70 protein-coding genes and 1 pseudogene (1 of these 71 cut by a window edge) are annotated in these 85,318 nt (G+C 62.9%); 31 read left to right on the forward strand and 40 right to left on the reverse strand.

The window, feature by feature from the left end; genetic code table 11:
* On the reverse strand, positions 1–153 hold the beginning of the coding sequence (locus LU671_RS16020) for a (2,3-dihydroxybenzoyl)adenylate synthase (RefSeq protein ID WP_232856208.1). Its footprint begins 1,449 nt before the window's first position; the window shows 153 of its 1,602 coding nt (coding positions 1–153); the start codon lies at positions 151–153; its stop codon lies off the left edge, out of view.
* A gap of 26 nt (positions 154–179) precedes the next feature.
* Complete coding sequence (locus LU671_RS16025) at positions 180–1,349, reverse strand: isochorismate synthase (protein ID WP_232856209.1); 1,170 nt, start codon at positions 1,347–1,349, stop codon at positions 180–182.
* A gap of 128 nt (positions 1,350–1,477) precedes the next feature.
* Here LU671_RS16025 and LU671_RS16030 point away from each other — a divergent pair, with 128 nt between their 5' ends.
* Together LU671_RS16030 and basC are read left to right on the forward strand one after the other, a co-directional pair.
* Positions 1,478–5,764, forward strand: coding sequence for an amino acid adenylation domain-containing protein (locus LU671_RS16030; protein ID WP_232856210.1), 4,287 nt, complete (start codon positions 1,478–1,480; stop codon positions 5,762–5,764).
* A 61-nt stretch (positions 5,765–5,825) separates the two neighbouring features.
* Positions 5,826–7,145 carry a putative histamine N-monooxygenase gene (gene basC / locus LU671_RS16035; RefSeq protein ID WP_232856211.1) on the forward strand — a complete coding sequence of 440 codons (1,320 nt, stop codon included), beginning with the start codon at positions 5,826–5,828 and terminating at the stop codon, positions 7,143–7,145.
* Positions 7,146–7,265: 120 nt separating this feature from the next.
* Here basC and LU671_RS16040 read toward each other — a convergent pair whose 3' ends face one another.
* On the reverse strand, positions 7,266–9,371 hold the full coding sequence (locus LU671_RS16040; RefSeq protein ID WP_232856212.1) for a condensation domain-containing protein: 2,106 nt from the start codon (positions 9,369–9,371) through the stop codon (positions 7,266–7,268).
* A 217-nt stretch (positions 9,372–9,588) separates the two neighbouring features.
* On the opposite strand from LU671_RS16040, the gene LU671_RS16045 reads away from it, so the two are divergent.
* The 9 genes and pseudogenes from LU671_RS16045 to LU671_RS16085 all read left to right on the forward strand — a co-directional run.
* Entirely contained in the window at positions 9,589–10,104 is a 516-nt protein-coding gene (locus LU671_RS16045) for a sigma-70 family RNA polymerase sigma factor (RefSeq protein ID WP_232856213.1), read from the forward strand.
* 120 nt (positions 10,105–10,224) lie between these two features.
* Entirely contained in the window at positions 10,225–12,012 is a 1,788-nt protein-coding gene (locus LU671_RS16050; RefSeq protein ID WP_232856214.1) for an ABC transporter ATP-binding protein, read from the forward strand.
* 2 nt (positions 12,013–12,014) lie between these two features.
* Positions 12,015–13,784: an ABC transporter ATP-binding protein gene (locus LU671_RS16055; RefSeq protein ID WP_232856215.1), complete on the forward strand. Its 1,770-nt coding sequence runs from the start codon at positions 12,015–12,017 to the stop codon at positions 13,782–13,784.
* The gene (locus LU671_RS16060; protein WP_203646454.1) at positions 13,781–14,725 is read left to right on the forward strand and encodes an ABC transporter permease; all 945 of its coding nucleotides are present in this window, start codon (positions 13,781–13,783) and stop codon (positions 14,723–14,725) included. Before LU671_RS16055 ends, LU671_RS16060 begins: the two co-directional genes overlap by 4 nt.
* Entirely contained in the window at positions 14,725–15,660 is a 936-nt protein-coding gene (locus LU671_RS16065) for an iron chelate uptake ABC transporter family permease subunit (protein ID WP_232856262.1), read from the forward strand. Before LU671_RS16060 ends, LU671_RS16065 begins: the two co-directional genes overlap by 1 nt.
* On the forward strand, positions 15,657–16,439 hold the full coding sequence (locus LU671_RS16070; RefSeq protein WP_186713321.1) for an iron ABC transporter ATP-binding protein: 783 nt from the start codon (positions 15,657–15,659) through the stop codon (positions 16,437–16,439). The genes LU671_RS16065 and LU671_RS16070 overlap by 4 nt, the downstream gene beginning before the upstream one ends.
* Complete coding sequence (locus LU671_RS16075) at positions 16,436–17,398, forward strand: siderophore ABC transporter substrate-binding protein (protein WP_232856216.1); 963 nt, start codon at positions 16,436–16,438, stop codon at positions 17,396–17,398. The genes LU671_RS16070 and LU671_RS16075 overlap by 4 nt, the downstream gene beginning before the upstream one ends.
* 240 nt (positions 17,399–17,638) lie before the next feature.
* On the forward strand, positions 17,639–19,876 hold the full coding sequence (locus tag LU671_RS16080) for a TonB-dependent receptor (RefSeq protein WP_232856217.1): 2,238 nt from the start codon (positions 17,639–17,641) through the stop codon (positions 19,874–19,876).
* Between the two features lie 248 nt (positions 19,877–20,124).
* Positions 20,125–20,265, forward strand: a pseudogene (locus tag LU671_RS16085) (CopG family transcriptional regulator); the annotation flags it as partial.
* 424 nt (positions 20,266–20,689) lie between these two features.
* On the opposite strand, the gene LU671_RS16090 reads toward LU671_RS16085, so the two are convergent.
* From LU671_RS16090 to LU671_RS16115, 6 genes are all read right to left on the reverse strand, one after another.
* Positions 20,690–22,297 (reverse strand): methyl-accepting chemotaxis protein, encoded by a 1,608-nt coding sequence (locus LU671_RS16090; RefSeq protein WP_232856218.1) that lies wholly within the window; start codon positions 22,295–22,297, stop codon positions 20,690–20,692.
* Between the two features lie 129 nt (positions 22,298–22,426).
* Positions 22,427–23,263: a hypothetical protein gene (locus LU671_RS16095; protein WP_232856219.1), complete on the reverse strand. Its 837-nt coding sequence runs from the start codon at positions 23,261–23,263 to the stop codon at positions 22,427–22,429.
* Between the two features lie 14 nt (positions 23,264–23,277).
* Positions 23,278–23,547, reverse strand: coding sequence for a hypothetical protein (locus tag LU671_RS16100; RefSeq protein WP_232856220.1), 270 nt, complete (start codon positions 23,545–23,547; stop codon positions 23,278–23,280).
* 17 nt (positions 23,548–23,564) lie between these two features.
* Positions 23,565–26,324, reverse strand: a complete 2,760-nt coding sequence (locus LU671_RS16105; protein WP_232856221.1) for a hypothetical protein — start codon at positions 26,322–26,324, stop codon at positions 23,565–23,567.
* A gap of 71 nt (positions 26,325–26,395) precedes the next feature.
* Complete coding sequence (locus LU671_RS16110; protein ID WP_232856222.1) at positions 26,396–27,400, reverse strand: hypothetical protein; 1,005 nt, start codon at positions 27,398–27,400, stop codon at positions 26,396–26,398.
* Positions 27,401–27,463: 63 nt separating this feature from the next.
* Positions 27,464–29,161: a hypothetical protein gene (locus tag LU671_RS16115; RefSeq protein WP_232856223.1), complete on the reverse strand. Its 1,698-nt coding sequence runs from the start codon at positions 29,159–29,161 to the stop codon at positions 27,464–27,466.
* A gap of 756 nt (positions 29,162–29,917) precedes the next feature.
* Here LU671_RS16115 and LU671_RS16120 point away from each other — a divergent pair.
* Positions 29,918–30,655, forward strand: coding sequence for a hypothetical protein (locus LU671_RS16120; protein ID WP_232856224.1), 738 nt, complete (start codon positions 29,918–29,920; stop codon positions 30,653–30,655).
* Positions 30,656–30,949: 294 nt separating this feature from the next.
* On the opposite strand, the gene LU671_RS16125 is transcribed toward LU671_RS16120, so the two are convergent.
* Entirely contained in the window at positions 30,950–32,308 is a 1,359-nt protein-coding gene (locus tag LU671_RS16125; RefSeq protein WP_232856225.1) for a DUF4041 domain-containing protein, read from the reverse strand.
* Between the two features lie 718 nt (positions 32,309–33,026).
* Between LU671_RS16125 and LU671_RS16130 the strand changes: the two genes are divergently transcribed.
* The 3 genes from LU671_RS16130 to LU671_RS16140 all read left to right on the forward strand — a co-directional run bounded on the left by LU671_RS16130 (position 33,027) and on the right by LU671_RS16140 (position 36,174).
* Complete coding sequence (locus LU671_RS16130; protein WP_232856226.1) at positions 33,027–34,376, forward strand: ImmA/IrrE family metallo-endopeptidase; 1,350 nt, start codon at positions 33,027–33,029, stop codon at positions 34,374–34,376.
* 143 nt (positions 34,377–34,519) lie between these two features.
* A complete protein-coding gene (locus LU671_RS16135; protein ID WP_232856227.1) occupies positions 34,520–35,149 on the forward strand; it encodes a hypothetical protein in 630 nt (209 codons plus the stop codon).
* Between the two features lie 275 nt (positions 35,150–35,424).
* Entirely contained in the window at positions 35,425–36,174 is a 750-nt protein-coding gene (locus tag LU671_RS16140) for an FRG domain-containing protein (RefSeq protein WP_232856228.1), read from the forward strand.
* A 279-nt stretch (positions 36,175–36,453) separates the two neighbouring features.
* Here the strand turns inward: LU671_RS16140 and LU671_RS16145 are convergent, their stop codons facing one another.
* Positions 36,454–36,762 carry a DUF3077 domain-containing protein gene (locus LU671_RS16145; RefSeq protein WP_232856229.1) on the reverse strand — a complete coding sequence of 103 codons (309 nt, stop codon included), beginning with the start codon at positions 36,760–36,762 and terminating at the stop codon, positions 36,454–36,456.
* A gap of 76 nt (positions 36,763–36,838) precedes the next feature.
* Entirely contained in the window at positions 36,839–37,075 is a 237-nt protein-coding gene (locus LU671_RS16150; protein WP_028688843.1) for a hypothetical protein, read from the reverse strand.
* A 507-nt stretch (positions 37,076–37,582) separates the two neighbouring features.
* On the opposite strand from LU671_RS16150, the gene LU671_RS16155 reads away from it, so the two are divergent.
* Positions 37,583–39,217 carry an AAA family ATPase gene (locus LU671_RS16155; RefSeq protein ID WP_232856230.1) on the forward strand — a complete coding sequence of 545 codons (1,635 nt, stop codon included), beginning with the start codon at positions 37,583–37,585 and terminating at the stop codon, positions 39,215–39,217.
* Positions 39,214–40,284 (forward strand): hypothetical protein, encoded by a 1,071-nt coding sequence (locus LU671_RS16160; RefSeq protein WP_232856231.1) that lies wholly within the window; start codon positions 39,214–39,216, stop codon positions 40,282–40,284. Before LU671_RS16155 ends, LU671_RS16160 begins: the two co-directional genes overlap by 4 nt.
* Positions 40,285–40,736: 452 nt before the next feature.
* Here the strand turns inward: LU671_RS16160 and LU671_RS16165 are convergent, their stop codons facing one another.
* From LU671_RS16165 to LU671_RS16180, 4 genes are all read right to left on the reverse strand, one after another.
* On the reverse strand, positions 40,737–41,288 hold the full coding sequence (locus LU671_RS16165) for a YdeI/OmpD-associated family protein (RefSeq protein ID WP_232856232.1): 552 nt from the start codon (positions 41,286–41,288) through the stop codon (positions 40,737–40,739).
* Between the two features lie 22 nt (positions 41,289–41,310).
* The gene (locus tag LU671_RS16170) at positions 41,311–42,444 is read right to left on the reverse strand and encodes an aminotransferase class V-fold PLP-dependent enzyme (protein ID WP_110737107.1); all 1,134 of its coding nucleotides are present in this window, start codon (positions 42,442–42,444) and stop codon (positions 41,311–41,313) included.
* Between the two features lie 125 nt (positions 42,445–42,569).
* Positions 42,570–43,796 (reverse strand): EAL domain-containing response regulator, encoded by a 1,227-nt coding sequence (locus tag LU671_RS16175; RefSeq protein WP_110737109.1) that lies wholly within the window; start codon positions 43,794–43,796, stop codon positions 42,570–42,572.
* A 35-nt stretch (positions 43,797–43,831) separates the two neighbouring features.
* The gene (locus LU671_RS16180; protein ID WP_110737111.1) at positions 43,832–44,887 is read right to left on the reverse strand and encodes a fimbrial protein; all 1,056 of its coding nucleotides are present in this window, start codon (positions 44,885–44,887) and stop codon (positions 43,832–43,834) included.
* 196 nt (positions 44,888–45,083) lie between these two features.
* Here LU671_RS16180 and LU671_RS16185 point away from each other — a divergent pair, with 196 nt between their 5' ends.
* Positions 45,084–45,707, forward strand: coding sequence for a response regulator transcription factor (locus tag LU671_RS16185; RefSeq protein ID WP_110737113.1), 624 nt, complete (start codon positions 45,084–45,086; stop codon positions 45,705–45,707).
* A 10-nt stretch (positions 45,708–45,717) separates the two neighbouring features.
* Positions 45,718–49,299 carry a transporter substrate-binding domain-containing protein gene (locus LU671_RS16190; RefSeq protein WP_232856233.1) on the forward strand — a complete coding sequence of 1,194 codons (3,582 nt, stop codon included), beginning with the start codon at positions 45,718–45,720 and terminating at the stop codon, positions 49,297–49,299.
* A 4-nt stretch (positions 49,300–49,303) separates the two neighbouring features.
* Here LU671_RS16190 and LU671_RS16195 read toward each other — a convergent pair whose 3' ends face one another.
* The 3 genes from LU671_RS16195 to LU671_RS16205 form a co-directional block, all read right to left on the reverse strand.
* Positions 49,304–51,694, reverse strand: coding sequence for a fimbria/pilus outer membrane usher protein (locus LU671_RS16195; RefSeq protein ID WP_232856234.1), 2,391 nt, complete (start codon positions 51,692–51,694; stop codon positions 49,304–49,306).
* A 52-nt stretch (positions 51,695–51,746) separates the two neighbouring features.
* Complete coding sequence (locus LU671_RS16200; RefSeq protein ID WP_232856235.1) at positions 51,747–52,493, reverse strand: fimbrial biogenesis chaperone; 747 nt, start codon at positions 52,491–52,493, stop codon at positions 51,747–51,749.
* Positions 52,494–52,555: 62 nt separating this feature from the next.
* Positions 52,556–53,107 carry a fimbrial protein gene (locus tag LU671_RS16205; RefSeq protein ID WP_232856236.1) on the reverse strand — a complete coding sequence of 184 codons (552 nt, stop codon included), beginning with the start codon at positions 53,105–53,107 and terminating at the stop codon, positions 52,556–52,558.
* Between the two features lie 316 nt (positions 53,108–53,423).
* On the opposite strand from LU671_RS16205, the gene LU671_RS16210 reads away from it, so the two are divergent.
* Positions 53,424–54,359 carry a cyclase family protein gene (locus tag LU671_RS16210; protein ID WP_232856237.1) on the forward strand — a complete coding sequence of 312 codons (936 nt, stop codon included), beginning with the start codon at positions 53,424–53,426 and terminating at the stop codon, positions 54,357–54,359.
* Positions 54,360–54,514: 155 nt separating this feature from the next.
* Here LU671_RS16210 and LU671_RS16215 read toward each other — a convergent pair whose 3' ends face one another.
* From LU671_RS16215 to LU671_RS16225, 3 genes are all read right to left on the reverse strand, one after another.
* Entirely contained in the window at positions 54,515–55,264 is a 750-nt protein-coding gene (locus LU671_RS16215; RefSeq protein WP_232856238.1) for a hypothetical protein, read from the reverse strand.
* A 115-nt stretch (positions 55,265–55,379) separates the two neighbouring features.
* Positions 55,380–56,525, reverse strand: coding sequence for an AAA family ATPase (locus tag LU671_RS16220; protein WP_232856239.1), 1,146 nt, complete (start codon positions 56,523–56,525; stop codon positions 55,380–55,382).
* Between the two features lie 82 nt (positions 56,526–56,607).
* Entirely contained in the window at positions 56,608–57,468 is an 861-nt protein-coding gene (locus LU671_RS16225) for an RNA ligase family protein (RefSeq protein WP_232856240.1), read from the reverse strand.
* A 297-nt stretch (positions 57,469–57,765) separates the two neighbouring features.
* On the opposite strand from LU671_RS16225, the gene LU671_RS16230 reads away from it, so the two are divergent.
* Positions 57,766–57,984 (forward strand): hypothetical protein, encoded by a 219-nt coding sequence (locus tag LU671_RS16230; protein ID WP_050705559.1) that lies wholly within the window; start codon positions 57,766–57,768, stop codon positions 57,982–57,984.
* A gap of 21 nt (positions 57,985–58,005) precedes the next feature.
* On the opposite strand, the gene LU671_RS16235 is transcribed toward LU671_RS16230, so the two are convergent.
* From LU671_RS16235 to LU671_RS16250, 4 genes are all read right to left on the reverse strand, one after another.
* Positions 58,006–58,542, reverse strand: a complete 537-nt coding sequence (locus tag LU671_RS16235; protein ID WP_232856241.1) for a DUF3833 domain-containing protein — start codon at positions 58,540–58,542, stop codon at positions 58,006–58,008.
* A gap of 2 nt (positions 58,543–58,544) precedes the next feature.
* Positions 58,545–59,087, reverse strand: a complete 543-nt coding sequence (locus LU671_RS16240) for a chalcone isomerase family protein (protein WP_232856242.1) — start codon at positions 59,085–59,087, stop codon at positions 58,545–58,547.
* A 115-nt stretch (positions 59,088–59,202) separates the two neighbouring features.
* Entirely contained in the window at positions 59,203–59,529 is a 327-nt protein-coding gene (locus tag LU671_RS16245; protein WP_232856243.1) for a putative quinol monooxygenase, read from the reverse strand.
* 409 nt (positions 59,530–59,938) lie between these two features.
* Positions 59,939–60,946, reverse strand: coding sequence for a zinc-binding alcohol dehydrogenase family protein (locus tag LU671_RS16250; RefSeq protein ID WP_232856244.1), 1,008 nt, complete (start codon positions 60,944–60,946; stop codon positions 59,939–59,941).
* 106 nt (positions 60,947–61,052) lie between these two features.
* On the opposite strand from LU671_RS16250, the gene LU671_RS16255 reads away from it, so the two are divergent.
* Positions 61,053–61,943, forward strand: a complete 891-nt coding sequence (locus LU671_RS16255) for a LysR family transcriptional regulator (RefSeq protein ID WP_203646485.1) — start codon at positions 61,053–61,055, stop codon at positions 61,941–61,943.
* Here the strand turns inward: LU671_RS16255 and LU671_RS16260 are convergent, their stop codons facing one another.
* From LU671_RS16260 to LU671_RS16270, 3 genes are all read right to left on the reverse strand, one after another.
* Positions 61,944–62,561, reverse strand: coding sequence for a dTMP kinase (locus tag LU671_RS16260; protein WP_203646487.1), 618 nt, complete (start codon positions 62,559–62,561; stop codon positions 61,944–61,946).
* Between the two features lie 42 nt (positions 62,562–62,603).
* The gene (locus tag LU671_RS16265; protein WP_232856245.1) at positions 62,604–63,026 is read right to left on the reverse strand and encodes a PA0061/PA0062 family lipoprotein; all 423 of its coding nucleotides are present in this window, start codon (positions 63,024–63,026) and stop codon (positions 62,604–62,606) included.
* A 64-nt stretch (positions 63,027–63,090) separates the two neighbouring features.
* Positions 63,091–63,999, reverse strand: a complete 909-nt coding sequence (locus tag LU671_RS16270) for a hypothetical protein (RefSeq protein ID WP_232856246.1) — start codon at positions 63,997–63,999, stop codon at positions 63,091–63,093.
* 256 nt (positions 64,000–64,255) lie between these two features.
* Between LU671_RS16270 and LU671_RS16275 the strand changes: the two genes are divergently transcribed.
* Positions 64,256–65,092 (forward strand): bifunctional allantoicase/(S)-ureidoglycine aminohydrolase, encoded by an 837-nt coding sequence (locus LU671_RS16275; RefSeq protein WP_232856247.1) that lies wholly within the window; start codon positions 64,256–64,258, stop codon positions 65,090–65,092.
* A gap of 192 nt (positions 65,093–65,284) precedes the next feature.
* A complete protein-coding gene (locus LU671_RS16280) occupies positions 65,285–65,884 on the forward strand; it encodes an START domain-containing protein (RefSeq protein ID WP_442964135.1) in 600 nt (199 codons plus the stop codon).
* A 3-nt stretch (positions 65,885–65,887) separates the two neighbouring features.
* Here LU671_RS16280 and LU671_RS16285 read toward each other — a convergent pair whose 3' ends face one another.
* The 4 genes from LU671_RS16285 to LU671_RS16300 form a co-directional block, all read right to left on the reverse strand.
* Positions 65,888–67,396: an MDR family MFS transporter gene (locus LU671_RS16285; RefSeq protein ID WP_232856249.1), complete on the reverse strand. Its 1,509-nt coding sequence runs from the start codon at positions 67,394–67,396 to the stop codon at positions 65,888–65,890.
* Positions 67,386–68,522, reverse strand: a complete 1,137-nt coding sequence (locus LU671_RS16290) for an HlyD family secretion protein (protein WP_203646497.1) — start codon at positions 68,520–68,522, stop codon at positions 67,386–67,388. The genes LU671_RS16285 and LU671_RS16290 overlap by 11 nt, the downstream gene beginning before the upstream one ends.
* A 240-nt stretch (positions 68,523–68,762) precedes the next feature.
* Positions 68,763–69,635: an alpha/beta fold hydrolase gene (locus tag LU671_RS16295; RefSeq protein ID WP_232856250.1), complete on the reverse strand. Its 873-nt coding sequence runs from the start codon at positions 69,633–69,635 to the stop codon at positions 68,763–68,765.
* An 18-nt stretch (positions 69,636–69,653) separates the two neighbouring features.
* Positions 69,654–70,274, reverse strand: a complete 621-nt coding sequence (locus LU671_RS16300; RefSeq protein WP_203646499.1) for a LysE family translocator — start codon at positions 70,272–70,274, stop codon at positions 69,654–69,656.
* 245 nt (positions 70,275–70,519) lie between these two features.
* Here LU671_RS16300 and LU671_RS16305 point away from each other — a divergent pair, with 245 nt between their 5' ends.
* Positions 70,520–70,999 (forward strand): GNAT family N-acetyltransferase, encoded by a 480-nt coding sequence (locus tag LU671_RS16305; protein WP_203646500.1) that lies wholly within the window; start codon positions 70,520–70,522, stop codon positions 70,997–70,999.
* Here the strand turns inward: LU671_RS16305 and LU671_RS16310 are convergent.
* Positions 70,981–71,418 carry a general secretion pathway protein GspC gene (locus tag LU671_RS16310; RefSeq protein WP_232856251.1) on the reverse strand — a complete coding sequence of 146 codons (438 nt, stop codon included), beginning with the start codon at positions 71,416–71,418 and terminating at the stop codon, positions 70,981–70,983. The two genes, LU671_RS16305 and LU671_RS16310, sit on opposite strands and share 19 nt — an antisense overlap.
* 115 nt (positions 71,419–71,533) lie before the next feature.
* Between LU671_RS16310 and gspH the strand changes: the two genes are divergently transcribed.
* Together gspH and LU671_RS16320 are read left to right on the forward strand one after the other, a co-directional pair.
* Positions 71,534–71,968 carry a type II secretion system minor pseudopilin GspH gene (gene gspH / locus LU671_RS16315; protein ID WP_232856252.1) on the forward strand — a complete coding sequence of 145 codons (435 nt, stop codon included), beginning with the start codon at positions 71,534–71,536 and terminating at the stop codon, positions 71,966–71,968.
* A complete protein-coding gene (locus tag LU671_RS16320) occupies positions 71,965–72,558 on the forward strand; it encodes a PulJ/GspJ family protein (protein WP_232856253.1) in 594 nt (197 codons plus the stop codon). Before gspH ends, LU671_RS16320 begins: the two co-directional genes overlap by 4 nt.
* On the opposite strand, the gene LU671_RS16325 is transcribed toward LU671_RS16320, so the two are convergent.
* The 3 genes from LU671_RS16325 to LU671_RS16335 are packed head-to-tail and all read right to left on the reverse strand — an operon-like array spanning position 72,551 to position 74,666.
* Positions 72,551–73,453 (reverse strand): FecR family protein, encoded by a 903-nt coding sequence (locus tag LU671_RS16325; RefSeq protein WP_232856254.1) that lies wholly within the window; start codon positions 73,451–73,453, stop codon positions 72,551–72,553. The genes LU671_RS16320 and LU671_RS16325 overlap by 8 nt on opposite strands.
* Positions 73,454–73,482: 29 nt before the next feature.
* Positions 73,483–74,025 (reverse strand): RNA polymerase sigma factor, encoded by a 543-nt coding sequence (locus LU671_RS16330; RefSeq protein WP_028692228.1) that lies wholly within the window; start codon positions 74,023–74,025, stop codon positions 73,483–73,485.
* On the reverse strand, positions 74,022–74,666 hold the full coding sequence (locus LU671_RS16335) for an STN domain-containing protein (RefSeq protein ID WP_232856255.1): 645 nt from the start codon (positions 74,664–74,666) through the stop codon (positions 74,022–74,024). The genes LU671_RS16330 and LU671_RS16335 overlap by 4 nt, the downstream gene beginning before the upstream one ends.
* Before the next feature lie 160 nt (positions 74,667–74,826).
* On the opposite strand from LU671_RS16335, the gene LU671_RS16340 reads away from it, so the two are divergent.
* Entirely contained in the window at positions 74,827–75,141 is a 315-nt protein-coding gene (locus tag LU671_RS16340; RefSeq protein ID WP_232856256.1) for a hypothetical protein, read from the forward strand.
* Between the two features lie 73 nt (positions 75,142–75,214).
* On the opposite strand, the gene cobF is transcribed toward LU671_RS16340, so the two are convergent.
* Both cobF and LU671_RS16350 read right to left on the reverse strand, forming a co-directional pair.
* The gene (gene cobF, locus LU671_RS16345) at positions 75,215–75,967 is read right to left on the reverse strand and encodes a precorrin-6A synthase (deacetylating) (protein WP_232856257.1); all 753 of its coding nucleotides are present in this window, start codon (positions 75,965–75,967) and stop codon (positions 75,215–75,217) included.
* A 64-nt stretch (positions 75,968–76,031) separates the two neighbouring features.
* Complete coding sequence (locus LU671_RS16350) at positions 76,032–77,321, reverse strand: OprD family porin (protein ID WP_084942878.1); 1,290 nt, start codon at positions 77,319–77,321, stop codon at positions 76,032–76,034.
* 346 nt (positions 77,322–77,667) lie between these two features.
* Between LU671_RS16350 and LU671_RS16355 the strand changes: the two genes are divergently transcribed.
* From LU671_RS16355 to LU671_RS16365, 3 genes are all read left to right on the forward strand, one after another.
* Complete coding sequence (locus LU671_RS16355) at positions 77,668–78,024, forward strand: histone-like nucleoid-structuring protein, MvaT/MvaU family (RefSeq protein ID WP_186713382.1); 357 nt, start codon at positions 77,668–77,670, stop codon at positions 78,022–78,024.
* Positions 78,025–78,230: 206 nt separating this feature from the next.
* On the forward strand, positions 78,231–78,758 hold the full coding sequence (gloA, locus tag LU671_RS16360) for a lactoylglutathione lyase (protein ID WP_232856258.1): 528 nt from the start codon (positions 78,231–78,233) through the stop codon (positions 78,756–78,758).
* Positions 78,759–78,854: 96 nt separating this feature from the next.
* A complete protein-coding gene (locus LU671_RS16365) occupies positions 78,855–79,100 on the forward strand; it encodes a hypothetical protein (protein WP_203646509.1) in 246 nt (81 codons plus the stop codon).
* A 115-nt stretch (positions 79,101–79,215) separates the two neighbouring features.
* On the opposite strand, the gene mnxG is transcribed toward LU671_RS16365, so the two are convergent.
* Complete coding sequence (mnxG, locus tag LU671_RS16370; protein ID WP_232856259.1) at positions 79,216–85,065, reverse strand: manganese-oxidizing multicopper oxidase MnxG; 5,850 nt, start codon at positions 85,063–85,065, stop codon at positions 79,216–79,218.
* Between the last annotated feature and the right edge of the window lie 253 nt (positions 85,066–85,318).

Raw genomic sequence — 85,318 nt, forward strand, 5'->3', positions numbered from 1 at the left:
GATGCGGCGCTCACCGCAGAGGATCGCCGGTGCTTGTGGCTGCGCGGCGGCGCGCTCGATCAGCAACTGGCTGAGCGGCTGGTCGTTCCAGTAGCCGGCGGCGCGATAGCGCTGCGCCCGGTCCGCCGGCCAGGGGGTGAATTCGATAGTCATGAAGGTCTCGGAAAACGGATTTGAGGTCAATGGTCCAGGCCGCAGGCACGCAGCATGGTGCCGAGCTTGGTCTGTACTTCGTTCCATTCGGTGTCGGGGCTGGAGGCCTCGACGATGCCGGCGCCGGCGAACAGGCGCACGCGCTGGCCGTTGAAGGTGCCGCAGCGGATGGTCACCACCCACTCGCCGTTGCCCTGGGCGTCGCACCAACCGACCATGCCGGTGAACAGGCCGCGCTCGAAAGGCTCGACGAAACGGATCAACTGGCGTGCCCGCTCGGTGGGGTAGCCGCACACGGCGGGGGTCGGGTGCAGGCGGCAGGCCAGTTGCAGGGCGTCGATATCGGCCGCCAGTTCGCCCTCGATACGGGTGGACAGGTGCCACAGCGCGGCAGTGCTGATCAGCGACGGTCGCTCGGGGACCTGCAGGCGGCTGCACAGTTCGCCGACGCGCTGGGCGATGTCCTCGGTGACCAGACGGTGCTCGTAGTGGTCCTTCTCCGACGCCGCCAGCCATTGCGCATTGGCGCGGTCGGCCTCAGGGTCGGCCATGCGCCGCACCGAGCCGGCCAGCGGGTTGCTGACGAACGCCGTGCCTTGCTTGTGCACCAGCAGCTCCGGGCTCACACCCAGCAGGGTGGCGCCATCGGCCAGGGGCACGCGGAAGTGGTAGCCCTCGCGGTTCAGTGCTTTCAGGTTGGCCTGCACCTGTGCCGGGTCCACGGGTGCGGCAAAGTGCAGTTCACGCTGCACCGAGAGCACGGCCTTGCGCACATCGCTGTGCTGGAAGTTGACGATGGCGTGGCGCACGGCGCGCTTGAAGCCGTGTTCGTCGGGGATGTTGGCCTGGCTGAGCAACGCCGGCAGTGCGCCGGCCTGGGCGGGAGCCGCGGTGCGCGCCTGCCAGGCATAGGCCTGGGGGACGTACAGGCTGCAAGCCTGGGTGGTGTCGAAAGGGATGGCGCCGACCACGATCGGGTTGTCCTGCCCCGCCTGGCGGGCGCGTTCGAAGGCCTGGTCGATGCTGCGCCGCAGTGCGCCGCCGGCCAGATGGCTTCCTTGCGCCGGGGTGTCGATACGCTCGCGCAGACCGCTGACGCTCAGTTCGCGGTCGCCGGATGTGAATGAAAAGCTCGAGTCCTCTTGGCTGAGCGGCACGGTGTCCCTGTCTTGCAAACGCAGGGTGCCTGTCTTCATGGGTAGCCTCCTTGGCGATGGGTGAGAAAGAAAACCTTGAAATATAATCATTCTCGTTAGTAAATATGAGGACGCGAAACACATGGATTTGTCAACCACGCGGGTAAGCGATGAGAGAGTTAACTTCGATGCAGGCCGCCTGTTGGATCGGGCGGGATGCACATGCGGCACTGGGTGGCGTCAGCGCTCACCTGTATGCCGAGTTCGATGGCCAGGCCATCGATGTGGCGCGCCTGACGGGCGCACTTGAGGGGCTGTACCGGGCGCATTCGATGCTCAGGCTGCGCATCGACGGGCAGGGGCGGCAGACCATCGACGAGGCGCTGTGCGCCCAGCTGGAGCTGGAGGATTTCAGCCACCTGGACGGGCCGGCCGTGGAGCGGCGCCTGCTGGAGAAACGTCGCCAGTGGAGCCACCAGCGCCTGGACCTGAATGTCGGCCAGGGCGCACGCTTCGGCCTCAGCCTGCTGCCGGGCAATGCCAGCCGGCTGCATGTGGACACCGACATGATCGCGGTGGACCCGTCGAGCTTCCGGGTACTGATGGAAGACCTGGCCCGGCTGTACGACACCCCTGGAACCGTGCTGCCGACCACGCCGAGCTACTTCGACTGGCTGGACCAGGTGCGTGCCGATGCCGACCTGCGCGCCGCCCGCAGCCGTGACCGCGGCTGGTGGCGAGCACGCCTGGCGCATATCGCCCCGGCGCCCTCATTACCCTTGCTCCCGCCAGGGCCGGCGCGCAGCGAGCGCCTTGCCGCCCGGCTTGAGCCGGCCCAGTACCGCGCCCTGCAGCAGGCGGCGCGGGCGCAGCGGATCACCTCGTCGGCGTTGCTGCTCGGGCTGTTCGCCAGCGCCCTGGGCGAACACACCGGGGACCGCCGCCTGCGCCTGAACGTGCCGGTGTTCTGGCGCGAGCCGGTGCTGGAGCCGGTGCAACGGATCGTCGGCGAGTTCGCAAACCTGGTGCTGGTCGATGTCGACTTCACCGGCGTCGCCAGCCTTGCCGCGCTGTGCCAGGACCTGCACCGGCAATTGGTCGAGCGCCTGGCGCACAGTGCCTATCCAGGCGTGGACCTGATGCGCGACCTGTCGCGCCATCACGGCACGCCGCAACTGGCGCCGGTGGTCTTTACCGCAGGGCTGGACCTGCCCGGTGGCGAGCTGTTCTCCGAGCGCGTGGGCCGGGTGTTCGGGCCGATGGACTGGGTGATCTCCCAAGGTCCGCAGGTGGCACTGGACGCGCAGGTGGCCCAGGTCGACGGCGGCCTGCTGGTCAACTGGGATGTACGCCTGGATGCATTGCCGGCGGACTGGGTCCGGTCACTGTTCGAGCGCTTCATTGCCTTGGCCGTCGCGGTGGCCGCCGACTCCGGCGCACTGCACCAGCCATTGGCGATCGAGGCCAGCCGGGACCGACCCTTGAACGCCCTGCAGCAGGCCTACCTGCTGGGGCGTGGCGAGCACCTGCCACTGGGCGGCGTGGCCATGCAGGAGTTTCGCGAGTACCGCGGGCGCATGGACCTGGCGCTGCTGCGCAGCCGCCTCACGGACATGGTGCACCGTCACGACAGCCTGCGCACCCGCATCGACGCCCAGGCGCTGACCCAGTCGGTAAGCGACCAGGTGCAGGTCAACCTGGAGGTGATCGACCTGCACGCCTTGACGGCCGAGCAGGCCCAGGCACAGCTCGACGTTCGTCGTGAGGTCTACGCCCATGCGCTGTTCGACTTGGCCGGGCCGCCCTGGAATGTCACCGCCTTCCCGTTGCCGCAGGGCGAGCTGGTGGTGTTCGTGCGCTTCGATGCGTTGATCCTCGATGGACGCTCCATCGCTACCCTGATGGTCGAACTGTTCAACGGGCACTGCCAGCCGCTGACCGCCAGCGAGCCGACGGCGGCTGTTAACGACCAGAGCGAGGTGCGCAAGGCCGATGCCGAGTATTGGAAGTCAAAGCTGGCAGAGGTTGATGGCGCGCCACGGCTACCGTGGCGCTGCGCTCTGGACAAGGTCGGCGTGGCCCGGTACGCACGCCAGCGTCAGGTGATCCTGGCCCCGGCGTTCAAGGCGCTGAGCCGCGCCGGTGCGCGCGAGGGGCTGTTCAAGAACTCGACGATCATGGCCGTGGTACTGGAAGTGCTCGGCCACTGGCTCGACGAGGGCAGCCTGTGCGTGGCGGTGCCGGTGGCGCCGCCCCAGGACGGCGCGTTCGCCAACCGTTCCAGCTTCATCGCCCTCGACTGGCAACACCGCCTGCCCACGCTCGCCGAGCGCGCCAAGCGCCTGCAGGCCGATGTGCTGGAGGGGCTGCAGCACCTGGCGTTCTCCGGCGTGGACCTGGCCCGCCTGCTATACGACAGCAACGGCCCGGGCCCGGCACTGCCGGTGGTGTTGACCAATGGCTTGTCCTGGCCGGTGGGCGCGGTCGATGGTCCGATGACCTTGAGCGCGGGCCTGACCCAGACGCCCCAGGTGGCGATGGACATCCGCTTCTGCAACACCGCCGAGGGAGGCCTGGCGTTCGAGATCGACTATGCCCGCGAAGCGGTCGATGGCCGCTGGGTCGGGCAGTTGCTCGCGGCTCTTGGCCAGGCGGTGGAGCAGTTGGCCGGGCAGGCCGCGTTCGAAATTCACGCACGGCAGTTCATCGACCTTGGTCACTACCGCCTGAACAGCACCGAGGCGCAGGCCGAACCTGTCGACATCCTCGGGCGCATCGCCCACAACCTGTTCGGCCCGGACAATGGGCGCATTGCCTTGCTGCACGGCGAACGGCGTATCAGCTATGCCGAACTGGGGCAGGGCGTGAGTCGCATCGCCGGGGCATTCCAGGCTCGCGGGCTGCGCCCCGGCCAGGTGGTCGCCATCTGTCTGCCACGTGGCCCCGAGCACACCATGACGACCCTGGCCTGCGCCCTGAGCGGGCTGGTCTGGGTGCCGATCGACGCGGCGGCGCCCGAGGAGCGCCTGCGCTACCTGCTGGACAACTGCCAGCCGGCGCTGGTGGTCGACGCAGTCGGTCCACTGCTGGCGAGTCCGCCGGCAACCCTGGACCTGGGTGGCCTGGCGGCCTTGTCGGCCAGCAGCGCGCCGGCCTACTACCTCTATACCTCTGGCACCACCGGCAAGCCCAAGTGCGTGGTGCTGAACAACCGCGCCACCGCCAACGTCATCGGCAGCACCCTGGCACAGTGGCAGGTCAGCCGCAATGACGTGTTCATCTCGGTGACCCCGCTGCACCACGACATGTCGGTGTTCGACGTGCTCGGCAGCCTCTGCGCCGGGGCGGCGCTGGTGTTGCCCGAGCCCGGCGAGGAGAAGGACGCGCTGCGCTGGAACCAGCTGGTCAGGCAGCACGGAGTGAGCCTGTGGTGTTCGGTGCCGGCCATCCTCGAAATGCTCCTGGCCTGCCGCCAGGGCGATGGCTTGCGCAGCCTGCGCCTGCTGGCCCAGGGCGGCGACTACATCAAGCCGGCGGTGATCGCCGAGCTGCGCGAGCAGTTGCCGGCGGCACGGCTGGTGTCCCTTGGCGGGCCGACCGAGACCACCATCTGGAGCATCTGGCACGAGATCGGCGACCAGGACCGCGCCAGGGTGCCCTATGGCCGACCACTGCCGGGCAACCGCTACTGGCTGCTGGACGAGCACGGCGAGCATTGCCCGCAGGGCGTCGCCGGGCGTATCCACACCAGTGGGGTGGGCCTGGCCCTGGGCTACCTGGAGGACGGCGAACTGGTGCAGAACGACTTCGTCAGCGTGCGCGACGAGCACGGTGCGCCGGTGCGGGCTTTCCGTACCGGCGACCGTGGCCGCTATCGCGAGGACGGCGTGCTGCTGTTCGACAGCCGGGTCAATGGCTATGTGAAGGTGCGCGGCGTGCGCGTGTCGCTGCCGGACATCGAGATCGAGCTGATCCGCCATCCGGCGGTGCAGCAGGTGCTGGTGGTGGACTATGGCGACACGCAACAGGGCGAGGCCTGCATCGGCGCGCTCTATGTGCGGCGCAACGGCGCGCCGCCCGGCGCCGTGGCGCTACGCGAGCATGCCCGGGCGCTGCTGGCGCAGTCCCACGTGCCCACGCGCTTCGTCGAGGTGGCCGAGTTGCCGTTGACGGCCAACGGCAAGCCGGACCGCCGCCGCGCCCGCGCGTTGCTGGAAGGCGTAATCGAGCAGGCGCCGGCAGCGACGCCCAGTGACCCGCAGCGTTGCGCCCAGGTGCTGGCGATCTACCAGCAGGTGCTCGGTGCCACGCAGCCGGCCTTGGACTTCCTCGCCATGGGCCTGCGCCCGCAGCACCTCAAGCCCCTGGCGGCACGCCTGGGCGAGGCCTTTGCGGTGCGCTTGTCGCCCGCACAGTTGCTGGCGTGCCGCACGGTCGAAGACGTCGAACGCCTGCTCGCCGCCACGCCTGCCTGAATCAACCGCCCTGGGTCGCACCCAGGGCGCCATCCGTAGTTTTTGGGAAATCATCGAGCATATGGACATAGCAACCGTAGACATCGCCGGCATCGGCGTCGGACCGTTCAACCTGGGCCTGGCCGCGCTGCTGTCGCGCCACCCGGACCTGCGCTGCGCGTTCCTCGAGCGCAAGGCGGAATTTCGCTGGCACGAGGGGCTGCTGCTGCCGGGCACCACCTTGCAGGTGCCGTTCCTCGCCGACCTGGTGACCCTGGCCGACCCTTGCCACCCGTTGAGCTACCTCAACTACCTGCACCAGCACGACCGGTTGTTCCAGTTCTACTACTACGACCACTTCCAGGTGCCCCGGCGCGAATACGATCACTATTGCCGCTGGGCCGCGCGCCAGCTGCCAGCCTGCCACTTCGGCGAAGAGGTCACCGGGGTGCGCTACGATGGCGGCAGCGAGCGCTTCGTCATCGACAGCGTGTCGGTATCGGGCCTGGAGCGGCGCTACAGCAGCCGCGACCTGGCCATCGGCCTCGGTACCCGGCCGTGGCTGCCGGCCTGGGCGCGCGCGCGCAGCCAGGCACCGGTGCTGCACTCGGCGGAGTTCGGCAAGCGCCAGGCCGAACTGGAGCAGTGCCAGCGCGTGGTGGTGGTCGGCTCCGGGCAGAGCGCGGCGGAGTGCGTGCTGGCCCTGTTCAATGCGTTGACGCCGCAGCAGGTGGAGGCGGGGGCGTCGATCCACTGGATTACTCGGTCGGGGGGCTTCCATCCTATGGAGTACTCCAAGCTTGGCCAGGAGTGCTTCACCCCGTCCTACATGAACTACTTCCACACCCTGGACCGCGACAAGCGCCGCGAGATCGTCGCGGAGCAGGGCCTGCTGTACAAGGGCATCAGTTTCTCCACCATCGGCGCAATCTACGACCTGATCTACGAGCGTTCCATCGGCGGGCGCGAGCCGGGGCTGACGTTGTTGTCCAACTGCGACGTGGAGACTGTGGAGGACCTGGCCTCGGCGGGCCTGCGCATGACCTTCCGCCACCGCCAACTGGACCAGCGGGCGACGCTGGAAACCGATGCGATCGTCGCGGCGACCGGCTATGCCCATGCCTGGCCGCAGTGGTTCGAGCAGCTCAAGGGCACGGTGCTGGCCACCGACGCGCACGGTGACTGCATCGTCGGTGAGGATTTCACCGCACAGCGTTGCGATGGCGGCAGTGGCCGGGTGTTCGTGCAGAACGCGGAGATCTTCCAGCATGGCGTCGGCTCGCCGGACCTGGGTCTGGGGCCGGTGCGCAATGCGGTGATCCTCAACCAGTTGCTGGGCCGGGCGCAGTACCGGGTGCCGCAGCGGTCGTCGTTCCAGCTCTACGGGTTGCCGCAGGACTGAGCCATGGGGCTGCTTCGCAGCCCTTTCGCGGCACAAGGCCGCTCCTACAGGGGAACGCGTACCTCTCTGTAGGAGCGGCCTTGCGCCGCGAAAGGGGCGCAAAGCGCCCCCCCCGGGGTGCTACAACACTACGTCGCCCAGCGCCCGCCGGCCGGCATCCACCTCGGCAAATACCCCGAACGCCGCCGAAATCATCGCGCACAGGCGCTCGACCTGGACAGCGCTGTAGCGATCACTGCGGTAGGTGACCACCAGTCGCAGCGAGCGCTGGCCGTCGAACACATCCTCCATGATCTCGAACTGCAGGCCGAACATCGACTCGCTCTTGTCCGGGTCGATCTGCTTGTAGCGGATCGCCTGGCCCTCGGGCGTGCGCAGGGCGCCATTGAGGGCGTTGTTGGCGTGGATCTGCACGTACACATCGAACATCAGGCCCTCGGCGGGCGTCATGCCCAGTGCCTGCTGGATGGTCTCCATGGGCACGTCGGCATAGGCCATCGAGTCGTTGATCATCCGCGTCACATCGCCCAGCAGCTCACCCAGCGACTGCTCGGGGGCGAACTGCACACGGTGGGCGACCATGGTGGTGAAGTAGCCGACGGTGTCGAAGAACGCCGGATCCGTACGCCCCGAGGCCGAGGTGCCGATCACCAGGTCCGAGAGGTTGCCGAGCTTGTGCAGCGACAGGGCGATGGCGGTGTAGATCACGCTGAACAGCGATGATTGGTGCTGCCGGGCACTGGCGCCGAGTTGCTCCAGCACGCCGGGTTCGGGGCGCAGTTCCAGCCAGCGTGCGCGTGTGGTGGTTTGTTCGGCGGGAACGCTCGGGGCGTCGGCGCAGGCGGGCAGGGCAAGGCCACGGGTGGCGTCGCGCAGCAGCTCGGTCCAGTACGCCAGGTGGCGCGGGTTCGGGCCCTGGACACTCTGGGCGAGGGCGAATTCGTGGAAGGTACGCGCCGCCGCCGACCATTGCGGCGCCCGGTCCTGGGCGCGGGCCAGGTAGGCCTCGGCCAGTTCAGCCATGATCACGTTCAGCGACCACTCGTCGATGGCCATGTGGTGGACCAGGAACGACAGCACCTGGTGGCCGCTGTGCGGGTCACGCAGCAGACGCAGCCTCAGCGGCAACTCGCGGGCCAGGTCGAAGCGGTGCTTGGCCTCGCTGGCCAGGCTTGCCCCGGTGCTCTCGGCGCTGTTCCAGAACCACTTGTAGCGGCCCAGTTCGGCCAGCGGCGCGATGCGCTGGCAGGCGCTGTCGCCTTCGCCATGGTAGGTGGTGCGCAGGCTGGCGTGGCGTTCCAGCAGGTCAGTGAAGGCCTGTTGCAGCAGCACTTCGTCCACCGGGTCGTGGAAGTCCAGGGCAAAGGGCAAGTTGAAAATGGTGCCGTAGTCGAAGGCCGCGCAGGCGCGCCACAACGATGCCTGGGCCAGGGCCATTGGTGCCTGCTGGATATCCCCGGCCTGATCGCTGGCTTGGTTGGCTTGCCCTTGGCTCAGCTTGGCGCGGGTGGCCAGCGCCGACGCGCTGGGCGAGGCGAAAAAGTCGCTGAAGCGCAGTTCGATACCGTGCTCGCCCTGCAGGCGCCCGATGATCCGCGTGGCCAATAGCGAGTGGCCGCCCATATCGAAGAAATCGTCGTCCAGGGTCATGCCAGGCTCCGCCAGTGCCTGGCGGAACGCGTCGAGGATGCGTTGCGCGATGTCCGTCGAGGGCGCCTGCGACAGCGGTTCGAGCAGCAGTGGCTGGTCGCCGGCCTGGGCGTCGTATTCGGCGCGGATGCGTTCGAGCAGGGCTTGCGGCGACTGGCGCAGCACCGCATGGCAGAGCAGGCCGAGCGCGGCCTGCTGTTCGCCGGCCAGCAGCAGGGCCTCGAACGGCGGCTGCCTGGTGGAATCCCAGGGCGCCGCCTGGCGCGCCCGCAGCAGGGCGTCCATGCCCTCGGCCGCGCTCCGTTCGATACGCAGGCACGGGTACCAGCCGGGTTCCTGGGTCTTGTACAGGTCGCCGTCGTCGCTGAAGTGGTAGCGGCTGTTCAGGCCCGGCGTGGCTTCGACCACCGCCTGCACGGCCAGGGCCAGCAGCGACAGGTCGGCCCGGGGGCCAAGGCGCCAGGCGCCCAGTTGCCGGTGCAACCGCTCGGGTTGCTGCTGCTGGGCGAACCAGGCGAGTTCCTCGTGTTCGTCAAGGACCTGGGGCGAGGGTGGGGTGGTGTTGCGTTCCAACATAGCTAGCTTCCTGCTGTTCGATCGTTCAAGGCCCGCGTCGGCCTCACTGCCATCCATGGATCGCGGTGAGTGGCCGCGCAGAGGGGTTGCACCACCGGGGTGCATTGCGTGAATCCCGGGGATTCGTTATGGTGTGAAAGATGCAAATAATTATCATCTAGATTGGCGCACGTCAAAGCAAGCCGTCTGGAATGCACCACGCTCAGGGAGAGGTACCGTGGACAACGGAACGTTCGCGCTTCGTCAGCAGCTGCACCAGCTGTATCAGGATCATCACGGCTGGCTGTGCGACCTGCTGCGGCGCAAGCTCGGCAACTCGGTGGACGCGGCGGACCTGGCCCACGACATCTACCTGCACCTGATGAACAAGGGCCAGGTGCCCAGCGCCGAGCAGTCGCGCTGCCACCTCACGCAGATCGCCAACGGCAAGGTCATTGACCTGTACCGCCGTCGTCAGCGCGAAACCCGCTACCTCGAAGACCATGGCCTGCTGCCCGAGCCACGGGTGCCGTCGGAGGAGGCGCGGGCGTTGGTGGTCGAGGCTCTGGGGGCAATCGACAGCGCCCTGCAGCGGCACTCGCCCAAGGCGCGCCAGGCCCTGTTGCTGTGCCGCCTCGACGGCATGGCCCATCGCGCCATCGCCGCCGAGCTGCGGGTTTCGGTGTCCTCGGTGGAAAAATACATCGCCGCCGGCCTGCGCACCTGCAGGCGCTACCGGCTGGGCGGCGCCTGAGCGTGCGCAGATTTTCTTGCGGGTTTGACCGCCTCGTGCGGAATACAGGTTGAGAAGGACACGCGGGAAGGGCGCCCCTGGGACGGCCCGGCCCGCCCCTCGTGCTGAAAAGGAGCATTCATGAGTGTTGAACAAGGGGTGGCGGAATCGTCCGCCCGTGGGCCGGTCGCCGCGGTGCTTGCGCCGATACGCGGCCGATTGATCGTCGCCGGGCTGCTCGCCGCCCTGGGCGCCATGCTGACCCTGGCGCCCCTGGCGGCGATCGCTGAAGTTGCCCGGCTGGCCTTCGCCGGCGGGCAGGGCGTCGACCAGGCCTGGCCGGTCATCGCCGTGGGGCTGGGTTGCCTGTTTGCCGGCATGGCGCTGATCTCGCTGGGCGACCTGGTGGCGCACCTGGCCGACAACCACATCACCGGCACACTGCGCCTGGCGATCATCCGCCGCCTGGCGCGGGTACCGCTGGGCTGGTTCACCAGCCGCGCCTCGGGCGAGGTCAAGCAGGCCATGCAGGACGACATCGGCATCCTGCACAGCCTCACCGCGCACTTCTATACCACCCTCGGACGCAGCGCCGGAGCGGTGCTGGCCTCGATCGTCTACCTGTTCGCCATGGACTGGCGCATGGCGATCGTGTCGATGCTGCCGTTCCCGCTGTTCTTCCTGTTCTTCGCCCGCGCCCACCAGGCCAGCGCCCGCAACATGCAGGCCTTCGGCGCCGGCATGGGGCGGATCAACCAGGCGGTGGTCGAGTTCGTCAACGGCATCCCGGTGGTCAAGGCCTTCGGTGGCCAGCGCAAGGCCCATGGCAGCTACCGCGAGGCGGTGGACGCCTTCGCCGCGGCCTTCACCGACTTCACCCGGCCGCTGGTCAGCGCCATGGCCAATGCCAACGCGATGATCGCGCCGGTGTCGGTGCTCGGTGTGGTGCTGGCGTTCGGCACACTGTTCGTCAGCCTGGGCTGGATCACCCCGGTGCAGGTACTGCCGTTCGCCCTGGTGGCGCCGGGCATCTGCGCGCCGCTGCTGTTGCTGGCCTATATCACCCATGACCTGAACAACGCCACCGGTGCCGCCCAGCGCGTGCAGGCGCTGCTGCGCACGCCGGTGCTGGAGACCGACGACCAGGGCGCCGCCGGCAAGCTGCCGGCCAATGCTCGGATCGAAGTGCAGGGCCTGGGCTATCACTATGACCCGCGCAATCCGGTGCTGAGCGAGGTGTCGTTCACCCTCGAGCCCGGCACGGTGACCGCGGTGGTCGGTGCCTCGGGGGCCGGCAAGTCGACCCTGGCGCGCCTGCTGCTGCGCTTCTTCGACCCCAGCGCCGGGCGCATCACCCTGGGCGGCGTCGACCTGCGCCAGATCGACAGCGCCCAGCTGTACCGGCGTATCGGCTTCGTCCTGCAGGACGTGCGCCTGATCCATGCCAGCGTGCGCGAGAACATCGCCCTGGGCCGGCCTTCGGCGAGCCAGGAGCAGATCGAGGCGGCGGCACGGATCGCCAATATCCACGAGCGCATCCTCGCCCAGCCGCGCGGCTACGACGCGGTGATCGGCGAGGACGTGCAGTTCTCCGGCGGCGAGCTGCAACGACTGAGCATCGCCCGCGCCGTGCTGCTCGACCCGCCGGTGCTGGTGCTCGACGAAGCCACCGCGGCGGCCGACGCCGAAAACGAAGTCAAGCTGCAGCAGGCGCTGTCGCGCTTCGCCCAGGGACGCACGCTGCTGGTGATCGCCCACCGCCTGGACACGGTGATGCACGCCGACCAGATCCTGGTGCTGGACCAGGGCACGGTCGCAGAGCGAGGCAATCACGATGAACTGCTGGCCCGTCGCGGTCTGTACGCCCGCTTGTGGGCCGCCGGGGGTTATGCGAAGGCGCGGGTGACCGCGCAGGTGGAGGAGCACTGATCATGCTGGGGATTTTCGTTCGACTGCTCGGCGCCGACGCCGTGTTCCTGCGCCGCTACATTCGCCTTGCACTGGTGTATGGCGTGCTGTGCGGGCTGACCATCGTCACCCTGGTGCCGATCCTGCGTCACCTGCTGGGCAACCAGCTGGGAGCCGCCGGCCAATGGCTGGCGCTGCTGGCCGTGGGCGTGGTGGTGTGCTGGTACCTGCGCCGGCGGGTGGAGAAGGCCGGCATCGCCGTGGGCATCGCGGTGCTGCGCGGCGGCCGCCAGCGCCTGGGCGAGCATGTCGGCACGCTGCCGGTGGGTTGGTTCAGCGCCGCCAATACCGCGCGCCTTAGCCATGTCACCACCCAGGGCATGATGGAGATTGCCCAGCTGCCAGCCCACGTGTTCACGCCGCTGTTCACCGGGGTGGTGACGCCGCTGGTAATTCTCGTCGCGCTGTTGCTGGTCGACCTGCGCCTGGGCCTGGTGGCCCTGGTCAGCCTGCCGCTGCTGGCCCTGGTGATGCTGGCGACCATGCGCCTGGGCCAGCGCGCCGACCAGCGCTACCAGCGCGACACCGCGCAGACCAGCCAGCGCATGGTCGAGTTCGCCCAGGCGCAGTCGGTGCTGCGCGCCTTCAATGGCGAGCAGGGCGGCACGCGCTTCCTGGAGCAGGCCGTGGCCCAGCAACAGCAGGCCGCGCGCAAGCTGATCCAGCTCTCGGCGCTGTCGTCGGTGCTCAATGTCTGGGCGGTGCAGGCCAGCTTCGCCGCCTTGCTGGTGGTCGCCACGCTGTGGCTCGGCGAGCAGGCCGGCGCTGCCTTCGACAGCGCGACGGTGATCGCCACCCTGGTCGCGCTGGTGCTGGCGACCCGTTTCATCGATCCGCTGCTGGACGTGGCCGGCTACAGCGAGGTACTGCGTGGCACCCGTGGCCAGTTGCAGGCGGTGGCCGAGCTGCTGGCCGTCGAGCCGCTGCCTGAGCCCGCCGCACCGCAGGCGCCGGCCGACGGTTCGGTGCAACTGGAACAGGTCGGTTTCCGCTACGGCGATGACCAACCCGAGGTGCTGCGCGAAGTCAGCCTGGATATCGCGCCCGGCAGCATGACCGCACTGGTCGGCGCGTCGGGGTCGGGCAAGACCACCCTGGTGCGCCTGATCGCCCGGTTCTTCGATGTCACCCAGGGCCGGGTCAAGGTCGGCGGGGTGGATGTGCGGCAGATGTCCGCCGAACAGCTGGCCGGGCAGATCAGCCAGATCTTCCAGGACGCCTACCTGTTCCAGGGCAGCATCGCCGACAACATCCGCCTCGGCAAACCCGATGCCAGCGAGGCCGAGGTACTGGAAGCAGCGCGGCTGGCCGGGGTGCAGGAGATCCTCGAGCGCCTTCCCGAAGGCTTGCACACGCCGGTGGGCGAGGGCGGGGCGCGGCTGTCCGGCGGGGAGCGCCAGCGCATTTCGATTGCCCGTGCCTTGATCAAGGACGCGCCGATCCTGCTGATCGACGAGGCCACCGCGGCGCTGGATGCCGAGAACCAGGCGGCCATCGCCGAGGCGCTGGCACGGCTGCGCGGCAAGCGCACGCTGATCGTCATCGCCCACCAGCTGTCGACGGTGGCCATGGCCGACCAGATCGTGGTGCTGGACCAAGGGCGCATCCGCGAGCAGGGTGCCCATGCCCAGCTGGCTGCCGAAGGCGGGTTGTATGCGCATTTCCTCGAGCAACGCCGGGCCGCCAAAGGCTGGCGTATCGGCGAGGCGGCGGGTGATGGAGTGACCGCTTGAGTCGGGTGCTGCTGCCAACGCTGTTGTTACTGCTGTGTGGCGTTTCATTGATGGTCGGGGCCAGCCAGATGTCCTGGTCGGCCTTGTGGTCGGCCAGCGACGATGCCTGGCTGACCCTCACCGCCAGCCGCTTGCCACGCCTGGCGGCGCTGGTGCTGACCGGTGTCGGCCTGTCGATCTGCGGGGTGATCCTGCAGCAGATCGTGCGCAACCGCTTCGTCGAGCCGGCCACCTGCGGCGGACTCGACGCGGCCAAACTGGGCATCCTGGTGGCCCTGACCGTGCTGCCCGGGGCCGGGGCCAGCGGGCGCATGCTGTTCGCCCTGGTGTTCTGCCTGCTGGCGAGCCTGGTGTATGTGGCGATCATCCGCCGCATCCGCTTCACCAACCTGGTGCTGGTGCCGGTGATCGGCCTGATGTACGGCAGCCTGCTAAGCGCCATCGCCGAGTTCTACGCCTATCGCCACAACATCCTGCAGAGCATGCAGGGCTGGCTGCTGGGCGACTTCTCGCGGGTGATCGAGGGCAACTACGAGATCATCTACCTGATCCTGCCGATTGTCGTGCTCACCTACCTGTACGCCCAGCGCTTCACCGTGCTCGGCATGGGCGAGGGCATGGCCACCAGCCTCGGGCTCAACTACGCGGCCACCGCCATCCTCGGCCTGGTGCTGGTGGCGGTGACCGTGTCGGCCACGGTGATCACCGTGGGCGCGATTCCCTTCGTCGGCCTGGTGGTGCCTAACCTGGTGGCGCTGCGCTACGGCGAGAACCTCAAGCGCACCCTGCCCATCGTCGCCATGTGCGGCGCGGCGCTGCTGCTGGCCTGCGACATCCTCGGCCGGCTGCTGATCCACCCCTACGAAGTACCCATTGGCCTGACCGCCGGCAGTGTCGGTGGCGTGCTGTTCCTGTTGCTGATCCTGTGGAAGTGCAAATGATGCGCCGCGCCGCCTGGTTGTTGTTGCCGGCCCTGACGCTGGCGTTCCTGTTGCTGGGCTCGGGCATGGACTTCAGCTACGTGATCCCCAAGCGCCTGGTGCGCCTGGGCGCGATCGTCGTGGCCGGGGTGTGCATCGCCTTGTCCTCGGTGATCTTCCAGACCCTGGCCGGCAACCGCGTGCTGACCCCGGCGATCATGGGCTACGAAGGCATCTACCTGCTGTTCCAGGCCCTGCTGGTGCTGTGGCTGGGGACCGCCAGCGTGGCGCTGCTGGGCGCCCAGGGCAACGCGCTGCTGTCGATTGCGCTGATGCTCGGTTACTCGTGGCTGCTGCAACGCTGGCTGCTGCGCGAGGGGCGGGGTGATGTCTATCGCCTGTTGCTGCTGGGCCTGGTGCTGACCATGGTGCTGGGCACCTTCACCCAGTTCATCCAGCTCAAGACCAGTCCGGGGGAATTCTCCATCCTGCAGAGCCTGGGCTACACCAGCTTCAACCGCGCCCAGCCGGCCCAGGTGCTGTACTCGGGCCTGCTGGTGGCGGCGGTGGCGCTGCTGGTGGCGCGCGGCACGCGGGTGCTCGACGTGCTGGCGCTGGGGCGCGACCAGGCCATCGCCCTGGGCCTGGACCATACCCGCTGCCTACGCCTGCAGATGGCGCTGATCGCGGTGCTGGTGGCGGTGTCCACCAGCCTGGTGGGGCCAACCGCGTTCATGGGCGTGTTCGTCGCCAACATCGCCTATGCCCTGGCGCGCAGCGCCCGGCACCAGGTCACCCTGCCACTGGCCTGCGCCGTGGCCATCGGCATGTTCCTGCTCGCCCAACTGCTGGTCGAGCACCTGTTCAACTACCGGACCAGCGTGAGCATCCTCGTCAACCTGGTGTGCGGCGCGTACTTCCTCGCGCTGATGGTCCGCACCCGAGGCACCCCATGATCACCCTTGAACACCTGCACAAGGCCTACGGCGACAAGACCGTGCTCGACGATGTGAGCCTGGCGTTTCCCGCAGGCCAGGTCACTTCGCTGATCGGTCCCAACGGCGCCGGCAAGAGCACCCTGCTGATGTGCATCGCCCGGCTGCTGCCGGCCAATCGCGGGCGGATCCTGCTCGACGGCCAGGACATTGGCCGCATCGCCATCGCCGACTACGCCCGCCGCGTGGCCACCCTGCGCCAGGTGCTGGACTTCAACCTGCGCCTGACCGTCGAGGAGTTGGTCGCCTTCGGCCGCTTCCCGTACAGCCGCGGCCTGCTGACCGCCGACGACCAGCAGGTGATCGACGAGTCGCTGGATTTCCTGGGGCTGCAACCCCTGCGCGGGGCTTACCTCGACGAGCTCAGCGGCGGCCAGCGGCAGATGGCCTTCCTGGCCATGACCATCGCCCAGCGCACCGACCTGCTGCTGCTCGACGAGCCGCTGAACAACCTCGACATGAAGCACGCGGTGCAGATCATGCAGGCGATCCGCAGGCTCTGCGACGAGCAGGGGCGCACGGTGATCCTGGTGGTGCACGACATCAACTTCGCCGCCAACTATTCCGACCACATCGTCGCCATGAAGGGCGGCGCCGTGCACAGCCACGGGCCGGTCGCCGAGGTGGTCACCCAGGCCAACCTGCGCGCGCTGTTCGGCCTGGCCTTCGAGATCCTGCCCAGCGCGCACGGTTTTGTCTGCAACTACTTCAACCCATCACTATCGAGAGAGCTGGTATGAACGGAATCTGCAAGATACTGCTGGCCGCCACCGTGGCGGCTGCGTTGCCCGGCTGCGACCAGGCCCCGCCGGCACAGGCGCGCGCCGCCAGCGCCGACTACGCCCCGGTGAAGGTCGAGCACGCCCTGGGCACCACGCTGGTCGAACACCAGCCGCAGCGCGTGGTGGCCTTCGACATGAGCGAGCTGGACACCCTCGACCAACTCGGCGCGCCGGTGGTCGGCATCGCCAAGGACTATGTGGCGGGCTTCCTGGTCAAGTACCGCGACGACCCGCAGGTGGCCGATGTCGGCACCACCATCCAGCCCAACCTCGAGCGCCTGCATGCGCTCAAGCCCGACCTGATCCTGATTTCGCCGTTGCAGGCGCAGAGCTACCAGGAACTGAGCCAGATCGCCCCGACGGTGCACTATGACATCGACATGGACAACCGCCAGGGCAACGTCATCGACACCGCCAAGCAGCACTTGCTGACCGTCGGGCGGATCCTCGGCAAGGAAGAACGGGCCCGGGAAACCGCCGCGCGCATCGACGCCAAGGTGGCCCAGGTACGCCAGGTGACCGACGGGCGCCCGGAAAAGGCGCTGGTGGTGCTGCACAACAACGGCGCGTTCACCGCCTACGGTGTGCGCTCACGCTATGGCTTCATCTTCGACACCCTCGGGGTCAAACCGGCCAGCGACGACATGCAGGCCGGCCTGCACGGGCAGCCGATCTCCAACGAGTTCATTCACCAGGCCGACCCGGACATCCTCTACGTGATCGACCGCACCGCAGTAATGGAGCGCCGGGCCGCGCTGGACCGCGAGACCCTGGACAACCCGCTGCTGCGCCAGACCAAGGCGTGGAAAAACGGCCATGTGGTGTTCGTCGACCCGCAGACCTGGTACCTGTGCACGGCCAGCGTGACCTGCCTGGAGCGGGTAGCGGACGAAGTGGTGAAGGGGTATCAGGGCTGATCCTGCCATTTGACACACTCCCTGTAGGAGCGGCCTTGTGCCGCGAAAGGGCCGCAAAGCGGCCCCGGCGATCTTTGCGTCAACGCTGAAATCCTGGGGCCGCTGCGCAGCCCTTTCGCGGCACAAGGCCGCTCCTACACGGATAGTGGCCAAATGACTGTAATTTCTGTTGAGGGATTCACCGCCTCGTACGGAATGACTAATGAGAAACATTACCATTCCGTCCCGAAGGAACCCCTCATGTCGCCACTGCAATACCCCAAGGCCCCAAACCTGCCCCGCAGGGCCTTGCACATGGCCCTGCTGCTGGGCATGGCCACCCTTGCCGGCAATGCCTTCGCGCAACCGCCACGCCCCACCTCCTCGGCGCAGCAACAGACCCCCGATGTGAAGGAAGAGGGCCTGACCCTGCCGGAAACACTGGTACAGGACACCCGCGACGCCCTCGGCGCTCCGCCGCCGGAATATGCCGGTGGCCAGGTCGGCTCAGGCAGCCGGCTCGGGCTGATGGGCAACAAGGACTTCAGCGAAACGCCGTTCAATGCCATCAGCTACACCAAGGAATACATCGAGAACCGCCAAGCCCAGGACATCGGCTCGGTGATCGGCGCCACCGATCCGTCGGTCTACGTGCCGAGCAAGCGCGGCATCTTCGAAACCTTCTTCATTCGTGGCCTCTACAGCACCGGCAACGACATCACCTTCAACGGCCTGCCGAGCATGGCGCCGAACATGCGTGGCTCCACCGAGCTTGCCGAGCGCATCGAAGTGCTCAAGGGCCCGTCGGCGCTGCTCAACGGCATGCCGCCTGACGGCAGCGTCGGCGGCAGCATCAATATCGTGCCCAAGCGAGCCGGCGACGAGCCCCTGGCCCGGCTGACCACCTCCTACGAGTCCGACGGCCTGGCCGGCATGCATGCCGATATCGGCCGTCGCTTCGGCGACCAGAAGCAGTTCGGCGTGCGCTTCAACGGCGTCTACCGCGACGGCGACACCCCGGTGGACGACCAGCAGCATCGCATGCAGCTGTCGTCGCTGGCCCTGGACTGGCGCGGCGAGCGGGCGAGGGCGTCGCTGGACTACTACCACCAGCGCGAGCGCATGGACGGGGTCAACTATTTCGGCATCTCTTCGATCAGCCCCGGGGTGACCCACCTGCCCAAGGCCAAGAAGGGCGATCACTCGCTGGCTCCGGAGTGGGGCTACACCGTCAACGACACCGACACCGTGGTGCTGCGCGGCGAGTACGACCTCAACGACTCGCTCACCGCCTTTGCCGGCTGGGGCCATAGGGAAGGGGGCTACAACGCGCTGATGACCAGCGGCATGCTGCTCAATGATGCCGGCGACATCTCCGCCACGCCGATCCGCTCGGCCCGTGATGGCGAGCAGAAGTCTGGCGAAGTCGGCCTGCGCGGGCGTTTCGCCACCGGCCCCGTGGACCACGCCTGGTCGCTGGCGGCCACCCGCTACGACTCCGAGAACAGCTTCAAGGACAAGCGCCTGCCGACGCGCATCCTCACCAACTACTACAACCTGGACTACGGCCCGCGCCCGGAGATCGGCGAGTACGGCAATGTCACCTCGCGCATGCGCGCCCGGCTGAGCAGCGAAGCCTTGCTCGACACGATGTCGTTCCTCGATGACAAGGTGCAGTGGACCGTGGGCGCACGTCACCAGAACGTGCGAGCGTCGAACTACGACGGCAACCACCAGCGCACCTCCAAGGCCTACGATGAAAGCCGTGTATCGCCGGCCACGGCCCTGCTGGTCAAGGTCACCGACGAGCTGTCGCTGTACGGCAACTACATCGAAGGCCTGAGCCAGGGCGGTATTGCGCCGGACAACGCGCGAAACGCGGGTGCGATCATGGCGCCGTACCAGACCAAGCAGTACGAGCTGGGCGCCAAGCTCGACCTGGGCACCTTCGCCCACACGGTCAGTGTCTACCAGGTGAAGAAACCAAGCGCCTATACCGACCCGGCCACGCAGATCTACGGCGTGTACGGCGAGCAGCGCAACCGTGGCCTGGAATGGTCGTTCTTCGGCGAGCTCGAGCCGGGCCTGCGCCTGCTGGGCGGTGCGTCCTACACCAAGGCCGAGCTGACCAAGTCGATACGCAAGGAAAACGAAGGCAACCAGGCCACCGGCGTGCCCAAGGTGCTGGCCAAGCTCGGCGTCGAGTACGACCTGCGCGCGCTCCCCGGCCTGACCCTGACCGGTAACGCCAACTATGCCGGCCGGCGCTACGCCACCGATGCCAACAACCTGTCGCTGCCGTCCTACACCATCTTCGACCTGGGCGCCCGCTACAGCCTGAAGATTTCGGACAAACCGGTGACTTTCCGCGCCACCGTGCAGAACGTGGCCAACAAGGCCTACTGGATCGGTTCGTGGAACGGCGGTGATGGCAGTGGCCTGTCCGGTGGGCTGGGGACGCCGCGGTCGTTGTTGTTCTCTACCTCGGTGGATTTCTAGCCAGACCAGCACTGGCTACGTGGGAGGGGCGGTGCGACTTGCACCGCGATCACCACGCAGCCGGTGCCAGGCTCTGCAGCCCATGGACGCTGGATGACCATTTGCTACTTTTGCATCAAACTGCTGAACGGCCTTGCAAAATGGAGCACTGGTGAAGGTGTTCATGAGCGGGCGGTCAGTTTCAGCCCGACTACTGAGGAGATCCGATCATGGTGACTCGTATCAAAGCCTGCTCAATCTTGGCCAATGAAAAAGAACACATGCGGTTAACATTGGAAGCACTGGCGGATGTTGATACTGACTGTGTGATTGATCATCAGGCCGTTCAGGCCTGGGTTGATAGCCTCGGCACGGACACACCATTACCAGCGCCGCACGGTGACGCATAACCGCTCGTACAGGGTTCGAAGTTGACAAGCATCATCAGCGTGGGAGCGGGCTTGGCCCGCGATCACCGGCATAGCCGGTGCCAGGCGTGTGGTCACCAAGTGCTTGGCGATAGTCTTGCAGCGCCTACAAGATCGAGCGCCGCCCGCGCGGCGCATCGCGGGACAAGCCCGCTCCTACATTTTTTGCAACGTGCCGAACCTGTCAGGCTATGGTTGCCCGCCTTGGCGCTTGCCTTGAGACAGGTGAGGCGCCAGTGGTGCCCACGCTGAAACCGCGTCATACCAACAAGACGGACCCGGTAATGGCACAGGATTGACTGGCCCGAAACAGATGTAGGAGCGGCCTTGTGTCGCGATGCGCCGCGCGGGTGGCGCTCGATCTCAAGAGCGCTGCAACTCTCTTGTCGGACACCCCGCAGCCCCCTCACACCCGAAACCGCGACACACTCGCTTGCATACCCTGGGCAATCTCCCCTAACCGCTGCGCCGCCGAGGCCAGCTGCCGCGTGGTGTCGGTACTGTCCCGCGACATGCGGGCAATCAGCTCGACCTGCTGCGCCACCTCCTGGCTGGCCTTGGTCTGCTCGCCGATGGTCTGCGAGATCTCCTCGACCACCGAGGCGGCGCGGCGCGCCCCTTCACGAATCTGCTGGATCGACGCGCCGGCCTGGGTGGCCAGCTCCACCCCGGCGCGTACCCGGGTGACGCCAGTCTGCATGCTGTCCACGGCATTGCCGGTGCTGTGACGGATGCGCTCGATCATGTCGGCGATTTCCCGGGTCGACTGCGCCGTGCGCCCGGCCAGGCCGCGCACCTCGTCGGCCACCACGGCGAAGCCGCGTCCGGCGTCGCCGGCGCGAGCCGCCTCGATGGCCGCGTTGAGGGCCAGCAGGTTGGTCTGCTCAGCGATGGTATTGATCACCTGGATGATCGAGTAGATTTCCTCGGAGCTTTGCCCCAGCACAGTGATGGTTTCGGAGGAGCGATTGACCGCCTCGTCGATCCCCTGCATGCCGCCGACTACGCTGAGGATGACTTCGCCACCGTCGCTGGCCAGGCGCTCGGACTGACCGGAAATGGACTGCGCATCCCGGGCATGTTCGGCGATCTGCGCCAGGTTGGCGATCATCTGCTCGGTAGCCGAGGCCATGCTCACGGCGCTGTCGGACTGCTGGCTGGTGCGTTCCACCAGGCTGCTGGAGGCCTGGCCCAGTTCATCGGCTACCTCGCGCAGCAGCAGGTTTTCTTCGTGGATCGCCTTGATCATGTTGCCCAGGCTGTCGCGCATGTCGGCCAGCGAGCGCAGCAGGTGCCCGGTCTCGTCGCGGTCATGGACCTGGATCTGAGTAGTCAGGTCGCCCTGGGCGATGCGCTCGGCCACCGCCATGGTCTGGCTCAGGGGGCGCAGGATCGAGCGCAGCAGCAGGACGGTGCACAGCGCCAGGACCAGGGTGGCCAGGATCATCCCGCCGACCAGCACGGCGATGCCCTGGTGCAGGGTGGCGGTGCTCTGCTCGCGGCTCTTGTCGGCGTTGCCGGCGATCAGGTCGCTGAGGGTGCTGTTGCGCTGCTCCAGCTCCTTGAACGCCGCGACGAAGGCCGGCAACTGCGCCTGTGCCTGCTCGGGCGACTTCAACGCCAGCTGGATGATCGAGGTGGCGCTGGCGATGTACTGCTCCAGCAACGGGCCCAGGTCGCTGATCGCCTGGTGCAGATCGGTGTCCAGGGGCAGCTCGAGATTGCTCTGCACGACACTGCGGAACCACTTGGCGTGCTCGTCGAGGTCGGCCAGCACCTGGTTGGCGGTATCAACGTCGTCCGGCTTGACCAGCAGGGCGGCGAGCACGTCGGCACGCAGTGCGTCGTGCATCATGTCGCCTTCCATGTGATTGCGCAGGGCGGCCATGCTGTCCTCGCTGCGCTTGAGTGCCTGGTTCTGGTCATGCTCGGCGAGCAGGCCGCTACCGCCGAGCAACAGCGCGGCGAGGATGCTGACCAGACCGAACCCGATGGTTTTCTGGCGAATGTCCATTTCGAACGGCTCCATGAGGTAGGTCTGGTGAGCATAGATTGCTGGGTGTTTTTCGCCGTCGCTGCAGATTTTTCTATGATGCGAGGCAACGGTGTAGCGGATCGAACTTCTGGCGCTACGGTCGCGCGGCTATCGACCGGAGCTGTCTTCCTTGATAGCCGTCAATGGGCAGTGACCGTTGGCCCCAGCGGCGTCCGCCTGCGTTGGCGTGTAGAGTCCACGCTCCAGCATCGCTTGGCTGCTTGGCCAGACGTCAGGGCGTGGTAGCGGTGTATAGAAGGTCAGCGTCGGCTCGGCGACGGACTGGCAACTGAAGCCGATATGGCGAATGAGTACTTCCTGGTGGCGTTGCCAACCGTCAGGTAGTCGTGCCAGCAATCGGGTGTCAAACGGCTGCCAGAGTTGACCTGACGATGGATGCCAAGGGTAGGTCAAGTAGATTTCGATAGCTTGCCCCTGACGGTGCTGTACCCAATAGCCGCCCTGGTCGAGCAACCGCGTATCGCGCAGCAGCGCTGCTAGAAGGTCGCGATGAACGGCATGCACCTGATGTAGCAAACGGTGATGCTCGCCCGACTGGCTCAGGCGCGCACTGCAGTATTCGCTGCGCTGCAAGTTGTCGCCATCCCAGGCAAGGCCAAGGCGACGCTCGCCGGTTTCATCGCGGTAGTGCATGAATAGCGTGCCGCGATTGTGCCGAGCGTCAAGGTCGACCGCGACACCTTGATAGCGTGAAGTGACCGAGTACTGTCGGTGCAGTTCGAGCCAAGCCGACGGGCACTCCAGGGCTGACAGTAGACCGTGCAGCCGGTCGAAGTCGACGCGGCTGTGACGGTGGGCCGCCCCGAGCCAGAACATGGGCTTGGGGCGGGTTTGCAGGCGACCGTCCAGCAGCCGCCACGAACATTCCAGGCGCAGACCTGGCAGGGCAGCGAGGTGCTGCCCCAGCAACTGTAGTCGAGGCATGTGCGGCGACGCCATTACAGACCTTTGGCGAGCTGCGTGAGGCTGACCTGGCTCCAGTTGCGCAAGTGCTCCGAGCCTGCCAACGGCTCTAGGATTTGTGGGTTGTCCAAGCACAATGCATGGAGTTCCGCCAACGTGAAACTGTAGCCCAGTGCTTCGCTCCAGCGCAGCAGCCCGTGCCAGTCGCCGGGGGCGAGCAAGGCGAAACTGGGGCCGACCTTGGCGAAGAACGCCGGGTCCTGGAGTTTCCGGACAAACGAATTCAAGGCATCGCTATTGCTCATCAACATAACCTGTTCCCCTACCAGTTCGATGGGTCGGCGTAATGTGTCACGGTATCCCACGTGCTTTGCGCAAAGCTGGCGAACGCTCCTCCTATTGTGTTGAAGGCACTCTCCACTTCGCTCGCCGCATAGCCCGCGCCCTGCAGAACGGTATTGACCGCATCGGGCGCAAGGTTGAAGACGTCGCTCAAGGCACGGGCGGTCGCCTCGGCCCCGTAGCCGACCCCGCGCAGCGCGGAGGCCACGGCCTGGGAAGAAGCGCCATAGGCCGTGGACAGCGCGCTGGCGACCTGGTCGGCGCCATAACCCAGGCCATTGAGCACGGTTGCAGCCGCGTTACCCGTGAGGTCGAAGACCGATTTGAGCGCACTGGCGATCTGATCGGCAGCATAGCCGGCCGCCTGCAGGGCCTTGGCCACCTCCTGGTCGGTCGCCTGGTACGCTGTAGTCAGTGCGCCCGCGACATCGCTGGCTGCGGCACCGAAGGTGCTCCTCAGAGCATTCGCAACTTCATCCAGCGCGTACGTCGACCCTCTTAGCAAGTAACCGATTTCATCAAGCGTCTTGCCGAAAGCATTCTTCAGCACATTGACTACGTACTCGGCGCCTTGAACGGCAGGCAGGATCGCATTGCTGTAGACCGCCTGCGCCCATCTGCCGGCATCGCCAAGCAGGCCGGCGAACAGCTGCTGTACATTGTTCAGTACCCAGTGCTCGATTGCCGCGAGTACGTCACTGAGCCCGCTGATGTCGATGTCAAGGTCGAATGGGCCGATGGTGCAGGTGAGCCCCTCGAAGTCGAAACCACCCGCAGCGCTGAACACCAGGTTGCTGGTGGAGGTGGACAGCCCCAGTGTAGTGTCGATCTGCGCGGTCAGGTTGATATGGCCCAGGCTCAGGCCGGCAATCGTCGGCAGTGGAATGTCGAAGTTGGGGCCGTAGGCGAACTGGCCGCTGAAGTTGTGGAAGTCCTTTAACACGCAGGCCATCGTGCCGGAAATGATGGCGCCGTAGTCGAGTGAGAAACGGATGCCGTTCTTGTCGATGGTGGCGTCGATACTGTCATGGAAACCGAGAAACGCGAGGCGGGCATCGAGCTTGAAGTAGGGCGAGTTCGACGTGCTGATCTGCAACTGTGCGCCACCGGGCGCTACCAATTGCTTACTGGTCGCCTGGTCGATAGCCTGTTTGGCTGCTGCTGACCTTGGAATGGTATTGTTGGCAATCGGGTTACCGCTGGCATCGACCTTGATGCTAACGCCGCTGCCATCGCCGCTGAGGGAAAACACCGGGCCAAAGGAGAAGGGTGCAAGTTCGGCCTTGCCTTGCACGCCGTTATTCAGGTCTATCGACAGGTCGGCGTAGAAGCCGAGCCCAAACAGATCCATCGCGGCGCTGAACCCGTACCCCATCGGCGCGAGGCTGCCATCCGGCAGGGTGACAGGCTCCATCGGGTTTTCCGCCCAATGCAATGACAGGTCGCTGAACTGGACCGGTACATCGATGTTGCAGGCCTGGTCGGTGAACAGGGTGATGACCTGCATGAGGCTCAACTGTGGCACGTAGAAGGCAAGATACAACGGATTGGGCACCTCACCCTGCAATGCGCACACCACCGCGAAGGTGTCGTCATCAAGCTGCACCACCTGGTTGCCTTCACCGATATGGAACTTGCCCTGGACACCCAGCGCAAAGCCAGGCGGCTCGAAGAACAGCCCCATGCCGACGCCGAACTGATCGAAATGCAGCCCCTTTATACCTGGCGGTGTGAGTAGGGTATGGTCGTTGCCATCTAGAGTCACGCCGATTTCCGCCTCGACGTTGTCGATAGTCATCGCGGCGATTGCGTTGAAGGTCGGGCTGTTGAACAGCGAGAACGGCATAATGGCCTTGATCTCGAATACCACGAACTTGAACAGGGGGAGGAGCGACAGCATTACCGTGGGTTTGTCCAGTTCGATCGTGCTGCTGCCCCCAATCGGAATGGACAGGTTATCGAACAGGCACTGCAGTTGCGTGCTGCCCACGGCAAGACCGGGCTCCAGGTCGACAACCACGGTGAAACGGAGGGTTGGCGAAGGCAGGATGGCCAACACATGGTCTAGCACGCCGCTGTCAAACGTAATGTCACTGAGCGTGAGCTGGCCACCGAGCTGAATGCGCTGGTTGGCCTGCGAGCAAAAGAACTTCGAGAGGATGATATCCGGCAGGCCAGAAGGCCAATCGATGCCCATGTATTGAAGCAGCGTCGACAAGCTGTAGCGCTGTTGGTCGGGAGGCAGGTTGCGTGTGGCCGGGGTGCGCGCCAGGGCAACCATCACCAGCATGTAGGAGATGTAGGAGCAGGTGCTATAGTCGGCGCTGTTCCTGAAGAAGGCATCGACGTCCTGGGCGCTGCTCTTGCCACCTTTGATCAACACGTTGAATTGCTGCACGAGCGGGTGGGTTGGGCTGTCCTGCATCAGTTTTACGAAGTTCTGCGTGGTGGCGATGACATCGAGGTCCGCCTGGTTCACCTCGAAGGTCTGCGGGGCCGTGCCCAGGGTGAACACACGCTTGACCGGCGTGTTCTGGCTGTCATAGAGGATGTAGGTGGAAATGGGACCGTGGATCGGCGTAAAGGCAGTAACGTTTGCCGCGCCCACACTGCCTAGGCTGGTCAGGGTGCCAAAATAGTTGGCGAGGCTCGTGTCATTGGTGTTGTCGACAAACGCATCGTAGACCGAGACCGGTCCGGCGAGCTTGTTGTCGATGGTGATCTGCGGGTAACTGGCCATGGACGATCTCCGCGAAACAGGGGCTGGTGTGCCCACCGCCGTTCAGGCGGCGGGCCTGATCGAAGCAGTGCTCAAACGGCGGCTTCGACCTCTATACCGATTTCCTGCTCGTACGCTTCGATACTTTCGGCTTCGGCAAGCGGTTCGTACTCGGCATTGATCTCTTGCCATTCGCTGGCACTTGTCTGGGCTTCGGCCAACGCTTGCGAGGCGTTTTTCAACTCTTGCACGGCAGCGGCATGTTGTTCGGCGTCGAGGGTGCCGATCAGCGTCTCCACCCGCTGCTGGGCTGTACTGATCTCAGTCAGTGCCTGTTGCAGATTGGCCTGGCCGGTGGCGCTCTGCGCATCGATGACCGCTTGTTGCAGTTGCTCGAAGGCGTTCTCGAACTCCGTTGTGGGAGTCAGCAGGCCGTCATTCATCTGCGAGGCGATCCACTCGTTGACCTGCGCACTCTTGGCCAAAGCCTCGTTCAAGGTCTGCGCTTGTTGCTTGCCTGCGGATTGACCGATCTGAGCGATCTGTGAAGTCAGTTTCCCCAGGATCAGGTCATCGGTGACCTGCTCGAAATTATCGACCTTGAGAATGCCGCAGACCTTGTTCTGGATGGCCTCGATCAGCGCTTCCTGCGTGGCTGTGCCGAGCGTCAGATCGATTTGGGCTTTTTGTACCATCGCCTCGTTGGCAAGCAGCGCCAAGTGTTTGGGCAAAATACCTTCCGGCAGTTCCGGCGTGTCGGTGACCGGGTTGCCCCGATGGACGAATTCATTGGTATTGCTGCTGTCGTAAACCTTATCGCCGACTTGGGGAGGGACGCCACGCAGTACGGTCTTGTCGTAGCAGAGCTTACCGTCCTCGTTGACGCTCCAGTGATCAGCGGGGTTCTGGGTGGAGTAGCGCTGGTCGGAGAAACCGAACGTGCGTTGCGATTTGTAGGTGGCGAAAGTGCCGTTGTTGCCGCTCATGCTGGTGCGACCAAGTTCCAGGCGAATGCGGGAGAACTGCTGAGTGACGCTGTCGTACTGGTAGTAGGAGGCATTGGCGTCAGTGGGCTGGGTGAACCAGGAAATGATCATACGCGTATCCTTTTGCGTTTGGGGGAACAGGCCGCAACCGCTCAGGCGGTTGCGGTATACGGGTCAGAGAGCGTCGGGGATTTCTTCGGTTTCCGGCGTGGTGTCTTCTTCGTTGAAACCCGAGTCGTTTTCCTCGTTGTTCATGTTTTCTTCGTACTGGTCCTGGGCCTCGTTGAGAGCGTCGGCCTGGCGGGTGGCTTCTTCAATGGCATCGGATGATTGCTGCAGCGCATCGACCTCCGACTTCTGCATTTGCTGAGCGCTCTGCTCGATGGTGGCCTGCATCGAGGTGGACGCTTTTGCCATGGTTGCGCTGGCATCCGTGAGGTTGCCCTGTTCGATCTGCTGCTGTGCCGTCTCGAATGACTGCTGCGCACTCGAGTAGGCGTTTTCGAAGTCCTGCGTCGGCGTCATGCCGTCTTCCAGCTGTTGATTAATCTCTTCGTTGAACGTCTGAGTTTCGTTCTCGATGGTCTGGGTGAGCACATCCTTCTGCTGGACCTGCGAAGTTTGTGCATAGCCATCAGCCACTCCCGCGCTGTCCTGGCTGATGATCTCGGCGCTATCATTGAAGGTCTCGGCATTGTCGCTGGCCGTGGTCTTCTCGATTTCTTGCACCTTATCCTGGTAGTCCGACTCGCTCTTGGCATCGGATTTGGCTTGCTCTTCCTGGCTCTGCTGGCCTTTCAGGCGTTTCTCGGCGATCTCGTACAGCATGACCAGACCCACGATCAGGCCCACCACCTGGCAGATGGTGCCGAAGGTCTGGCTGGAGGAGCCTGCCGCCGGTTTTTGTCCTGCGCTCTTGCTTGGCAGAGGGATCAGGGTCTGCGTCGAAACCACCTTTCTGCCGGCTACAGTACCGGTAAGCGTAGGGCCAGCGATGTAGCTCGTGGTTGGGGTGTTGTCGACCATGGTGGTCTGGATCACATTCATCCACACTGGCGTCAGCGACAGGCTCACATCCTGGCCGGGGTTCTGGTCGGTCAGCGTACCGTCACCGGCCATTACCGCACTGGAGGTCTGTTTCGGGCTAAGTGGCTGCAGGTTGCCGCTACTGTCCTGGGTGCACAGGGTCAGCGTTGCCGCGTTGCTGCTGGTACTTGAGGCGATGTTGAGCGTTCCCACAAGCGCCGGTACATAGCCCTGCGGCAATGGGTTTGGCGCGGCTTCGTACAGGTAGTAGGGGCCTTGCCAGCCTGAGGTGAACATGGAAAGCCAGGTCATGACGGCGTTCCATGAACTCAAGGTGCAGTTCTTGAAGTTCAGGGTGCCGGCGAAAAAGGTATTAATCGCGTTAGCATCGCCACTTTTCAACGCGATGTTGAGGTTCTTGGTCAGTGCTGAATCAGGGTTGGCCATTGCGTACTTGTGGAACAGAAACGACTGGATCATCGACTGCCGGTCGCTCTCGCCCACGGTGTAGCTCAGTGGCGGGGGATTGCCGAAAGTGAACTGAGTGCCGGACATGAATTTGAGCGGGAACTGGTAGTAGTACCAGCTTTGCAGTTCATCGATCGGACCGGTGTACATCGCCTCCAGTTGCGCGACCTGTCGAATGGTCGTCACGGTCCCGGTCGCGCCCGCGGCGATGGTGCCGAGCTTGGTGTAGACATAAGGCGCGCTCAGGCCGCTGGCGGCGGGGTTGAACACATCGTAGATGTCGATGGGAACCTTGAGCTGGTTGGTGATCTGTACCGGGATGCCGGAGAAATCACTGGACTGGCTGCTATTGGCGGTTGTTGCGACTTGGATGTTCATGATGGCTTCCTTGATTCCATGGGAAGTGAAACCCTGTCTGGGTAATTTGCAGCCAGGGACGAGCGGGTACGAATACAGCGCGATGTCTCCGGGGCAACACGTCACCTGCCGACGGTCAGTCAGCATCGTTGCTTGCGTTGTGATGAACGAGTAATGGACTTAGAAGCGCACTTCGCCGAACGGCGGCGCGTTGATCAGTTGCGAGCCGATAATGTCGGATGAAACGTGGAGGCAAGCGGCTGCGATGGGTGAGGGTGGCACGCTGGCGGCAGACATTGCCAAGCCCGTTGCGTGACGTGATCGACTCGAGAGCTTGGTCATTTTTCCTTCCCTGGGTGAAGAGCAACCAAACTGAAATGAACACTTCAATGTGTTCACGGTGTTTCACAGATATTTTTACCGAGGTTCTACATGACGGGTGGCAATAAGCCAGCAATCAGACGTTAGCCGGACCTGCCCTGGCTTTCCATGACAAGCGACGAACGGAGAATGTCCTTTGCCTGGAAGTTCTCGTTCCCCGTGTCTTGACACATTGCTGGTCATGACCTCGACGGAATCTGCAAGAGCCGATAGGTGAGGGGATGAGCATGACGTTGTCTGGCGTCTTCATATATAACTCAACTAAATGAATATTTAGTTGAGTTATAATTAATGATCATCAAAAAAACGGGCAGGGCACCTTTACCCATCAATCATGTGAAGTTTTCGCCCAGCTCGCATACCCTGGCAAAACCTTCAAAGGAATGAGACACCTTCATGCGTGGATTCACCGTCTTACCGCTGTTGTTTGCCCCCATGATCGCCTGGGGCGACTGCACGCAGCACCTGCAAACCTGGGCCCACCACCTGCATCCAACCTTGAAGCTCGCCAGCGAGTTTGCGGTCTGCAAGGTCAATCCTGCAGACGCCAGCCAGGTCCTGGCAGCCTTGCCCGTGATGATGAACGTCGATGAGTACGGGCAAGGCGATTATGGCCTGGATGTCCTGGTGGCCGAAGCTGTCAGCGGCAAGATCATTGCTCGCAGTTACCAGGAGGCAGCGATCGTCTCCGACGCGGTGCAGTTTTCAGGCCTGACGCTGGACACGGCGCGTTATCAGGTTGCGCCTGGGCAGCGGGCATTTGGCGTGCGCATTCGTCATACAGGCTCGTCGCGGGTCAATCCGTTCAGCAGCGAGACACTGAGTCTCTACGTGAACGACGGCTCGCAGTTGCGCCGGGTCATGGGAGGCCTGGTTGTAAGCAAGGGCAACGGTGAATGGGATGGTTCCTGCGCCGGTGAGTTCGGCGAGACAAAACGCACGCTAGCGATTGGCAAACCTGGCAAGGATGGCTTCAACAGGCTGCGGGTGACCGAGATATCGACTGGGAGTCGGAGCGTGCTCAAAGGCGAGGATGACTGTCAGGAAATCGAGAGCAGTACGTCGACGAAGACGTTCGATCTGGATTATGACGGTGGTCGGTATAGGGTACCGGAAGAACTGACGTTCCAGTGAGCTGGATTGGCATCAGGGCTTTGATGGAGGCTGAGATCTGGCCTCCCACTGGGCGTGGTGCTCAATGCGAATATACGCATAATGTATATTATGTTAAATCGCGTATTGTGGAAGGTGACCTTCTGGGTCGATCACCTGTGGTTTGCGTCTGCCAGATCACGCTCGAGCTGCCGGCGCCATCTCGACAACTGCACAGCGTCCTTTCGTGCGTACCTTCTGCACCAGTCGTGCTCTGTTGATGAACATATCGATCTGACAACTGCCTGAGTGCTACAACTCTTCCCAGGTCACGAATTAGCTTCGCGCAGTTATGCGCTCTGATTGCTGGATTGCCGGCTTGGGTAAGGCCATGCGAAGGCTTTCACGATACTGCTCCGCCGGCGCTTCATGGGTTACCTCGACAACAGCATCGTAATTTTCCCGGATGATCCTCTCGATCTCTGCAATCTCAGCTCGGAAGAACTCTTTCCGCCCGTTGACCTTGTTAAGCCGGCCAGATGCGAAATGCTCGTGGAGTTTCGCTTCCAATGCTGGAGCGTTGTTCGAGAAAACCATTGCATGCACGTCGAACCAAAACGGTACTGACGCGTCACCCAGCTCATCAACTCGATCCATAGGCTCTAGCCGGCGAGTCATGCCGATCTTGTAAATCCCTTCCCCGAATGCCCCCAGGTTAGAGATCACATACACATACCCAGCTTTGGCATTCTGCTCACGGTAATCAATGAGCTTTTCTTCGCTTTCGAGCTCGGCTCGCCCTGCCTCAACCTCGGCCAACTTCACCAGCAGCGCTGAGCGCTCCTCATCAGATTGCACTTGCTCAAGGCGAGCCTGAAGGTCACGCATTGCGGTCGTGAAGTGTTTCCGCTCCTTGGCAATTTTCTCCCGGGCCGCGCGAATTTCCTGCTCGAGCTTCTGCTGCTCTCGAAGTTCTTCACGAGCGCGTTTGGCCTCTTCCTTTTCCTCTTGCTTCTTGATTTGGAATTCATGAGCAAGGTGCAGTTCATCGAGCTTGAGATCGAGATAGATTCCAGATATCTCTACGCTCATGATCTTGCCTAGTCGATTGCAAGCTTCAAAGGATTTGAGGATTCGCTTTTCACCTAGCTCGACATTGTCAAACTTCACGTTAGACACGCAGGCATCGGTTTCGTTGTTGAATGAACGAACCACCAATTTGATCATGTCGTTTACGAGCTTACGACCTTGGGTTTGGCTGTTGTTCACCGTCCAGTTCGTGTTGCCGGTGGCTGCCTGCCCATTCTTGATCAGGACTTTTTGACGATCACGAATATGATCCAACCGAGCCTTGTACTCCTGGCTGGTTGTCAGCTTGAACTTAGGCTCATAGAGGGCAAAGCTTTCGAGGAGCAACGTCTCTTCCCATACGAGTATCTGCCCCTGCAGATCAGTGGAGCGCTGTGCAAGTGCAGCCAACTCCCTCTCTGAACGCTGGGTTTCCTCGCGTACAACTGCCAGCCTCGCTTGCTCTTGTTCAATCTGTTTCTGGACATCCACTACATCCATGGCGCCAATTTTCGTAACGAGCTCTTGCAGTTGCGAATGCTGTAACAGAAGCTCCGCAAGTTGTGCTTCTAGAGCTTCAGCACGCTGTCGGTGAGCCGGGCCTTTCAGATAGTCACTAAACGACATGGGTTCCTTCCTCGTTTTGAGTCGAATGCATAGACTGAAGAAGCACGAGGTAGGTATCGCAACGCCCTACAACGATTTGTCGTGCAAAGCCCTAATGGCACTGGCTCACTGCACCTCTTCTCTGCCGAGAATGAGCGTAACCGGAGTGAAATCATAAAGCCATCACGAAGTCTGCGGTGTCCGATGCTTCACTCTGTCTGGGGAAAAAGCTATTTGCATTCACACCGTGAACGGACCGGGCGCCGTGAGCGGCGCATGTCTGCTTGAGAGCGGCGCGGTCGGTGGGAGCCGGCTTGCCTCAGCACAGTTGCCTGTTCAACTGCATGGTCTATCGAATGGCCCGCCACAACACGGAACAGCGGGTCTTGACCGCCCTCCTCTCCTGCTTCGCCGAAATGCCCGACGCCGGTGGTTGTGAGCTTGCCTATCGAGCATGTCGAGCTCATCTTATGGACGATGTCGAGTGGTTGCGAAAATCCTAGGCTGGCTAAGGTGCGGCTGGAAATACCTTTTCCCTCTCTTACGATGCGTTCGATAGCCAAACATCACATCGCCCACAGATTCCGGGTGCGGGGCATCGCATCGTCCCGTGGATCCGGGCCACCTGACCTGTGCCAGAGCCCTTCCCTCTCATCCCTCTCCAAGCAGCGCTTGGATGAGTCATGGCTTTTCGCTATTGTACCTGAGCTAATGCGCTGGAGTAGGCCTGCAGAGCCAAATGACGTCCCTAGAAACCCCGAAACTCAGCACGTACCACAAAGGCGATCTCTTTGAGCAGAAGGTGTTCGAGTACCTCAGCCGTGAGCTTGAGGCCGGTAACCTCTTCTTCGCTCCTCAGTTCACCACTATCCAACGAAAACCGAAGTACTTCTCTCGAGAGCGAGAGGACTACATTGTGTTCGATATCTCCATCGAGGTGACGCGTCCAGGATTTGATACCCCTTCGATGATCATGCTGGTCGAGTGCAAGAACTACGGCAGCACCATACCGATCAATGACGTCGAGGAGTTCAGCTCCAAGATTGGTCAGGTCACCGGCCATAATGCCAAAGGCATGTTTGTCACCGCGAGCGCATTCCAGGCTAGTGCCCTGAATTTCGCCAGGAACAAAGGCATGGCGGTAGTTCGTCACCTCGATGAGGGAAATTTCACCTGGGAACTCTCGCGCTCCCTTCTCATGGGCGCTGTGAGCGCATCTGAACGCAGGAGCACTGAAATCCTGAATGCACTCATTGCTCCCTCGTTCCAGCCTGCAATCTACACTACCTACGCCGCCACTCCTCAGGGTTATACGAATTCATTGGCAGGTGTTTTCCAAAATCTTTTTTCTGAGCTTGGAAAGGATACCGCGGGCTATCAGCAGCTAATTCAGCGTCAACCTGCGACTAGGCAAAGGGTCGCGTTCCTCTCCTTACAGCAGATTGAGCAAAGGGCAACAGAGGTGCTACAGCGCACTGGCTACACCAGCGGTCATGTCGATCTGGAAAAAATAATTGACCATGAGCGCACGAGTAGTGGGCTAGAGGTGATCTTCAGCGGGCCATCGAGATCGGCCTTGGGCGGTATCTCATTCGCCCCTCCGGAGATCCAGATCTTCACAGACAACAAGGATGCGCCTCTCGCCCGGTTCACCTTGGCTCACGAGTTAGGCCATTACTATCTGGGTCACGGTGCATATCTGAAGCGTGAGCAGCTGCATGCGAGCGATATGGAGAAGCACGATAGCGTCCGAATACCTAGAACCGACGTGGAGCGACTGGAGTGGCAGGCCAATGCATTTGCTTCGTTCCTGTTGATGCCAACCATGAGGCTGCTCGAACGACTCGCGTTACTCGCAGTGATCTACAACATCCAAAACCGAGGACACGGTCTCCTCTACCTCGACCACCAACCTGGGAATTACCGAAGCTTCCGACTGGTTTCAGACAATCTGAGCCATCACTTCCACGTATCAAAAACAGCCATTCGTCTTCGCTTGAGCCGTTTGGGGCTATTGGTTGACGCCCGAACATCAAACAGGCCACCTCTCGGCCTCCCGCAAATTGCTAGCCAAAGCCAAGAGTGGTAGTCTCCGCACCACGGTACTCGGTAGGTGCCGGCAGTCCACGCCAGCGAAGCTTTAGCACTATCGTGACAGTTGAAACACCGAACCTGACCATCATCAGGTTGCCTCGTAGTGGACACCAGGCCAGCCCTTTGCAGAGCTGAAAAATGCAAATTGCCTACAGCCACATCAAGCAAGTCAAACGCCTCGCCAAAGAGCTCAAGCAAGCTCACCCCACGCTCAAGTTAAGTCAGCGCCAAGACATCGCAGCAGTCCAGGTACTGGGCGTCAGGAACTACCACGAAGCCGCTCGCAGGTATGACCAATGGCTCATGCTCCATGTGCACATCTCACCTGACCGTAATGGTGCGAGCAAATGTACATTCTGTGACTTTACCTTTGCAGCTGATCTCAAAGAAGATCGCGATGCTCACCGTGAAGTACACGAGAAGCTGCATGAAGCAGGTGAAGCTCTAGGCTATTTCCCGGCCAACTTCTTGCAGCGTGAAAAAATGAAGTCTGAGGGTAGGAAGCAAGCGCTCTCAAACGAAAGCCTGGAGACCCGCATCGAAGGTGTCTTGTTGGCGCTGCGTGGGTGGTTCGATCGCTCCCTAAACAATGCGATCTCTGGCGAGTACTGGCGCAGGCATCCATCGTTCGAGCTCTACGTGTCCATGATTCTGGACACCCTGAGCCATCTGTACGCAGACCTCCTACCGGAGTTAAAGGCCAGGTATGGATACCGCCCGGGCGAAATCAGCCCAGGTAAAAGCGACTGGTATCCGAAGTCCCGTTAAGCCCCTGAACTGGCCTCACCGTGATGGTGGGGCCTGCTTCCATCAGCGTAACTCAATGCATTTTGCGCCGCGCCTAACGTTCAGAAACGTCAGTAACCCCGCTCATCCATGTCGTTTTGAACCTGTTTGCGATCGCGATTGAAAGCTGCATACGGAATCGCGTGCGACGACAACCGAGGTGGATAGGCATAAGCCTCGCACTTTCACTCAGGATGGACAGAGAGATGTCACTTCGCTACCTTCAGCTCTCCGATAGGCACACTTCAAGGATCGAAATGAACGTCACAACCGTGGAATGCGAAAGCTGGGCTGACTTCAAGATCAGGATTATTAGTGATCTTTTTCCAGCAAGCAGCTTCCAAAAGGGCCGATTTCTTTTTCGAGGTCAAGGCGGTGAGTCCTGGAAACTGGCTTCCACATTTGACCGCTGGTATGCAGATAACGAAGGTCTACCCGCCAATAAGGTTGCTGTGGCTAACAGCATCCTGGAGGGATTCATACGTGAGTGTGAGCAGGAAGACCTGCCTCCAAACGTCCGAAATGACCGGATGATGATGCTGAGCTTAGGACAGCATCACGGGTTGCCCACTCGATTACTGGACTGGAGCGAAAGCCCCTACGTAGCTGCGTTCTTTGCGTTTAGCGGGCACATCCGACACGGTAATCGAATAGAGTCCAATGTGGCTATTTGGGTACTGGACTCAACACACTATATCTGGAATGACGATTCAGGTTGTTCGATCGTTAATGTCCCAAGTTTCGGTAACGAACGCATCCGAAACCAGCACGGGAAATTTACATACCTGCAGAACCACGCTCGTTCAATCGAAGACTACGTCGCGCAGCGTGAGGGTAATGAATCTGCCCTAAGAAAATACCTTGTACCAGTTGATGAAACTGGCTCTGCAATGGCTGATCTTGATGCTATGGGCCTCAGTCATTCAAGGATCTACCCTGGATTAGCTGGCAATGCCAAATCCTCGGAGGTCAGGGCAATTCTGGCTATGCGTGCAGAAAATCGCTAGAGCGGGCTTCAACCACACGGGGGGGAGCTCAAATGCACCCCGCCCGGCTAGATTTAGTGCTTGCAGAAACTAAACTCGACAGCAACTTTCGCCGCTGAAAGCTACGCGTCCTTGCGGCTTATCTAGTTTTTTGTGGGCGCGGGGCCTGTGGCCCCCTACTATGCTCTTTTGAAGGGCGTTGGCCCTGGCACTATCTCCGACTTGAATGGAAGTCGGCTCCTCGGAATCGGATTCGAAGGCGACACGGGTACCGAGCGCCCCGAAGCGGCCACCGCATTCCTACTCAGCTCTCCGTCCCACCATCAACCCATGATTCACATCTTGGGCCAGCGCCTTGGCCATGCCACTGAGGTAATGCACCGCCGTCAGCAGCGTAGGCAGATGATCCGTCTCCGCCATGGCCAGATCACTGATCTTGTGCACTGCACACATCAGCACGGTTGCCTGCTCAACCGCATGGTCCATCGAATGGCCCGCCACAACACGGAACAGCGGGTCTTGACCGCCCTCCTCTCCAGCCTCGCCAAAATGCCCGACGCCAGTGGTTGCGAGTTTCCTGATGCGCGGGGTCTGCAATTCCTTATCCATACCACTCCTCCTGCGGCCCCGCGAACGGCGCGGGGCCTGATCGGTGAACATCAATTGTGAGCCCGGGCTCGGCAGGTCAATGACGGGATTGCACGCGACTCAGCGCCACTTCCACCAGGGTGCGGGCGCTGTCGATTTCGTGCATGGCGGCGAGGGTCAAAACCTGGCCTGGGGGTTTGGCGTGCAGCAAGACGGTCTGCTGGCTGACGGTCAGGGCGCAGACGAGGTATTCGGAGATCTGGACCAGGAGGTCTTCGAGGGTGTGGGTGGTGTACTTGTCGTGTAGCGGTGGGTCAGGAACGATCTTTAGCATGGTTACACTCCTTCATCGGGATTGAACCGCCAAGATCCTGCTGTCAAACAGAATGGTGGCAGCGGTACGTGGGTTGACAGACCGAGGATGAAGGAACCCGGCGCACACGAGGTGCCCCACGTACAGCCGCCATAAGCGACAACGTGCAATCCTTCTATCAGCAACGGCCTGTCAAAGCCGTGTCGCGGGTTTGGTAGCGACTTGGCGAGACTAGATGGCTGATAGGGCTGCTGCAATGGGCTGTATGGTGGTGGGAGTATGTTTCGGAAATGGACTACAGAGAAGAGGGAAAATCCGATCCTGTGTAGATTATGGTCTCCCTCACCTGCTCCACGACGACACCGAGCTTTTCGAACAAGCTGACGATGGACCGGATATACGTTGCAGCGCTTTCACCGGTCAGGTATATGTCAGGTAAAATCCCCTTCAAACGTGGCATTGCGCCATGAATTTTTAAAGCGCGCAACCTAAGTCATACATGTAATACCAGATCAAAAGGACGACCTAATGCAGATTTGTTTTATATGGGTAAAAAAATTTAAGAATTTAGAAAATTTTGGTATCTGCCTTTCTAATGATTTCGACTTCAAATTTGATAGCTCAAGAAATTTCCTCCAGCGCGTAGAGAAAAGCCCAATACCCAATTTATTTGGCGACACCATAACAAGCATCACTGGAGTGCTAGGTATAAACGGTGCAGGAAAAACGAATTCGCTAGAATTGATATGCCGCGTTCTGACCAGTAGAGAAAAACTCGGGCATGAATACTTGATGGTCTTCAGCGTTAATGGGGCTTTCTTTTGTTCTAGCAATTTAAAGCAACCCATTACTGCCAACTTCGAAATCAGCAGATCGACAGATATAGATAGCAACAAGGAGATGTACGCAGTATTCTTTTCTAATGTTTTCGATAAAAACTATATTGATTTTGGCGATGGGGTTGCCGATGTTTCTGTGAACAATAAAAATAACCCTAGAACTCTTGCCAGGTTACGAGACTCAATAGAGTCAGACTTCATCAATGATGTTGAATTTTTTCATTCAAGAGAATTTAAAAAGCTTGAGCTACAAGCGCCGCCGAGGGTTGAAATAAAAATTGAAAAATTTATCACCCGACACAACCAAACCTCCAGGCAAGGACCCGTAGTGCCAATTCTAAATTATTTAGCGGAAACCCGAAAGAAAAATAGGGGCAGGGGAAAACTTTACTTAGTGAGACAAACCATCCAGATGGGTTTTCTAAAGGTCTTGCTTGAAAGGGATGTACCAGATGAGCGTCTCATCGCTCACATGCTAAGTATTTTAGATGGCAATCCGCACCAAGAGCTCGAAGAACTTATTGGAGAGCTACGAGAGTGCTATTCTTCCGACAACGATGTGATCCCGTGGAATTCTAACTTTCTATTATACGAAACCCTGACAATTCTATTTAAACTAGAAAGCTTTCTTGATGAGATGAAATTCGAAATCGACGACACCATCAAAGGGCAAAAGTTTATATTTTCAATTGACTTTGAGCCGAGCGAGTCGTTCTGGTACAGACATTTGGCATGCATAATTCAATCTCTTAGATTTGGCTCAATTAGCTGGTCGGGAGTTAGTTCGGGTCAGAAAGCATATCTAAATCTATTTAGCTCGATATGGAATGGTGTGGATCGCTATAGATACACAACCAATAGAAAGCAATCAACCTTGATATGCATTGATGAGGGCGATCTCTACCTACATCCAGAATGGCAGCTGGAGTTTGTAGAAAGACTCATAAAGTGCCTACCTGAACTTTCCGAAGGAACTGTGCAAATAGTTTTCACAACGCACTCCCCGATTCTAATAAGTGATCTGCCTAACCAATGCGTGGTCATTTTAAATCATGAATACGATAGTTGTATTGGGGGTGGCGACCAGATTGCAAGTAGACACAAAACATTTGCGGCCAACCTTTACGATATTTACCAATATTCATTCGGGCTGAACCAGAAAAGAAGCGGGAATCTGTCCTCTGGTTATTTGAGAGAAATATTTAAACTTCTCGACAAAAAAAATTTAAGCCAACAGGATGCCGAAAGCCTCAGACTTGCACTGTCTGTGGTTGATGATGACGTCATTAAATTTCACATTCGCAAGCGGGTCGAAGCGCAATGATAAGCATTAATAGTCATTTGTCGACCAAGTACGCCGATGTACCCCAGCTTCTTGATGATATTGTCGAGGAAATGTGGAACGACTTGAATCCTGCCAATAGATTCAAGCAACCGATCAAACACGCCCTCACATCAAAAGCCCGAAGATTGAGGGCGTTAGTTTCAAGTCAGAAGCACGTGAATCTGGTTGGCGGCGATGCCGCTGCCAGACAATTGAAGTATGTTGAACTACTAGAGGACCCAGCTTATCTCAAGCATATCATTACCGCAAAACCTAGCCAGCTAAAATCAATAATAGCGACAGCCCAAAGTATCTTACGCGAGGAAGATCTATTTGTAATACTCAAAGGCAATACCAAGTCACAACCGTTTGGAGACCTCCTACTAAAAAGAGTATTTAATTATACGTCTTATCGGGGCAGCGATCATTGCTACAGACGCTATCAAAAGTTACTTTTTGAGCAGGCAACCTGTCCGTATTGTAACGATGAATCGGCAAAGATCATAAAAGTCGCAAAGGCTGCGCCAAAAAGCAGAATCATGATGCTTTATGATATTGATCACTTTTATCCGAAGCACGCTTTCCCTTACCTGGCGCTATCATTCTATAATCACATCCCTTCTTGCAAAACATGCAATCAGATATTTAAGGAGGGTAAAATCTTTGACATTGACACTCACATACACCCCTATCAGCGGTGTTTTGATTCTATCTATAGATTCGAACTGAACCACTCAGTGCTTAACAATGAGCCTATTGATAAGGTCAAGCTCATTAATGTGAGTACATTCCCTGACCAACTGGCTGGAATTTTAGGCCTAGAAGAGCGCTACACTGGTGGCACTAAGCTTGCGCGCACAGCAGATCTCATTGATATTCTCAGCAAGAGGACCCACTTACTTGCTAATCCTGCATGCGCTCCCGATGAGTTTAAAGCATTATTAGATTTAATTAACGCTTTTGGCGTAATAAAGAAAAAAGAAGAAATTTTATCTTTGCCGTACGGGAAATACAATAGAGACATTGTAAAAATGTTTGATATAAACAATGTATTAAACATTCACTAGTATCGGTGGTTTTTGTTCGAAAGGATTCCAGAGACGCCGCTGCAGCCCGCCAATGGTGGGCGCAGTGGCAAGCTCCATCCGCGCTAGTATCGTCGTCGCATAGACGTACCTGCGCTGTGTGGCTAAATGGGTAGCAGCGGTACGTGGGTTGACAGACCGAGGATATCGGAACTCGGCGCACTGAAGTGCCCCACGCACAGCCGCCATAGAGCGTTGCACATGATCCGTATATCAGGGGACGGTCTGTCAAAACCGTGTCGTCGATTTTGCGGCGACTTGGCGAGACTAGATGGCTGATGGGGCTGCTGCAATGGCTGAAAGGCGGCGGGAGTATGTTTCGGAAATGGACTACAGAGAAGAGGGAAGTCCGATTCAGAGCACATAAAAAGTGTTCTCTTGTCGACAACATAGGGCTGGTTGCGCCCCTGGATGTTCCCGGGCGGTACCACGGGTCAATTTTCCGCCTCGGGCGCCCGAAATGCTTTGCTGTAATAGCCGGACGAGTCGAAACAGCAAACCTGCTTCTTGCCGGTCGCAAGCATCTCGCAGGCATCACCTATTCGCTTTTCACGCGTCTTGAGTTGCTTCGCTGAGGTAATCCAGTGGATCCAGTCCACCCGCGCGAGGGTCGTCGTACTGTTCCAAACCTTTCTAGCCTCAGGCATGGTTGCCAGGGCTTCCTCGAAATCCGCTGGGATGTCAGGCTCGGGCTCCTTCTTCACAGGGACTAATTCGAGAGTAACGATATCGCCGACGGCCACACCTGCCGCGTCGAGTAACTCGCTACCGACCTTCAGCCAATGGCTCAGCTGACCATCGGGCTCCAGGGTTGCCCGGAAAGGATGCCCATTGATCGTGCCGTCAACGGACGTCCTTCCCCGCCTCGGAAGCCGTTCGCTCGCGTCCCTTGGAAGAACAGCAAACGCCCACGACCTGTCATCACCGGGCTTTAACGGACGAAGAAGCTTTACTTCGAATCGGGACCTCGCATCGTCTGTTGTCATTGCAAGTTCTCCCACCGAGCGTCTAGTTAACCATCACCTCGTCCAGCGCCTGCTCCAGAGTGCTGACCGTACGCTCGATATTGTGCAGCTTTTCCAGCCCGAACAGGCCGATGCGGAAGGTCTGGAAGTCAGCCGGCTCGTCGCATTGCAACGGCACGCCGGCGGCAATCTGCAGGCCGTGGCTGGCAAACTTCTTACCACTCTTGATATCGGCATCATCGGTGTAGCTCACCACCACGCCAGGGGCCTGAAAGCCCGCTGCGGCCACGCTCTTGATCCCTTTGCGGGTCATCATTGCGCGCACCCGGTCACCCAGGGCCTGTTGTTCGTCACAGACCTTGTCGAAACCGTAGGCTTGCGTCTCTTTCATCACTTCGTTGAACCGCGCGAGGGCATCGCTGGGCATGGTCGCATGGTAGGCGTGGCCGCCCTGCTCATAGGCCTGCATGATCTGAAGCCACTTCTTCAAGTCGCAGGCGAAGCTGGTGCTTTGCGTCGATTCGATGCGCTCGAGGGCCAAGGCACTGAGCATCACCAGGGCGCAGCAAGGTGAGGCGCTCCAGCCTTTCTGCGGTGCGCTGATCAGCAGGTCGACCGCGCATTTGTGCATATCAACCCAGATCGCGCCTGAGGCGATGCAGTCCAGCACGAATAGGCCACCCACCGCATGCACAGCGTCGCCCACGGCCCTCAGGTATTCATCGGGCAGGATGATCCCTGATGACGTTTCAACGTGGGGGGCGAAGACAATCTGCGGCCTCTGCGCCTCGATGGCGGCCAGCACTTCGTCCAGAGGGGCCGGGGCGTAGGCAGCCTGGCGCCCCGCTTCAACCGGCCGGGCTTTCAGCACCGTTGTGGCCGCCGGAATGTTGCCCATCTCAAGGATCTGGCTCCAGCGATAACTGAACCAGCCGTTGCGTATCACCAGGCATTGCTGGCCGGTGGCAAACTGCCGTGCCACTGCTTCCATACCGAAGGTGCCACTGCCCGGAACCACCGCAACCGCTTGGGCGTTGTAGACCTGTTTCAGGGTGGTTGAAATGTTCTTCATCACACCTTGAAACGACTGGGACATGTGGTTGAGCGAGCGGTCCGTGTAGACCACCGAGTACTCGACCAGCCCTTCGGGATCGATACCGGGATAGATCTTCGACATGGTGCGGTTCCTTTGGCAGAGAGGTCCATGGCATCGACCCTGCCCTAAGCTATTGCAAATGACAAGATGCATCAGGCACTTCGCAATCGACAGTCTTGCCCCACCATCAAATTGGCATTGACCTATCAGCCCAAGCGCAAGATCGCGAGACTGGTAACCAGGACCTCGAGCAGATCGTTGCAACTCATCGGCTTGTACATCAGGAACCCTTGGCCCACATCCACACCCAGCCGTTGCAGATGCAGCCGCTGCTTCTCTGTTTCGATGCCTTCGGCTATCAGTTCGAAGCCCATCGTTTGCGCCAGACCTACCAGCGCTTCAACAACCCGTGTCTCCCGCAGGCTGTTCACGTGGGCAACGAATCCTGCGTCGAGCTTGACCTGGGCAAACGGAATGCGCGCCAACCGCGCAAGTGTCGAGTGGCCCGTACCAAAGTCATCCAGCGCCAGCCCTACTCCGCTCTTCACCAGTTGGCTGATGTTCTCGATGCTGTTGAGGTTCAGCGCCAATGGGTCACGCTCGGTCACTTCGAGCATGACCTGGCTGCAAGGTACGCCGGCCTGCTCGATATGCCGGAGGATTCGGCTGGCGAAACCTTCTTCGTCCAACTGGCTGGGCTCGATGTTGTAGGAAAACACCAGCCACTCCCCCGAAGCGCTCAATTGCAGGTGCTTTTGCAGTTTCAACCCCTGCTGCAACAGGCAGTCCAGCAGTCGGGCATGGCGTTGCGGCGTATCAATCAGGTCGAGAAAAGCCTGCGGCCCCAACACCCCCTTTTGTGGATGCCGCCAGCGGGCAAGCACTTCGATACCGCAGATGCGCCCACTCCTCAAACAGACCTGTGGCTGATAGAAAGCCACGATTTGCTGCTGATCCAGAGCCTGGTCAATATCCAACGCCTCTCTCCAATCGTTCATCACTTCCCGCGATGAACGTGGCAGGCTACCGAGATTATGGCGCCTCACCGTTCGCTTGACCGTCAACGCCTTGAACAGCAATCCATCGATTTGCGCTGCCGCCAACGCATCGTAGCTGCCCACGAAATATTTGCCCGCCTGCACACGAAAATGGTTGAGCCCCCAGCGGATGGGGGCTGCCAACGCCTCACATTCGATCACCGAGAAAAAGCCGCTGTGCTCGCACAACCGACGCAAATAACCAATGCCTCCTCGCGCAGGCAAGCTGTCGCACACCACCAGGTCCGGTCCCTCCTGTCCACAGAGAGGCTCAGACCAGTCGCTTTCGTGGGTGACCACCTGCAGCCGAACGAAATCCAGCCGTGCGAACAGCGCGGTGAACCGCTCGACCCTGTAGGCATTCGCGCACAGCAAAAGCACGCTCAATGTCGGCATGGCCTGCAACTCCTGATAAAAAGCCGCGCATCGGCTTACTTGTAGGTGACAGTGAACGCCGCGCGCGCATTGGCCGAACCCGGTTCCGGGCCCAGCGACGAATCGGACGTCTGGATATAACGAGCCTTGAGCTCGATGTTCATGTTGCCGCTGCTCAGCCGCGAAATGGCCACTGCCTGCCCCAGCGGCAATGGAGTGACCCCGTCCTTGCGCAGTACCTGTACCGCGACCCCTTTTGCAGTCGACTCCGGCGTTAGGCCCAACAGACCACGCCCGGCATCAACGATGGTCGAGCCTTTGGCGCCATCGAGACGGAGCCAGGCATTGGCATTCTGATAGTAGTTCCAGCCTTGGTTGGCGGGGTAACTGCCCGGCGTGCAGTTGGTGAGCGGAATCAGTACATCGTTGCTTTGCGTATAACTATCCTTGCCCTTGAATACGTTGCGCCCGATCGTGCCCATGGGTACTTCGATATAGGCTTGGGCATTCCCCTCGATGGAGCACTCGGAGCGCACGACCGTACCCACCAGGAAGATGCTGTGCTTTCTACGATACGACCAGTAGCTAATCGTAGAGTAAGGGTTTTCTATCTTCGAGCTTCCAGCGGGAATCGCTTGACTTATTTTCACCAGGGTGAATTTTGCCGTGGCGCTAGTATGTTGCGTTACCCAGCCCGTCAGACGTGTCTTGTAAGGAACATAGGGCGGCGACCCACTGCTCACATTATATTTCTTCAACGGCTCCGAACTGACCACCAGACCCACTCCGGGCACATTGGTCTTGACGATGGTCGCAGTGGAAATTCCACTCTCCATCGATGGTAATTGAATACCGTTTACCACTGGGAAGTTATCGCTGAAGCGCACATCCCATTCATCACTGGCGCCGCAGTTCCAGGGATTGTCGGGGCGGTACACATAACTCATGTTGGCCGTGCCTATGACCGACCCCACGGGGGCATCACGTGGCACATACTGTGTACCCATGTTGAAGGTTAAATAAACCTCTTCACCACCACCCGTGCAATACGAAAAAGCGGTCCCGCTGTGCAACAGCGCCATCGAGGCGAAGCCCAATGCCAGCCTATTCATCTGTCACCTCGCGTTGCATATCGACATCGCCGACAGAATAAGGCAGCCGAGTTTTGAATTATCCAGGACGCATCTTGTTAGCCACCAAGAACGTTCCCGGACTGCAACACGCCTTATCCAGATCACTGGCTAAGCGACTGTCAGGCTATAATCGCTTCCAACGCATACAAGCCGATTAACCAGAGACTAACCTGACATGAGCATTACCGTGCTGATCGTGGACGATCACCCGATCTTCTCCAGTGCCATCAGCGCCTTTCTGGAACAGACCGGATACAACGTTGTGGGCGAGTGCACCGACGGCATCGAGGCCCTGGCGAGTTTGCGCCGGCTAAGCCCGGATTACCTCATCCTGGATATTGGCCTCGACGGTCTGGATGGCCTCTCGGTGTTGCAACGCATCCACGCCGAAAACCTGCCGGTAAAGACACTGGTGTTCACCTCGCAGATGGCTGCCACCTACGCCTCACGCTGCATGCAAGCGGGTGCCAGTGGTTTCATCAACAAGAGCGCAACGCTGGACGACCTGTTGCGCGGCCTGAAGACGATCCAGGACGGCTACCTGTACTTCCCCAAGGACGTGCTCTCGCACTACATGGACTTCAACCCACAGAGCGACAACGGCACGCAGAGCCTGACCAACAAGGAAATGCTGATCCTGCAGTTGCTGGCCCAGGGCTTGAGCAACATGGAGATCGCCGAGCGGCTGCACCTCAGCCACAAGACCATCAGCGGCCACAAGGTCAACATCCTGCGCAAGCTGGGGGTACGCACCACCATCGAACTGGCCGATATCGCCAGAGACATGAACCTGATCTGAACACTGCCCCGTGAATACCCTGCGCGCCCTCCTCGCTTCGCTCCTGCTGCTGGCTGCCTTGCCATCGCTCGCCCAGGAACTGGCCCTTTCCTCCCGTGGCCAGGCCTTGAGCTTCTCTGCCCCGGTCAGCGAACCCGATCGTGCGTGGCTGGCGCAGAAACAGGTGGTCACCGTGGCCATCTCCAGCCCCGACTACCCGCCACTCACCATCATCACTGAGCACCAGCAGCTCGAAGGCATCCTCGCGGAAAACCTGCTCGCGCTGCAGGATGCACTGGGCATCCGCTTTCGGGTCGTGGTCTACGACAGCCGGGACAGTGCCTTCGCCGCTCTGGTGGCTCGCCAGGTCGACCTGGTGGACGCGGCCACGGCGCCCGAGGCCCAGCGCTACAAGGTGGCGTTCACCGCCCCCTATGCCTATACCCGCATCGCCCTGTATTCACCCACTGGGAGCTTGCTGGATATCGACCTGCGCAATGCGTCAGCTGAGATCTCTTCGACCGCCGATGGGTTCATCGATGCGCAAACGTTCCAGCTGTTCCGCACGGCCACGGTGAAGAACTACCCTACCCCGTACGAGGCCATCGCTGCGGTGCTCAAGGGCAAGGCCCAGGCGTACCTGGGTGACACCGTCAGTACCCTGTACCTGCTGAACCAGAGCTTCAACAACCTCCTGGTCACCAACACCAGCGTCAACGCCATCGAAACCGGTATCGGCTTCGCCTACACCGCCGACAACCGCAGGCTCGCAGCCATTCTCGACCAGCAGTTGCACTCCCACAGCCGTTGCCAGGTCATCAATCAGGTCAACTGGTGGGTGGCAGCGCTCAAGTGCCGTGAAGATGAACAGGTCAGCACGCTCGACGCCCAGGAAGAAGCATTGCTTAACCGCCGCGAGCCGATCAGGATAGCCGCCAGCGAAGACCTCGCGCCCTATGCTCTGTTCGACAGCCAGGGGCAGTTCGGCGGCACCATGTCCGACATCCTGGAGTTGGTGCGGATCAACTCCGGGCTGCGTTTCGAGGTGGTGCGCACCCGCTCGATCCACCAGACGCTGCAATTGCTGGACAGCGGCCAAGCAGACCTGGGGATCATCTCCCAGACAGCGTCGCGAGAGCGCAAGTACCTGTTCACCCGGCCGATCATCAACACACCGTATGCGTTGATCACCCGCACCGAGGCACCGGAGCAGCCGTATCTGGCTCCCGGTTCGACCCTCAGCATTGCCCTGCCCGAATCCGATGCGCTGATCGACTACCTGCGCGAACAGTTCCCGTCGATTGCCTTGAAGCTGACCGACAACGTTCCCGACGCGTTGAAAAGTGTCAGCAACGCAGACAGCGATTTCACGCTGCTCTCGGCCAACCAGGCTCGCTACTACCTGTCATACAAATATGAAGGGCAATTGAAAGTTGCCGATATGCTGACTCGTGTCTATGCACGGGTCGGCCTTGCGAGCACGGCGGACAATCCGGCGCTGATCTCGCTGCTGCAAAAGTCTCTGCAACGCATCTCACCCAACGAAGTCGCCACCATTTCCGGCCGCTGGCGCGCCAACGCGGCCACCGACAATCTTTACTGGACGGGCCTCAGCCTGCGGGTCTACCAGGTGCTCAGCGGGCTGTTCGTGCTGCTGCTGATCACCTGTGTGTGGATCGTCTACCTGCGCAAGCTGATCTTCAGGAAAGCCACGGTACGCAAGGCGCTGCAAGCCAGGCTTGGCCTTATCCAGAACATTGTCGACAGCATTCCGCACCCCATCTATGTACGCGACCTTCAAGGTGCGCTGCTGCTGTTCAACACCGCCTACGCCGACAGTTTCCGTCCTTTGGCCAGCCTGGAAAGCAGCGGCGCGCAGCTCGACGCCATGCTCAATCCGACGCAACTGGCGCAGTGGCGCCTGGATTATGCCCGCGTGGCCAATACCGGCCAGCCCTGCGCGAGTGACCAGCAGCTGGCCCTACCCGGCAAGATGCTCGACATCTACCACTGGATACAACCCTTGCGCGAAGACGGGCAACAGATCTTCGGGCTGGTCTGCGGTTGGCTGGATATCGGTGATCGACTGCGCATACTGGGTGAGCTGCACGAGGCCAAGGACGCCGCCGACCAGGCCAACAGCAGCAAAACAATCTTCCTGGCGACCATGAGCCATGAAATACGTACGCCCATGAACGCAATCATCGGCATGCTCGAGCTTGTGCTGCAACGCAATGACATGGCAGGAAGATCGGTGCAGCAAGTTCAGGTGGCACACGATGTCGCGTTAAGCCTGCTGGAGTTGCTGGGCGGCATCCTCGACATCTCCAGCATCGAGTCGGGCGAGACCCGGCTGCACCTTGCGCCCTGGACCATGAGGCAGGTGGTCGACGGCGTCTTGCAGATTTTCAGCCACCAGGCTCATCGCAAGGGCCTGGACCTGGACGTTACCTACGAAGGGCATGTTGATACAGCGGTGCACCTTGACCGGCTGAAGGTCAAGCAAGTGCTGTCGAACCTGATAAGCAATGCGATCAAGTTCACCGAACAGGGCAGCGTCACCTTGCAAGTCGTTGGTCAGTCTTCGCAAGCAGGCCTGCTGGCATTCACCCTCCGCGTGCAGGACACCGGGCCCGGTATCGCTGAACAGGAACTACCGACGCTGTTCGTGCCCTTCTCTCGCGGAACCGTATCGCGCAACAGCGGCGCTGCTATCGGGCTGTCGATTGCACGCTCGCTAGCCCGCATCATGGGTGGCGACCTGGTATTGGACCCTGCATCCGGCAACGGCACCAGCATGACCTTCACGCTGCCGGCCGAACCTGCGCCCGCCTGTACCACCTCCATGCCTGACGCGCTCGACGGGCCTGCCGCAACGGGTCGCGGCCCATTGAAGATACTGATCGTCGAGGACCATCTGCCAAGCCTGGTGCTGCTCAAAGAGCAGCTCGAGCTGCTCGGCCATCAGCCGACCTTGGCCCACGATGGACTCGAAGCACTGATGTGCTGGGAACAGCATGCCTTCGACCTGATCATTACTGACTGCAACATGCCCGAGCTGGATGGCCTCGGGCTGACGGAGGAGATCCGTCGCCTTGAGCGTTTGCAACGTGTACGGCCAGTCACCATTATCGGCACTACCGCCAGTGCCCGTGCCCAGGATCATGCGGCCGCCCTGGCCGCTGGCATGGACGCCTGCCTGCTCAAGCCCCTGAGTCTCGTGGTGCTGGCGCGGCATGCGCCGGCCTTCGCCCAGCAAGCACCGAGCGGCAGCGAACCTGCCGACCTGTGCGTGCCGTTGCTCGCAGGACTGCCGGAAGCGAAACGCCGACCGTTGCTGCGCAACCTGATACTGACCAACCAGCAGGATCTTTCTGCCCTGGACGACGCCCTCGGCTGCCAGGACCATGCTGCGCTGGCGAGCCTGGCGCATCGGTTCAAGACCGCTGCGCAGTTGATGCAGTCCGACGCCTTGCTGAAGCATTGTGAAGCTCTGGAGAAAGCTATCGAGGCTGGCGCCACAAAGCCTTCGCTGACAGCGCAATGCCAGGCTATCGCAACCTTGGTGAACGACCTGAACGCTGCGCTGGCGGCCAGCCTCGACGCAACATGAGCAGTCATCCGGAGGCGCAACTCACTTCGGCCAGGCGCAGGCCGTCCTGTTCTCGGGTCTGCGCCAGGTCAAGGCTGAAGGCGCACTGCTGATCGGCGGCCTGGCCCCAGACCAGACGGTAATGCCGGTCTTCACCGACGGACAGCAGTACCTGGCCCATGGGCCCCACGGCAGTGACACGCTGCCCAGCCCCATCGAGCACGGCGGCACCAAACGGCACCGCCGTACCGCCCGGCAAGCCCACCGTGGCCAGTACCTTCTCACTGCGCCGTGCGCTGAACCGCGCCAGCACCACCGCGCCGCGCCGCGGGACCACCGTGCCGACGCCATTATCGATGTCGGTGTTGGTGTCCAGCTTGCGAGTGTCGAGGCTGATGCGGTTGCGTCGGTAAGGCTGAACGTACGGCACGAGGCTGTATCCCCGAGCGTCGGTGAAGACACCGGGAGCATTCAGCACACCTACATTCAGCGTGTCCGTGACCTCGACCAGCGCCATGGTCTCACCCAGGTGCTGCCCCAACTGGATACCCCCAGCGTGGGCCAACAACGCCCCAGACATACCGATGTTGAGCGAGCGATAGTCGCTACTGTGGGTCAGCCCCGCATTAAGGTCGGCCCAGGGCGCACGGTAACCGACAGAGGCAGAGCCGGTATTGGCCGAACGTGCGTTGCGCTGCAGGTCGAGGTTGTAGTTGAGGTTGTTGTATTCACCGGCCAAACCACTCAACCCCAAATGCTGGCCCTGACTGCCATCAGCTTCGCGCTCCACGCTGACCCTCGCGCTCTGGCCCCCTAGGGGGAAACTGATGGTCAGGCCTACCTGCAGCCCTTGCTGATCGTCAGCGCTCAGGCTCTTGCTGGCGTGCAGCGACAGGTTGGCCCGTTGTACTTGGCTGCTCACGCCGAACTGCAGCTGGCGTTGCTGGCGCGCACTGTTCCAGTAGTCCTGTTGCGACAGGTTCAGGTACATCGAAGTGCTGCTGGCAAAGCTTTGCGAAACGTTGGCCTCCAGACGGCTACGCCGGCTTACCGTCCTGTATTGGCTGTCGTCAGCCAGCGCATGCTGCCAAGTACGATCCCCCACCACTTCGCTGAAATCACGGTAACCGGGGGTCGAATAGCGGTAGCCGGCAAAGCGCAGGTTGGTCCCCGTGGCGAAGGCCTTGCCATAACGCAGGCCATAGCTCTGTCCGGTCACGGCCGAGGGCCAGATATCCGACCGGGCGTGAGTGACGTCCAGTGATACCGCGCCCAGGCTGCCAAGCCCCTTGCCGACACCAAATTGGTAGGCACGGTAACCCTCGCCCACCAGCCCCGCCACGGACAAGGTGAAATCGCGTGGCAAACCTCGGGCATATGAACCGAGCATGAAGCCCGGCTGTGCTTCGGGTGAGCTCGCCGCATGGTAATGCCCGGCGGTCACGCTGTAGCGCCAGGTACCGTCGCGCAGCAGATTGCCAAGCGTTGCATAGGGCTGGGTAAAACGCTGCTGGGTGCCGTCGGCCTCGGTGATGATCACTTCCAGGTCGCCACTGCCGGATGCCGCGTTCAGGTCACGGATCTCGAACGCGCCTGGCGGCACGAAGGTGCTGTAGAGCGAATAGCCATACTGACGCACCTCGACTTTCGCTTGAGTGCGGGCAACACCCTGAATGACAGGCGCGTAACCTTGCAGCGAATCCGGCAGCATTTGCAGGTCGCTGGCCAGTTGCACGCCGCGAAACGGGATGCTTTGCAGGGTGTCACCCAGGGTCATGCTTTCTCCGATCAGCAGTTGCCCCGCGGTGCCTGGCAAGTCACGTTGCAGATAGCTGGCTGCGCGTTCCCAGGTGCCGTCCTTCTGATACGAAGAACTGGAGCGCAGGCGCCAAGCGCCAAGGTTCAAACCACCATTGAGGTAGAGGCTGTATTGATCAGTGCCCTGATGCTGGTACTCACTCCTGGAACCGGAAAACTGGTAGTTGAGAAACCCAGCATTGATCCCTGCGTCCCACTCTTCGGGGCGCACGTAGCCCAAGGCATCGTGCCTGAGGTAGACCTGTGGAACACTGATGTCGAGCCTGAGTTGGCGGCTGTCGAAATGTACCGACGCTCCCTCCAGTGTCGCCAACCAGTCGGGACAATCCGTATCGTCGACAGCGGCGGGCAACTGGATTCCCAGCCGTTCCAACTGCGCCCGGGACAGGCATGGGCTTAGCGCTTCGCCCATGCGCCGGAAGTCGACCTCTCGTTGCCCGATTGCCTCCTGATTCAGGCGCACACTGACCAGGTAGCGCCCGGTCGGCAACGCCTGCTCGTGCAGCATGGCCTGCAGGTCACCCTGCCAGCCCGAACCGCCAATATCGGCCATGAAGCCGGTATCGAATTGTGAGCTGGCCGCGGCTTCGCGCAGCATGGCCAGGAATAGCACCGTCCCTGCCCTTGCCATTCGTCCCTGTATCATGCGGTCAGAACCCGACGCGGGTTTTCAGCGGGTCCTGGTAACCGCCATGATCGTTGATGGTTGAGAACTCGACCGTCGCGCCCGCCCCCCCGACCTGGCGCTTAAGCGGGTAATCCAGGCTCGACCTGGGCGCCAGCATGTCGATGTCCCGCAGTTCGATCGGCTTCTGGTCGTCCGTGACCCGAATGCCAATGAAGGTGACGTGGTACGCGCTGGGGTTGCTGACCCGTAGCAGTGTGCCGGTGGGCCGGTCGATCAGTTTCCACTGCAACTGCCCGGGGGCTTGCAACGCGGTGCCCGGCAGGCCTTTTGGGCGGTAGAAGAGTTTGACCCGGGTGCGCACGGCGACCTTGAGCGCATTGTCCTGGCGCTCGCTCTGCACTGGAATTTCCTGGGCGTTGAAGTAGAACACCGACTCACGATCGCTGGGTAATTCACTGGGTGTCCTGATGATCCGCACCACCTGTTCTTCGCCGGCACGCACCCTGAACAGCGCGGGCATGGCAATGAAAGGGCTGGCGCGGTCGCGGCTGTCGGCGGCGTCATTGACCCAGGCCTGGACCGCGTAGTCGTCACGCCCCAGGTTGGAAACGATGGTTGATACGCTGCGCTCGTCCGCGCCAAGCACGATGCGCGTGCCGTTGAGCATCACGCCGGCACTGGCCGGCAGTGCTGGCCAGCTGACAATGAGTGCAACACAAATCCTGCGCAGGCCGAAGGCCCCCGCGCGCGTGCGAAGAAGGGTTTTCATTGCAGTTCGAACCTGAACATTGACAGCACCGGAGCGCGACCTGGCCCCGGTGCAGGGGCGGGTTACTTGTAGTCGACGCTGAAGGAGGCCTTGGCGTTGGCAGTGCCTGGGGTAGCGGCGCCGGTGGCGATGTAGTTCGCGGTGAAACGCAGCGGCTCGCTCAGGTTGGCGTACTCGCTGGAGGAACGGCCCATCTGTACATCGTTGCCCGCGGTGTCGCGAATCTGTACCGCGACATTGCGCGCTACACCGTCGCTCCCGGCATTTTCAAGACCCAGCCATTCACCGTTGGGCCCGGCAACCCCGCTCATGCCGAGGAACCGTACGGTGGCCGTCTTGTCGCTTAGGTCGCAGTCCTCGTCCTCGACGCCCGAGGCTTGCAGATGAAGCTCGAACGCTGCGGCGCCGGCCGTATCGTTTAGTTTCTTCAGTGACTGGGAAGATACGTTGCCGAGTGACACGATCGAGCTTGCGGTGTTGTTGACATCACCGACGCTGACCGAGCAGGTTGAGGCGTTGACCGAGCCGACGAAACTGATCTCACCATCAGCGGCCATGCCGGATGTGGCGACGCAGCACAGGCCGACGGCCAATGCCGATTTCAGAAGATTCATGGAGGTGCTTCCTGTTTTCCGAAGTTGAAGGGAACCGCTGGATGCGGGCCGTTGCAGACTAGGGAAGCGATGCGCCAGGGGGTACGGGAGCCGTCTTGAATACGGGCGAGAGCAGTCTTGATACTTGCCCATATGTGGGTAAGAGCGGTCGAATAATAGGTCCGGCATGGCAGCAACCAGGCCCTGGCAGGCACTGAGGGAGGGACTGTCCCTTGACTCACACGCAAAACTCCTTGTCCCTTCCACCACTTTTTCCCATCCCCGCCTCCACCCAGAATCCGCCCCTGACACCATTTCCCGTTCAGGAGCCCACAACTTGCACTACTTCAACCCCCTGCTACTCACCCTGGCCCTGGCCACCACCGCCCAATCCACCCTGGCCGCCACCTGGCAATCCTCACCCTACGGCCCGAACGACGAAATCGGCGCCGCCAACCTCCTCACTCCCGAGGTGGTCAAGCAAGCCATCACCCTGGTCAAAACCGGCAAGACCTACCCCCTCGCCGTCCCCGTGAGCAAGGACCTGCCCGCCTTCCGCCACCGCAGCTTCCACCTCTACAACATCCAGCCCGGCGAACAGGCCGGCCAGACCCTGGGCAAGAACAAGTTCAGCTTCAACGATGAACTGGTCAACGGCTGGACCGGCGTCGGCACCCAGCTTAACGGCATCGGCCATATCGGTATCGACAACGTCTACTACAACGGTAACAAGGCCGCCGACTTCGTCACCGTCGAAGGCGTGACCAAGCTTGGCGTGGAGAAAGTGCCGCCGATGGTCACCCGTGGCGTGGTGCTGGACATGACCGCCTACTACGGCAAGGCCATCGTGCCGGGCGGGACGTCGTTCACCGTCAACGACATCAAGGCGGTGCTGAAGCGGCAAGGCATCACCCTGCGCAAGGGCGACGTGGTGCTGTTCAACACCGGCTGGCTGGAGCTGATCGGCAAGGACAACGCGCAGTTCCTCGCTACCGAGCCAGGCATCGACCTGCCGGCGGCCGAGTGGCTGGCCGACCAGGGCATCGTCGCCTTTGGCGGCGACACCTGGGCCTCTGAGGTCTACCCGAACCCTACCGGTGAGGAGTTCCCGGTCAACCAGTTCATGCTGGCCAAGCGTGGCATCTACAACCTGGAGCTGATCGACACCCGCGCCCTGGTGCGCGACAAGGCCTTCGAGTTCCTGTTCGTGCTGGGCCAGCCGCTGTACAAGGGCTCGACCCAGGTCAATATCAACCCGGTGGCCATCTATTGATCATCAGGCCTTGAGGTGTTGTACCTCGCCTCCCTGGGGCTGCTTTGCAGCCCTTCGCGGGTGAACCCGCTCCCACAGGTACAGCGCCAACTCCAGAAATTGGGCGATCCTGTGGGAGACAGCTTGCGGCCGGAGTAAATCGCTGGCCGCACTGTTTACGGAGCCGGGTAGAAGCCTCTGCATTCACGTCCTAAGGGGCCGTCTGCAAAAGTGTTGCCGCTGCAGCAGTCCAAGCCGTCACGCCCCACGTAGGTCTCCGCCCTACAGGCTGCCGGCAGCAGCTTCCTCCAGGTTTTAGTCCCTGCGTCGTTTCTGCCCGTGCCATTGAGCTCGTAGGTGCAGTCATGCTTACGCTTTTCTGCATTCGGCACCTGTTGGTTATAGGCTGCTTCCCCCAGCTGGAGACATTGCTTGTACTTGGGGAGATCCAGTTCGCGTTTGGCCTTCGCCTCTGCAATGATTGCGGTGCATTTGGGGTCACCAGGTGTAGCGAGGCAGTTGATTCGCCCACTCAATGCCTTGGCTCTTTCCCTCAAGCTTACGCACTCCTTTGCCAGCACAGGCTGCGCCGGTGTGCTGGCGCAGGCTTGCTGATAGAACGCCGGGGTGAAGTCGAACGTATCAGGGTGCGGGCCGCTCCCCCGATACATGACCTTCAAGCACTGCTTTTCACCGGACTCGAAGCAGATGCGACACTCTTCTCCCTTCACACACTTGCTGTACTTGGTACCTTCCTTGTGAGCGAACGCTGTTCCATTCATGGCTTTGGAGAAGACGACATGTGCGTCGCAGTTGGCGGGACAAGAAACCCCATCGTCGTAGATCGTGAGTTTTTTGACCTCTGCCTGGCTGGCCGGCACCGCCGCTACGAGGAACAGCATTGAGAACAGGAGTCGGATAAGCATGTGACCCTCCGTGGAACATGTATGAACCGCTGCTACTTCGGCCTTGCCCTCCTCGATAGGCAGGAGAGGCATTTACAGAGCCTAGCAGCCGTACTGGCACAGTGCCCTTGGTGCTTCACCCCGTCACCACCTCATACCTCACCCGATGCGCCTCGGTCGGCAGCGGCACCTCCCACTTGAACAGCATCCGCCGTATATCGTCATTGCGCAGCGACGTGTCGCGTCGCTGGTTACGCCGCATGATCTCCTCCTCCGGCCGCTCCAGGTAGACGATCTCCACCTGCGCCCCGTAGCCATACAGCAAGTCCAGCGTACGGCTGCGCATCTGCGCCGACAGGTGCGTCGAGTTCCACACAAAGGGCCTGCGCTCGCGCAACAGCGCCTTGGCCCGGTCGATGGCGTAGTGGGCGGCGGCGCCTTCGTTCTGGCCGTGGCGCAGGCCCAGGGCCTGGCGCGCGTCATCGAACGACACAACCGGCAAATCCGGGTGATGTCGTGCGGTCCAGGTGTCCTTGCCGCTGGCCGGCAGGCCCGAGAGCATCACCACCTGGGAGCCCTGGGGTTCGTGCAGCGCATAGTCCGGGTGCACGCGGGCGCCACGCAGGTACTGAATGCGCGTGTAGTCGTCGGCAAATGCCCGTGGGCCGTACAAACACCCCTCCTCTGCCGCCAGCTCGCGCCACAGTTCGATAGCGGTCAGCACATCGGCCTTGCCGGCATAGTCGCGGCCCTGCATGTCGGCCTCGGCCACTGCGCAGAGCATCCACACCGGCAGCTCCCAGGACAGCTTGTGCAGCAGGAACTCCGCGCTGCGTCCACTGCGGTCGCCCTGCAAGGCAAAGAACGGCAGTTGATGCACGGTGATGATCCGGCAGATCTGTTCGCGCAGCGCGAACGGCACGCCGGCGCGCCACAGCAGCAGGCGCGCATCCACCGCGCCTCGGCGCGAGTGGCCGGGTTGGCCGATGCGCCCAGTCTGCGGGTCGATCACCGTGGTGTCGGGCTTGGCGATGTCATGCAGCAAGGCGGCGAAGAACAGCACGAAGCGCTGCTCGGCGCTGGCCTCGCGATAGGCGCTCTGCGCCAGCAGCGCCTCGACCACCAGGCACGTATGGACCCACACATCGCCCTCGGCGTGATAGGTCGGATCCTGTGGGGTGTCGGCCAGGCGTGCCAGGGCCGGGATGGCCGCGAGGCAAGCGGCGCTGTCCATGTCGTGCCCGGGGTCGGGCACCAGTTGTTGCAGTTGTCGAATATCCATTTCAGGAAGCTCCTTCAGTCGCCGCGGCGTTGGCCGTGCCAGAGTTGTTGCAGTTGTCGAATATCCATTTCAGGAAGCTCCTTCAGTCGCCGCGGCGTTGGCCGTGCCAGTCCAGGGACAGGCGCGGTGCGTAGAGATCGACGCCGGCGGCCAGTTGATTGGGTATGTACGGTTGGTTGGCATGGTGCTGGTCGGCGTCGAGGATGGCCTGGACGAAGTCCTGGCGCACCCACTTGAGCCGGCCCAAGGTCTGGCGCTCGTCTTCGAGCTTCAGGTACAGCCCCTCCATGCGGCTCGAGCGATCGCACTGGCGCCAGGCGCGGGCCAGGTCGAGGCCTTCGCGGCGCACCACCTGCTCGAACACTTCGCGCCATTGCGCGGTCTTGGCCAGCGAGTCGCCGAGCAACGCCATCAGCTCGGCGTAGCGGCGTGGCGCCGGGCCTTCGTACAGCACCGGCACCGACAGCACCGGTCCATTGGCGAGCAGGCGGCGGCGCGCTGCGGTGGACAGGAACAGCCCCGTGGCGCGGTCCCACACGTCGAACTCGCAGAAAAAATGCGGCAGGTGGTCGTAGAACACCGAGTGTTTCTTGTGCAGCCACTCGCCATACAGCACGAAGCGGTCTTCAAGGCGCTCCAGCAACCAGTGCTCGTGGGCCACGGCCCATTGCTTGAACAGGTTGAACTGGCGCTCGCGGCCACCGCCGCTGAGGTAGTGGCCACGCGATTGCAGGCGGAGCTCGCCACCGTTGGTAAAGCTGATGCCGGCGTTGGCGCCGTCGAGTTTCTCTTCCACCACCAGCCATTGGCCGGCCAACGAGCCATAGGCCACCTGGCCGGCATCGCTGTCGCCGTCCTGCAGGCGCGAGCCTTGCAGATGGGGTGTGCGGGGGTATTTGAGCAGTTCGAGGGAATGTGCGTCGGCACGAAAATCCATGTTCATGGGTTTCTCCTTGGAAATAGGGAAAAACCGACGACAGGATCAGGCAGGTACGAGGATGAAGCGCCGCCGCGCGCAAGCACGGGCAGCCATCAGGCACGATGGACCGTCGTCGGTATCAGGCGTGTTTGATGGCGCAGGGCACTGGCTTCACCACTTGGCAAAAGGTTGCGGGGATTCGAGGGCGCATATTCAACAGCAGGTACCGCTAGCGGGTCAAGCCTTCAATAGCATCAATGTGATAGCATCCGCGTGCCCCTGGAGGGGCAATCTTTTGAAACCCCGCAAGGAACATGCTTCGTGAAAGACTTCGTCATCAGCGTCAACAACATCGTCCTCTACATCTCCCTGGCCGTTATCTGGCTCTTCGCGCTCATCACCCTGTTCACCGGCGGATTCCTGCCAGCCTTGGGTGTGTTCGTGGCCGGTAGCCTCGGCTGGTGCATCGTTTCCGGCTTCTGGTTCGTCCAGTCCGCCACCTACGAAGAGCTGCGCAAGCTCAACGCCAGCAAAGACTGACGCTCTGCTCGGTACGCGCGCTCATGGCGCGCCTTCCGGCAAGCGTCGGAAGAACAGGGTGATCTGGCCGATCTCCAGGCCCAACTTGCTCATGCGCGAGCGGTTGATCAGGGTGTCCTCGTCCATCAGGTACATCCAGTCGTCCAGGTCCACCTGCCAGTGCCGCCCGTCCACGGGCAGATCCAGCGTGTAGCGCCAGCGCAGTGCGTTACCGGCCACTTCACCGCGCGCCTCGCCGATCACATCCCCCGCCGTGCCGCGCCAGCGATCGGGGCCGTCAGGCACCAGCGTCCAGGTGCGCCGCTGGCGTGTGCCATCGCTGTAGAGAAACTGCTCGTCGAGGATCAGCCGTTCGCCTTCCCGGCGGCTGTCGATGCGAACGTGAAAGCGCTTCACCACTTCCCCGGAGCGCTTCTGGAACATGCCCCAGGCCTGCACCGGGCGCGAAAAAAAGGCCGCCAGGTCGAAACGGGGTTGCTCCGCGGCGTAGCGCTCGACGTCGACATTGCCGCAACTGCCCAGTACCAGGCAGGCCGCCAGCAACAGCATTCTGTACATGTTCAGGATCCTCCTCGAGGCTTGCCGGCCAGGCCGAGCAGTTGCAGGCGCAACTGGGCGTCCCGAGCCCGCGGGTCCAGCCAGATGGCGAAGAACGCCCGGGCAAAGGCCGGGTCGGCAAGGGTGCGGGTGGGCTGCTCATCGACATAGAAGCGACCGCCCTGCCCTGGCAGGTACAAGCCCGTGATGCGCATGCCGGGGCGCACATCCACGAATGCCTCCTGTAGTGCCTTGGCCCAGGCTGCAAGCTGTTGCGGCGTCACACGGCCGGCGCCTAGTCGACGCATCTCTTCAAGGCTGGCTTGCACCAGCGTGTCCCGGGACAATGAGCGGTGGTAGGTCAGTTCCAGGGCGAAAGGTTGGTTCCAGTCATGGCGCGGACCCTCGGTCCACAAGCGGGCGCTGTACAGCCGCAGGCCGAACCAGGTGAAGTCGCCACCGCCCAGTTGCTGGGCCGCCGGCAGCGCTGCACGCCAGTCCGCATTGGCCACTGGCATCGACATCAGCAGCAGGCAGAGACAGGCCCAGCGCGCAAGGAATGCCATGGCGAATCTGCAAGGAGAGAAAACCTATACAATACTAGGATTTTGTATAGATAAAATCAAATCATGTATAGATCAGCGGGTGCACCACTGCGCGATGCCGGTTGCCCGTTGTGCCTCACGGGTGAGGCGCAACGGTAGTGGATATCGGATCAAGGAAGACCAGTTGCAGCGGCTCCGCCAACAGCAGGTCGGCCTGTTCGGCAAAGCGCTGGAAGTGGCCGGTGGCCAGGTGCGAGTCCAGGGCCTGCTGGTGATCGAACGCCTCGCGCATGTAGAACGTCCCGGGCTCATCGCTGCGCTCGAAGAGCATGTAGTCGCGGTTGCCGGGTTCCGCCCGGGTTGGCTCGATCAAGGCCAGCAAGGCGGCTTTCAGCGAGGCTGCCTGGCCGGGCTTGGCCTTGAGGATGGCAAGGGAAACGAGGGGATGGTCTTGTTGGTTCATATCTGGCTCCTGGTCAGTTGCGGATCGACTGGCCTGCGGTTGTTTGTGCATGGGCTATTGACTGTGTGTGGGCCGTTGGGTGTCCGCCGCGATTCTTGCAGCGCCTATGAGATCGAGCGCCGCCCGCGCGGCGCATCGCGGGACAAGCCCGCTCCTACATCTGTTTCGGGCCAATTTTTCCTGTGAATGAGGCGGCGCCCGCCTTGGTGCATGCCTCAAATCGTGCGGGGCGGCAGTGGTGCCCATGCAGAGATTTCGTCGGGCCAACAAGGCGGACCCGGTAATGGCACAGGATTGACTGGCCCGAAACAGATGTAGGAGCGGGCTTGTCCCGCGATGCGCCGCGCGGGCGGCGCTCGATCTCAAGAGCGCTGCAAATCCAACGTTGAACGCCCTGAAAAGATGGGCTTCAGAAGCCTTCCAAAACAATCTTGCCGCGCGACTTGCCGCTCTCGACCAGCGCATGGGCACGGCGCATGTTGGCGGCATTGATAGCACCGAAATGCTCGCCCAGGGTGGTGCGCAGGATGCCCTGGTCGATCAGCCCGGCTACGCGCTCGAGCAGCTCGTGCTGGCGCACCATGTCGTCGGTCTGGTACAGCGAGCGGGTGAACATCAGCTCCCAGTGCAGCGACAGCGACTTGCGCTTGAGCGGCATGACATCCAGGGTCTGCGGGTCGTCGATCACCCCCAGGCGACCTTGTGGCCGCAGCACCTCGACCAGTTGCGCGAAGTGCTGCTCGGTATGGGTGAGGCTGGCGACATGGCTCACCGACTCGATCCCCAGGGCCTGCAGTTGCCCATGCAGTGGCGCGCTGTGGTCGATGACATGATGGGCGCCCAGTTCGCGCACCCAGTCGGCGGTCTCGGCGCGGGAGGCGGTGCCGATGACCGTCAGACGGGTCAGTTGCCGGGCCAGTTGCACCAGCATCGAGCCGACGCCGCCGGCGGCGCCGACGATCAGCAGGGCATCGCCCTCGCCGCCGCCTTCGACCAGACCTAGGCGGTCGAACAGCAACTCCCAGGCGGTGATGGCCGTCAGCGGCAGCGCTGCAGCCTGCGCCGCACCCAGGCTGCGCGGTTGGTGCCCGACGATGCGTTCGTCGACCAGGTGGTATTCGCTGTAGCTGCCGGGCCTGGCGATGGAGCCGGCGTAGTACACCTGGTCGCCGGGCTTGAACAGGGTCACCTGAGGGCCGACTTCACGGACGATACCGGCCGCGTCCCAGCCGAGTATTTTCGGCTCGCGCGTGAAAGTACCGGCACGCACCTTGGTATCGACGGGGTTGACCGACACGGCCTTGACCTCCACCAGAAGGTCCCTGGGCCCTGGATTCGGCCTGGGCATGTCGATGTCCTGAAGGGACGCAGGGTCTTCGATGGGCAGGCCGTTCTGGGTATAACCGATCGCTTTCATAGGCACTCGCTGCTGGATATGGTTTGATTCGTGAACCCAGTCTGGCGTGTCCGGTCGTTGGGAAAAACGGGTTGTACCCGTGAACACTTTCATTGCAGGAGTGAAAATGATCCGCCTCGACGACCTGGCCATCTTTGTTCGCAGCGCCGCGTTGGGCAGCTTTACCGCAGCCGCCCACGAAGCCGACCTGCTGCCCGGGCAGGCAGCCGAGGCGGTCAAGCGCCTGGAGCGTGAGCTGGATGTGCGGCTGTTTGCCCGTACCACGCGCAGCCTGCGCCTGACGGCCGAGGGCGAGCAGTACCTGCCCTCGGCCTTGGCCGCCCTCGAGGCCCTCAGGCAAGGACGGGACAACCTGCAGCAGGAGAGCGCCCAGTTGAGCGGGATCCTGCAGGTGGCCGCGCCGTCCGACCTGGGGCGCAACGTGCTGCTGCCCTGGCTCACGGCGTTTCGCCGCGAGCACCCGCAATTGAACCTGCGCCTGTTTCTCTCCGACCAGATCGCCGACCTGTTCCGCGATCCGGTGGATATCGCCATCCGCTACGGCCTGAACACCGACGCCAACTACATCGCCCTGCCACTGGCACCGTGGAACCGCAAGGTACTGGTGGCCTCGCCCGAGTACCTGGCCCGGCAAGGCCCGCTGCAAGCCCCCGCAGAACTGCGCGAACACCAATGCCTGCTGTACATGCAGCAGGGCCGGGTCTACGACAAGTGGCAACTGGGGACGCAGACCGTGCAGGTGCGTGGCGCCCTGCTCTGCGACGATGCCGATATTGCCCGCCGATGGGCCGTGGCGGGCGAAGGGATCACCTACAAGTCCTGGCTGGATGTGAGCGACGATGTATTGGCGGGGCGGCTCGTCGTGCTGTTGCAGGATCACCCAGGGCCGAGCATGCCATTGAGCCTGGTGTGCCCGCACCGCAAGCAGTTGTCGCCTGCGGTGAAGCAGCTGCACGCCTGGCTGTCGAGCCGTATCGCCGCGCTCGAACGCTACTGATCAGCCTGCTGGCAGCACGCCCTGGATCGCCGACACCACCTGCCGTGTCGCCGCTTCCAGGGTGTCTTCATTGCGGCACAAGAACCAGCCTTGATCGGCAACCGCTCGCTCGAATGCTTGCGTGCAGGCCACGTGTTCATCCAGTTCATGCATCACGGTACTGCCTAGCCCACGCGAGCGCGCCGCTGCCCTGCCCCAGGAAATTTCAGGGTCGGTGATCACGCCCACATGCAGGTCTGGCACCCGCACGTCGCATTCGATGTTCAACCGTAGAATCTCGGCAAACGGTACCAGCCGGCGAAACGCTGCATCGGACGGGTACCAGCGATCGATCAGGATGATGCTGTCCTTGGGCTGTCTGGCCAGCACATGCCGGGAAATCCAGGCCCGGCTGTGCGCAAGGCGCTCACAGACCTTCATCTCCAGTTCCCGGCAGGGATGCCTGACAAACTGGTTGACCAAAACCATGGTTTCGCCCCGATAGGGATCGCTTTTCTTCTCGCTGATGCGGATCACCTTCCTGTTGTCCGCCCTCAGTGCTTGGGTAACGGACTCCAGCAGCGTGGTCTTGCCGGTGCCTTTTGGCCCGTCCAGGGAAATGAACAGCGAATGATTCATGCTTCACACAACGATTGGATTCCTTCATCAACTGACATCGACTCACATCAGGCAGTAGAACTCGCTGACCTCGGCGACGATCTCCCGGGCGGCATTGTACAGCCTTGCCTCAGGTGTCAGGGCCATGGAGCGGGCTTCGAGCACATAGCGCTGGCCGGCCTGGAAACCGGCGTAGTCGAGGGTCAGGTAGCATTGGCGGACCGTGGTGCCGCCCATCATGCTCAGCCCGCCTCCGCCGCTCGTTTCGTAGTCGAACCTGACCACCAGCTCATGGCTGCCGGGAGTCACCTGGAAGAAGCGGCCTTCGACAAGGCGCTGCTTGTCCAGGCGTTCGGCCAGCAGGACGCGGTCGTTGGGGAACGGCAGCGAGAGGTCGACCCAGGCCATCTGCGGGTTGGCGGCGGGCATTGGCGCCTGGCAACCCGGGATGGCGGTGATCAGCAACAACAGCATCAGCCGGCGCATGACAAAGACTCCTCTGGGGCCTGTATCAAGGATAGCGCCGTGGCCTTTGCAATGGAGGGGTTTGTCAGGCTTCAGGCACCCGTGGCAGGGATTCGGCCTGGGCGGTGCTCTGCGCAGCCGGTGGGGTCAGGCGCAGCACCCGGTCGCGGCCACCCTCGGCGAGCAGATAGCCGCCCCTGCCGTCCGGGACGATGGCCTGGGGCGCCTTCAGGTAGTTGAGCACCGTGTGACGGGTGCCATCGCCGTCGATACGCAGCAGACGCGCACGGTGGGTCGAGTCCTCACTGATCCACAACCCACGCTGATCGCACAGCAGGAACGTCGGATTGCGCAGGCCTTCGACCACCACCGGGTCGGCGCCTTCGGCATTGTACGCACGAATCTTGCCGGTGGCTTTCTCGGTGTACAACAGGCGCCCGTCGGTGCAGCGGGTCAGGCCTTCGGTTTCGGTCAGGCCCGCACGCAGCACATCGAGTTCGCCGCTGCGCCAGTCGTAGCGCATCAGCCGGCCATCGCCCTTGCGGTCCTCGATGGCGTAGAGATGCTCGCCATCGTTGTACAGGCCCTGCACGTTGTTGCCTTCGAACAGCTGGCTGACCTGGCCGTTGCGCGACACGCTGACCGGCGCCCCGCCCACTTCCTGGCTGAACGCCCAGCCACCGTCGACGGCGACCATGCCGTCGGGCTTGGACAGGCCGTCGAGCAACACCACCCGGTCGCCCTCGGCGGTGATGCGCATGATGCTGCCCTTGCCGCCGTTGAGTTCGCGGCTGACCAGCAGGCTGCCATCAGCCTGGGGCAGCAGCGAGGCAGCCCGGGTCACCGAGTTGTGCAGTACTTGCACGCCCCAGCCTTCGGCGGCCTGCACCGGGTAGAAGGACTGCCAGCCGAAGAAACCCAGGGTACAGGCTACCAGACCTCCGGTACCGGCCAGAGCGAGGCGGACAGCACGTTTGCGCAAGACAGGCATCATCGATTCAGCTCCGTGGAAGTGCTGGCGATGCTAGCAAGGTGATGTGAAAAAAATGTCATTGCCATAAAGCCTGGGAAACTTCCTACACCCGCACCATGAGAATACCGTCATCACATTCAGCAATTGGATACCGGGTATTCCAACATTTAATTTGTAGATGGAACAGCCACGCCCCTATGCTGGCGGTGCATCCCCTGCACGCACCGGCCGGTGTGGTCCAAGGCATGGGGAGAGAACAACAAAGTCGAGACCGTTCATGTCGAAACCTTCCTACTTCGCCCCCCACGGTGGGCACCCGGCTCAGACCGAGCTGCTGACTGACCGTGCCATGTTCACCGAAGCCTATGCCGTCATCCCCAAGGGCGTGATGCGTGACATCGTCACCAGCCACCTGCCGTTCTGGGACAAGATGCGCATGTGGGTCATCGCCCGCCCGCTGACCGGTTTCGCCGAAACCTTCTCCCAGTACATCGTCGAAGTCGCCCCCGAAGGCGGCAGCGAGCGCCCTGAGCTGGACCCGAACGCCGAAGCGGTGCTGTTCGTGGTCGAGGGCGAGATCGATATCACCGTCGAGGGCAAGCACCACACCCTGGTGCCGGGCGGCTACGCGTTCCTGGCCCCGGGCGCCGACTGGAGCCTGCGCAACAACAGCAAGGCCAACGTCACCTTCCACTGGCTGCGCAAGCACTACCAGAAGGTCGAGGGCCTGCCGGTTCCCGAATCGTTCGTCACCCACCGCGACAACGCCACCGTCATCGAGATGCCGGGCACCGACGGCGCCTGGAAGACCACCCGCTTCGTCGACATGGCCGACATGCGCCATGACATGCACGTGAACATCGTGACCTTCCAGCCGGGCGGCGTGATTCCGTTCGCCGAGACCCATGTCATGGAACACGGCCTGTACGTGCTGGAAGGCAAGGCGGTGTACCGCCTGAATCAGGACTGGGTCGAGGTCGAAGCCGGCGACTTCATGTGGCTGCGCGCCTTCTGCCCGCAGGCCTGCTACTCCGGCGGCCCGGGCCCGTTCAGCTACCTGCTGTACAAGGACGTCAACCGTCACGTGCACCTGACGCTCAATCCGCAGCGCTGAGGGCTTCAAGGTGACTCTGCAGGTGCCGCCAGGCCCTGCAGGTTACCTGTGGGAGCGGGTTTACCCGCGAATGCGTCGGTGAAGGCACTGCCGCATTCGCGGGTAAACCCGCTCCCACAGGTCGGTGGCTGCAACACCATGCATTCCCGGCCATACTGAGCGGACCACCCCTCCCGGCCCCACGCCATGCGCCTGCCTCGTCTCCTGCTTGCCCTGCTGCTCCTGCTGCCGACCACCGCATCGCTGGCAGACGACTGGCAACTCGCCCACCAGGAGGACGGCATCGATGTCTACCTGAGCAACGTCGACGGCTCGCCCTACCAGCAGTTCCGCGGCATCACCCGGATCAAGGCCAGCGTCCGTACCCTGACCGACCTGCAGGAGAACCTACGGGTGGCCTGCAAATGGCTGTACGCCTGCGCCGACATGCGCCTGCTGGAGGTGGACGGCGACACCACCTGGGTCTACCTCACCACCGCCCTGCCCTGGCCGGCCAAGCCCCGCGACATGGTGCTCAAGGTACGCACCGAGCGCCTTGACGACGACACCCTGGTCCGCCACCTGAGCGCCGAACCCGGGCGGGTGCCGGCAACACCTGGGCTGATCCGCGTGCGCCGGCTCAGCGGCGAGTGGATCATGCGCCCGCTGGGCGAGCGCGAGACCGAGGTCACCTATCAGCTGCGCGCCGACCCGGCCGGCGATGTGCCGGGCTGGCTGGCCAACCGCTTCGTCGTCGATGCGCCGATGGTCACCCTGAAGACCCTGCGGGCGGTGGCCGAGCGTCAGCCGTAATCGCTAGCGACTGCGCAGCAGCAGGGACGCCAGCGCACAACCGAGCAACGCCACGCACGACAGGTAGAACGCATCCGAGTAGGCCATCAGGTAGGCCTGCTCGCGCACGCTCTGGTCGATCAATGCCAACGTCTGCATCACCTGCGGCGACTGCGGGTCGACCATGCCGCCGGGCAGGCGTTGCTGCAGCGCGCCGTCGAACAGCGTCAGCCCTTCGCCCACTCGCACCGAATGAAAGCGCTCGCGCTGCGACACCAGTTGCGTCAGCAGCGCCGTGCCCAGCGCACCACCAAGGTTGCGCAGCATCGAGATAAGCGCCGAGGCGGAGCCTGCCTGGGCCTTGTCCAGGCCCTTCACCGCCAGCACCGACAACGCCACCATGATCAACGGCTGGCCGATGCCGCGCACCACCGTCGAGGGGATGATCACGTTGCTGCCCGAGTCCACCGTCAGCGTCGACCCCAGCCAGCAGCCCAGGGCCATGATGGCGAAGCCGCTGGCCACAAGCAGCTTGGCATTGAGCCAGCGCATCAGCCGTGGCAGCAACGGCGCCAGCAGTAGTTGGACCATGCCGTAGGCGATCAGGCTCTTGCCGATCTCGCTGGCGCTGTAGCCCTGCACCAGCGACAGGTAGTTGGGCACCAGGAACACCAGGCCGAAGGTGGCCGCGCCGAACACTGCCATGGCCAGGCTCGACACGCCGAAGTTGTAGCTGCCCAGCAGACGCAGGTTGATGAATGGTCGCGCGCCCCACAGTTGGCGCTGGATGAACAGCGCCAGGGCGATCACCGCGACGAGGCTGAAGCCGACGATGAAGCGCGATTCGAACCAATCCTTGCGCCCGCCCTCCTCCAGCACCACCTGCAACGCCCCCAGCCCCAGCGCCATGGCGACGATGCCCAGCCAGTCCGCCTGGCGCAAGGCGCCGCGATCACCGGCCTGGCCCTTGATCGACCAGGCCACCGCCGCCAGCAGGGCCATGCCCGGTGGCAGTTGCAGCAGGAAGATCCAGCGCCAGGAGTACATGTCGGTGAGCCAGCCACCGATCGACGGCCCGGCGGCCTGGGCCACGCTGTTGGACAGGCTGAACAGTGCCATGCCCAGCGCCAGGCGGCTGGCCGGCAGCTCGGTGATGATCAGCTGCATCGACAGCGGGATCAGCACCGCGCCGGAGGCGCCCTGGATCACCCGCAGGCTGATCATCGCCTCCAGGCTGCCGGCCATGGCGCAGCTCACCGAGCTGACCAGGAACACCGCCGAGCCCACCAGCATGACCCGGCGCAGGGAGAACACCTGCACCAGCCAGGCCGTCAGCGGGATCATGCTGATCTCGGCCACCAGGTAGGCGGTGGATATCCACGAACCCTCCTCGAAGCTGGCCCCCAGCGCGCCTTCGATCTCGGGCAAGGCGGCGCTGGTGACATGCACGTTCATGCCGGCCATGAAGCAACCGAACAGGCCACCGATCACCGCCACCCAGGCGCGCAGCGAGACTTTGTCTTCAGCGCTCATGGCGGGCCTGCCGGGTGTCGACGGTGGCGATCACCGACATGCCGGGCAGCAGTCGTGGGCTGTCGTCGCCCTCCGGGTCGAGGTGGATGCGTACCGGAAAGCGCTGGACGATCTTGGTGAAGTTGCCGGTGGCGTTGTCCGGCGGCAGCAGCGCGAACACCGCGCCGGAGCCAGGGGAGACGCTGTCCACCGTGCCGCGCCAGTGCTGGCCGAAGGTGTCCACCTCAAGGGTCACCGGCTGGCCGGGGCGCATCTGCGCCAGCTGGGTTTCCTTGAAGTTGGCCACCACGTAGGCCTGTGCCACCGGCACCACCGCCAGCAGCGGCAGGCCGGGGGTGACGTACTGCTGCTGACGCACCTTGCGCTGGCCGACCACGCCGTCGAACGGCGCGCGGATCTCAGTGTCGGCCAGGGCGCTGCGGGCCAGATCGGCCTCGGCGCGGGCCTGGTCGAGGTCGGCCTGGCGTTGCAGCAGTTCGGCTTCCAGTTGCTTGCCCTGCTGTTCCAGCATCGCCTTGCGTGCATGCTGGCGGGCCAGTTCGGCGTCGGCGGCGCGCTGCATGGCCTGGGCCTGGATGCGGGTGGCGCGGGCCTGCTCCATGCGCTGCACACTGGCCGCCTGCCATTGCGCCAGGTGCTGGTAACGCTGCCAGTCGGCCTCGGCCCGCTGCGCCTCGCCGCGGCTGCCACCGCGTTCGGCGTCGGCGCGGGCGATGGCGTGGGCCTGCTCGTCCTGCTCGGCGACGAAGGCGCGCAGGCGCATGCGCTGCACCTGCAGCGCCGCCTCGCTCACTGCCAGCTGCGCCTCGGCCTTGCGCAGGCGGTCGCGAAAGTCTCGTTCGTCCAGGCGCACCAACAGGTCGCCGGCCTTGACCGTGGCGTTGTCCGCCACCGCCACCTCGGCCACATAGCCACTGACCCGGGCACTGATCGGCGCCCAGTCGGCGCGCACGTAGGCGTCGTCGGTCTGCTCCAGGTAACGGCCGTCAAGCCACCAGTAGCCGCCATAGGCCGCCACCAGCAGCCCCAGTCCCCCGGCCAGGCCGAAGCGCAGCAGGCGCTGACGACGCCGCGCGCGGGTTTGCTCGAGGGTGTGCTGGGGATCTGGGCTGACCGCCTGGTTCATGCTGGGCTCCATCCGTTGGGGGGGAGCGACAGGGTACGGAATCTGAGATTGTCGTTCGCTCGCGAATCGGCAAGCAATCGTCGCGAAATGGACAGCAGATCAGCGAATAGAGGTCCTGTAGGAGCGGCCTTGTGCCGCGAAAGGGCCGCAAGGCGGCCCCGGCGATCTTTGCGTACAGGCTGACATCCTGGGGCCGTTGCACGGCCCTTTCGCGGCGCAAGGCCGCTCCTACAGGAATGCTCAATCCTGCAGGAACGCCAGCACCTGCTCCGTGGCCATCGGCGGGTCTTCCTGCATGAAACAGTGCCCGCCCGCCACCTGCTGCGCGCTCACCTGGGCATTGAGCCCCGCCAGGCGCTGTACCGAATGTGGCACGAAGGGATAGGTCTGCTCGCCGTACAGGATCCGCGTCGGCGTCTGGATACTGCCCAGGTGCTGCCACATGCGCTCTGGGAACGAACTGAAGATCTCCACCTCACGGCTGGGCCGGCACTTGAGTACCACGCCTTCGCCGCAATCGCCGATGGCGTGCTCCACATAAGCCTGCAAGGCCGCATCGCTCCACCCCTTGAAGATCCCGCGCCCCTGCAGCGAGGCCTGCGCCGCCTCGCGGTCGGGCCAGTGGCTGCGGCGGGTGGCGGCCTTGCGCGCCAGGGCGTGGCGCCGGTGCAGGCCGACCATGGCGGCGGCGCCCATTACCCCGATCATGCGCCGGCTGAACAGCACCGGATCCAGCAGCACGGCGCGCTGGAACAATTTCGGCTCGCTGGCCAGGATCAGCCCGGTGAGCACGCCGCCGAAACTGTGGCCCAGGGCGTAACGCGGGACATCGCCATACTCGCCGCGCCCGGCCTCGAACGCTTCCACCGCCAGCGCCGCGCTGCGGTTCCAACCGCAAAAGGCGCCGCCGTGGTCACTGTCGCCATGGCCCTGCACATCGCTCAGCCACAGGTCGAAATGCTCGCCCAGGCGCATGAGCATCGGTTGGTAAACCAGGCTGCAGAAGCCGTTGCCATGCAGAAAGTGCAGCAGCGGCTTGCCGCTGGCGGGGGTTCGCCATCCACGCAGGCTAAAGCCTTCTGCGCATTCATGGGACCAGGGAATCAACTCCATCGACGGCACTCATCGGCTCTATGAAAACGCCGATTCTACAAACAGCAGCGGATACAGTGAAATCACCAGCAGCACGGCCATCAGGACATTGAACAGCACCACCGCGCGCGGATTGCGCAGCAAGTTGCGCAAGGCGCTGCCGAACATCACCCAGACACCGACGCTGGGCAGGTTCACCAGGGCGAACACGGTGGCGATGACGATCACGTTGAACACGTAGCCCTGGGCCGGCGTATAGGTGGTGATCGCCCCGATCGCCATCACCCAGGCCTTCGGGTTGACCCACTGGAACGCCGCGGCGCCCCAGAACCCGAGCGGCTTGCGGCTGGCGGCGCTGTCGCCGGACATCGGCCCGGAGGTGGCGATCTTCCAGGCCAGGTACAGCAGGTACGCCGCGCCCGCGTAGCGCAGGATGCTGTACAGCGGCGGCCAGGCCTTGAACACCTCGCCCAGACCAAGGCCCACCGCCAGTACCATCACCATGAAGCCGACACTGATGCCCAGGGCGTGGGGAATGGTGCGGCGCACGCCGAAGTTGACCCCCGAGGCCAGCAGCATGGTGTTGTTCGGACCGGGGGTGATGGAAGAGACGAAGGCGAACAGGACGAACGCACTGAGCAGATCGAGGGAGGCAAGCATGGCGGCGGTTTCCGGCTTTTCTGATTATCGAAAGGCCACAGTAGCGGAGGGTTGGGGGGAATGACCGGTACAGTTGAATTAAATTGAGCAGATACACCCTTCTGTTTCATCCGAATGCATGCCTGCTGGCCGCCATGGATATACCGGCGCGGTAAATCTACCGCCAGACACCTGGCGATCTTCCTTCCTCTTCCCTGACACTACAGACCGTCTACGCACCTTATCAATTACAAGGAAGCCCCACCATGCCCGTGACCATCCGCCCTGCAGTCCGCAGCGACGCCACCCAGATCCTGGCCTTCATCACCGAGCTGGCCGACTACGAGCGCGCCCGCCACGAAGTGGTGGCGACCCTCGCCGACATCGAGCACAGCCTGTTCGACGAGAGCAGCACGGTGCGCAGCCTGGTCTGCGAGCGCGACGGCCAGGCCATCGGTTTCGCCGTCTACTTCTACAGCTACTCCACCTGGCTGGGGCGCAACGGCATCTACCTCGAGGATCTCTACGTCACGCCCCAGCAGCGTGGCGACGGTGCCGGGCGCACGCTGCTGCGGCATATCGCCCGCGAGGCGGTGGAGAATGGCTGCGGTCGCCTGGAATGGAGCGTGCTGGACTGGAACGAGCCAGCCATCGGTTTCTACCGCTCGCTGGGCGCCGAACCGCAGGACGAGTGGATCCGCTACCGCCTCGACGGCGAGCGGCTGCGTCAGTTCGCCGAAGGCTGAGGCGCCTCGCCCCAGAACGACGCCTGCGCCAAAACCGGCACCTCGACGCGGCTGCGCTGGCCGCCGCGCTCGATCACCAGGCCGCGGCCTTCGATGGCCACCAGGCGCACGCCGCGGGCCAGTTCCTCGCCGCTGCGCACGGCACGCGCGGGGCCACCGTCGATGCTGACGATGGCCACCGCGCCCTGGCTGCCGGCCATCACGCCCCTGACCTGAATCTGCACCTGCGACGGCAGGTCAGCGAACCAGCGCCCGGCCGGCGTTTCGCTCGACGCCAGGGCCTCGGCGGGTTGCAACCGAGCCACGTCCGCCGTGGACTGCAACAGGCTGGCCCAGGTCGCCAGTCCGGCGATGAGGGCCAGCAATCCCAATCCCTGCAACCACAGGCCGAGGGACAGGTTCGGACGGGTAATACGCATGGTCACGCGCTCCTTGTGTGCCTGCGACCGAGCATACCGACCTATTCTCACGGTTTTGTTTCACACGGCGATCATCTTGCTCGGGCAATCTGCCTGGCAGGACAAGGAGCGCCCCGTGAACGGACAACGTGGTTTCACCCTGATCGAACTGATGGTGGTGCTGGTAATCGTCGGTATCGCCAGCGCCGCCATCAGCCTGACCATCCGCCCCGACCCGGGCAAGCACCTGCGCGCCGACGCCGAGCGCCTGGCACGCCTGCTTGAACTGGCGCAGAGCGAGGTCCAGGCCGACGGCCAGCCGCTGCGCTGGCAAAGCGATCGCGACGGTTACCGATTCGTGCGCGCCGATGGCCAGATGCTCGCCGATGGCCCGTTCAAGCCGCGCCGCTGGCAGGCCGAGGCGGTCAAGGTGCAAAGCGAGCCCCCTGGCGCGGTGTGGCTCGACGGCGAGTGGATCGGCACGCCGCTGACCCTGCGCCTGCGCAGCGGTGCGCTGCGGGTGGAGCTGGCGCGCAACGCCGCCGGCCAGGTGCGAGTGAGCCAGCCATGAACCGGCAAACAGGCTTCACCCTGATCGAAGTGATGATCGCCATCCTGCTGATGGCGGTGGTCAGCCTGATCGCCTGGCGTGGGCTGGACAGCGTCAGCCGCGCCGACCGCCATGTGCGTGAGGCCAGCGAAGACCAACAGGCGATCCTGCGAGTGTTCCAGCAACTGGAGCGCGACCTGGCCCTGCGCGCCACCGTCGAACTGGTCGAGCCGCCTCTGCCCGGCCGCGAACCGCCCGGGAAACCGTTGCTGCCTGCGGTGCGCGCCCGTGCCGATCGACTTGAACTGGTGCGCTCCGGCGCCGTCTCCGGCAGCGGCTTGCAACGGGTTCGCTGGTACCTGCGCGACGGTACCCTGTACCGCGCAGCCGCGCCCCTGCGCGAGCGCTTTCCACTGCCCGCGCCCAAGGCCGCGGTGGCTGTACTGGACAACGTCAGCGCCTTCGACCTGCGCAGCTGGCAAGCCAAGGGCGGCTGGCGCTCACCGGCCAGCGAGGCCGACGACAACCCCGCCGGACTTGAGGTACGCCTGACCCGGCGCGGCCCCCAAGGCGAGGAGCGTTACCGCCAGGTGCTGGGCCCGTTCAACTGACCAGCACCACGCCGCCCGGCAACTCCAGGCAGCGTGCGCCATAGGCGACGCGGATCAGTTCGGCGGCCTGGCGCAACTGGTCGAAACTGAACCGCGCCTGTACCCGTCGGCGCCCCAGCGTGGGGTTGAGCAGCACCAGGCGTCCCGGGCGGTAGCGGTTGATCTCGTCGATCACCCGGGCCAACGGCGCGTCGCGGAACACCAGCATGCGCTCACGCCAGGCCATCACCTGGCCCGGGTCGAACGACTCCGGCATACCGATGCCTTGCGCGCCATAGCGCAGTTGGCGACCCGCCGGGAGCACCTCGATCCGGCCCTGGACGGCCACGCGCAACTCACCGCCCAGACAGGTGACGCAGACCCCCTCATCGTCCTCGCGCACGTTGAACCGGGCCTGCTCGGTGCTGATCACCCCATCCTGCGCCCGCACCTGAAGGGGCTGGCCGGCCTGCACCTCGATCTCGCCGGCGAGCAGGGCGATACCCTCGGCCTCGCGGCTGACCCGGGTGCGCACGTTCAGCTCAAGCTCGATCCCGGGCGTCAGCACTACCCGTTGCTGCTCGCCGATATCGGTGGCAAACGCCGGTGCCGGCGCCATGGCCTCCTCGAGCAGTCCGCCACGCCAGGCCAGCAGCGCCACCGACGCCGCCAGCGCGCCGCCCAGCAACGCCCGGCGACCGAGCAGCGGCGCGCCCTGCCCGGCTTGTCGTGCTGCTGGGCCGAGCAGGTGCCAGAGCTGGCGGGCCTGGGCAAAGGCCTCGGCATGCGCCGGGCTGCGCGCGCACCACTGGCGCAGTGCTCGGGCATCGGCCTGGGTGGCCTGGCCGGACGTCAGCCGCAGCAGCCAGTCCTGGGCCTGGCGCTGCAAGTCGGAATCGGGCGGAATCTGGGACATGGGGCTCACATGAAGAGGTCGACTATCGTTCAAGACGGTTTTCCCGCGCCGGGACCGAACCGCTGAAACACTTTTCTGTCCAGGCGCATCGCGCAATGCCCCAGCGCCGCCTTGAGTTCCTTCTCCACCGTGCGCGTGGAGATGCCGAAGCGCTGGGAGATTTCCAGGTGCGAGGCTTCCTCCAGGCGGGCGGCGATGAAGATCCGCCGACGCCGGGCCGGCAGCTCGTAGAGGGCGCCCAGCAGGTTCTGGATCTCGCGCTGGCCGCCGACGATGCGCGCCGGGTCCTGGTCTTCGGCCACCTGCAGCAGCGCTTCGATCTCGGCGCCAGTGAGCAGCCGGGCGTCGGCCTCGCGGCGGTCGGCGGCGACGTTCAGGGCCATGCGGTACAGGTAGGCGCCGGGACGCTGCAGGTCGTGCGTCGCATCCATGCGGTCCACCCGCAGGTAGGTTTCCTGCAGCACGTCGTTGGCCAGGTCGTCAGAACCGAGCCGGCGCCTAAGGCGTACCCTGAAGGCGTCGTAGGAGGTCAGAAACAGCTTGACCAGCGCACTGTCCCGAGGTTTGTTCATGCCGCCGCAGCTCCTTGCGAAAGTGGGCAATCCATAGGTTCCGGACGCAGCAGCAGGGTCAGCGGCTGCGCCAGGGATGTCGGCGGCGCCTGTTCCAGGCGCACCGTGCGCAGGCGCTCGACCAGCGCGGCGTCGCGGGCGAAGTCGCCGGTCGAGGCCAGCAGGCGGCTCTGCACCAGTTGGCCGCCGGCATCAATCCACACCTGCAAGGCCGCCCGGTAAGCGCCCGGCCGGGTCAGCGGCGAGGCGCACAGGGCGCGCTCGACCGCGTGTTGCAGCGCCAGCGCATAACTGCCCGATGACAGGCCGCCGTTGCGCCCACGCCCAGCCGTGCCGCGCAGGCGCAGCGGTTGCAGGGTGAAGCCGGCGCCACTGTAGTGCGCCTGCAAGCCGGTGCCCTGCAACAGTCGCTGCAGGCCTTCGCGAGCCGGGTAACGGCCCAGGACCTGGCTGGAGCGCTGACCGGCGAGCAACGCCTGGTCGACCAGCACCGCCAGGCCGCTCTGCCGAGCGAAGCTGTCCAGCGCCCGGTCCAGCGCCTGGGCCGGGATATCCAGGGTCAGCAATGGCTGGCCACGCAGACCGGGGGCCGCCAGCAACCAGGCCAGCATCAGCGCGCCGACCACGAGCAATGCACGCACAGATATCCGGGCCTCCTTGCTGGCCGCCGTCGCCGGGGAAACGTCATCCTGGGGCCTGTGTATGACGCTGTGGTGACAGCCTGCGGCAACCAAAACTTCACCTCGATTGCGGCCTGCGAGGGCTAGACTGCGCCGAGGAACGATTGCCCGGAGACCCGCCATGGCCCGCCTGACCCTGACTGCCCTGCCCTTGCTGCTGACCTGCGCCCTGCCGGCCTACGCGGAACCGCCCAAGGGCGGCCAGGGTTGCATCGATGTGCAGGTGGGCCAGTCACGGGCCCTGGCCTATGACTGCCTGACCCAGCAGCTGCAAGGCACTGATCCGCGCGCCGCCAAAGGGCTGCGCGAACAGCTGGATCCGGCGCGGCAGATGCAGCGCAAGGCGCCGAACCAGATGGGGTTGGCGACGCCGGCGGCGACGTCGACGCGCATGGGTAATAGTTTTGGCAGTTCGGTGGTGCCGCAGCGGCCTTGATGGGGTTGGCGGTGGATCGGCGGCGCTCGATCTCATAGGCGCTGCAACTCTCCTGTCAAACATCAACCAACCACTACTCCCCCTCCCTGCGCAACAGATAGGTATCCATGATCCACCCCTTGCGCCGCCGCGCTTCCTCGCGCAACTGCACGATGCGCGCCTTCACCGCCAGCAACGGACCGCTGACCAGCAGCTCGTCCGGCGTGCCCAGGTAGGCGCCCCAATAGATCACCAGTTGCGGATCGTCCAGGGCGGCAAAGGCGCACTGCCCGTCGAGCATCACCAGCACGTTGTCGATCCGCGCCTGCTCGCCCAGGCGTCGGCCCGGCAGCACGGTCAGCGGCTCGCCGATGCGGTTGAGAGGGATCTGGTGGCGGGCGGCCAGGGCCTGGATGCTGCTGATGCCGGGAATCACCTGCAAGGCCAGCGCCACGCCTCGTTGGCGCACCAGGTCGAGAATGCGCAAGGTACTGTCGTACAGCCCGGGCTCGCCCCAGAGCAGGAAGGCGCCGATGTCATCGGCGCCCAGTTCATCTTCGATCAAGCGGGCATACAGCGCGGCGCGCTGGACGTGCCAGTCCTGCACGGCACCGACATAGTCCGGCGCCTGGCCGTCCCGGCGCGGGTCTTCGACCTGCACCAGGCGGTAGCCGCCCTCGGGCCGGTAGCGCTCGAGGATGGCCCGGCGCAGGCGCACCAGTTCATCCTTGTCGCTGCCCTTGTAGAGGACGAAGAACACCGTGGCGCGGCGCAATGCCTCCACCGCCTCATAGGTGACCTGGCGCGGATCGCCCGGCCCGATGCCGATCAGAAGAAGCTGTTTCATCGCCTGCCCTGCCTGGTTGCCGATGGTCATTGTCGACCGACCACCGGCCCTTTGGCAAAGCGGCTCAGAAGATCGAGAAGTTGTAGCTGACGATGACCCGGGTCTCGTCCATGTCACGCGCCCACTTCTCGTAGTTGCTGCGGTAGGTGGAGTTGCGCAGGCGCACGCTGACGTCCTTGAAGGTACCGGACTGCACCTGGTACTTCAGCTCGCTGTCGCGTTCCCATTCCTTGCCCTCGGCATTGCTGCCCGGGACCTTGACGTTGTCGCCGTTGATGTAGCGGGTGAAGAAGGTCAGGCCGGGCACGCCCAGGGCCTTGAAGTCGTAGTCGTAGCGCACCTGCCAGGAGCGTTCCTGGGCGGCGGCGAAGTCGTTGACCTGGGCGTAGTTGACCAGGTACGGGTTGCTGCCGTCGAGGTACGGCATGGCGCTGTCGCCGTACATGCGCTGCCAGCCGGCGCTGAGCTTGTGGCCACCGAGGCTGTAGCCGAGCATGCCGCTGAAGGCACGATGGTCGATGTGCCCGGCGCGGGCGTTGCCGATATCGTCGCTCTTGATCAGCCGCAGGTCGGCCGACAGCGTGCCGACCTCCAGGGGCTGGCTGGCGACCAGGCCGAGGAAGTGCTGGCGGTAGATGTTCTCGAGCTTGGAAACCTGGTACTGGGCGCTGACCCGCTCGTTGACGCGGTAGTCGACACCAGCCAGGTCGAAGTGGTCGGCCTCGATGTCGCAGGCGTAGCGCTTGTTCTTGCAATGCACGCGGATGTCCTGGCGATCGGTGGAATCCCGCGCGGTGTACTGGTTCAGGCGCGCCAGGGTGAACTTGAGGTCGCGCACTTCCTCGGAGGTCAGCCAGGCACCGTGGAACATGGTCGGCAGCAGGCGGCCGTCGTTGTACTTGAGCAGCGGCACGTCCGGCATCATCGAACCGTACTTGAGCACGGTGTTGGACACTTTCACCTTGCCGGCGACGCCCATCTTGGCGTACTGGTCGGCAGAGTGACGCGGATCGTGGCCGGAAGACGGCAACAGGCCGCTATTGCTGTCGGCGGGGCTGGAGTCGAGTTTGAAACCGACCATGCCCAAGGCATCCACACCAAAGCCGACCGGGCCCTGGGTATAACCGGACTGGACATTGAGGATAAAGCCCTGCGCCCACTCTTCGCGTTTCGACGCGCCCTGTTTGGAACTGCTGTGGCCGTCACGGAAGTCCCGATTGAAATAGACATTGCGTGCTTCGACCTTGGCACTGCTGTCTTCAAGAAAACCGGCGGCCTGGGCGTTGACACCGGCACACAGGAAGAACAGGCCGGCAACTCGGCGCCCGGGGGCGAGGGGGAAAGGGGCAAACATGCGAGGGAACATCCAAAAGAAAGGCGAAAAACCATCCGGGCAGTCATCTGCACCGGCACTACGCGATGAACGAATACACTTCGACCATCATCCATAATTTTCCGACAATGGCTCTAGCCCGCGCCATGGGACCATGGTCTAAGGCGTTTGGCAGGGTCTTTTCGAACAGCGCGCAAAAAACCGGCAAAGTTCCCGACTAATTGATTGAAAGTTTGCTGTTTACCCCCTTGCGAGCGACTACTACACTCTCGCTTAGCGAACAGCTTCACCCATCCCCGTGGCCGGCGTTCAGTCTGGTTTCATGTTCGTCACGTCCCGCCACGACAGACTTACAGGAGTGATGACAGTGTCCAGACTTGCAGAGTTTCGTGCTGCCGAAAAAGCGCTCAAGGAACAGATGGCACAACTGGAAGCGCTGAAAAAGGATGCCGGCCTTAAACGCGAAATCGAATTCGAGCAGAAACTAGTCGGCCTGATGAAAAGCTATGACAAGAACCTGCGCGACATCATCGCCATCCTCGATCCGAAGGCCGTGAGCCGCGCTCCGGCCCAGGTCAAGCAGCAGCGTCGACCACGGGTGGTGAAGGTCTACCAGAACCCGCATACCGGCGAGCGGATCGAAACCAAGGGCGGCAACCACCGTGGGCTGAAAGCCTGGAAGGAACAGTACGGTGCGCAGACGGTGGAAAGTTGGGTGCGCTGATGAAACCTCGACACCCGCTTCACACTTTTTTCACATGCGCAGGCCCAGTATCGAACCAGCTAAAGGACTAGCGACCCCATCACGCGCCCGCACATGCGGGCCTCTAATTCCGGCGCCCCGCACTCGTGCGGGGCGCTTTCATTTGCGCTGACGACGTACTTCCGTATCATGGTCCGCCTGTTTTAGGCCCCGATTCTGGAGTACCCATGAGCCTGCACGATCTGCAAACCCTGCCCGGCGTTACCGCCCAGCCGGACACCGCCACCGCCCAATTCGTATTCAACCACACCATGCTGCGGGTCAAGGACATCGAGAAGTCCCTGGACTTCTACACCCGCGTCCTCGGCTTCCGCCTGGTGGACAAGCGCGACTTCCCCGAGGCGGCCTTCAGCCTTTACTTCCTGGCCCTGGTCGACCCGGCGCAGATTCCGGCCGACGACGCCGAGCGCCACCAGTGGATGAAATCGATCCCCGGCGTGCTCGAGCTGACCCACAACCACGGCACCGAGAACGATCCCGAGTTCGCCTACCACAATGGCAACACCGAACCCCGTGGTTTCGGTCACATCTGCATTTCGGTACCGGACGTTCGTGTTGCCTGCGCCCGCTTCGAGGCGCTCGACGTGCCGTTCCAAAAACGCCTGCAGGATGGCCGCATGAACCACCTGGCCTTCGTCAAGGATCCGGATGGCTACTGGGTGGAGATCATCCAGCCGACCGCACTAGAGGCCTGATCCTCGTCGGTTGCGCTCGTCGGGCCGGGAACTCCCGGCCCTTCGCTGTGGTATTTAAAGGGAACGCCTGTTCCCAGCCACAGCGAGGTAAGGACGATGCAAACCCTTCACTGTGAATACCGCGACCACACCATCACCGCCAGCGTGATGCCCCACCCCGACTCGCCCCTGCCCTACGCGGCCGGCTGCGTGATCACCGATCCCGCAGGCCATAGCAGTCGACGAATCTCGATACCGATGAAGTTCTTCGCCGACCTGGACAATGCCCAGCATGTGTCCCTGGCCCATGGCCGGGCGCTGGTTGACCGGCAACTGGACCAGGCTGACCAGCGAGTGTTCTGAGTTGGGGCCACCCGCGTCCCTTTGAATCGCGTTGCGTCACGCCAGCGTCTGGCGCTGCAACCCTACCGGCAAATACCGGGTGGCCTCCCTGTTGCCAAGAGGCCACCCGGTTCATTCACTGCGCCGGCGCCGTGGCCGGCGGCGCTTCGTTGGTCACCCGCAGGATCCCCCACAACCCCGAGGCATTGCCATAGGCGGCATAGTCGCGGAACAGGTAATCCCCCGGCACCGCGTTGGCGCCCCCGGCGCTGGGCAGCATAAAACTGAAGTGCGCCGCCGGCAGCACGCTCTCCTGCGCACCCACGTACATCGCCATCGGGTTGTAGCCGTAACGCACCGAGCCGATGCCTGGCAAGCCCATGGGGTAGCCGTGCACATCGCTCTTCTCGGCCTGGTAGTTGTGCAGCGGCCACAGGTGCCCGTCGAGCTGGTAGGTGATGCCGCGGCTGCCGCCGCTGGGCATCAGCACATGGCTACGCGCAGGCTGGCCCGGCCTGGCCCAGAGCACCGGGGTCTGCGGATCACCTCCAACCAGGGCGTTGCTGTAGGCCATGTGGGCGTTGGGCACGTCGGCGAAGCCGAAGCCATCGGCATGGCCGAACGGCGCGTCCGGCGCCAGGCCGAAGCGCAGCCACAGCGGCTCGGTCTTGTAGTTCATCGCCATGTTGCCGTTGTCCTTCGGATCACCGGGCACGCCATTGCCCTCGGTGGCGATACCCTCCACCGGCCGGCCATCGGCCCAGCGCATGTTCAGCGAGCGCTGCCACACGGTGACGAAGTCGCGGTAGTCTGGCTGGCCGCTGACTTTCACCGTGGCCTGGGCGCGGCTGGCGTTGTCCTCGGTCCAGGTCGCGCTCTGCGCCAATACGCTCATGGCGCCCACCAGACCCTTTTGCGGCTGCTTGATGACATCCGCCGGGGTCAGGTTGAGGCCGCCAAACTCGATGGCCGTGGTGTTGATGTTGTCCACCGTGCGGCCCAGTTGCAGCACCGGCTTGCCTTCACGCTCCAGATGCCCGGCGTAGTACTGGTACACCCGGCTCGGGTAGGCGCCGCTGGTGCCGGCGCGCGGCGGCACGGTCTGCACCGGGTTGAGGCCGACGTTGACGCCATCCGACTTGGTGATGTCGTAGGCCAGCAGCTGCGCATGCAGGCCGACGTGGCTGGACGGGCGCATCAGGTTGTTGTTGAACGCCGTGGAGCCCTCGCCGCCGGCCCGGTCGCGCTTGACCACGTTCTGCATCACCGCGGTGCTGGGCAGGTCCGGCATCATCAGCGGCAAACGGTTCTCCAGGGTGATGCTGATGCAGTCGCCGGCATTGGCGCGCAGCACCAGGGGCTCGACCGGCACGCCAGCCTTGAGCTTGCCGGTACTCGTATCGAGGTCGGCCTTGCGCACGTAGAGCACCGCGGTCGGGTCGTGCAATGGCGAGCTATGACCACCGACGGTGAAGGTCGCGCCGTCCTCCTCGTCGGTGACCGTGGCCATGGGGATATCGACCTTGCGGCTGTTGAACACCAGGGTGCCGCCATTGGCCTTGAGCGCGCCGCCCACGTGCTGGCCGATCCCGGCCGGGTCGCTGATGCTGACCCCGTGGCGATTCTCGAGGATGTCGTTGGCCAGGGCCGCGACGATCTCGTAGCTGCGCTTGACCGTAGGCCGGGTGCCGATGCCATTGGCGTTGGCCGTGGTTTTCGGGCAGATGCCGTCGAAGTTGACGGTGTTGCGCATGGCCACCGGCTGCGGGTTGTTGGGCAGGGCGAACAGGTCGGCGCGCTGGGCGGTGTAGTTGCGCATGATGCCCCAGATGCCGTTCCAGTAGCCTTCCAGCGCGGCGTCCAGCGAGTACAGGTAGTCGCCATTGGTGGCGGCGGAGCTCGAGATCATCGACACCGGCGCCATGAACCCGAGCTGCTCGGAGATGCCCACCATCTGCGACGACTTCCACCCCGAGTTGGAGCTGTTGCCGAAGCCTGAACCGTTCTGCAGCCACTTCACGCCGTGCAGGGTGACGTTGTGCTCCTCCTCATGGCCACCGGCGTGCATGCGCAGGCGCACGTTGTCGCCGGAGTAGGTGCGCAGCAACGGCGTGAACGGGTCACCCGGCTCGCTGCCCTTGTTCACGTGCGGCGGGAACAGCGTGGTGCCGCCGGTGGGGCCGGTGGCCTGGGTGATCGCCGAAGGCGCCAGGTTCATCGCCGGGATGGCGCGGTCGGTGCGGCTCTGCATGGCGTAAGCCAGGTCGCCGCCCAGGCCGTCGGCCTGCATGCCGCGCTTGCCGTCCGGGCCGACCTTGTTCGGGTCGAACACGCGCAGGGCCAGCGGTTCGTTGCGGTAGTTGACGACGAACATGCCCGGGTCATCCACCGAGATCGCCTGCGGGCACGGCCGCGTCGGGCAGCCCGGGCTCAGCCCGCCACGGGACTCGACCACCGATTCGAGCAGCGTCGAGGCTTTCTGCCGCACCGGCGGGTTGATCGCGTAGCGGAAGCTGTCGGCGGTGGCCGGGTAAGCCTGGCCATCCGGTATGCCGTTGGGGCCGGCCCCCACATACACACCAGCCTCGTAGGCATGCTGGAAGTCGCTGTACTCGAGGAAGAACTCACGGTAGCTGTCGTTTTTGCCGTCGCCGTCATGGTCGCCGGTCTGGATCACCGCCTGCCACGAGGTCGGGCCGCCGTCCTGACGGGTGGCCGGGTTGTACAGCTGCTCGCCGGTCTCGGCGTGGTACCAGGTGGAACCGGCGGGCTCGGCCAGCACGGTCGCGTAAAGCCCCAGTTGCTGGTGGGTCGATGGGCCGAGGTGGTCATGGGTGAAGATGGTGCCCAGGCCACGGTCGACGTTGTGCACGTTCACCAGCGGGTCGGCGAACCAGCGTTGCATGGCGCTGCGCGCGCCGAGCCAGTCGGCCCGGCCGAAGCGCCCGAAGTACGGATGCTGTTTGGCTTTCGGGCACGCGGCGCTGCCGTCGCGGGTATCGCCCTCGGTGCAGTTGTTGAAGCTGCGGATGGCATGCACACGCTCGACCACGCTACCGGGCGAGAGGATGCCGTCCTCGTAGTTCCAGCCATTGGCCGAACCGTCGGCGGCGGTCAGGTCCCACTTGGGCAGGTGGATATGCTGGCCGATCACGTCGGTCGGCGTGCGCACCTGGTAGTCGTCCATCTCGTAGAACGACGGAATCAGGTTGGTGTGCACGTACTGGGTGCAGTCGAAGGTGTTCATGCGCATCACCAGCGGCTCCGGCGGACGCTGCTTGGTGATCACCGGCCAGGCGTCCTCCCACAGGGCGAGGATGCGCGCCTGCGGGAAGTGGTAGCCGACCTTGTTGTACACCGCGTCGAACTGGATGTTGGCGGCCTTGTAGATACGCGGGCGGTCGGCGGTGAAGGTGGACGAACCGCGGAAACTCATGCCGCTGAGGTTCTCACCGCTGAAGAACTCGCCGATGCCCGAGGACTGGGTCAGGCGCTTGCCACGGTCATCCATGCACGGCTCGTAGAACGGCGCCCCTGCCGTGGGCAGCGCGCCGTTGGTGCGGAAGGCCTTGGCCACCGGCGCGCTGCCGGGGATCAGGGCAAAGCTCGGGTGCTCGGCCTTGGCGTGGAACTGCATGGCGGCCTGCTCGACCTCGGTGCCCTCCTCGGGCAGGTAGATCGGCTTGGCCTTGTGCACCACCTTGGAGAAATCCAGCTTGGTGGTGGTGGTCACCGCCTCACCGCCGGCCGATACGCCGTCCAGCGCGTGACGACCGAGGCCACCGTCCCAGCCGTCGACCTGGTTGGGGTCGAGGTTGGCCCACAGGGCCTTGCCACTGTCCTTGAGCTGGCGAGCCAGGGCCGGGTCGAGCATGTCCAGCGGCGGGGTTGGTGGGCGCTGGCCGACGCTGCTTTCCATGCCGCCGATCCAGAACGGGTAACCAGGGTTCTTCAGGCTGCCGTCGGCGTTGCGGTTGGTCTCGCTGCGGTCGACCAGGGCCAGGGAGCCGACCGCGCGCGGGGTGGCTGGCACGTGCGGATGGTCGTCGCCCTCCTCCTCTTCGTCGTCATCTGCATGCCCGGCGACCAGGGTCTCGGACAGCTTGGGCACCACGGTGACCTTGCCCGGCATAGGCGCCATGGCCTTGCCCGGCAGCGGCACGATGGCCGGGATCGGCGTGCCGGCAATGATCTCGCCGTCCGGCAGCGCCCGGGCGCCTTGGGCCGGCTTGCCATTGCGCAGGGCGAATGGCGTGCTGTGGAAGCCGTTGGCGCCCTCGCCGCTGACTTCCAGGCGGGTACCCGGCTCGAACACATCGTGCACCCGCCACATGGCCCACATGCCCTGGGCGAAGTGCGGGTAGAAGTGGCAGTGATAGATGGCGTCGCCCGCCACCCGATTGCGGTTGCCCGAGCCACCGTTGGCGATCTCGTAGGTGTAGCCCACCCCCGGGCCGATGCCCTGGGCGTCGATGTAGTCGGAGTTGTCGTCGTTGGGGTTGAACAGCCACTGGTGCCCGTGCAGGTGGAAGATGTGCTGCTCGTGGCCGTTGTGGGTGTTGCGGAACTTGGTGAAGTCGCCGATGTAGCTGTGGTGCACGTTGGCGGGCTCGGCCGGGTACAGGGCCATGGTCGCCTTGACCCCGGTAGCGCTGGCCGGCGGCGTCTGGCCAGGGCGGATGTTCTCCAGCCCGACGTTGGCCGGGATATCCACCAGGGTGCCGATATCGCCCACGGTGTGGGCACTGAGGAAGAACTCCTCGTAGGCGCACGACAGGCAGTCGTGCATCGGCCCCACGCCCAGACGGTTGGCCACCACCTCGGCGCCCATGCCACCGGAGCCGTAGTTGATCATGAACGAATCGCGGGTCGGCTCGAGCACATGGCCCATGACCGGGTCCGCCCAGTAGGCGGGGAACGCCTGGGTCGCGGCCACCTCGTCGGCGAATTGCGAGGCGAAGTCGCGGAAGGCCTCCAACCGATTGGGCAGCGCCGGGTTGCGCTTGCCAACGCTTTCCAATGGGTAGGTGCTGGCCGGGAAGCTGCCGTCGGGGTTGGGGCCCATGACGATGGCGTCGGTCTCGCTGCTGAGGATCTCGTTACCATCGAGCATGGCGATGATCGGCTTGCCGGCCTTGCCCTCGGCGATCCACGGCTCGGCGTTGGGGTAGCGGGCCTGGTAGTCGATCACCGGCTGGCCGGTGGCCGTGCGCCCCGTGGTGGCCAGGCGCATCTCTTCCTCGGTCAGGGTGTTGCGGTAGGTACGCCCGGCCTTGGGCACCACCACCACCTGGCCGAACAGGCCGTTGGCGACGTTGCCGGCGCCGCCCTGGCCGCCGAAGGTGGCGCCCTGGCTGGTGACGGCGAACGCGCCTTCGCGCTCGGCGTACAGGGTGTAGCTGCGGGTGCCGCCCGGAGCGACCAGGAAGTTGCCGTTGCGCCCGGTGTTGGCGGCGATGTCGCCGATGCTGTTGACCGCCTGCAGGCCGTTGACCTGGAAGCCGACATGGCGGTCGGTGACCTGCTCGTCGGCAACGAAGTGTTCGTCACCCTCGTTCTCGACCTCGTCGCCCTCTTCTTCCTCGCCTTCGACTTCGGTTTCGTCGTGGTCGATGCCGTGCTTGTTGGGGTTAGCCTGGTAGGCCAGCAGGTTGGTCAGGTTGACCGTCAGGCAGTCACCGGCGGCGACCCGCAGCACGATCGGCCGCGGGCGCTTGTCCGGGCGCAGGGTGACCTTGCCCGGTACCGCGGCGCCGCCCTTGCTCAAAGGCACCCGGTGCTCGTCCACCACATCGTGGCGCAGGGCGTACATCATGCCGTTGGCGTTCTGCGCACCGAGGCGGTTGAACATCAGTGGCTGATCCAGCGCCACCACGTTGGCCACCAGCGTGCGCTGGCACTGCACCGCGGCTTCGCTGGAGACCTGCCAGCCCAGCAGGGCCAGCAGGAAGGTGGACAGGACCGGGCCTTTGCGAGGGGTCGACATGGGGCACCTCCGGGGACACAGGGATACTGCGGGGAGGTGAGCAAGGCTTGTGCCATGAATTTAATTGTTGTTTATCAAGTGCTTGAGAGAAATAGAAAGGATGAGCTGGGCGCTTTCACCCTTAATTGGGGGGCTTTGCTGGAACCGCGTGGGAGCAAGATCTCTGTAGGAGCGGCCTTGAACTGGTCAAGTAATTTTGGACACCGGTTAAGGTTTATGCCGCTGCCTTGAGCTTTTCCTCCATGGCTACTGG

This window comes from Pseudomonas sp. NMI760_13, assembly GCF_021283245.1.
Lineage (GTDB): Bacteria > Pseudomonadota > Gammaproteobacteria > Pseudomonadales > Pseudomonadaceae > Aquipseudomonas > Aquipseudomonas peradeniyensis.

What these genes read in the sequence shown, in the direction of transcription:
- LU671_RS16025 (WP_232856209.1), bottom strand. Translation starts at nt 1,349, where the DNA reads ATGAAGACAGGCACCCTGCGTTTGCAAGACAGGGACACCGTGCCGCTC.
- LU671_RS16030 (WP_232856210.1), top strand. Translation starts at nt 1,478, where the DNA reads ATGCAGGCCGCCTGTTGGATCGGGCGGGATGCACATGCGGCACTGGGT.
- basC (WP_232856211.1), top strand. Translation starts at nt 5,826, where the DNA reads ATGGACATAGCAACCGTAGACATCGCCGGCATCGGCGTCGGACCGTTC.
- LU671_RS16040 (WP_232856212.1), bottom strand. Translation starts at nt 9,371, where the DNA reads ATGTTGGAACGCAACACCACCCCACCCTCGCCCCAGGTCCTTGACGAA.
- LU671_RS16050 (WP_232856214.1), top strand. Translation starts at nt 10,225, where the DNA reads ATGAGTGTTGAACAAGGGGTGGCGGAATCGTCCGCCCGTGGGCCGGTC.
- LU671_RS16055 (WP_232856215.1), top strand. Translation starts at nt 12,015, where the DNA reads ATGCTGGGGATTTTCGTTCGACTGCTCGGCGCCGACGCCGTGTTCCTG.
- LU671_RS16065 (WP_232856262.1), top strand. Translation starts at nt 14,725, where the DNA reads ATGCGCCGCGCCGCCTGGTTGTTGTTGCCGGCCCTGACGCTGGCGTTC.
- LU671_RS16070 (WP_186713321.1), top strand. Translation starts at nt 15,657, where the DNA reads ATGATCACCCTTGAACACCTGCACAAGGCCTACGGCGACAAGACCGTG.
- LU671_RS16075 (WP_232856216.1), top strand. Translation starts at nt 16,436, where the DNA reads ATGAACGGAATCTGCAAGATACTGCTGGCCGCCACCGTGGCGGCTGCG.
- LU671_RS16080 (WP_232856217.1), top strand. Translation starts at nt 17,639, where the DNA reads ATGTCGCCACTGCAATACCCCAAGGCCCCAAACCTGCCCCGCAGGGCC.
- LU671_RS16090 (WP_232856218.1), bottom strand. Translation starts at nt 22,297, where the DNA reads ATGGACATTCGCCAGAAAACCATCGGGTTCGGTCTGGTCAGCATCCTC.
- LU671_RS16095 (WP_232856219.1), bottom strand. Translation starts at nt 23,263, where the DNA reads ATGCCTCGACTACAGTTGCTGGGGCAGCACCTCGCTGCCCTGCCAGGT.
- LU671_RS16100 (WP_232856220.1), bottom strand. Translation starts at nt 23,547, where the DNA reads ATGAGCAATAGCGATGCCTTGAATTCGTTTGTCCGGAAACTCCAGGAC.
- LU671_RS16105 (WP_232856221.1), bottom strand. Translation starts at nt 26,324, where the DNA reads ATGGCCAGTTACCCGCAGATCACCATCGACAACAAGCTCGCCGGACCG.
- LU671_RS16110 (WP_232856222.1), bottom strand. Translation starts at nt 27,400, where the DNA reads ATGATCATTTCCTGGTTCACCCAGCCCACTGACGCCAATGCCTCCTAC.
- LU671_RS16115 (WP_232856223.1), bottom strand. Translation starts at nt 29,161, where the DNA reads ATGAACATCCAAGTCGCAACAACCGCCAATAGCAGCCAGTCCAGTGAT.
- LU671_RS16120 (WP_232856224.1), top strand. Translation starts at nt 29,918, where the DNA reads ATGCGTGGATTCACCGTCTTACCGCTGTTGTTTGCCCCCATGATCGCC.
- LU671_RS16125 (WP_232856225.1), bottom strand. Translation starts at nt 32,308, where the DNA reads ATGTCGTTTAGTGACTATCTGAAAGGCCCGGCTCACCGACAGCGTGCT.
- LU671_RS16130 (WP_232856226.1), top strand. Translation starts at nt 33,027, where the DNA reads ATGACGTCCCTAGAAACCCCGAAACTCAGCACGTACCACAAAGGCGAT.
- LU671_RS16135 (WP_232856227.1), top strand. Translation starts at nt 34,520, where the DNA reads ATGCAAATTGCCTACAGCCACATCAAGCAAGTCAAACGCCTCGCCAAA.
- LU671_RS16140 (WP_232856228.1), top strand. Translation starts at nt 35,425, where the DNA reads ATGAACGTCACAACCGTGGAATGCGAAAGCTGGGCTGACTTCAAGATC.
- LU671_RS16145 (WP_232856229.1), bottom strand. Translation starts at nt 36,762, where the DNA reads ATGGATAAGGAATTGCAGACCCCGCGCATCAGGAAACTCGCAACCACT.
- LU671_RS16150 (WP_028688843.1), bottom strand. Translation starts at nt 37,075, where the DNA reads ATGCTAAAGATCGTTCCTGACCCACCGCTACACGACAAGTACACCACC.
- LU671_RS16155 (WP_232856230.1), top strand. Translation starts at nt 37,583, where the DNA reads ATGCAGATTTGTTTTATATGGGTAAAAAAATTTAAGAATTTAGAAAAT.
- LU671_RS16160 (WP_232856231.1), top strand. Translation starts at nt 39,214, where the DNA reads ATGATAAGCATTAATAGTCATTTGTCGACCAAGTACGCCGATGTACCC.
- LU671_RS16165 (WP_232856232.1), bottom strand. Translation starts at nt 41,288, where the DNA reads ATGACAACAGACGATGCGAGGTCCCGATTCGAAGTAAAGCTTCTTCGT.
- LU671_RS16170 (WP_110737107.1), bottom strand. Translation starts at nt 42,444, where the DNA reads ATGTCGAAGATCTATCCCGGTATCGATCCCGAAGGGCTGGTCGAGTAC.
- LU671_RS16175 (WP_110737109.1), bottom strand. Translation starts at nt 43,796, where the DNA reads ATGCCGACATTGAGCGTGCTTTTGCTGTGCGCGAATGCCTACAGGGTC.
- LU671_RS16180 (WP_110737111.1), bottom strand. Translation starts at nt 44,887, where the DNA reads ATGAATAGGCTGGCATTGGGCTTCGCCTCGATGGCGCTGTTGCACAGC.
- LU671_RS16185 (WP_110737113.1), top strand. Translation starts at nt 45,084, where the DNA reads ATGAGCATTACCGTGCTGATCGTGGACGATCACCCGATCTTCTCCAGT.
- LU671_RS16195 (WP_232856234.1), bottom strand. Translation starts at nt 51,694, where the DNA reads ATGCTGCGCGAAGCCGCGGCCAGCTCACAATTCGATACCGGCTTCATG.
- LU671_RS16200 (WP_232856235.1), bottom strand. Translation starts at nt 52,493, where the DNA reads ATGAAAACCCTTCTTCGCACGCGCGCGGGGGCCTTCGGCCTGCGCAGG.
- LU671_RS16205 (WP_232856236.1), bottom strand. Translation starts at nt 53,107, where the DNA reads ATGAATCTTCTGAAATCGGCATTGGCCGTCGGCCTGTGCTGCGTCGCC.
- LU671_RS16215 (WP_232856238.1), bottom strand. Translation starts at nt 55,264, where the DNA reads ATGCTTATCCGACTCCTGTTCTCAATGCTGTTCCTCGTAGCGGCGGTG.
- LU671_RS16220 (WP_232856239.1), bottom strand. Translation starts at nt 56,525, where the DNA reads ATGGATATTCGACAACTGCAACAACTGGTGCCCGACCCCGGGCACGAC.
- LU671_RS16225 (WP_232856240.1), bottom strand. Translation starts at nt 57,468, where the DNA reads ATGAACATGGATTTTCGTGCCGACGCACATTCCCTCGAACTGCTCAAA.
- LU671_RS16235 (WP_232856241.1), bottom strand. Translation starts at nt 58,542, where the DNA reads ATGTACAGAATGCTGTTGCTGGCGGCCTGCCTGGTACTGGGCAGTTGC.
- LU671_RS16240 (WP_232856242.1), bottom strand. Translation starts at nt 59,087, where the DNA reads ATGGCATTCCTTGCGCGCTGGGCCTGTCTCTGCCTGCTGCTGATGTCG.
- LU671_RS16245 (WP_232856243.1), bottom strand. Translation starts at nt 59,529, where the DNA reads ATGAACCAACAAGACCATCCCCTCGTTTCCCTTGCCATCCTCAAGGCC.
- LU671_RS16250 (WP_232856244.1), bottom strand. Translation starts at nt 60,946, where the DNA reads ATGAAAGCGATCGGTTATACCCAGAACGGCCTGCCCATCGAAGACCCT.
- LU671_RS16255 (WP_203646485.1), top strand. Translation starts at nt 61,053, where the DNA reads ATGATCCGCCTCGACGACCTGGCCATCTTTGTTCGCAGCGCCGCGTTG.
- LU671_RS16260 (WP_203646487.1), bottom strand. Translation starts at nt 62,561, where the DNA reads ATGAATCATTCGCTGTTCATTTCCCTGGACGGGCCAAAAGGCACCGGC.
- LU671_RS16265 (WP_232856245.1), bottom strand. Translation starts at nt 63,026, where the DNA reads ATGCGCCGGCTGATGCTGTTGTTGCTGATCACCGCCATCCCGGGTTGC.
- LU671_RS16270 (WP_232856246.1), bottom strand. Translation starts at nt 63,999, where the DNA reads ATGATGCCTGTCTTGCGCAAACGTGCTGTCCGCCTCGCTCTGGCCGGT.
- LU671_RS16275 (WP_232856247.1), top strand. Translation starts at nt 64,256, where the DNA reads ATGTCGAAACCTTCCTACTTCGCCCCCCACGGTGGGCACCCGGCTCAG.
- LU671_RS16285 (WP_232856249.1), bottom strand. Translation starts at nt 67,396, where the DNA reads ATGAGCGCTGAAGACAAAGTCTCGCTGCGCGCCTGGGTGGCGGTGATC.
- LU671_RS16290 (WP_203646497.1), bottom strand. Translation starts at nt 68,522, where the DNA reads ATGAACCAGGCGGTCAGCCCAGATCCCCAGCACACCCTCGAGCAAACC.
- LU671_RS16295 (WP_232856250.1), bottom strand. Translation starts at nt 69,635, where the DNA reads ATGGAGTTGATTCCCTGGTCCCATGAATGCGCAGAAGGCTTTAGCCTG.
- LU671_RS16300 (WP_203646499.1), bottom strand. Translation starts at nt 70,274, where the DNA reads ATGCTTGCCTCCCTCGATCTGCTCAGTGCGTTCGTCCTGTTCGCCTTC.
- LU671_RS16305 (WP_203646500.1), top strand. Translation starts at nt 70,520, where the DNA reads ATGCCCGTGACCATCCGCCCTGCAGTCCGCAGCGACGCCACCCAGATC.
- LU671_RS16310 (WP_232856251.1), bottom strand. Translation starts at nt 71,418, where the DNA reads ATGCGTATTACCCGTCCGAACCTGTCCCTCGGCCTGTGGTTGCAGGGA.
- LU671_RS16320 (WP_232856253.1), top strand. Translation starts at nt 71,965, where the DNA reads ATGAACCGGCAAACAGGCTTCACCCTGATCGAAGTGATGATCGCCATC.
- LU671_RS16325 (WP_232856254.1), bottom strand. Translation starts at nt 73,453, where the DNA reads ATGTCCCAGATTCCGCCCGATTCCGACTTGCAGCGCCAGGCCCAGGAC.
- LU671_RS16330 (WP_028692228.1), bottom strand. Translation starts at nt 74,025, where the DNA reads ATGAACAAACCTCGGGACAGTGCGCTGGTCAAGCTGTTTCTGACCTCC.
- LU671_RS16340 (WP_232856256.1), top strand. Translation starts at nt 74,827, where the DNA reads ATGGCCCGCCTGACCCTGACTGCCCTGCCCTTGCTGCTGACCTGCGCC.
- cobF (WP_232856257.1), bottom strand. Translation starts at nt 75,967, where the DNA reads ATGAAACAGCTTCTTCTGATCGGCATCGGGCCGGGCGATCCGCGCCAG.
- LU671_RS16350 (WP_084942878.1), bottom strand. Translation starts at nt 77,321, where the DNA reads ATGTTTGCCCCTTTCCCCCTCGCCCCCGGGCGCCGAGTTGCCGGCCTG.
- gloA (WP_232856258.1), top strand. Translation starts at nt 78,231, where the DNA reads ATGAGCCTGCACGATCTGCAAACCCTGCCCGGCGTTACCGCCCAGCCG.
- LU671_RS16365 (WP_203646509.1), top strand. Translation starts at nt 78,855, where the DNA reads ATGCAAACCCTTCACTGTGAATACCGCGACCACACCATCACCGCCAGC.
- mnxG (WP_232856259.1), bottom strand. Translation starts at nt 85,065, where the DNA reads ATGTCGACCCCTCGCAAAGGCCCGGTCCTGTCCACCTTCCTGCTGGCC.